At 34.9% G+C, this 115,343-nt stretch carries 95 protein-coding genes, 2 tRNA genes and 1 pseudogene (2 of these 98 cut by a window edge); 43 read left to right on the top strand and 55 right to left on the bottom strand.

The window, feature by feature from the left end:
• From ACFX5F_RS01040 to ACFX5F_RS01030, 3 genes are all read left to right on the top strand, one after another.
• On the top strand, positions 1 to 3,136 hold the 3' portion of the coding sequence (locus ACFX5F_RS01040; RefSeq protein WP_379849072.1) for a DUF8818 domain-containing protein. The gene continues 305 nt to the left of window position 1, outside the view; the window shows 3,136 of its 3,441 coding nt (coding positions 306-3,441); its start codon lies off the left edge, out of view; it ends in the stop codon at positions 3,134 to 3,136.
• An 84-nt stretch (positions 3,137 to 3,220) separates the two neighbouring features.
• Positions 3,221 to 3,916 carry a hypothetical protein gene (locus ACFX5F_RS01035; protein ID WP_379849070.1) on the top strand — a complete coding sequence of 232 codons (696 nt, stop codon included), beginning with the start codon at positions 3,221 to 3,223 and terminating at the stop codon, positions 3,914 to 3,916.
• A 200-nt stretch (positions 3,917 to 4,116) separates the two neighbouring features.
• A complete protein-coding gene (locus ACFX5F_RS01030; protein ID WP_379849068.1) occupies positions 4,117 to 5,187 on the top strand; it encodes a glycosyltransferase in 1,071 nt (356 codons plus the stop codon).
• A gap of 133 nt (positions 5,188 to 5,320) precedes the next feature.
• Here the strand turns inward: ACFX5F_RS01030 and phoU are convergent, their stop codons facing one another.
• From phoU to ACFX5F_RS00985, 9 genes are all read right to left on the bottom strand, one after another.
• Positions 5,321 to 5,998, bottom strand: a complete 678-nt coding sequence (gene phoU / locus ACFX5F_RS01025; protein ID WP_379849066.1) for a phosphate signaling complex protein PhoU — start codon at positions 5,996 to 5,998, stop codon at positions 5,321 to 5,323.
• A 114-nt stretch (positions 5,999 to 6,112) separates the two neighbouring features.
• Positions 6,113 to 6,871, bottom strand: coding sequence for a phosphate ABC transporter ATP-binding protein PstB (gene pstB / locus ACFX5F_RS01020; protein WP_073208923.1), 759 nt, complete (start codon positions 6,869 to 6,871; stop codon positions 6,113 to 6,115).
• Positions 6,872 to 6,919: 48 nt separating this feature from the next.
• Positions 6,920 to 7,864: a phosphate ABC transporter permease PstA gene (gene pstA / locus ACFX5F_RS01015; protein WP_379849064.1), complete on the bottom strand. Its 945-nt coding sequence runs from the start codon at positions 7,862 to 7,864 to the stop codon at positions 6,920 to 6,922.
• Positions 7,865 to 7,866: 2 nt separating this feature from the next.
• Positions 7,867 to 9,084, bottom strand: coding sequence for a phosphate ABC transporter permease subunit PstC (gene pstC / locus ACFX5F_RS01010; RefSeq protein ID WP_379849062.1), 1,218 nt, complete (start codon positions 9,082 to 9,084; stop codon positions 7,867 to 7,869).
• A 77-nt stretch (positions 9,085 to 9,161) separates the two neighbouring features.
• Positions 9,162 to 9,995 carry a phosphate ABC transporter substrate-binding protein gene (locus ACFX5F_RS01005; protein ID WP_379849060.1) on the bottom strand — a complete coding sequence of 278 codons (834 nt, stop codon included), beginning with the start codon at positions 9,993 to 9,995 and terminating at the stop codon, positions 9,162 to 9,164.
• 98 nt (positions 9,996 to 10,093) lie between these two features.
• Entirely contained in the window at positions 10,094 to 10,927 is an 834-nt protein-coding gene (locus tag ACFX5F_RS01000) for a phosphate ABC transporter substrate-binding protein (RefSeq protein WP_379849058.1), read from the bottom strand.
• Between the two features lie 38 nt (positions 10,928 to 10,965).
• The gene (locus ACFX5F_RS00995) at positions 10,966 to 12,321 is read right to left on the bottom strand and encodes a porin family protein (RefSeq protein WP_379849056.1); all 1,356 of its coding nucleotides are present in this window, start codon (positions 12,319 to 12,321) and stop codon (positions 10,966 to 10,968) included.
• 143 nt (positions 12,322 to 12,464) lie between these two features.
• Entirely contained in the window at positions 12,465 to 13,592 is a 1,128-nt protein-coding gene (locus ACFX5F_RS00990; RefSeq protein WP_379849054.1) for an ATP-binding protein, read from the bottom strand.
• A gap of 69 nt (positions 13,593 to 13,661) precedes the next feature.
• Complete coding sequence (locus tag ACFX5F_RS00985) at positions 13,662 to 14,345, bottom strand: response regulator transcription factor (RefSeq protein WP_073208933.1); 684 nt, start codon at positions 14,343 to 14,345, stop codon at positions 13,662 to 13,664.
• 224 nt (positions 14,346 to 14,569) lie between these two features.
• On the opposite strand from ACFX5F_RS00985, the gene ACFX5F_RS00980 reads away from it, so the two are divergent.
• The 4 genes from ACFX5F_RS00980 to ACFX5F_RS00965 all read left to right on the top strand — a co-directional run bounded on the left by ACFX5F_RS00980 (position 14,570) and on the right by ACFX5F_RS00965 (position 20,319).
• On the top strand, positions 14,570 to 17,371 hold the full coding sequence (locus ACFX5F_RS00980) for a TonB-dependent receptor (protein ID WP_379849052.1): 2,802 nt from the start codon (positions 14,570 to 14,572) through the stop codon (positions 17,369 to 17,371).
• A gap of 197 nt (positions 17,372 to 17,568) precedes the next feature.
• On the top strand, positions 17,569 to 18,759 hold the full coding sequence (locus ACFX5F_RS00975) for a hypothetical protein (RefSeq protein ID WP_379849050.1): 1,191 nt from the start codon (positions 17,569 to 17,571) through the stop codon (positions 18,757 to 18,759).
• Between the two features lie 115 nt (positions 18,760 to 18,874).
• Positions 18,875 to 19,213 carry a T9SS type A sorting domain-containing protein gene (locus ACFX5F_RS00970; protein ID WP_379849048.1) on the top strand — a complete coding sequence of 113 codons (339 nt, stop codon included), beginning with the start codon at positions 18,875 to 18,877 and terminating at the stop codon, positions 19,211 to 19,213.
• 125 nt (positions 19,214 to 19,338) lie between these two features.
• Complete coding sequence (locus tag ACFX5F_RS00965; RefSeq protein WP_379849046.1) at positions 19,339 to 20,319, top strand: LuxE/PaaK family acyltransferase; 981 nt, start codon at positions 19,339 to 19,341, stop codon at positions 20,317 to 20,319.
• Between the two features lie 67 nt (positions 20,320 to 20,386).
• On the opposite strand, the gene tyrS is transcribed toward ACFX5F_RS00965, so the two are convergent.
• A complete protein-coding gene (gene tyrS / locus ACFX5F_RS00960) occupies positions 20,387 to 21,679 on the bottom strand; it encodes a tyrosine--tRNA ligase (protein WP_379849044.1) in 1,293 nt (430 codons plus the stop codon).
• Positions 21,680 to 21,806: 127 nt separating this feature from the next.
• Here tyrS and ACFX5F_RS00955 point away from each other — a divergent pair, with 127 nt between their 5' ends.
• Positions 21,807 to 22,808 carry an NAD-dependent epimerase/dehydratase family protein gene (locus tag ACFX5F_RS00955; RefSeq protein ID WP_379849042.1) on the top strand — a complete coding sequence of 334 codons (1,002 nt, stop codon included), beginning with the start codon at positions 21,807 to 21,809 and terminating at the stop codon, positions 22,806 to 22,808.
• Between the two features lie 14 nt (positions 22,809 to 22,822).
• On the opposite strand, the gene ACFX5F_RS00950 is transcribed toward ACFX5F_RS00955, so the two are convergent.
• The 3 genes from ACFX5F_RS00950 to ACFX5F_RS00940 are packed head-to-tail and all read right to left on the bottom strand — an operon-like array spanning position 22,823 to position 25,330.
• Positions 22,823 to 23,245 carry a DUF4296 domain-containing protein gene (locus tag ACFX5F_RS00950; protein WP_379849040.1) on the bottom strand — a complete coding sequence of 141 codons (423 nt, stop codon included), beginning with the start codon at positions 23,243 to 23,245 and terminating at the stop codon, positions 22,823 to 22,825.
• A gap of 6 nt (positions 23,246 to 23,251) precedes the next feature.
• Positions 23,252 to 24,592 carry a dihydroorotase gene (locus tag ACFX5F_RS00945; RefSeq protein WP_379849038.1) on the bottom strand — a complete coding sequence of 447 codons (1,341 nt, stop codon included), beginning with the start codon at positions 24,590 to 24,592 and terminating at the stop codon, positions 23,252 to 23,254.
• 12 nt (positions 24,593 to 24,604) lie between these two features.
• The gene (locus tag ACFX5F_RS00940; protein WP_379849036.1) at positions 24,605 to 25,330 is read right to left on the bottom strand and encodes a polyprenol monophosphomannose synthase; all 726 of its coding nucleotides are present in this window, start codon (positions 25,328 to 25,330) and stop codon (positions 24,605 to 24,607) included.
• Between the two features lie 105 nt (positions 25,331 to 25,435).
• Here ACFX5F_RS00940 and ACFX5F_RS00935 point away from each other — a divergent pair, with 105 nt between their 5' ends.
• From ACFX5F_RS00935 to ACFX5F_RS00925, 3 genes are all read left to right on the top strand, one after another.
• A complete protein-coding gene (locus tag ACFX5F_RS00935; RefSeq protein WP_379849034.1) occupies positions 25,436 to 26,107 on the top strand; it encodes a DUF4271 domain-containing protein in 672 nt (223 codons plus the stop codon).
• A 14-nt stretch (positions 26,108 to 26,121) separates the two neighbouring features.
• Positions 26,122 to 26,871 carry a uroporphyrinogen-III synthase gene (locus ACFX5F_RS00930; RefSeq protein ID WP_073208964.1) on the top strand — a complete coding sequence of 250 codons (750 nt, stop codon included), beginning with the start codon at positions 26,122 to 26,124 and terminating at the stop codon, positions 26,869 to 26,871.
• A gap of 163 nt (positions 26,872 to 27,034) precedes the next feature.
• A complete protein-coding gene (locus ACFX5F_RS00925; RefSeq protein WP_073208966.1) occupies positions 27,035 to 27,505 on the top strand; it encodes an Lrp/AsnC family transcriptional regulator in 471 nt (156 codons plus the stop codon).
• Between the two features lie 100 nt (positions 27,506 to 27,605).
• On the opposite strand, the gene ACFX5F_RS00920 is transcribed toward ACFX5F_RS00925, so the two are convergent.
• Together ACFX5F_RS00920 and ACFX5F_RS00915 are read right to left on the bottom strand one after the other, a co-directional pair.
• Complete coding sequence (locus ACFX5F_RS00920) at positions 27,606 to 28,295, bottom strand: zinc metallopeptidase (protein WP_379849032.1); 690 nt, start codon at positions 28,293 to 28,295, stop codon at positions 27,606 to 27,608.
• 240 nt (positions 28,296 to 28,535) lie between these two features.
• Positions 28,536 to 31,574 carry a leucine--tRNA ligase gene (locus tag ACFX5F_RS00915; protein WP_379849030.1) on the bottom strand — a complete coding sequence of 1,013 codons (3,039 nt, stop codon included), beginning with the start codon at positions 31,572 to 31,574 and terminating at the stop codon, positions 28,536 to 28,538.
• Between the two features lie 217 nt (positions 31,575 to 31,791).
• Here ACFX5F_RS00915 and ACFX5F_RS00910 point away from each other — a divergent pair, with 217 nt between their 5' ends.
• The 5 genes from ACFX5F_RS00910 to ACFX5F_RS00890 all read left to right on the top strand — a co-directional run bounded on the left by ACFX5F_RS00910 (position 31,792) and on the right by ACFX5F_RS00890 (position 35,012).
• Entirely contained in the window at positions 31,792 to 32,667 is an 876-nt protein-coding gene (locus ACFX5F_RS00910; protein WP_379849028.1) for a cell division protein FtsX, read from the top strand.
• Positions 32,668 to 32,716: 49 nt separating this feature from the next.
• Positions 32,717 to 32,959 carry a DUF3098 domain-containing protein gene (locus ACFX5F_RS00905; protein WP_073208972.1) on the top strand — a complete coding sequence of 81 codons (243 nt, stop codon included), beginning with the start codon at positions 32,717 to 32,719 and terminating at the stop codon, positions 32,957 to 32,959.
• Positions 32,960 to 33,769: an undecaprenyl-diphosphate phosphatase gene (locus ACFX5F_RS00900; protein WP_379849026.1), complete on the top strand. Its 810-nt coding sequence runs from the start codon at positions 32,960 to 32,962 to the stop codon at positions 33,767 to 33,769.
• Positions 33,770 to 33,775: 6 nt separating this feature from the next.
• Positions 33,776 to 34,477 (top strand): tRNA pseudouridine(55) synthase TruB, encoded by a 702-nt coding sequence (gene truB, locus ACFX5F_RS00895; protein ID WP_379849024.1) that lies wholly within the window; start codon positions 33,776 to 33,778, stop codon positions 34,475 to 34,477.
• A gap of 304 nt (positions 34,478 to 34,781) precedes the next feature.
• Complete coding sequence (locus ACFX5F_RS00890) at positions 34,782 to 35,012, top strand: hypothetical protein (RefSeq protein WP_379849022.1); 231 nt, start codon at positions 34,782 to 34,784, stop codon at positions 35,010 to 35,012.
• A 415-nt stretch (positions 35,013 to 35,427) separates the two neighbouring features.
• Here the strand turns inward: ACFX5F_RS00890 and ACFX5F_RS00885 are convergent, their stop codons facing one another.
• Positions 35,428 to 36,027, bottom strand: a complete 600-nt coding sequence (locus ACFX5F_RS00885; protein ID WP_379849020.1) for a thioredoxin family protein — start codon at positions 36,025 to 36,027, stop codon at positions 35,428 to 35,430.
• A gap of 105 nt (positions 36,028 to 36,132) precedes the next feature.
• On the opposite strand from ACFX5F_RS00885, the gene ACFX5F_RS00880 reads away from it, so the two are divergent.
• The 3 genes from ACFX5F_RS00880 to frr all read left to right on the top strand — a co-directional run bounded on the left by ACFX5F_RS00880 (position 36,133) and on the right by frr (position 38,325).
• Complete coding sequence (locus ACFX5F_RS00880; RefSeq protein ID WP_379849019.1) at positions 36,133 to 36,912, top strand: patatin-like phospholipase family protein; 780 nt, start codon at positions 36,133 to 36,135, stop codon at positions 36,910 to 36,912.
• A gap of 68 nt (positions 36,913 to 36,980) precedes the next feature.
• Complete coding sequence (gene pyrH / locus ACFX5F_RS00875) at positions 36,981 to 37,688, top strand: UMP kinase (protein ID WP_379849017.1); 708 nt, start codon at positions 36,981 to 36,983, stop codon at positions 37,686 to 37,688.
• A gap of 73 nt (positions 37,689 to 37,761) precedes the next feature.
• Positions 37,762 to 38,325, top strand: coding sequence for a ribosome recycling factor (gene frr, locus ACFX5F_RS00870; RefSeq protein ID WP_379849015.1), 564 nt, complete (start codon positions 37,762 to 37,764; stop codon positions 38,323 to 38,325).
• Positions 38,326 to 38,433: 108 nt separating this feature from the next.
• Here the strand turns inward: frr and ACFX5F_RS00865 are convergent, their stop codons facing one another.
• The 5 genes from ACFX5F_RS00865 to ACFX5F_RS00845 form a co-directional block, all read right to left on the bottom strand.
• Positions 38,434 to 40,704, bottom strand: coding sequence for a cation:proton antiporter (locus ACFX5F_RS00865; RefSeq protein WP_379849013.1), 2,271 nt, complete (start codon positions 40,702 to 40,704; stop codon positions 38,434 to 38,436).
• Between the two features lie 124 nt (positions 40,705 to 40,828).
• On the bottom strand, positions 40,829 to 41,548 hold the full coding sequence (locus ACFX5F_RS00860; RefSeq protein WP_379849011.1) for a LytR/AlgR family response regulator transcription factor: 720 nt from the start codon (positions 41,546 to 41,548) through the stop codon (positions 40,829 to 40,831).
• The gene (locus ACFX5F_RS00855) at positions 41,511 to 42,281 is read right to left on the bottom strand and encodes a sensor histidine kinase (RefSeq protein ID WP_379849009.1); all 771 of its coding nucleotides are present in this window, start codon (positions 42,279 to 42,281) and stop codon (positions 41,511 to 41,513) included. The genes ACFX5F_RS00860 and ACFX5F_RS00855 overlap by 38 nt, the downstream gene beginning before the upstream one ends.
• Positions 42,282 to 42,325: 44 nt before the next feature.
• Positions 42,326 to 42,655 carry a DMT family transporter gene (locus tag ACFX5F_RS00850; protein WP_379849007.1) on the bottom strand — a complete coding sequence of 110 codons (330 nt, stop codon included), beginning with the start codon at positions 42,653 to 42,655 and terminating at the stop codon, positions 42,326 to 42,328.
• 2 nt (positions 42,656 to 42,657) lie between these two features.
• A complete protein-coding gene (locus ACFX5F_RS00845) occupies positions 42,658 to 44,928 on the bottom strand; it encodes a cation:proton antiporter (protein WP_379849006.1) in 2,271 nt (756 codons plus the stop codon).
• Positions 44,929 to 45,125: 197 nt separating this feature from the next.
• Here ACFX5F_RS00845 and ACFX5F_RS00840 point away from each other — a divergent pair, with 197 nt between their 5' ends.
• The 3 genes from ACFX5F_RS00840 to rpoN all read left to right on the top strand — a co-directional run bounded on the left by ACFX5F_RS00840 (position 45,126) and on the right by rpoN (position 50,985).
• Positions 45,126 to 47,492: an efflux RND transporter permease subunit gene (locus ACFX5F_RS00840; protein ID WP_379849004.1), complete on the top strand. Its 2,367-nt coding sequence runs from the start codon at positions 45,126 to 45,128 to the stop codon at positions 47,490 to 47,492.
• A 512-nt stretch (positions 47,493 to 48,004) separates the two neighbouring features.
• Positions 48,005 to 49,441, top strand: a complete 1,437-nt coding sequence (asnS, locus tag ACFX5F_RS00835; RefSeq protein WP_379849002.1) for an asparagine--tRNA ligase — start codon at positions 48,005 to 48,007, stop codon at positions 49,439 to 49,441.
• A gap of 77 nt (positions 49,442 to 49,518) precedes the next feature.
• A complete protein-coding gene (rpoN, locus tag ACFX5F_RS00830; RefSeq protein WP_379849000.1) occupies positions 49,519 to 50,985 on the top strand; it encodes an RNA polymerase factor sigma-54 in 1,467 nt (488 codons plus the stop codon).
• Between the two features lie 180 nt (positions 50,986 to 51,165).
• Here rpoN and ACFX5F_RS00825 read toward each other — a convergent pair whose 3' ends face one another.
• Positions 51,166 to 51,756 (bottom strand): thymidine kinase, encoded by a 591-nt coding sequence (locus ACFX5F_RS00825; protein ID WP_379848998.1) that lies wholly within the window; start codon positions 51,754 to 51,756, stop codon positions 51,166 to 51,168.
• Positions 51,757 to 52,002: 246 nt separating this feature from the next.
• Between ACFX5F_RS00825 and ACFX5F_RS00820 the strand changes: the two genes are divergently transcribed.
• The 5 genes from ACFX5F_RS00820 to ACFX5F_RS00800 all read left to right on the top strand — a co-directional run bounded on the left by ACFX5F_RS00820 (position 52,003) and on the right by ACFX5F_RS00800 (position 57,229).
• Positions 52,003 to 53,001, top strand: coding sequence for a DUF8457 domain-containing protein (locus ACFX5F_RS00820; RefSeq protein ID WP_379848996.1), 999 nt, complete (start codon positions 52,003 to 52,005; stop codon positions 52,999 to 53,001).
• Positions 53,002 to 53,093: 92 nt separating this feature from the next.
• Positions 53,094 to 53,807, top strand: a complete 714-nt coding sequence (gene rsmI, locus ACFX5F_RS00815; protein ID WP_379848994.1) for a 16S rRNA (cytidine(1402)-2'-O)-methyltransferase — start codon at positions 53,094 to 53,096, stop codon at positions 53,805 to 53,807.
• Between the two features lie 7 nt (positions 53,808 to 53,814).
• Positions 53,815 to 54,159, top strand: coding sequence for a HopJ type III effector protein (locus ACFX5F_RS00810; RefSeq protein ID WP_379848992.1), 345 nt, complete (start codon positions 53,815 to 53,817; stop codon positions 54,157 to 54,159).
• Between the two features lie 95 nt (positions 54,160 to 54,254).
• Positions 54,255 to 55,943, top strand: a complete 1,689-nt coding sequence (recJ, locus tag ACFX5F_RS00805) for a single-stranded-DNA-specific exonuclease RecJ (protein ID WP_379848990.1) — start codon at positions 54,255 to 54,257, stop codon at positions 55,941 to 55,943.
• 14 nt (positions 55,944 to 55,957) lie between these two features.
• Entirely contained in the window at positions 55,958 to 57,229 is a 1,272-nt protein-coding gene (locus ACFX5F_RS00800) for an MFS transporter (RefSeq protein WP_379848988.1), read from the top strand.
• Here the strand turns inward: ACFX5F_RS00800 and ACFX5F_RS00795 are convergent, their stop codons facing one another.
• From ACFX5F_RS00795 to ACFX5F_RS00780, 4 genes are read right to left on the bottom strand one after another with little or no spacing between them, the layout of a single operon-like run.
• Positions 57,230 to 57,982, bottom strand: coding sequence for a UDP-2,3-diacylglucosamine diphosphatase (locus tag ACFX5F_RS00795; protein ID WP_379848986.1), 753 nt, complete (start codon positions 57,980 to 57,982; stop codon positions 57,230 to 57,232).
• 4 nt (positions 57,983 to 57,986) lie between these two features.
• Entirely contained in the window at positions 57,987 to 58,451 is a 465-nt protein-coding gene (locus ACFX5F_RS00790; protein WP_379848984.1) for a 6-pyruvoyl trahydropterin synthase family protein, read from the bottom strand.
• A 34-nt stretch (positions 58,452 to 58,485) separates the two neighbouring features.
• Entirely contained in the window at positions 58,486 to 58,659 is a 174-nt protein-coding gene (locus ACFX5F_RS00785; protein ID WP_379848982.1) for a hypothetical protein, read from the bottom strand.
• A gap of 6 nt (positions 58,660 to 58,665) precedes the next feature.
• A complete protein-coding gene (locus ACFX5F_RS00780; RefSeq protein WP_379848980.1) occupies positions 58,666 to 59,433 on the bottom strand; it encodes an enoyl-CoA hydratase/isomerase family protein in 768 nt (255 codons plus the stop codon).
• 126 nt (positions 59,434 to 59,559) lie between these two features.
• On the opposite strand from ACFX5F_RS00780, the gene ACFX5F_RS00775 reads away from it, so the two are divergent.
• The 3 genes from ACFX5F_RS00775 (at position 59,560) to ACFX5F_RS00765 (ending at position 61,340) form a co-directional block, all read left to right on the top strand.
• A tRNA-Ala gene (locus tag ACFX5F_RS00775) sits at positions 59,560 to 59,633 on the top strand.
• 262 nt (positions 59,634 to 59,895) lie between these two features.
• On the top strand, positions 59,896 to 60,474 hold the full coding sequence (locus tag ACFX5F_RS00770) for an HD domain-containing protein (protein ID WP_379848978.1): 579 nt from the start codon (positions 59,896 to 59,898) through the stop codon (positions 60,472 to 60,474).
• Positions 60,471 to 61,340, top strand: coding sequence for a YitT family protein (locus ACFX5F_RS00765; protein ID WP_379848976.1), 870 nt, complete (start codon positions 60,471 to 60,473; stop codon positions 61,338 to 61,340). Before ACFX5F_RS00770 ends, ACFX5F_RS00765 begins: the two co-directional genes overlap by 4 nt.
• A 9-nt stretch (positions 61,341 to 61,349) precedes the next feature.
• Here ACFX5F_RS00765 and ACFX5F_RS00760 read toward each other — a convergent pair whose 3' ends face one another.
• The 5 genes from ACFX5F_RS00760 to ACFX5F_RS00740 all read right to left on the bottom strand — a co-directional run bounded on the left by ACFX5F_RS00760 (position 61,350) and on the right by ACFX5F_RS00740 (position 68,674).
• Positions 61,350 to 62,393 carry an adenylate/guanylate cyclase domain-containing protein gene (locus ACFX5F_RS00760; protein WP_379848974.1) on the bottom strand — a complete coding sequence of 348 codons (1,044 nt, stop codon included), beginning with the start codon at positions 62,391 to 62,393 and terminating at the stop codon, positions 61,350 to 61,352.
• Positions 62,393 to 62,773 carry a response regulator gene (locus tag ACFX5F_RS00755; protein WP_379848972.1) on the bottom strand — a complete coding sequence of 127 codons (381 nt, stop codon included), beginning with the start codon at positions 62,771 to 62,773 and terminating at the stop codon, positions 62,393 to 62,395. Before ACFX5F_RS00755 ends, ACFX5F_RS00760 begins: the two co-directional genes overlap by 1 nt.
• A gap of 82 nt (positions 62,774 to 62,855) precedes the next feature.
• Positions 62,856 to 66,380, bottom strand: coding sequence for a sensor histidine kinase (locus ACFX5F_RS00750; protein ID WP_379848970.1), 3,525 nt, complete (start codon positions 66,378 to 66,380; stop codon positions 62,856 to 62,858).
• A gap of 441 nt (positions 66,381 to 66,821) precedes the next feature.
• Positions 66,822 to 67,562 carry a monofunctional biosynthetic peptidoglycan transglycosylase gene (gene mtgA / locus ACFX5F_RS00745; RefSeq protein WP_379848968.1) on the bottom strand — a complete coding sequence of 247 codons (741 nt, stop codon included), beginning with the start codon at positions 67,560 to 67,562 and terminating at the stop codon, positions 66,822 to 66,824.
• Entirely contained in the window at positions 67,562 to 68,674 is a 1,113-nt protein-coding gene (locus tag ACFX5F_RS00740) for an NAD(P)/FAD-dependent oxidoreductase (protein WP_379848966.1), read from the bottom strand. The genes mtgA and ACFX5F_RS00740 overlap by 1 nt, the downstream gene beginning before the upstream one ends.
• A gap of 251 nt (positions 68,675 to 68,925) precedes the next feature.
• On the opposite strand from ACFX5F_RS00740, the gene ACFX5F_RS00735 reads away from it, so the two are divergent.
• Positions 68,926 to 72,147, top strand: coding sequence for a reprolysin-like metallopeptidase (locus tag ACFX5F_RS00735; RefSeq protein ID WP_379848964.1), 3,222 nt, complete (start codon positions 68,926 to 68,928; stop codon positions 72,145 to 72,147).
• A 140-nt stretch (positions 72,148 to 72,287) separates the two neighbouring features.
• Positions 72,288 to 74,189 (top strand): S9 family peptidase, encoded by a 1,902-nt coding sequence (locus ACFX5F_RS00730; protein ID WP_379848962.1) that lies wholly within the window; start codon positions 72,288 to 72,290, stop codon positions 74,187 to 74,189.
• Positions 74,190 to 74,263: 74 nt separating this feature from the next.
• Here the strand turns inward: ACFX5F_RS00730 and accC are convergent, their stop codons facing one another.
• The 6 genes from accC to pdxA all read right to left on the bottom strand — a co-directional run bounded on the left by accC (position 74,264) and on the right by pdxA (position 79,273).
• Positions 74,264 to 75,610 carry an acetyl-CoA carboxylase biotin carboxylase subunit gene (gene accC, locus ACFX5F_RS00725; protein WP_379848960.1) on the bottom strand — a complete coding sequence of 449 codons (1,347 nt, stop codon included), beginning with the start codon at positions 75,608 to 75,610 and terminating at the stop codon, positions 74,264 to 74,266.
• 93 nt (positions 75,611 to 75,703) lie between these two features.
• Positions 75,704 to 76,186 carry an acetyl-CoA carboxylase biotin carboxyl carrier protein gene (gene accB / locus ACFX5F_RS00720; RefSeq protein WP_379848958.1) on the bottom strand — a complete coding sequence of 161 codons (483 nt, stop codon included), beginning with the start codon at positions 76,184 to 76,186 and terminating at the stop codon, positions 75,704 to 75,706.
• A 23-nt stretch (positions 76,187 to 76,209) separates the two neighbouring features.
• Entirely contained in the window at positions 76,210 to 77,208 is a 999-nt protein-coding gene (locus ACFX5F_RS00715) for a beta-ketoacyl-ACP synthase III (RefSeq protein ID WP_379848956.1), read from the bottom strand.
• Positions 77,209 to 77,380: 172 nt separating this feature from the next.
• A complete protein-coding gene (rpmF, locus tag ACFX5F_RS00710; protein ID WP_007137315.1) occupies positions 77,381 to 77,575 on the bottom strand; it encodes a 50S ribosomal protein L32 in 195 nt (64 codons plus the stop codon).
• Positions 77,576 to 77,584: 9 nt separating this feature from the next.
• Entirely contained in the window at positions 77,585 to 78,139 is a 555-nt protein-coding gene (locus ACFX5F_RS00705) for a YceD family protein (protein WP_379848954.1), read from the bottom strand.
• Positions 78,140 to 78,223: 84 nt separating this feature from the next.
• Complete coding sequence (gene pdxA, locus ACFX5F_RS00700; RefSeq protein WP_379848952.1) at positions 78,224 to 79,273, bottom strand: 4-hydroxythreonine-4-phosphate dehydrogenase PdxA; 1,050 nt, start codon at positions 79,271 to 79,273, stop codon at positions 78,224 to 78,226.
• Positions 79,274 to 79,331: 58 nt separating this feature from the next.
• On the opposite strand from pdxA, the gene ACFX5F_RS00695 reads away from it, so the two are divergent.
• Positions 79,332 to 79,919 carry a riboflavin synthase gene (locus tag ACFX5F_RS00695; RefSeq protein ID WP_379848950.1) on the top strand — a complete coding sequence of 196 codons (588 nt, stop codon included), beginning with the start codon at positions 79,332 to 79,334 and terminating at the stop codon, positions 79,917 to 79,919.
• 32 nt (positions 79,920 to 79,951) lie between these two features.
• Here the strand turns inward: ACFX5F_RS00695 and ACFX5F_RS00690 are convergent, their stop codons facing one another.
• The 3 genes from ACFX5F_RS00690 to mce all read right to left on the bottom strand — a co-directional run bounded on the left by ACFX5F_RS00690 (position 79,952) and on the right by mce (position 80,991).
• Positions 79,952 to 80,185 carry a hypothetical protein gene (locus tag ACFX5F_RS00690; protein ID WP_379848948.1) on the bottom strand — a complete coding sequence of 78 codons (234 nt, stop codon included), beginning with the start codon at positions 80,183 to 80,185 and terminating at the stop codon, positions 79,952 to 79,954.
• Between the two features lie 193 nt (positions 80,186 to 80,378).
• Positions 80,379 to 80,452: transfer RNA gene (locus ACFX5F_RS00685), tRNA-Ile, on the bottom strand.
• A 137-nt stretch (positions 80,453 to 80,589) separates the two neighbouring features.
• Entirely contained in the window at positions 80,590 to 80,991 is a 402-nt protein-coding gene (gene mce / locus ACFX5F_RS00680; RefSeq protein WP_379848946.1) for a methylmalonyl-CoA epimerase, read from the bottom strand.
• Between the two features lie 179 nt (positions 80,992 to 81,170).
• On the opposite strand from mce, the gene ACFX5F_RS00675 reads away from it, so the two are divergent.
• Positions 81,171 to 82,820 (top strand): Ig-like domain-containing domain, encoded by a 1,650-nt coding sequence (locus ACFX5F_RS00675; RefSeq protein ID WP_379848944.1) that lies wholly within the window; start codon positions 81,171 to 81,173, stop codon positions 82,818 to 82,820.
• Positions 82,821 to 82,907: 87 nt separating this feature from the next.
• Here the strand turns inward: ACFX5F_RS00675 and ACFX5F_RS00670 are convergent, their stop codons facing one another.
• The 5 genes from ACFX5F_RS00670 to ACFX5F_RS00650 all read right to left on the bottom strand — a co-directional run bounded on the left by ACFX5F_RS00670 (position 82,908) and on the right by ACFX5F_RS00650 (position 89,202).
• Positions 82,908 to 83,669 carry an amidohydrolase gene (locus tag ACFX5F_RS00670; protein WP_379848942.1) on the bottom strand — a complete coding sequence of 254 codons (762 nt, stop codon included), beginning with the start codon at positions 83,667 to 83,669 and terminating at the stop codon, positions 82,908 to 82,910.
• Between the two features lie 80 nt (positions 83,670 to 83,749).
• A complete protein-coding gene (locus ACFX5F_RS00665) occupies positions 83,750 to 84,496 on the bottom strand; it encodes a succinate dehydrogenase/fumarate reductase iron-sulfur subunit (RefSeq protein WP_379848940.1) in 747 nt (248 codons plus the stop codon).
• Between the two features lie 86 nt (positions 84,497 to 84,582).
• Entirely contained in the window at positions 84,583 to 86,583 is a 2,001-nt protein-coding gene (locus ACFX5F_RS00660) for a fumarate reductase/succinate dehydrogenase flavoprotein subunit (RefSeq protein WP_379848938.1), read from the bottom strand.
• A 13-nt stretch (positions 86,584 to 86,596) separates the two neighbouring features.
• A complete protein-coding gene (locus tag ACFX5F_RS00655) occupies positions 86,597 to 87,262 on the bottom strand; it encodes a succinate dehydrogenase cytochrome b subunit (RefSeq protein ID WP_379848936.1) in 666 nt (221 codons plus the stop codon).
• Positions 87,263 to 87,720: 458 nt separating this feature from the next.
• The gene (locus tag ACFX5F_RS00650; RefSeq protein WP_379848934.1) at positions 87,721 to 89,202 is read right to left on the bottom strand and encodes a helix-turn-helix domain-containing protein; all 1,482 of its coding nucleotides are present in this window, start codon (positions 89,200 to 89,202) and stop codon (positions 87,721 to 87,723) included.
• 118 nt (positions 89,203 to 89,320) lie between these two features.
• Here ACFX5F_RS00650 and aceB point away from each other — a divergent pair, with 118 nt between their 5' ends.
• The 5 genes and pseudogenes from aceB to ACFX5F_RS00625 all read left to right on the top strand — a co-directional run bounded on the left by aceB (position 89,321) and on the right by ACFX5F_RS00625 (position 95,991).
• Complete coding sequence (gene aceB / locus ACFX5F_RS00645; RefSeq protein ID WP_379848932.1) at positions 89,321 to 90,922, top strand: malate synthase A; 1,602 nt, start codon at positions 89,321 to 89,323, stop codon at positions 90,920 to 90,922.
• A 75-nt stretch (positions 90,923 to 90,997) separates the two neighbouring features.
• The gene (gene aceA, locus ACFX5F_RS00640) at positions 90,998 to 92,278 is read left to right on the top strand and encodes an isocitrate lyase (RefSeq protein ID WP_196851240.1); all 1,281 of its coding nucleotides are present in this window, start codon (positions 90,998 to 91,000) and stop codon (positions 92,276 to 92,278) included.
• A gap of 245 nt (positions 92,279 to 92,523) precedes the next feature.
• Entirely contained in the window at positions 92,524 to 93,816 is a 1,293-nt protein-coding gene (locus ACFX5F_RS00635) for an aminopeptidase P family protein (protein ID WP_379848930.1), read from the top strand.
• A gap of 277 nt (positions 93,817 to 94,093) precedes the next feature.
• Positions 94,094 to 94,880: pseudogene (locus tag ACFX5F_RS00630) on the top strand (TIGR00266 family protein).
• Positions 94,881 to 95,208: 328 nt separating this feature from the next.
• The gene (locus tag ACFX5F_RS00625) at positions 95,209 to 95,991 is read left to right on the top strand and encodes an alpha/beta fold hydrolase (protein ID WP_379848928.1); all 783 of its coding nucleotides are present in this window, start codon (positions 95,209 to 95,211) and stop codon (positions 95,989 to 95,991) included.
• Here ACFX5F_RS00625 and ACFX5F_RS00620 read toward each other — a convergent pair.
• The 4 genes from ACFX5F_RS00620 to ACFX5F_RS00605 all read right to left on the bottom strand — a co-directional run bounded on the left by ACFX5F_RS00620 (position 95,988) and on the right by ACFX5F_RS00605 (position 104,796).
• On the bottom strand, positions 95,988 to 98,753 hold the full coding sequence (locus ACFX5F_RS00620; RefSeq protein ID WP_379848926.1) for a PD-(D/E)XK nuclease family protein: 2,766 nt from the start codon (positions 98,751 to 98,753) through the stop codon (positions 95,988 to 95,990). The genes ACFX5F_RS00625 and ACFX5F_RS00620 overlap by 4 nt on opposite strands.
• A 64-nt stretch (positions 98,754 to 98,817) precedes the next feature.
• Complete coding sequence (locus ACFX5F_RS00615; protein WP_379848924.1) at positions 98,818 to 100,251, bottom strand: OmpA family protein; 1,434 nt, start codon at positions 100,249 to 100,251, stop codon at positions 98,818 to 98,820.
• Positions 100,252 to 100,385: 134 nt separating this feature from the next.
• Positions 100,386 to 101,579: a glycine C-acetyltransferase gene (kbl, locus tag ACFX5F_RS00610; RefSeq protein WP_379848922.1), complete on the bottom strand. Its 1,194-nt coding sequence runs from the start codon at positions 101,577 to 101,579 to the stop codon at positions 100,386 to 100,388.
• Between the two features lie 67 nt (positions 101,580 to 101,646).
• Positions 101,647 to 104,796, bottom strand: a complete 3,150-nt coding sequence (locus ACFX5F_RS00605; RefSeq protein WP_379848920.1) for a UvrD-helicase domain-containing protein — start codon at positions 104,794 to 104,796, stop codon at positions 101,647 to 101,649.
• Between the two features lie 287 nt (positions 104,797 to 105,083).
• On the opposite strand from ACFX5F_RS00605, the gene rbfA reads away from it, so the two are divergent.
• The gene (gene rbfA / locus ACFX5F_RS00600; protein ID WP_073209072.1) at positions 105,084 to 105,476 is read left to right on the top strand and encodes a 30S ribosome-binding factor RbfA; all 393 of its coding nucleotides are present in this window, start codon (positions 105,084 to 105,086) and stop codon (positions 105,474 to 105,476) included.
• A 3-nt stretch (positions 105,477 to 105,479) separates the two neighbouring features.
• Complete coding sequence (locus ACFX5F_RS00595) at positions 105,480 to 106,679, top strand: ABC transporter permease (protein WP_379848918.1); 1,200 nt, start codon at positions 105,480 to 105,482, stop codon at positions 106,677 to 106,679.
• Positions 106,680 to 106,768: 89 nt separating this feature from the next.
• Here the strand turns inward: ACFX5F_RS00595 and dusB are convergent, their stop codons facing one another.
• Entirely contained in the window at positions 106,769 to 107,761 is a 993-nt protein-coding gene (gene dusB / locus ACFX5F_RS00590; RefSeq protein ID WP_379848916.1) for a tRNA dihydrouridine synthase DusB, read from the bottom strand.
• A 286-nt stretch (positions 107,762 to 108,047) separates the two neighbouring features.
• Here dusB and lepA point away from each other — a divergent pair, with 286 nt between their 5' ends.
• A complete protein-coding gene (gene lepA, locus ACFX5F_RS00585) occupies positions 108,048 to 109,844 on the top strand; it encodes a translation elongation factor 4 (RefSeq protein ID WP_379848914.1) in 1,797 nt (598 codons plus the stop codon).
• A gap of 67 nt (positions 109,845 to 109,911) precedes the next feature.
• Here the strand turns inward: lepA and ACFX5F_RS00580 are convergent, their stop codons facing one another.
• Positions 109,912 to 110,844, bottom strand: a complete 933-nt coding sequence (locus ACFX5F_RS00580; RefSeq protein WP_379848912.1) for a 1-phosphofructokinase family hexose kinase — start codon at positions 110,842 to 110,844, stop codon at positions 109,912 to 109,914.
• A 107-nt stretch (positions 110,845 to 110,951) separates the two neighbouring features.
• Between ACFX5F_RS00580 and thiL the strand changes: the two genes are divergently transcribed.
• Positions 110,952 to 112,001: a thiamine-phosphate kinase gene (gene thiL / locus ACFX5F_RS00575; protein WP_379848910.1), complete on the top strand. Its 1,050-nt coding sequence runs from the start codon at positions 110,952 to 110,954 to the stop codon at positions 111,999 to 112,001.
• 64 nt (positions 112,002 to 112,065) lie between these two features.
• On the opposite strand, the gene ACFX5F_RS00570 is transcribed toward thiL, so the two are convergent.
• The 4 genes from ACFX5F_RS00570 to ACFX5F_RS00555 all read right to left on the bottom strand — a co-directional run.
• Positions 112,066 to 112,761: a response regulator gene (locus tag ACFX5F_RS00570; protein WP_073209094.1), complete on the bottom strand. Its 696-nt coding sequence runs from the start codon at positions 112,759 to 112,761 to the stop codon at positions 112,066 to 112,068.
• A 2-nt stretch (positions 112,762 to 112,763) separates the two neighbouring features.
• On the bottom strand, positions 112,764 to 114,785 hold the full coding sequence (locus tag ACFX5F_RS00565; protein WP_379848908.1) for a tetratricopeptide repeat-containing sensor histidine kinase: 2,022 nt from the start codon (positions 114,783 to 114,785) through the stop codon (positions 112,764 to 112,766).
• Positions 114,786 to 114,922: 137 nt separating this feature from the next.
• On the bottom strand, positions 114,923 to 115,153 hold the full coding sequence (locus ACFX5F_RS00560) for a 3-oxoacyl-ACP reductase (protein ID WP_379848906.1): 231 nt from the start codon (positions 115,151 to 115,153) through the stop codon (positions 114,923 to 114,925).
• A 176-nt stretch (positions 115,154 to 115,329) separates the two neighbouring features.
• On the bottom strand, positions 115,330 to 115,343 hold the end of the coding sequence (locus tag ACFX5F_RS00555; protein ID WP_379848904.1) for a LytR/AlgR family response regulator transcription factor. It continues 799 nt past the right edge of the window; only the last 14 of its 813 coding nucleotides appear in the window; its start codon lies off the right edge, out of view; it ends in the stop codon at positions 115,330 to 115,332.

The raw sequence follows: 115,343 nt of genomic DNA, 5'->3' as shown, positions 1-115,343 counted from the left end.
TCATATTTACGACCAAAGTCGCGTGGTGAGTAACGAAGCCACTTCAGGAAAATTATATAAAATTGAGCCTGAGGCGGAGAAAAAAAATATTCCTTTTGACGGACTAAATACCTCTGGAAGCATTACTCGTGGAGTTACGGTTGGCAACAATCAAAATACCGTTCTAAATTCAAATTTAGATCTACAAATCACAGGTAAAATATCAGAGAAGGTTAGTCTCCGGGCTTCCCTCCAGGATAGCAACATCCCTTTACAAGACGGAGGTTATTCTCAAAAATTAGATCAATTCGATAATGTATTCATGGAGTTATTCAGTGATAAATGGAATATTAGAGCCGGAGATATTTTCCTTGAAAATAAAAACACACAGTTCCTAAATTTCAATAAAAAAGTACAAGGCCTAGCAACCAGTTTTGACTTTGGAAAGGAAGAGAGTAAAACCAATGTTTTTGCATCTGCGGCGCTTGTCAAAGGACAATATGCCAAAAGTAATTTTACAGGACAAGAAGGCAATCAGGGTCCGTATAAATTAAAGGGACAAAATGGCGAACTTTATGTTCTAGTTATTTCCGGTTCAGAGCGGGTTTATGTAAATGGAAATCTATTGAAACGCGGAGAAAATAATGATTACACCATTGATTATAACGCAGGAGAAATTATTTTTACGCCACTTTTTACCATAACTTCCGAAATGCGAATTGCAATAGAATATCAATATTCAGATAGAAATTACACCCGATTTGTTACTTATGCGGGAGCCACTCATGAAAATGAAAAGTGGAGTTTTGCCAGTTATCTGTATTCTGAAAATGATTTAAAAAACCAACCTTTACAACAAAATCTCTCAAAGGAACAAGCTCAAATATTAGTGAATTCGGGAGATAATCCGGATTTGATGGTTGCGCCTTCCGCTTATGAAGATACCTATTCAGAAAATAAAGTACTCTACAAAAAAACCATTGTCAATAATCAAGAAATATTCGAATATTCTAATAATCCTCAAGACGAATTATTCAATGTTCGGTTTAGTTTTGTGGGAACAAATAAGGGGAATTATATCCTGACAAATTCAGCTGCAAATGGCAGAATTTATGAATATATTGAACCTAATGACCTTGCGAAAGGGAATTATCAACCGGTGATTCAATTAGTGGCACCAACAAAAATCCAAGTTGCCACCTTCTTAGGAAAATACAAACCTACCGAAAAAACAGCGGTCGATTTTGAAATCGGAATTAGCAACAACGACAAGAATTTATTCTCTGCCATAGACGATTCCAATAATAAAGGTCTTGCCGGTAAAATAAACATGAAACAACGCTTATTGTCAAAAAAATGGAACGTTGATGCCTTTGCCAATTATCAATTTGTCCAGAAAGATTTCAGGTCCGTTGAACGCCTTTACACCATTGAATTTGATAGAGATTGGAATCTGGGAATTACCACAACCGGTAATCAAAGCTTCCTAGTTTCAGGATTAAATTTTATTTTAAATGAAAAAGAGGAAATACAAAATAAGGGATTGCTGACGTATCAATTTGAAAAACTAGATTTTTCTCAAAGTTTCTCAGGTAGTCGACACATCCTAAATGGTTTACTACGTTTAAAAAATTGGTCATTGCAAAACCAAGGAAGTTTTCTAAAAAGTGATGGAATGATATCCTCGTCCAAATTCATTAGAAATCAAACCCAAACTCGTTATCATTTTAATAAAAATTGGATTGGAAGCAGTTTACGATTAGAAGATAATCAAGAAAAAAATAAATCAACAAATCAATTTTTGGCTCTAAGCCAAAGATTCACAGAATACAGCTTTTTTGCCGGTCGTGGTGACAGCACTAAAGTTTTCGTAGAATTGGGCTATTTAAACCGAAAGAACGATAGTTTGCAATCCCGAAGCGTCGGGAATATTTTACAAAGAGTAAATAGCTCACATACTTATTTTTTGAAGTCTAAATTGATCCAAACTAACAAAAGTGATCTATCCATTTATATTAATTACAGAAACTTAGATTTTGTAGATTCGACAAAAAAAAGAGAGTCTTCATTGAATTCAAGGATAATATATAGCGATCGATTTTTTAATCAATTAATTCAAAGTACAACCGTTTATGAAACCATATCAGGAAGCATTCCACAACAAGAATTTACTTATCTGGAAGTTCCTGCAGGTCAAGGAGTGTATACCTGGAATGATTATAATGCTAATGGAATTCAGGAGTTACAAGAGTTTGAAATAGCCCCATTTATCGATCAGGCAAAATACATTAGAATTTTCCTGCCCAACCGAACTTACATAAAAACACATCAAAATAAGTTTTCGCAATCTCTGACTGTTAATCCAAATCAGTGGCAGAATGATCATGGCTTAAAAAAATTGCTGTCTTATTTTTATAATCAAACCTCCTTTTTAATCGACCGAAAAACAAAAAGCGAAGGTGATAATTTCCAATTAAATCCTTTTAACTCTTCGGACGGAAATGTATTAGGATTGAATTCCAGTTTTAGAAATAGTTTGTATTATAATCGCGGCAAACAAAATCATTCTATTACCTATTCTTACCTGCAAAATCAAGCAAAAAATTTATTGTCAATAGGTTCTCAAGAAGCCAAAAACAGCTCCCATCAACTGCAATATACCCATTTGTACAAGAAAAGTTGGTTGTTCAGTTTTTTCGCAAAGACCATTGAAACTTCCGTTACATCAGAAAACTTTCTTGAAAAAAATTATGACTTAACTGGATATCAATTGGCTCCTAAAATCAGTTATTTATTTTCTAAAAACACCAGTTGGGATCTGTTCTACGAATTGCAAAACAAAGAAAATAAAATTGGAAATTTAGAAACATTATTACAAAATCGCTTGGGAACCTCCTTCTCATATGCCAGTAATAAAAAAGTAACCTTGAACGGAGAAATATCGTTTTATCAGAATAAATTTACTGGAAATGAATTTTCTTCTGTTGGTTTTCAAATGTTGGAAGGACTTCAAACTGGGCAAAACTTGACTTGGAGATTCCTTATACAAAAAAATCTGACGCAATTTTTAGATATAAATGTAAATTATCAAGGTCGGAAAAGTGAATCAAGTCAAACTATCCATACAGGAAATGTCCAGTTAAGGGCTTATTTTTAATACTTTAACTTAATTATTCAGAATAAAATTATTAATTTTATTAAAAATTAGACTCCATAATTCTAACTTTAAAAACAACAGATCATGAAAAAATTAGTGTTATTATGTTTTGTATTTATTTTATCCGGAAATTTTTACGGACAAGAAACGGCTGCTCAGAAGAAAGAGGCTGAAGCTAGAACAGAAAAAATGGCTAAAGATAAGGCTGAAGCCGCTAAAGATAAAGCCGCCGCAAAAGCAAAAACAGCGAAAGCAGAAAGTAAAGCTAAAGCAGCAAAAGAGAAAATTGCTAAAGCAAAAAGCGATTTAAAAGCTAAGGATCAAGCCGCTAAAGCAAAAAACAATGCAACAGCTAAGACTGCCAAAGCGGAAAGTGACGCTAAAGCAGCAAAAATGACAGTGACTAAAGCAAAAAGTGATGCAAAAGCTAATGCTAAAGAAGAAGAAAAGAAGGTAGCTAAAGCGAAAAGTAATATAAAAGATAGAGCTACAGAAAGCAAAGAAAAAGCAGCAAAAGTAAAAAGTGACGCAAAAGCAAAAGCTGCAGAGGTCAATGAAAAGGCTATTAAAACGGAAAAGAAGTCCGAAAAAATACAAAAACCAACTACAACTGCCAAAACTAAAAAACCTGCAGCAAAAGTTAAAGAGACAAATGAAAAAGCTCCGAAAGTACCAGACAGAGTCACCGGAGAATACAATGGCAAAAAAGTTTACACGGGACCAAGAGGTGGAAAATACTATATAAATGCAAACGGAAATAAAACGTATATACAAGAGTAAATTTGTATCGAAAACTACAAAAAAGAGGCTGCCATTTTTTTGACAGTCTCTTTTTAATTTATTCCATAAAAAGGGAAACAATTTTAGCATAAAAAAACCAGAATTAATTAGATAACTTAATAGTTTGGTAATGCTTTGCAAATACAAACAAACCCTAGTTAATGTATCTTTCCCAATAAAACAAATAGACACATCTACCAATGGATTTGAATTCATACAGCAAAACGATTCTGATTGCACCATTAAACTGGGGTTTGGGACATGCTACGAGATGTATTCCAATTATTAAGGCTTTACAGGAGAATAACTACATCCCAATTATTGCTTCTGATGGGATTGCCTTAGAAATATTACGAAAAGAATTTCCATATATACAGTTCCTTGAATTACCGTCCTACCATATAGAATATGCCAAAAATGCAAAGAATTTTAGATGGAAACTATTAAAAAATTCTCCAAAAATGATGGAAGCGATTTGGAACGAGAAAAAATTGGTCAAAGCATGGATTAAGAAATATGGTATTGAAGGAATCATATCTGATAACCGTTTGGGCGTTTTTAGTAGAAAAATACCTTCTGTTTTTATTACCCACCAGTTGAATGTAATGACCGGAAATACGACATGGGTTACCAGTAAATTGCATCAGCATATTATAAGAAAATACAATGCCTGTTGGGTTCCTGACTTTGAAAAAAAGCCAAATTTAACCGGCGAATTAGGACATTTACCTAAAAATAATTTAAATCCCACTTACATTGGACCTTTAAGCCGCCTGCACAAAAAAGACACGGAAAAAAAATACGATCTAATGGTAATCCTTTCGGGTCCTGAACCGCAACGAGAAATATTGGAAGAAAAATTAAAAATAGAAATTTTACGATACCATGGAAAAGTCGTTTTTATAAAAGGCATTGTAGAGAAAATTCAAAAAAAGGAGCAAATAGAAAATGTCACGTATTACAATTTCATGAATACACGACAACTCGAACAAATATTCAACGAAAGTGATTTGGTATTATGTAGATCTGGTTATACGACCATAATGGATTTGACAAAACTGGGCAAAAAAGCTTTTTTTATTCCTACTCCCGGCCAATACGAGCAGGAATATTTAGCCAAAAAGCTAAAAAACGAAGGATTAGTTCCTTACGCAGAACAAAACGATTTTAAAATAGAACATCTCCTTGAAACAGAACGGTACAAGGGACTTCCTCAAATAGAAACGAGCTTAGATTGGAAATCATTATTTCAGGTTTTTGAAGAGAAATAATCGATTATTAACTGATTAATGACTCCTTTTCAAAACCATTTCTCTTATAAACAAAAAACACACTAATACTACTTTAAAGGCCAGTAGTTAGTGTGTTTTAATTTGCATCAATTGCTTTTTAATCCGGAACAAATTAATTATCGGATTTCTTCTCACCAAATTTCTCGTGCTTGATTATTTTTGCATTAATCATAAAATAAACATATTCGGCAATATTAGTACAATGCTCTGAAATACGCTCTAAATGTTTTAAAACAATAACCAGATTTGTCCCTGAAACAACCGTTTTAGAATTAGACTTCATCTCGTTGATTATATTGTGAATCGCATCATCACAATCGTTTTTTATCGTATTGTTTAAAATGAAAATTTCTCCAATACTATTTTCACTGCGAGTCAAAAAACATTCATTTGTTTTAATGGTAACAATCTCAACTTGTCTGGCAAGATCCGCAATATTAAACTTAACAATCAAGTCGTGCTTGTCTTTAATATTTTTAGCTTTTTTTATAATGCTAATAGCCAAATCCCCTATACGTTCAATCTCGTTACTAATTTGCATTGCAGACATGATAAAACGTAAATCAGAAGCAACGGGCTGTTGCAAAGCAAAAATACTTTGACAAATTTCATCGATCTTTACATCTAATTTATCAATTTTATTTTCTACTTTTTTTACTTCTTTTCCTTCTGAAACAGGTTCTGACAGTAATGCTTTTACAGATTCTCCAACTTGATTCTCTGCTAAAACACCAATCTTTTCAATTATATTTTTAAGTTTTTCTAATTCTATTTCAAAGTGTGAGGCCATGTTTTTTCTCAATTTAAGTATTAAAAGATTAAAGAATTTAAAGATTACGGAATTTCGAATTTAGACCTTTTAGGTCTATAAATCTTTGAATTTTACAATTTTTAAATTATTTTTTTATCCAAATCTACCTGTGATGTAATCTTCAGTTTGTTTTTGCTCTGGTTTTGTAAATATAGCATTAGTTTTACCCATTTCAATCAACTCACCCAGATAAAAGAACGCGGTATAATCACTTGTTCTTGCGGCTTGTTGCATGTTATGCGTAACAATAATTATAGTGTACTGCTCTTTTAATTCATGAACTAATTCTTCGATTTTTGAAGTAGAAATTGGATCCAACGCACTTGCGGGCTCATCCATTAAAATAATATCCGGACTAACCGCCAATGTTCTTGCGATACACAAACGTTGTTGTTGTCCCCCGGAAAGACCCAAAGCAGAATCATCCAGTCTGTCTTTTATTTCGTCCCAAATAGCGGCTTTTCGTAAAGAAGTTTCTACTATCTCATCTAATTCTGTTTTGTTTTTTATTCCATTTATTTTTGGACCGTACGCTATGTTCTCATAAATAGATTTTGGAAATGGATTTGATTTTTGAAAAACCATTCCTATTTTTTTTCTAATATTAACAACATCAACATTTTTGTCATAAATATCAACTCCTTCAACAAGCATTTCACCCGTAATTTTCACATCGGGAATAAGGTCATTCATTCGATTGATACATCTTAAAAATGTCGATTTACCACATCCGGAGGGACCAATTAAAGCGGTTACTTTATTAGCTGGAATTTGCATCGAAATTTCCTTTAATGCCTTTTTTTCCCCATAGTATAATGATAAATCATTAACGTGTATTTTTATATCTTTCATGTTTATTTATGTTAAATCTAAAGTATAATTTATTAGTCAGATTTCAAATTATTTTGCTCTTCTTCTAATTCTGGATCTAATAATTACTGCTACTAAGTTTAATGATAGGGTAAGGATTAATAATACTAGTGTTGTAGCGAACTGAATAGGCATTGTTTTTTCGACATCTGAAGATTGAGTTGACATAATATAAATATGGTATCCCAAATTCATAAACTGGTCACTCAAAGATTCTGGTAAAGTAGCTAAATAATAAGCCGCTCCGGTAAATAGGATAGGAGCTACCTCTCCCGCACCTCTGCTTACCGCCAGAATTGTCCCCGTCATAATTCCAGAAATAGACCCTGGAAGCACTACATTTTTAATGGTTTGCCACTTTGTTGCTCCTAAAGCTAAACTTGCCTCACGCAGCTCACGAGGAATTGTTTTCAACGCTTCTTCAACTGACACAATAATTACAGGCAGCGTAAGTAAAGCCATAGTAAGACTTGCCCAAAGAATATTAGGTTGCCCCCAATGCAATTGTCCTGCATTAAACGTTTTATCTATTCCTCCCCCCACAAACTGAATAAAAAATCCAAGTCCAAATAAACCAAAAATAATTGAAGGCACAACTGCCAATGTTCGAATAGAGAATCGGACCGCGGCTGCAATTTTTGAATTTTCTTTTGCGTATTCCGTTAAATAAATAGCAGTTATAGTGCCAAAAGGAACAGCTGCAATTGACATTACAACAACCAATATAAAAGTACCGATTAAAGCAGGAAATATTCCGCCTTCTGTCATTCCATTTGTAGGGAATGAGCTGATAAATTCCCATGAGAATTTTTCGCGACCTTCATAAATAATAATACCTAAAATAATAAAAAGAACGGTAATGATCAAGAGCACTGCAACTTGAGTAATTCCAATAATGAATTTTCCTTTTACATCTACACCCTTTTTTTTGTTTGAAAAAAAGTGATTTTCTGTTTCGTTGATAACTGTATTCATGATTATTTACCTTGAAATTTTTTGATTAATTTACCTTTTACATAAAACTCTGCAACGGCATTTAATGCAAACGAAAAGATGAAAAGTAATGATCCAATGAAGAACAAGACACTGTAATGGGTTTCTCCAAAAACGGTCTCCGCCATTTCTGAACCAATAGTCGCCGCAAAAGTACGCACACTTTCAAAAGGATTCGCTGACAATAATGCAGCATTCCCCGTTGCCATAAGCGCAATCATCGTTTCTCCAAAAACCCGGCCAACACCTAAAAGCAATGCGGCAAAAATCCCCGGCGTAGCAGCAGGTAAAATCACAAAAAATGCAGTTTGCCATTTGCTCGCTCCCAATGCTAAACTTGCCTCAGTAAATGTTTTGGGTATTGCTGAAAGTGCATCTTCTGATATGGTATAAATAATAGGAATTGCGGCCAAGGCCATAGCAACTCCACCGATGAAAGCATTTAATCTTGATTCATATCCAAAAATATCTTGAAAGAATGTCGCTAAAACCATCAATGCAAAAAAACCAATAACAACTGATGGAAATGCTGCCAGCATCTCTATGATAGGCTTAATAATTTCTTTGGCCCTTTTTGATGCAAAACAAGAAGTATAAATCGCCGCTAAAATTGCAATAGGTCCCGCAATCAACATAGCGATTATTGTCACTTTTAAAGTTCCTATTAATAATGCTATTAAACCAAATCTGGGATGTTCAGAAACGGGTACCCATTCTGTAGTAAAAAAAGTACTCCATGTTTTATCAGCACCTTCATTATTACTTCCTACTACTTCTTTCATTTCATCTGAAGAACTTTCAACAGTTGGATCCGCTTGTACATCCCCGTATGTTTCTGGTTTCAAATCCTCGTTTGTGACAGCTTCTGAACCGTATGTTTCAGGTTTCAACTCTTCGTTTGTAACAGCTTCTGAACCGTATGTTTCAGGTTTTAATTCCTCCGTTGGTTCGGAGCCATAAGATTCTGGCTTTGCACCTGAATCAGGAGTAGCCTCTATTTCAGTTTTTGCTTTTTCAGATGTACCAAAATTAAAAATAGGCAACGACTCTTTAAAAACAAAAACAAAAATAAGAACAATTATAGCTATCGATAAAAAAGCAACCGATGATATAATTTTTTCAGCTAGAAACTCAGAAAGTCTAAATTGTTTTTTCAGGCTTTCTTTAGTGAAATTTTGTTTATTTGGAAATTCGGAATTCATTTATTTTATTTAAGAATTCATAAGTTATATATTAAAAAACACGCACTCAAAAACGGTGCATGCAACAAAAGCTACTATTATTTTAAAGGGTAATACCCGACTTCTTCCACCATATTTTGTCCTTCTCGACTCAATATCCAATCGATAAAAGCTTTAGCTTCTCCTGTTGGTTGCGACTTCAAATACATATATAAATATCTTGAAATTGGATAGGTTTTATCTTTAATAGTTTCTGCCGTTGGCAAAATTCCTGCACTTTTAGCGTCTACTTTAATTTTACAATCTTTTACCCCTTCGGCATAAGCAGCACCGCCGTATCCAATACTGTATTTGTCTTTTTTAACTGCATTTACAATCGCAGCTGTACCCGGCAAAGTTTGACATGTTTTCGAAAAATCTGTTTTTACGACATGCTCTTTAAAAAACTCAAAAGTACCTGAACTACTTTCTCGACCGTATAATTGGATTTTTTCATCGTCACCACCTACCTCTTTCCAATTCGTAATTCTGCCAGAAAAAATATCGCTTAGTTGCGCTATTGTAAGTTCTATTACGGGATTTTCTTTATTTAGAAAAACGGACAAACCATCTTTTGCGCAAGCAATTTCTAAACCACTAGTTTTATATTTTTCCTTTAATTGATCTACTTCAGATGGTTTCATAGGGCGACTTGCATTTGCAATATCCGTTGAACCATTGATCAATGCCGCAATACCTACCCCAGAACCTCCTCCAGTTACCTGAATTGTAGTTTTAGGATTTTTTTTCATAAATGCCTCAGCCCATTTTTGAGATAAGATCACCATGGTATCTGAACCTTTCACAGTTACCTTTTTCGATTCGCTAGAATTACATCCTATTACCATAACGGCTAATAAAATAATTGCAATTTTTAATTTACTTGTTTTCATAATTTTCTATTACTTGGGTAAACATTAAATCTATTTATGCTTTAAAATAAAAAGTATCCCTTACTGGAAAAACCGGTAAGGGATACTAAAAGCCTTAGTTATTTTACAGGAAAATAACCTACTGATGTAATAATTTTTTGACCTTCTGCACTTAAGATCCAATCGATAAAAGCTTTAGTTTCACCTGTTGGTCTTGATTTCAAATACATATATAAATATCTTGTAATTGGATACGTTTTGTTCTTGATCGTTTCTGCAGTTGGTGCAATACCTGGACTTTTATCGTCTTTTTTTACTTTACAATCTTTTACACCTTCAGCGTAAGCAGCACCACCGTAACCTATTCCTAATTTGTCTTTCTTAACTGCATTTACAATAGCTGCAGTTCCTGGCAATGTTTGACAACTTGGAGAGTAATCAGTTTTTACCACATTATCTTTGAAAAAGGCAAACGTACCTGAACTACTTTCTCTACCGTACAATCTAATATTTGCATCTATACCACCAACTTCTTTCCAGTTTGTAATTTTTCCGGCAAAAATTTGACCAATTTGTTTTATTGTAAGTTCCGAAACTCCATTCGCTTTATTTAAATAAACAGACAATCCGTCTTTTGCACAAGGAATCTCAACACCTAATGTACTGTAACGCGCTTTTAATTTTTCTACCTCCGATGATTTCATAGGACGACTAGAATTTGCTATATCTGTTGAGCCATTAATCAATGCCGCAATACCTACACCTGAACCTCCACCTGTTACTTGAATCGTTGTTCCTGGATGTTTTTGCATATATACCTCAGCCCATTTTTGCGACAAAATAACCATGGTATCAGAACCTTTAACTGTTATTTTATTCAATGCTGTAAAAGAAAATCCTATTGCCATAACAACCAATAGAACAGCTACTAATTTAATTTTTGTTGTTTTCATTTTATTTTATTTTTTGTATTAAAGTCTAATCTATTGAATTAAAATCCAGCTTGAATTCTAATTGTAAACGTGTTATCTAATTTGTCTTTTATATAATCGCCACCTACTGTGGTACTTTTTTCATTAATTGGTAAACTATAACCAGCAACGATTTTTACATTATCATCGTAAAAGTATTGCCAAGAAAATGACCAGTTATTGTATTTCAAATCTTCTTTAATAGTCACCGCATCTCCTGCTAGATGTCTGTTTGGATCCCAGCTGTCATATCGAACTGCAATTTGATTGCTCGTTCCAATATTTTTCACCAAAGTCGCATAGTATCCTGAAAAATCTCTAATGCCATTAAAATTAAAACTAGGATTGCTATTTGCTACAGGCAATGCTGTAGTTGATTTTTCGCCTGATATCTTTCCAGAAATATATTCTCCTTTAAGAGACATTCCTCCAAGAAAATCATAGTAAACTCTCATCTCGCCACCAAACCATCTTTTTTGGAAACTATCACCCACTTTAGCTGTGAAATTGTTATTATTTGCATCGCTGAAAGTTCCGGCTTGCAAAACTGCAGTGTTACCTAAGTAAGTATGAGCTCCTATATCAATTCCCAAACCTTTAGATGGAAACTTGAAAGAATAAACACCTCTCATCATCACATCTTTCTTATTATCGACATCTCTAAGATTATTTGTCAAAGAACCTTCTCCATAATTTCCGTTAAAAACAGCTAACTGAAATTTAAATGGTATCTCATATTTGGTTTCTAAATCCATTTCAATTTTTGCTCCCAAGTCTCTCTCTTGCGGGTACAAAATTCCAGACATTCTGCTTCTTTCTAACAATTCTCTTGAGCGTGAAGAAAACTCCACTTCGTAACTCGTTCTGTTGAATTGTCCTAAAAACAACTTAAATGTTTGCAGCCATTTATCATTTAACTGAACATAAGCATCTCTTAAAGTAACTTTATCAAATGCATAATCCGGTTGAATTACAAATACCGCACCAGTAACTGGCTCATATGTTAATTTTACGCGTGCTCTTCTGATAAAAAAAGTGTTTTTTATAGGCACAGCAGTAGTAGAAGGCCCTGGTCCAATATTGTCTTGATAATTATACATCTCGTATTGTGCTTGCAGGTATCCAGAAAATTTAATTTTGGTTAATTTTCCCAAATCACTATCCATAGTCGCAAGCCTTTCGTCCAGACCAGAAAATTTCATAGAATGCTCGTCTATAGATTCTTTCAAAGATTCTATTGTTACCGTTTTAACGGAATCAACACTCATTGTTTCTAAAGAATCAACAGCTACCGCTTTAATTGTATCACTCTTGACGTCTTGTGCATTAGCCAACACTGAAGTCATAACTAAAACTGCAAATAAAATTTTTTTCATCGTTGTTATATGATTAATTTTTTTGCAAAGGTGAACCTGTTATGTTAAGCGAATGTTAACACAATATTATGTTGATGATAAATTATTGTTTAGTAAAGGTTTTTAATTTTTTCTGTAGGATATACTCATGTTAATTTTAACACCTACTTTTTATTTAACTTATTGATATTAAGACTTTTATTATAAATTTGTTCCGGATTCAGTTCTGGCTTTCTTAATCTGGCTTTCTCGATTGTAAAGGAAAACTCAGACCCAATGCCAAACTCACTCTCTACATATATTTTCTCCTTATGCGCTTCTATTATATGCTTCACAATTGCTAGCCCTAAACCTGAACCTCCCTCTGCACGGGAGCCACTTTTATTTACTCTGTAAAAACGTTCAAAAAGCCTTGGGATATTTTGTTTTTCTATTCCTTCACCATTATCCGTTATTCGAACTAAGACCTTTTTCTTTGTCAAATTGACAATAGCAACTTCAGTAAGGCCGCCTTCTTTTCCGTATTTTATAGAGTTTACAATTAAGTTTTCGACAACTTGCTGAATCTTATCTTTATCTCCATAAACAAAAATAGGTTGTATGTGATAATTTTCAAAAGCTAATGTGATTTTCTTTTTATCGGCTTTCATTTCTAGTAAATCGAAAACATTTTGCACTAATTCCACAATATCAAATTCAGAAAAATCCAGATTCAAATCACCCGATTCCAATTTTGTAATCATATCTAAATCTTCGACAATGTAGATTAATCGCTCTACTCCTTTTTCGGCACGTTTTAAATATTTTTTACGAACTGTTTTATCATCCATCGCACCATCGATAAGCGTAGATAAATAACCTTGCACAGTGAATAAAGGCGTTTTTAATTCATGAGAAACATTACCAAGGAATTCTCTTCGATATTCTTCTCGAACCTGCAACATTTCTATTTCCAATTTTTTATCGGTGGCAAATTTCTTAACTTCCCGGGTTAAGGTTTCCATATCGGTAGTAATTGGCTGATTTATAAAGGAACTGGATTCCAGTAAAGATACATCGTCGTATATTTTTTTTACTCGTCTGTAAATAAACCTTTCAACCCTATATTGCAAAACTAGAAAAGAAAATAAATAAATAACGAAAAGACAAACTATTCCAAAGAACATTAAATTATTAACTTTCGAACCAAAAAACAATAGCACCATCAACACTACGAATCCAGTAGCAAAAAGGCTAATGAATAAAGCTGACTTTATGGCAAATTTATAGGTTTTTTTAAAATTTATTTTCATCTATTTCACACCTCGCAGTAACGCGATTTGAATTTTTCAATTTGTTATGCTTATAAAAATGTATGTCGCTTACACTTCAAATTTGTAGCCAACTCCTTTTATAGTTTTAAAAAAATCTTCTCCGATTTTTTCACGTAATTTTCTGATATGAACATCTATTGTTCTTCCGCCAACAACAACTTCATTTCCCCATACTTTGTCTAAAATTTCGTCTCTTTTGAATACTTTTCCTGGCTTTGAAGCCAACAAGTAAAATAATTCAAATTCTTTTCTAGGTAAAGCTATTTCAACATCGTCTTTTCTTATTTTATATTCTTCGCGATTTATTTCGATTCCACCTACATTAAGCGTTTCACTATTTTGCTCTTGCTCTTTTAAGCGTCTTAACAATGCTTTTACTTTACTTACTAATAGTTTTGGTTTGATTGGTTTAGTAATATAATCATCGGCACCGGCATCAAAACCAGCAACTTGAGAATAATCTTCGCTTCTTGCTGTTAGGAAAGTAATAATCACATTATTCAGTTCCGGGATTTTTCTAATGTTTTCGCAGGCTTCCATTCCGTCCATCTCTGGCATCATTACATCCATGATAATAAGATCCGGTAATTCCTTCTTAGCCTTTACAATAGCTTCTTTACCGTTTGCTGCGGTAAATATCTGATATCCTTCCTGAGTAAGATTGTACCCAACTATTTCCAAAATATCCGGCTCATCATCAACTAGTAAAATCTTTGTGTTTCTTTTTTTCATAAATAGAAAAATTATGTTAATCTGATAGAATTTACGCCTGAAATGCTCAGTGATTTTCAATTCTGATTGTAAATATAGCAATAAAAGAACTGTTTAAAAACCACATTAACCGTAATTTAATATGTTAACGATTTATTAATATTCACGAAACTAAATGGTAATAGTCAAGTAACTTTTACTTTACAAAACAGCGATTACTTTGCATAAAAATAAAACACACTAAAATGAAATTTAGAATATTGTTTATAGCATTATTAATTACAAGCTTTTCTTTTTCACAGAGCAAAGGTACCATTTCCGGAATCCTAACTGATAAAGATGCTAACAATCAATCGCTGCCTTTTGCAAATGTACTTTTAAAAGGAACTAATATAGGAGCCAATACTGATATTGACGGTAAATACACCATCGCTATCGCGCCGGGGAATTATACTGTTCAATTTAGTTTCGTAGGTTATGAATCTATAGATGTTCCAGTAATTGTGGTTGCAAACGAAACGACAACAATAAATCAAGCGCTTGGCTCCGGAAGTTACAAACTGGAAGATGTTGTTATAAAATCTAATTTCAGCCGAGAAAAAGAAACAGTCTTATTGCTTGAACAAAAGAAAGCAGTAGTGATTAAACAAAGTATAGGTGCACAGGAAATGGCTCGTAAAGGAGTGAGCGATGTTGAAGAAGGACTAACCAAAATAACCGGAATTACAAAAGTAGGTTCAAGAGGTTTATTTGTGCGTGGATTAGAAGACCGATACAATAACTTATTGATAAATGATCTTGCTGCTCCAACAAACAATCCTTTCAAAAAAATCATTCCATTAGACTTGTTTTCTACTGATATTGTAGGTGTTATTGAAGTGTACAAAACATTTAACCCGAATATTTACGGCGATTTTGCAGGAGGAAATTTTAATATCCAAACTTCTAAAGGTTCAAAAAGCATAACCAAATTAAATGTTGGAGTTGGGTACACAGTAAATAACAACTTAGAAAAATTCTTAATTTCTAAAGACGCTAATTCTACCAAAGGATTCTTTGGCTTGACTGGAGACGATAGAAAACTTCCAGGATTATTAGGTAATACGCCTTCAAGTTACACGCTTACTCCAGATCAGTCTTTGAAATCTTTTAAAAGTGGATTTGATGTTTCAAAAATCAACAGCCCTTTGAATACCAGTATTGGTTTTCTTCATTCAGAGAAATTTAACCTGAAAGATGACAAGACTTTCTCTTACTTGCTTTCCATCAATTTTGACAATAACTATTCGATTAGAAACGGTGTGGAAAGAACTTTTACAAATAATCCTTCCGGCTTTACATACAGAAATGATTTTGATAATACAGAATACAGATACAAAACATCCCTATCTTCTTTGGTTGGATTAAATTACACCACTGATCGATTAAAACTTTCTTACAACACACTTTTCATTAGAACTACTGAAAATTTGGTTAAAGATCAATTTGGCGTGGCGGATTCGAACTCTAGCAACAACAACACTTTAATCAGAACCAATCAATTAGACGAATCTAATTATTTAAACAATCAGTTATTGGGAGAGTATGCATTGAACGAAGACAAAACTCAAAATGTAAAAGCGGCTGTTTCTTATGCTATCACTAAATATGCACAACCGGACAGAAAATTCTTTTCGGGAACAAAATCAGGAACGGATGATATAATAGTTTCTGTTGCAGGAAATAATTTCATCAAACAGTATCTAGATATTTCTGGTGATTCTTATTTTTCAGGATTAGGAGAATACAGTTTAAAATTTGGTAAAACAGAAAAAAATAATATTTTCACTGCCGGTTACAATGGAAACATGTCTGACATGACCTCATCTTACCGCTTTGTTACCCCAATAAACAATAGTGCACCAAATAGTTTTACAACATCTTTGAATTCCGTAGACGCTCAATTAAATAGTTACATAGCCTCAAATGCGGTTAGCTTTAGGGAAAGTTCTAATGCTACTTATCAGGCAAAATTAAAGGAAACTGCTAATGCCGGTTATGCTAACTTACTTTATAAGTTTGGAGAAAAATGGGAACTAAACGGGGGAATTCGTTTAGAAAGTACCATGAGAGAAACAAAGTACAGAACTCAAGGTTCATTCTCAGATCCATTTAAAACTTTAAAATACGACAACTTGTATGTTTTACCTGCTTTAAATGTGAAATATGGTTTGAATGAAAAATCAAACCTTCGTTTTGCAACCGGAAAAACATACACAAGACCAGTTGTAATGGAATCTTATCCTATTGAATATATCAATGCTGACGGAACTTCAACGAAAGGGAATCCATTTTTGAAAAACAGTAACAATTATAATGTTGATTTAAAATATGAATTATTCCCATCATCAAAAGAAGTTTTTGTACTAGGATTATTCGGTAAAAAAATCGACCAGCCTATCGAAAGAACATTCATTTCTAATGCAGCAAATTCAACTATTACCACTTACTTAAATTCTGACAATGCCGTTTTATACGGAGCTGAAATCGAATTCATCTATGACTTTGCAAGAATAAACAAAAGCTTATCTGATTTCTCTTTTGGGTTTAATACTTCATTAATGCATACGAAAGTTGATGTGAAACCAACCACTACTGACAGTGACGGAAACGTAACGACATCAATTGAAACTTTTAAAAACAGAGAACTTCAAGGCGCTTCAAAATGGTTGATCAACTCTGATTTAAAATACCAATTTGACTTAAGTGAATCATGGAGTAATACGGTTTCATTAGTTTATTCTGTATTTGGAAAAAGAATTTATGCTGTGGGAACAGGCGGACTAGACCACATTTACGAATTACCAGTACAACAGTTGGATTTCATCTGGAGCAGCAAATTATCCAATCATTTTGATTTAAAATTCAGTGCTGATAATTTACTAGATCCAATGCGTAAATCGGAACAGGGAAACAACGGAACCTCAAATATTGTAGAGCAATCGAACATAACGAATAGTTATAAAAAAGGAAGAGGATTCTCCGTTAATTTAGGATACACTTTTTAACACCCATAGCACCTATTATTAAAAAGCCCTATTTATTTAGGGCTTTTTAATGCTTAAAATTCTAGTAACACCCTTAACATTCGCTTCACATTTTGGTGTTTTTTTAGTAACTGTATTGTAATACTCCCCTAACACTCTTTGTGAATTTAACCCATAATTTTGACAAAAATAAAAAACAATAAATAATACAACTAACTATGAAAACTAAATTTTTTGCTTTAGCACTTGCTACAGGGTTATTTCTAAATTCTTGCTCAAATAGTGACAGCCCAATCCCTGTTACACCAGCAGCAACAGGAGAAATTACAGGTACAATAACTGCAAATAAAACTTTTGCATACGGAAATTACACTTTAAAAGGTATTGTTAAGGTTGCTTCAGGAGTTACAGTAACTTTTGATGCAGGTTCTACAATTACAGCAAACAAAACTACCGGAGACAACGCATTCGTTGTTTTAAACGGAGGGAAATTAAACATAAACGGAACAGCTGATAAACCAGTTGTATTTACAGAAGCATCTGCAACTCCAGGTTCTTGGGGAGGAATCATCATATATGGTGATGCTCCTATAAAAGCAATTGGCGGCGTAACTACTTCTACTTCAGAAGACGGAAATGCATTACCATACGGAGGAACAAATGCTGCTCACAACGGAGGTTCATTGAACTACGCAAGAGTTGAATATGCTGGAGCAAAATTAGCTGATGGAACAAAAGAAAATAATGGATTTACATTCTACTCAGTAGGTTCAGGAACAACATTAGATCACTTAGTCTCTTACAAAGGTGCTGATGATGGATATGAGTTTTTTGGAGGAACTGTAAGCATGACAAACGCTATTTCTTATGGTAACTATGACGACGCTTTTGACTGGCAAGATGGATGGCAAGGTCAAAACAACTCTAACTGGTATGCTTACCAAACAGGTAAAGGAAATTTCGGAATGGAAGTTGAATGTTCTAACAACAACAATGCATTCTGGCCAAAAGTTACTAATATCACGCTTAAAAGAGAAGCAGGATGTACACCAGAAGTTGCCGGTGATGTTCAAGTTGATGCTTTCCAATTCAAAAAAGAAGGAAATGGAGATTACAGCAACATCATTATTTCAGGATACGGAAATTATACTGAAGGAACAACTGTATACAATGGTGCTCCAGTGAAAATTCAAGATGCTACGACAAACACAAATCAAGTTGTTGGATCAAAATTAAAATTAACTAATGTTACAATTTCTTCAACTACACAAACTGTACCCGTGGGAGCTACATCTGCCATCGTAGTTAGCTTTCCAGTTGGGAATTTTACAGCAACTACTACTGCTACAGGAGCTTCATTGACTGCCGGTGCATGGGCAACAGTTGGTGGTGCTACTTTGATAAAATAGTTTTTATTAAAAAACCCATAAATGAATTTACTAAACACCTTTCTTTTGAAAGGTGTTTTTTTTGGTATAGTATTTGAAATATTTTTTATATCTTTACTAATAACAATCAGAACTAATGAAAAAAAACTACTTTTATATTATTACTTTATTGGCCTTTTTCTTTTCCTTGAGCCTCACCGCTCAGGAAAATAAACAACAGCCAAGGATGCAAGAAACTACCTCAATTGAAGGTTTAAGTTTGTACCCGAATCCTGTGAGTAATGGCAAAGTCTACATTACATCAAAAAATGATTCGGACAAAGAAGTGATTATTTTTGATATATTAGGGAAAAAAGTACTTCAAACAATGCTAAGCTCCAGAGAATTAAACATCTCCAATCTTTCTCCTGGCGTTTATATCATAAAAATTAATGAGGAGGAAGCAACGGCTACAAGAAAACTAATCGTAAGATAATCCTTTAAACAAAATTTCAGAAGCTCCAATTATGTTGGGGCTTTTTTTATGGAAAAACATTTGGTAGACTTTGTGTTTATAGGAACCTAACAGATTTTTTAATTACTTTTGTAAAAAAAATAAGCTTGATTCCAACTACCGATATATTTGCCATTTCTTCTCAAAAGCAATTTGAAAAAACAGCCTTGCAAACGTTTCGTTTTCAATATGAAAATAACTTAGTATATCAGGAATTTTGTGATTTTTTAAAAACAGATCCACATAAAGTAAAATCATTATCTCAAGTTCCCTTTTTACCCATTCAATTTTTCAAGAGCCATTCTGTGGTTTCTAATACAAATCTTGTTCAGGCTACATTTACAAGTAGTGGAACCACCGGAATGATAACTAGCAAACACTTGGTAACTGACACTTCCATCTACGAAGAAAGTTACCTCAAAGGGTTTTCTCAATTTTACGGAAACATAGAAGATTATGCTGTTTTGGCATTATTGCCATCTTATCTGGAAAGAGAAGGTTCATCGTTAATATACATGGTTGAAGATCTGATAACACACTCCAATCATCCCGAAAGTGGTTTTTATCTGCACAATCATGATGAACTCATCGCTAAACTCATTGCTTTAGACGAAGCCGGTCAAAATGTCATTTTGATAGGTGTTACTTATGCTTTATTGGACTTAGTTGAAAAGCATAAGTTTCAACTGCAAAATACTATTATCATGGAAACGGGTGGTATGAAAGGAAAACGCAAGGAAATGATTCGGGAAGAATTGCATGAACAACTATGCAAAGGATTTGGCGTTTCTGCGATTCACTCGGAATATGGAATGACCGAATTGCTTTCGCAAGCCTATTCTCTTGGTGACGGAGTATTTGAATGCCCTTCTTGGATGCAAATCCTCATTCGTGACACCGAAGATGCTTTGACCTATATTCGAGACGGAAAAACAGGCGGAATCAACGTTATTGATTTGGCTAACATTAATTCCTGTTCGTTTATTGCCACGCAGGATTTGGGTAAAAAAAATCCCAACAACTCTTTCGAGGTATTGGGACGTTTTGATAATTCTGATATTCGAGGGTGTAATTTGATGGTTTTGTAAAGGTTATTTGTTGATTTGTTTAATCGGTTAACCGATGTTTAGATTAAACAAATAAACGATAAAACAGTTAAACAATTCTCACCACAAAATAGTTTTTCTTTCCACTTTGCAACAAAACAAACTGATTATTGATTAAATCTTTGGATGAAAGCACAAAATCTTCGGCAACTTTTTCTTTATTTACTGAAATAGAATTAGCTGTCAAAGCACGTCTTGCTTCACCATTCGATTTCATAAAACCTGTTTTTTCATTTAAAACATCAACAATATTAATCCCAGCCTCAATCTCGGCTCTGCTGATTTCCGCTTGAGGAACACCATCAAAAACATCCAAGAAAGTTGCTTCATCCAATTGTTTCAAATCATCAGAAGTAGAATTCCCAAACAAAATATTTGACGCTTTTATCGCATTTTCTAAATCTTCGGCTGAATGCACCATCACCGTAATTTCTTCGGCCAAACGTTTTTGTAACAAACGTAAATGTGGTGCTTCTCTATGTTTTTCGGTTAAAACCTCAATTTCTTCTTTGGATAAGAAAGTAAAAATTTTAATGTATTTTTCTGCATCAACATCAGATGTATTCAACCAATATTGATAAAATTTATAAGGAGAAGTTCTCGCCGAATCCAACCAAATATTTCCACCTTCAGATTTTCCGAATTTTGTTCCATCCGCTTTTGTAATCAACGGACAAGTCAATGCATACGCTTTTCCACTGGCTATTCTACGGACTAATTCGGTTCCTGTGGTGATATTTCCCCACTGGTCACTTCCTCCCATTTGTAGTGTACAATTTTTGTTTTTATACAAATGCAAAAAGTCATATCCTTGAACCAATTGGTACGTGAACTCCGTAAATGACATTCCTTCGGCAGCTTCAGAAGACAAACGTTTTTTTACTGAATCTTTAGACATCATATAATTTACCGTAATGTGCTTTCCAATATCCCGAATAAAATCCAGAAAAGAAAAGTTCTTCATCCAGTCGTAATTATTCACCAATTCTGCCGCATTAGCCGCATCGGAAGTAAAATCCAGAAAACGGGACAATTGTCCTTTTATAGCTTCTTGATTGTGACGCAAAGTTGCTTCGTCTAATAAATTTCTTTCATTTGATTTCCCTGAAGGATCACCAATCATTCCTGTCGCACCACCGACTAACGCTAATGGTTTATGTCCCGACAGTTGAAAATGTTTCAATAACATAACGCCAACTAAATGTCCTATATGCAATGAATCGGCAGTTGGGTCAATCCCCACATACGCCACACGCATTTGTTCCATCAAATGTTCTTCTGTGCCGGGCATAACATCGTGGAGCATTCCTCTCCAAGTCACTTCTTCAATAAAATTCTTCATCTTTTTAATCAATTTACTTTCGTCAGTTCAGCATTAAAGGCTTCGTGCGCACAAAGATAAAATTTATTGCGGATTAGGTTATTTGTTTATTCGGTTATTCGAAAAAAAAAAATCGTATTTTCGTAGCATGATTTTAGTCACAGGAGGAACCGGTTTAGTAGGAGCACATCTATTGCTTCATTTAATGCAATCCCGAAGTATCGGGAGTGAAAATATCCGTGCTATTTATCGCAATGCAAAAAGTATAGAAAAGACTAAAAACCTGTTTAGTTTGTACAAGAAGCCGGAGTTATTCGACACAATCGAATGGATTCAAGCGGACATCACCGACATTCCTGCCTTAGAAAAAGCTTTTAATGGAGTTGATTATGTGTATCACTGCGCCGCTTTGATTTCTTTTGATCCAAAAGACGAAGATTTAATTCGGAAAACCAATATTGAAGGCACCGCAAACATTGTTAATTTTTGTATTGCCAATGCCATAAAGAAACTCTGCTTTGTAAGCTCCATTGCCGCCCTTGGTGATTTAGCAGCACACGAAAATTTCATTACAGAAGAAACCGAATGGAATCCCGAAAAACCGCATAGCGATTATGCTATTTCTAAATATGGTGCCGAAATGGAAATACGGCGCGGGCAACAAGAGGGTTTAAAAGTCATCATTGTAAATCCCGGAATTATTCTTGGTCCTGGCTTTTGGAAACAAGGAAGTGGGGTTCTTTTTACAAAAGTAAAAAAAGGATTGTCATATTATACTTTGGGAAGTTCGGGGTTTATAGCTGTGACTGATGTCGTCCGCATTGCAGCTCAATTAATGAAAAGTGAAATCCATAACGAACGATTTACATTAATTGCAAAAAATATCGTTTTCAAAGAAGTCTTGAACAGTATTGCTGATTCGCTACTTGTAAAAAGACCTTCAATTCATGCAAAACCAGTTATAATGGAAATTTTATGGAGAATAGACTGGATTCTAGCAAATATTTTTATGAAGAAGAGAAAATTACCAAGTGCTACTGCAAAAGCATCTTATTCAAAAAATAAGTATTCCAATGATAAAATCACCACCGTTTTAAAAACAGATTTTTTAGACATCCATCAATACATTAAAGAAATTTCAGCTTTGTAACTATAGCCTTTTCTTTACTTAGTTTCCAAGGAATCTATCACTTTACTTTTGGACAAAATAGGTTTCTTTATTGGTTTCTTTTTCTTTGCCTCAGCCTTAATCAAGGTAGTTACTCCCGCTTTCGTTGCAACTAATCGAGTATTTATTTCATCTACAATTGCTGAATATTCTTCATAATTAGAAGCATAATAAATATTGCTTTGCGCAAATTGAAGACTATCCACTTTATACTTTTTATAAATATATTTGTTTGGATTTATTTTAAAAGAGTCCAAAGAAGCCGGATTTTGATATTTGATACCGTCTAAAACCGACAAATCATACATAATGTTGATCATTGTCTCTTTCTCTATAAGGCGATTTGGCTTCTTGACAACCTCATCCTTACAGCTAACAAACACAATGACAATCGCTAAAAGTATAATTATTTTCTTCATTTTTTACTATCTATCAAACAACAATCTTTTTCCTGCACGGATGTCTTTCACTTTAAAAGAATTGTAAACCAATTGTCCGTTTACAAAAGTATGTGTAATTCTGGATTTAAATGTATATCCTTCAAAAGGTGACCAACCACATTTAGCTATAATATTTTCTTTCTTTACACTCCAAGGCAAACCTGAATTTACAATAACTAAATCAGCATAATAGCCTTCTCTTATGAAACCACGCTTCTCAATTTTGAATATCTTGGCTGGATTATGACACATTTTTTCAACAATTTTTTCAATGCTAATTTTCCCTTGATGATGTGCTTCAAACATAGCCACAACAGCATGTTGTACTAATGGACCACCAGAAGGAGCTTGCAGATATGGGAGTTTCTTTTCTTCCAGTGTATGTGGCGCATGATCCGTTGCTATTACATCAATTCTGTCATCCAGCAATGCTTCCCATAAAACCTTTCTATCGTTGGCTGTTTTTACTGCAGGATTCCATTTGATCAAATTTCCCTTGGTCGCATAATCATCATTGGTAAACCATAAATGGTGAATACAAACTTCAGCGGTAATTTTTTTGTCTTCCAATGGTATTTTATTGGTAAACAAATCCATTTCTTTGGCAGTAGAAAGATGAAAAACATGCAAACGTGCACCGGTTTTTTTAGCCAGTGCCACTGCTTTTGAAGAAGAGATGTAGCAAGCCTCTTCACTGCGAATTAAATGGTGAGCAGTTACGGGAACATTCTCTCCAAATTCTTCTTTATATTTTGCTAAATTATTTTGAATTGTCGTTTCATCTTCACAATGCACAGCGATAAGCATAGGCGTACTTGAGAATATTTTTTCTAAAGTCGCTTCATTATCAACCAACATATTACCTGTTGATGATCCCAAAAATATTTTTATTCCTGCAACATTCTTTGGATTTGTTTTTAGAACTTCCTCCAGATTATCATTTGTTGCACCCATCATAAAAGAATAATTCGCATACGATTTCTCTGAAGCGATTTGGTATTTTTCTTCTAAAATTTCTTGTGTTACAGCATTAGGAACCGTGTTAGGCTGCTCAATATAAGAAGTTATTCCACCTGCAACTGCCGCTTTCGATTCTGATTCTATATCGCCTTTATAGGTAAGTCCGGGCTCTCTAAAATGCACTTGATCATCAATGGCGCCCGGCATCAAATAATTCCCTTCGGCATCAATAATCACACATTGAGAAGATTTGGCACTGATACTTTCTGAAATTTCAACAATTAAGTCATTTTCAATTAATACATCGCCCTCAAAAATTACTCCTTCATTTACTATTTTGGCATTCTTAATTAAAACCCTGTTCATCGTATCTTTTTCTTATAATGTGTTAATTAATTTTTTTAATCTAAGTGAAATAACTCCAAAAACTGCTTCAACAATAATAGAATTACTCATTTTTGATTGTCCTTTAGTCCTATCTGTGAAAATAATAGGCACCTCAACAATGCTAAATTTATTGCAGTACGTTCTGTATTTCATTTCAATTTGAAACGCATAGCCAACAAATTTTATTTTATCTAAATTGATTTGTTCCAATACATTTCTTTTGTAACAAACGAATCCTGCCGTGGCATCGTGAATTTTCATTCCCGTTATCAATTTCACATAAACCGATGCAAAATATGACATTAAAACTCTACTTAAAGGCCAGTTTACAACATTCACTCCGGTAACGTATCTGGAACCTATTGCCAAATCAGCATCGCCTAAATGACAGGCTTTATACAATTTTTCTAAGTCATTAGGGTTGTGCGAAAAATCAGCATCCATTTCAAAAATATACTGATATTTTTGTTCCAAAGCCCATTTAAAACCATGCACATAAGCCGTTCCTAAACCTGACTTTTTAGTTCTTTTTTCTAAAAATAATCTGCCTGCATATTCCGATTGTAGTTGAACCACTTTATCCGCTGTATGATCTGGTGAGTTATCATCAATAATAAGAACATGAAAAGGTTTGTGTTGGGAAAGCACAGATCGAATAATGCTTTCTATATTTTCAATCTCGTTATAGGTTGGGATTATAACAATGGAATCGTTCATATTTTAGAGTAATTTCACCGCAAAAGTAAACTTTTTATACGATTTGATTCATAATAAAATTATAATAAAAAGAATGATATAAAAAATTAGTAATTTTGCATCGCTATGACGGAACATGTACTTCAACTGAGAACAATCGAAAATAATGACTGGGCAACGCTTTTATTTGTGTTGTCGTTTGCTACCATCGCATTCACTAAATCCATTTTTGAAAACCGTTTTGGGGATTTTGCAAATTTGATTTTTTCAGATAAGTATGTTAAAGTGTACAGAGACAGCAGCCATCTCAAAAGCGGTTTTACCATCTCTTTGTTTTTTGTACAGGTAATCTCATTTGCTTTTTTTATTCAGCTTTCGCTGAGCAATTTTGGCAAAGCGCTAAAAACAGATTGGATCTTATACATTCAAATAATCACCTTTCTTATTTTCTTTATTTTATCGAAATATTTAATCGAAAAAATAATTGCCACTGCGTTTGATATTGAAGAATTTGTTGAACAATTTAACCTTCAAAAGGTTACTTATAGAACTTATATTGGTTTATTTATACTCCCAATCAACATTATTTTGTTCTATTACAACTCCTTATCAAAAAATATGGTTTTACTATTTATAGCTGTAGTAATAGGTGCCAACGTTATAAGCTATTTAATTTCAATAAAAAACTATCAAAATTTAATATTAGGTAAGTTGTTTTATTTTATTTTATATCTTTGCACTCTTGAAATAGCTCCCTATTATTTTATGTATTATTGGTTTACAAAAGGGAGTGCTTAGAAACCGTTTTAAATATGAAAGTGAAAACAATTTTGGTGTCACAACCCGAACCTAAAGTGGAGAATTCCCCATACTTTGAGCTTCAACAAAGGCATAAAGTGAAAATTGATTTCAGACCTTTTATTCACGTAGAAGGAGTAAATGCAAAAGAGATTAGACTTCAAAAAATCGATCTTAATCAATATACTGCTATTATTTTGACGAGTAAAAACGCTGTTGATCACTTCTTTAGAGTTGCTGATGAGATGCGTTATAAAGTTCCTGAAGGATTGAAATATTTCTGTCAGTCTGAAGCCATTGCGTTTTACCTGCAAAAATATGTAGTGTATCGAAAACGTAAAATCTATGTTGGACCTAAAGATTTTGCCGATTTGTCCCCACTAATAAAAAAATACAAAGACGAAAAATTCTTATTACCTGCCTCAGATCAATTAAATGCTGACGCGCCAATAACGCTGAACGCATTGAAAGTGGACTGGACTCCAGCCGTTTTTTACAAAACAGTGATGAGTGATTTATCTGATTTAGCCGATGTTTATTATGATGTTTTGGCTTTCTTTAGCCCAACCGGAATAAAATCATTGTTCATGAATTTTCCAGACTTCGAACAAAACAACACTCGAATTGCAGTTTTTGGAAGCACGACCCAAAAAGAAGCGTTGGATCATGGTTTAAGAGTAGACATACTTGCTCCTACACCTGCAACTCCTTCGATGACAATGGCTTTGGAAAAATATATCATTGAAGCAAACAAAACAAAATAGATTTAAATTTATTTCTAAATCATATAAACCATCCGCCAAAACGGATGGTTTTTTTATGCAACAATCACAAAAAGATTGTTATCCATTCCTACTATTTATTTTTTAGTTAAATTTGATTTTAAATTAAAACTAAATTTTACATTCTGGTTTCAAATAGCAATTTATGAAAATCAATTCCTTAGTAGTAGAAATAGACGGTATCGACAAAGAAATTTTACGTTTCCTAATGGAAGATGCTCGAATGCCAATCCTTCAAATCGCTAATAAAATAGGAATTTCGGGAGCTGCGATTCATCAACGTTTGCGAAAGCTGGAACAATCCGGAGTGATTTCGGGTTCAAAGTTTACGGTAAACAACAAAATCCTGGGATATAATACGATGGCATTTGTTGGTATTTACTTAGATAAAGCAGCAAGAAATCCGGAGGCTGTCAGAGATTTAAAAAAAATTCCAGAAGTTTTAGAATGCCATTACACCACAGGAAACTGGTCTATTCTTATAAAAATTATTTGTCGAGACAACGAACATTTAATGCAATTGCTCAACACCAAAATACAGGCTATTGAAGGCGTTTCCAGAACGGAAACCTTCATTTCATTAGACCAACAAATTGACAGACAAATTCAATTATAATTTTTTGGTTAATCGTTGATTTGGTTATTTGATAAAAAAAATCAGTCTCGTTTTAAAACAAGACGGATTTCCATATATAATTTTTTAATAATCTAAAAATCTATTCTCTTCTGCTTCCTCCCATATAAATTGAAATATAATACAACAACGTCGCGATAGAACCTAAAGCAGCCACAAAATACGTTCTTGCCGCCCATTTTAGAGAATCCTTGGCCCCAGCCTGTTCTTGTTGCGTTAACATATTTTTATTTTCTAACCAAGCTAATGCACGATGGCTGGCATCGTATTCAACTGGCAAAGTAATTATTGAAAACAAAGTCGTCGCAGCAAAAATCACGATTCCAATTAACAACAATTGAGGAAAGGTTTTAATCATCAAGATACCCGCCAGTAAAATCCATTGCATGTAAGTCGATGCAACATTTACCACCGGAACCAACTTAGACCGCATTGTCAACCATTGATATCCCACAGCATGTTGCACCGCGTGACCACATTCGTGTGCGGCAACAGCAGCAGCAGCAGCATTTCTTTGGTTATAAACCGCTTCACTCAAATTCACCGTTTTATCCAATGGATTGTAATGATCTGTTAATTGTCCCGCAACCGAGATTACTCTCACATCGCGAATCCCATTGTCAGCTAACATTTTTTCGGCTATTTCAGCGCCAGACATTCCGTTTTGCAAATGCAATTTAGAATAATGTTCGAATTTACTTTTCAGTCTTGAACTCACCAACCAGCTAAAAAGCATAATTACTCCAGCCAGTACTATATAACTCATTCCCATATTTTCTTGTTTTTAAAATATAAACTTACCATTTACACATCAAATTTAGCACCAATTTTTTACAATGTCAATTTGGCATTTATAAAATGGAACGCGGATAACCCTGATGCAACTAATTTGCGCAAATTTTATGAATGGGAATAAAAAAATCCAAATTCTAATATAGAATTTGGATTAATATATCTGTTGTTGTAAAGACGCACCGTAGAGACGCACTGCAATGCGTCTCTACATTGGACGTTACCCAACCAAATTGATAATTTTCCCCGGAACAATAATCACCTTGTTTGGCGTTCTTCCTTCTAATTGTTTGATGGTTCTTCCGTCTTTCATCACAATTTCCTCGATTTGTTCTTTGGTTAAATCCAAAGGCAAAACCATCGTGAAACGCATTTTTCCGTTGAAAGAAACTGGATATTCCTTTTCGCTCTCAACTAAATATTTAGCTTCAAAAACAGGAAAAGCAACTGTTGCAATCGAACCTGTATTTCCTAACAACGACCATAACTCTTCAGCGATGTGCGGCGCATACGGCGAAATCACAATCGCCAATGGTTCCAGAATAGCACGAGAATGACAGTTTTGAGTGGATAATTCGTTCACACAAATCATAAACTGTGAGACTGATGTATTAAAAGAGAAACTCTCAATGTCTTCCGCCACTTTTTTGATAGTTTTGTGCAATGATTTTAAGTTGTCTTTGGTTGGTTTTTCATTTGTAACAATCAAACCATTATCATCAAAATACAAACGACACAGTTTTTTCAAGAACCCAAAAACTCCCGAAATTCCTGCCGTATTCCAAGGTTTTGCTTGTTCCAATGGCCCTAAAAACATTTCATACAAACGTAACGTATCAGCTCCATATTCGTCACAAATATCATCTGGAGTCACGACATTGTACTTGGATTTCGACATTTTTTCGATTTCACGACCAACGATAATTTTTTCATTTTCGTCTTTGATGAATATAGCATTCGCATAATGTTCTCTTGATTTTTTAAACTTTTCTTCATCTAACTCATCAGACGAATTTACTAGTGAAACGTCAACATGAATTGGATTTAATTGCATTGAAAGTTGTCCTCCCAAACTAATTAGTTCCACGTCAGGAAATTTTGCTGTTAAAGTATATAAATATATATTTTTTACTTTCTCTATTTCTTCTTCATTCCCCTTAACAATTTTATCATATTTTGATTTGGTTACAAAGATAGAAGCAGCCTGCTCATTCACTCCATCATGACTTGTACCCGTCATTGCCCAAGAACAACGGTAAATAAAAGCACTCATTCCCAAAATCATTCCCTGATTAATCAGTTTTTTGAATGGTTCTTCAGTCGGCGCAAAACCTTTGTCTTTTAAGAATTTGTTCCAAAAACGAGAATACAATAAATGTCCGGTGGCGTGTTCGCTTCCGCCAATGTATAAATCCACGCTTTCCCAGTATGCCAATGCGTCTTTACTTCCAAACTCGTTTTCGTTATGTGCATCCATATAACGCATCCAATACCACGAACTTCCCGCCCAACCTGGCATCGTGTTCAATTCGAGAGGATGAATTGTCTTATTATCAACTAAATCCGTATTGACAACTTGATTCGTTTCGGTATTCCAAGCCCAAACCAAAGCGTTTCCTAAAGGTGGCAAACCGTCTTCGGTTGGCAAATATTTCTCTACTTCCGGCAAGATGATTGGCAAATGTTGCGCATCAATCATTTGCGGCAAGCCATTCACATAATATACCGGAAACGGCTCTCCCCAATACCGCTGGCGAGAGAAAACAGCATCACGCAAACGGTAATTAATTTTACCTTTTCCTTGGTTTAGTTTTTCTAATTCCTCTATCGCTTTCTTAGTCGCTTCTTTGTAATTCAATCCGTTTAAGAAATCAGAATTGGCGATAATAACATTGTCTTTCGAACCGTATGCAACCTCAGAAATATCCACATTTGCAAAAATATTTTTGATTTCTTGCATTCCTTTTTGCCCTTTGAAGAAATTCGCAAACGCATAATCTCTTTCGTCACCACAAGGAACCGCCATAACAGCACCTGTTCCATAACCTGCCAAAACATAATCCCCAATCCAAACCGGAATTGGTTCTTTCGTAAACGGATGTTCCGCAAACGCTCCTGTGAAAACTCCCGAAATGGTTTTTACATCAGCCATACGTTCTCTTTCGGAACGTTTTGACGTTTTTTCTATGTAAGCTTTTACTGCTGCTTTTTGTTCCGCAGTTGTAATTTGTGAAACCAATTCGTGTTCTGGAGCCAATGTCATGAACGTAACTCCAAAAATAGTATCAGGTCTTGTCGTGAAAACATCGATATATTGTTGCTCGCTTTCGACTTTCGACTTTTGACTTTCGACTTTAAAAGAAACAGTCGCACCAACTGATTTTCCAATCCAGTTTCTTTGACTTTCCTTGATACTTTCGCTCCAATCAATAGCGTTCAAACCTTGCAACAAACGTTCCGCATAAGCCGAAATTCGCATGCTCCATTGTGTCATTTTCTTGCGCACCACCGTAAATCCGCCACGTTCTGAAACGCCATTTACGATTTCGTCATTAGCCAAAACCGTTCCTAATCCCGGACACCAGTTCACCTCAGTCTCGGCTAAATAAGTCAATCTGTATTGCAACAAAATTCTCTCCTGCTGTTCTTTTGCGAAAGCGTTCCATTCATTTGCTGAAAAAGCATCAATATTTTCATCGCAAACTGCATTGACACTTACATTTCCTTCTGTTAAAAAAATGGAAATCAAAGTCGAAATATCTTCGGCTTTATCGCTGTTTTTATTGTACCAAGAATTGAATAATTGGATGAAAATCCATTGTGTGTGTTTGTAATAATCCGGATTTGAAGTGCGAACTTCTCGGCTCCAATCGAAAGAGAATCCAATTTTGTCCAATTGCTTTCTGTATCCCGCAATTTTATTTCCTTCTTTATCGGTTCCACCGTCAATATTTACCGAAGTCGTATCTTCCGGACGCTGACCCGTTTGAATGGCATATTGCTCCGCAGGCAATCCAAAACTGTCGTAGCCCATTGGGTGTAACACATTAAACCCTTGGTGTCTTTTGTATCTTGAATATACATCAGAAGCGATGTAACCTAGCGGATGTCCTACGTGCAATCCCGCTCCAGATGGATAAGGAAACATATCAAGTACGTAATATTTAGGTTTTGTCGAGTTGTTTTCCGCTTTAAACGTTGCGTTGTCTAACCAATATTTCTGCCATTTGGCCTCTATTTCGTTCGGATTGTATTTCATTCCTATTTTTTATTTTTATTTTAATGGAGTCATGCTTTCGCTTACTCAAGTCATTTAGCTATTTATTTTAACCCATTCAGGGTTTTGAACCCTGGATGGGTTGCAAAAATTTTAGGTCGCAAATTTACATTTTATGCACGAAAGTTAAAACTTTGAGCGTTATTAACTTTAAATAAAGAAATTCTTTATTATTTTTACCCAATAATTTCAGTAAACTATGAGTTCTTCCTTTGATAAATTTCAAAAACGCAGGTTAATTTCTTCTTATTTTTCGGTAGTGCTAAGTATATTCTTGGTTTTGTTCCTATTGGGAATGCTAGGCTTTTTTATTATAAATTCTAAAAAACTAGCCGATGATTTCAAAGAAAAAATTGCCATGACGGTATTTTTCAAAAACGAAGCGAATGACAGCATTATCAAGGCTTTTGATAGGGAACTAAAAAAAGCTCCTTTTGCAAAATCATACGTTTATGTGACTAAAGAAGCTGCTGCAAAGCAACATACCGATATTATTGGTGAAGATTTCTTGGAGTTTTTGGGTGAAAATCCATTGCAAAATTCTTTTGACATTCATCTAAAAGCAGATTATGTAGTGAAGGACAGTATCACGAAAATTGAAAGTAGTTTACGCAAAAACGCTATGGTTTCGGATATCGTGTATGACAAACAATTAGTGAATTTGGTCAATGACAATATCAAAAAAGTAAGTATGTGGATTCTAATCGTTAGCGTTTTCCTAACTTTTATTGCTGTTTTATTAATTAATAGTTCTTTGCGTTTATCAATCCATTCTCACCGATTTATCATCAAAACCATGCAAATGGTAGGTGCAACAAAATCATTTATCAGAAAACCATTTGTAATGCGAAGCTTAAAACTAGGTCTTTTGGGCGCTGGTTTGGCTATCATTGCGCTGATTGGTGTTTTGATTTATGTTCAAACTAATTTCCCGAATCTTGGTATTCTTGATGACAAACTGCTTATTGGATTAGTATTATTAGGCGTTTTGGGAGTTGGTATTTTAATTACTTGGTTGAGTACTTATTTTGCGACACAACGTTTCCTGAATTTAAGAACAGACGACCTGTATTGATTTTTGATTGTAGATAATGATTTTTGATTTCAGATTTTAAAAAAACAGCATGAAAAACAACGAACAAAACCACGAATTCCTTTTTGAGAAAGTAAATTATAAAATTCTATTAATTGGGATTGGAGTAATAGCACTTGGTTTTATACTCATGTCCGGTGGTGGAAGCGACGATCCAAAAGTATTTAGTGAAGCGATTTTTGATTTTAGAAGAATTCGCCTGGCTCCAACAACCGTTTTAATTGGTTTTGGAATCACCGTTTTTGCTATTCTTAAAAATCCAAAAAAAGCATAAATGAATACATTACAGGCATTTTTAATTGCTGTTATCGAAGGATTAACAGAATATTTACCCGTTTCCTCAACGGCTCATATGGTTTTTCTAAGTTCTTATTTTGGAATTCAAGAGGATGATTTTGTCAAACTATTTCAGGTTTCTATTCAATTTGGAGCTATTTTGGCGGTTGTCGCGTTATATTGGAAGAAATTTTTCGATTTCTCCAAATTCAACTTTTACATCAAATTGATTTGTGCCGTGATTCCAGCTTTAATATTAGGGAAATTATTCGATGATAAAATTGAAGCAGTGCTGGGAGATCCGATTCCAATTGCGATTGTATTGATTTTAGGAGGAATCATTTTGCTTTTTATTGACAGTCGTTTTCAAAGTCCAACTGTTATTCAAGAAGAAGACATCACGATAAAAAAAGCTGTAATCATTGGTTTCTGGCAGTGTTTAGCGATGATGCCAGGAACAAGTCGTTCAGCTGCTTCGATAATTGGGGGAATGCAACAAGGATTAACTCGTCATGCAGCGGCGGAATTCTCTTTCTTTTTAGCGGTTCCAACCATGATGGCAGTTACGTGTTACTCTGTATTCTTAAAAACCTACGAGTCTTCACAAATGAAAGGCTACGAATTGATTTTAAAGTCAAACGAAAATATCCAATTGTTCTTAATAGGAAACGTAGTTGCTTTTATCGTTGCCATTATAGCGATTAAATTCTTCATCGAAATCATCAAAAAATACGGTTTCAAACCTTGGGGTTGGTACCGAATAATCGTAGGAATCTTTTTATTGATCTACTTTTCATACTTTAAATAATTTCCTTTGAAGACAGCAGAAGATTTCCAAGATGGACAAATTATACTCATTGACAAACCTTTGAATTGGACTTCCTTTCAGGCGGTGAATAAAATGAAATGGGCTTTGATAACCAAACTGAATCTTCCAAAAAAATTTAAGATTGGTCATGCCGGCACTTTAGATCCGTTGGCAACCGGATTATTATTAGTTTGTACCGGAAAATTCACCAAAAGAATTACCGAACTACAAGGACAAGCCAAAGAATATACCGGAACTTTTCATATTGGAGCCACTACTCCTTCATACGATTTAGAAACCGAAATCGATCAAACTTTCCCAACGGAACATATTGATGACGCTTTAATTCACGAAACCGTGAAACATTTTTTGGGCGAAATAGACCAAAAACCACCTATTTATTCCGCAATAAAAAAAGACGGCGTTCGCTTATATGAACATGCCAGAGCGGGAGAAACAATTGAAATTGCGACCAGAAAGACTACGATTCACGAATTTGAAATTACCAGAATCGCACTTCCTGAAGTCGATTTCAGAGTGGTTTGCAGCAAAGGAACTTACATTCGTTCCCTGGCTTTTGATTTTGGTAAGGCTATGAATTCAGGTTCGCATTTAACCGCTTTGCGCCGAACAAAAATTGGTGATTATCACGTAAAAGATGGCATCGATGTTATTGCATTCGAAGATAGCTTAGAACCAAATATTTAATATTTTGAGGCTTTTAGGAATCTTAACCGTTTTGTTATTTTTTACTTTCTCTGTTTTTTCTCAAAATTAAAAATTCACTTACACCCAATTTGACGTTACCGTTTCCATAAAAGGAAATCCCGACAGAGACGAAGAAAATCCCTATGCACACGAAAAAGGGACTTGGTTTCTACCTGATGGCCTCGGATCTAAGTTTGGATATGGAATCCATTACAAAAAATGGATTGGATTAGGAATCCATTCCGGAATTAACTGCGAATGGACAGACAAACTGGTTGTAGTTCCAGTTTTTGCAAATTTTAGATTGAGCCCAATCGTAGGTGACGACACCAGAATTACACTGCAACTTGGTTTAGGAAAAGCTCTGGGTCTGGGTCGTGGAAATTTAACAGGCGATTATAAAAAAATAAGCGTGGGCATACAAACATCTGACGATATTATCCTATTTGTTGAATTTAACCATTATTCATTCCCCATAAACAATCAGAGAGATTCTGGAAATATAAGTTTGGGACATTCTTTAATTACTTTTTAAATCTAAATCTTTTAAGACATTAAAAAACTAGGATTGAACATTTTTTACATTCTTACTTCTAATATAAAAAGCAAAAACACATGATAAATACAAAATTGAATTTACTATGTGTTTTTTCTAAATTTAAAGTATTGTTACTCCATACTCTTTTTTCTACTTGGCTTCGCCAAATTAATTTAATAATGAGGAATATTTTCATCTCCAAATAGAAAATTGGACAAATAATCATAAATCCTTTCAAATAGCTTTTTCATAGTGATGTAATTTAAATTGTGAAACAATAAATCTAAACACCAATAAAAAAGTAAATCAAATAGTAGACTTGGTTTAACGTTACTAATTTACAATTTTTTTTCATACAAAAAAATCAATTATTTGTTAAAGAGAAACTAATCCTAAACAGACCTTATATATCTTACAGATTCTCCATCAAATTAATCAATTCTTCCTGAGTGTTCAATCCTTTATCGTGCAAATACCATAATTGTAAATCTGTTTTCGCAGTTTCATCAATTGCACCAAATTCTTTTTTATAGTTTTTGATTAAGTCTGCTGCACCTTTTGGTCTTGGTCCCCAGCTCCCTAATACATCTCCTGTTGTTTTATCAATAACGATTACTATTGGAATCGCTTTGGCTTTTTTGGTTAAAAACAAATTCATCAAATCTTCATTTTCATCTCTCAAAACAATTTTAAGTTCTATTTTCCCAGATTCTTCCGCCATTTTAAGGACAATAGGCAAAATTTGAGCGGCATCACCACACCAACCTTCGGAAATAACTAACCAAATATATTCTCCTTTTAGAGACTTTAATTTAAGACGGTTTTCATCTGTTATTTTCATCGTTTTATCTAAACGATTCATGCGGGTTTCGTTTAACTTGCTATAAAGTGTCAGGCTATCTGATTGCTCACTACCGGTAGATTTACCTTCCAATAATAAATCAGAAACTAGTTTTCTATATTCAGCATAGGAATGGCTATTAAATAATGCTTTAGCTACAGAAGTTTTCATATTGAATAGTTTATTTATACAAAGTTACCATAAAAACGGGGTTTAAATATGACATATATCACCTTCAATTCGACAAAAAGAGTAATTTTATAACAAATTGTAAAGATGGATTTAAAAACAAAATCGATAGGCTTAGTACTTTCTGGTGGAGGATCAAAAGGAATTGCCCATGCCGGAGTCATTAAATTTTTGGAAGAAAAAAAAATTCACCCCTCTAGAATAGCCGGTACAAGCGCAGGATCCATTGTTGGTGCTATGTATGCCTGGGGCAAAACACCCGCAGAAATATTGGAGTTTTTTAAGTCCATTTATCTTTTTCATTGGAAACACATAACCTTCAAAAAAGCGGGTTTAATCGATTCGGAGTCCTTCAAAAGCTATTTCCATACTGTTTTTAAAGATGCGATACTAGGTGATTTAAAAATCCCGATTCAGATTACAGCAACAGATATGATTAGAGGAAAACTAAAAGTTTTTGGCCCCGAAACAAAAATAACCGATGCCATTTTAGCATCATCAGCATTTCCTGGAATTTTGTCCCCGTATGAAATCCATGGAAAAATCTATAGCGATGGTGGTATATTAAACCATTTCCCTACTGATATTTTGCAAGGACAATGTGAAACTGTAATTGGTGTCTATGTGAGTCCAATTCAAAAAATAGAGGCTAAAGATTTGAACTCCATAAAAGCAGTCACTACCAGAGCATTTGATATTCTTTCGGCAAACTCGAATATGCATAAATTTAATATTTGCGATTGGGTAATAGAACCAAAGGATCTATGCCTGTATAGTACTTTCGAAACGAATAAAATCAAAATGGACGCTATCTTCAATATAGGCTATGAAGCAGCAAAAAAATCCTTCGAGAAACTAAATTTATAAAATTTAAGCAACACTTTTTTTAAAAAACAGAATATGTCTATATTTGCACCAATCAACGCAACACAAAAATGAAATACAACAGAATTCTTCTAAAACTAAGTGGCGAAGCTTTAATGGGCGACTTGCAATACGGAATTGACCCAAAAAGACTCGCTGAATATGCTGACGAAATCAAGCAAATTCATGAAAAAGGAGTAGAAATAGCCATTGTAATTGGCGGTGGAAATATTTTTAGAGGAGTTGCCGGAGCGAGTGCAGGAATGGATAGAGTGCAAGGGGATTACATGGGAATGCTGGCTACTGTTATTAATGGAATGGCATTGCAAGGCGCACTAGAAGATAAAGGTATGAAAACCCGTTTGCAAACGGCCTTAAAAATGGAGTCAATAGCGGAACCATATATTAAAAGAAGAGCCGTTCGTCATCTTGAAAAAGGTAGAATTGTAATTTTTGGAGCAGGAACAGGAAATCCTTATTTCACTACGGATACTGCAGCTGTTTTACGCGGTGTAGAAATTGATGCTGACGTTATTCTAAAAGGAACTCGTGTCGATGGCGTTTACGATTGTGACCCGGAGAAAAATGCATCGGCTGTGAAATTTGACTTCATCTCATTTGATGATGTCCTTAAAAAAGGTTTGAATGTTATGGATACCACTGCATTCACATTAAGCCAAGAAAATAAACTTCCAATTGTAGTTTTTGACATGAACAAAATAGGAAATCTATTGAAAATCTGCGAAGGAAAAAACATAGGAACCGTAGTAAATATATAAATTAGATTGTTAGACTTTTAGATGATACGAAAGTCTAAAGATCTAAAAATCTAATAATCCAAAGATCTAAATTATGACTGAAGAAATTGAATTTATATTAGATAGTACCAAAGAATCAATGATAGGTTCTATTGCGCATTTAGAAAAAGAATTTTTGAACATTCGCGCAGGAAAAGCATCTCCAGCCATGCTAGGAAGTGTTTTTGTTGATTATTACGGATCAGCGACACCACTTTCTCAGGTATCAAAAATTAGTGTTCCTGACGCCAGAACAATTACGTTGCAGCCTTTTGAAAAAAATATGTTGCATCCTATTGAGAAAGCGATTATGATTGCCAATATTGGTTTTAATCCAATGAATAATGGTGACGTGATTATCATAAGCGTTCCTGCATTAACGGAGGAAAGAAGACGCGATCTTGCTAAACAAGCGAAAGTAGAAGCCGAAGACGCTAAAGTGGGTATAAGAAATGCTCGTAAAGATGCCAATACAGAGATTAAAAAACTGGAAAAAGAAGGAACATCCGAAGACATTTGTAAAAGTGCCGAGGATGAAGTTCAGAACTTAACCAACAGTTACATCAAAAAAATAGATGAACTTCTTGTTCAGAAAGAATCTGAAATCATGAAGATTTAAGTTTCTATAAATCCATATAAAACCGTCTTGTTAAAATAACAAGACGGTTTTTTTATTTCTTATCTTTTTTCATAAAATACAGATCTCTCTATTTTAGTTTAAGATGGTTTATGGTTTAATAATTAACACTGATGGTGTATTATTGAGCCAAAAACTGTGGGAATCAAGCAGTTTTTTCCAACTTTCTAAACTGATAATCATCAAATCCTGTTGCTCTAAAAACTCTTTTTTAATTGTTCTTTCCTGCATCATCATAATATGATTCGGCGCTATTTGTTCTATGGAACGAATCCCTTCTTGGATTTTTCGATTGTTTCTAATGTGACCCACCGCATCCAAAACGGTAATTTGAGAACCATTATTGTGAATCAGTTTTTGCGCAAATTCAATCAAAAAGCCATCTTCATCACTAAAAATAGGCATAAAAACCTGATTGATCTCGTCTAATTCTTTATCTACAAGAATTCCAACTGACATTTTGCTTTTAGCAATAATTTGTCTGGTTCTTTCATCAAAAGGCGAGTTTTCAAACAAGCCTTCCTTTCCTGTAAATTTATCAATCAAACGATCCGGATTAATAATTCTTGTCGTAAAACCAAGTACTTTCCCCAGTAAAGTTCCTTCAAATATAGATTGTCCCAAACCTACTAATAACAAATCGTATTCGCCATGATTTGCTGTATCCGTTATATCCGAATCAATATCATTTGAAGCTTTGAAAAGAGTAGTTATTTTTTGATTTAGATTTTCAGACTCAGAAATAATCGGTAAAAACATTTCTCGTTCATAATCTTTCACATCAAAGGAATGCAACTCTGAACTTAACGATAAATGCATTGCGGTAACAACCGTATTCCCGCTTTGTTTTTTGACTAAACTATTGGCTACTTTCAACAATGTTTTTCCTTTTTCGGCTGTTGCAAAAGATATCAGGACTTTGTATTTACTTTTATTGCTGATTTCTTCCGGGATGATACTACTTTTGCTTTTAAAAATATAATTAATTAAATCCAAAGCCGGACCAGTCATAAAAGTTGTTGCCAATGCCATGATAACCATCATGGTAAAAATTTCGGTAGATAAAACCCCTAAATCGTATCCAATATTTAGCACCACCAACTCCATCAAACCTCTTGTATTCATCAAGGTACCAATAGACAGACTGTCTTTCCAGCTATGGCCAACAAACTTTGCCGCCAGCGCACTACCAAAAAACTTACCGACTACTGCAACCAAAATAATCAAACCGGTAATTTTCCATAAATGCGGGTCATCAATCAATCCTATTTGGGTTCGTAAACCTGTAAAAACAAAAAACAAAGGAAGTAAGATCACCACGGAAACGTCTTCTACTTTTTCGATAAAAATAGTGCGGAACTTATTATTTTGAGGCATGATTGCTCCAGCCAAAAATGCTCCAAACAAAGCGTGAATACCTATCAACTCAGATGCATACGAAGACAATAATAATGTTAAAAAGAAAATAGCTACAACCGGTTTATTCAGACTTTCTCTTGTAGAATTCAAATCACCGACTCTTTTCAGGAAAGGTCTAACCACTTTTAGCATTACAATTACATAAAGTATTGCTAGGGCAATAACATACAAAGAACTCACAAAAGATCCTGCTTTTACAATGGCAATTACTGCGGCCAGAATACACCATGCCGTAATATCATCGGCAGCGGCACAGGTAATGACAATTGCCCCTAATTTCGTTTTATGAATTCCGCGTTCCCTAACGATACCAGCCAAAACCGGAAAGGCAGTAATACTCATGGCAATTCCCAAGAACAATCCAAAAGAAAGAAATTCAACTCCGGGAGGCGCAAAAGAATGGTATATAAAATAAGCTAATCCTAACCCTAAAGTAAACGGAATAATAATACTGGCGTGACTAATAACAACAGCATCGTGCGCTTTATTTTTAAGCACTTTTAAATCCAATTCCATTCCAATAACAAACATGAAAAGGATTAATCCAATTTGGCTCAAAAACTGCAGGTTTCCTAACGAATCTTTTGGAAACAACATTGCCGAAAATTCGGGAAAATACATCCCGACTAAAGAGGGGCCTAAAACAATCCCCGCAATCATCTCCCCTATTACTGTTGGCTGCCCAATTCTTCTGCAAACCCATCCAAAAAATCGAGCGACTAAAATAATAGTGACAATTTGCGCCAAAAGAATAGCTAGAGGATGCTGCAAATTATGGTTCATCGAAGTTAAAAAATCATTCCAATGTCCGTTTTCTATTTGGTGATGAACAATATTTTGTCCTATTTCAAGGGTTTTCCCTTTGAGGACAATCCAATACATCAATGCAGAAAATCCGCCTATAATTATCAAATAAAAAAACGAATTTTTAAAACTTCTCATACAACCTGTTTTTTAAATTATCAATGCTTTACGATGCAAATATGGGAAGTGATTTTTGAGAAATAAAGGGAAACATAAGGTAATTTCTTCCGAATGTAACAAGAGTGGAAAACTTTGTAATAAGTTAGATTTTGACTTTGATTAAAAAATCAGAACGATAGGTTTCACTTAAAATTAGCGTGGTGAATTTTCCGTTTTGTTCTTGATGGCTTAGCGTAATTTCATTGTGATTGAAAAATTTCACGGTTGTCATTGCAATAATTTCTTTTTTATTCACCCTGCAAAAATCAGTCTCAGGAAGCTGGCTTAAAAGGGAATCAAAATTAATGTTTTTTAAAATCAGGGAACTGCCATCAGTAAGAAATACTTCTTTATCTCTACTGTCACTACCTGCGGTTTTGATGTATTGAATCTGATGGAAATACAATAATGCTTTCCCTTTATCTGTATTTAAATGGATCAATTTTTTAGTAATCTCAGGTTTATTAAATCGTTCCAAAGCCTTTGTGACTGCTTTTTGCAAACGCTCTTTTGTAACTGGTTTTGTGATATAATCAACGGCATCAATATCAAATGCTTCGGCGGCGTAGTTTTTATAGGCAGTGGTAAAAATTACTAATTTATTTTGCAATAAACTCGCCAGACTCAAGCCATCAATTCCTGGCATTTCGATATCTGAAATACATAAATCAAAATCGAGTTTTGGAATTTCAGCCAGTAATTTTTCTGGATTATCGAATGCTTTTACGATTTCCAATTCTGGAATTTGCTCACAAAGCATTTTCAGGTACGTCAATCCCGGTAATTCATCGTCCAGCAGCAAGCATTTGAGTTTTGTATTCAAGAAGATTGATTTTTAAGTGTGCAATATAAATGTCATTTTCGACAAATTTATCCAGTTTGAACTGATTTTTGTATATAATTTTCAATCTTTGTTCCAATGTAGTCGCTCCAATGCCACTTCGTTCTTTTTTCAATGTCTTTTTATCTGAAATTTTATTCGAAACCGTTAAATAGAAACAGTTGTCTTTGAATTCAAATAATACCGAGATAAAAGCATCAGTGCTTTGCAAATCAGCATGTTTAAAAGCGTTTTCTATTAAATCTATCGAAATTAAAGGTGCCAAAAGTCGTTGTTCATACAGCATTTCGCCTTCATTGATTTTGGTTTTCACTTTCAACTCAAAAAGCGGACTGACTTTAATTTTATTGATTTCTATCAGATTCAGTGCAAACTCGATTTCTTCTTTTGGAGAAACAAATTTTTTTTGACTTTCATATAAAATGTAATCCAGCACATTTGCCAATTTATCCAACGCAAAATACGTTTGATAGGCGTGTGACTGAATCGAATTGAGTATGTTTTTAAAAAGATGGGGATTGAGCTTGGACTCCAATGTCTCCAACTGTAAATTATTCACTTTCATTTCAAGTAAATGAAACTTTTCCTCTACGCTTTCTTTAGCTCTCCTTGATTGCATTAATCGATAAATAACATACCAAAGTGCAATTATCAGGATTAAAAGAATAGCCAGAAACATATAAATCACACTATTATTTTCTTGAACTTGATTCATATTTTATGTTTAAAATACTTTAGAAAGCAAAAATTATTTTGTATTTAATGACTTGAAACGAATTTCAGTCCAATAATCGAGGCTATTAAAGTAGTGGTAAAGAAAACCCTCCAAAAATCAGCGGGTTCTTTAAAAATAAAAATTCCTACCAAAACAGTCCCTACCGCTCCTATTCCAGTCCAAACCGCATAAGCAGTTCCTATGGGCAGGGTTTGTGTGGCTTTATATAGTAATACCATACTAATGGTTAAACAAACTAAAAAACCAACCAACCACATTGTAGCAGTAACGCCTGAACTTTCTTTGGCTTTCCCTAAACAAGTCGCAAAACCCACTTCAAAAAGACCACCAATAATCAATAAAATCCAGTTCATTTTTAATGTTTTAAAATCAAAACCGAAGGAACTGCACTTAACCAGTCACTTCTAGAATCTACTAAGGCTTTCCAACTTTCGAGACTGATTAGCATTAAATTTTGTTTGTCTAAAAATTCTTTTTTGACACTCTCGTCCTGTATTAAACCTATATTATTAGGGTATTTTTGTTTTAAAGAATTTATGGCACTCTCCATAACAAAATTGGTATTGACATGTGAGTTTACATCCAAAATCATTATTTTAGAATCGTTATTGTAAATAAATTTTTGGACATAATCAATCAAGAATGAATCTTCAGGACTGAAAATGGGAATAAAAACCTGATTTACATTTTGCAGGTCTTTGTCAATCAAAATCCCCAAAGGCATTTTAGTTTTGGCAATAATCTGCCTTGTTCTTTCATCAAATGGGGAGTTTTCAAAAAGCCCTTCTTTTCCGGTAAACTTATCAATCAATCGATCCGGATTGATGATTCTTGTTGTAAAACCAATCACTTTACCAAGAATAGTGCCTTCAAAAATTGATTTTCCTAAACCTACCAATAATAAGTCGTAGTCTCCTTGATTAGCAATATCAGCAATCTCGGTTTCTATGTCCATGGTAACTTTAAAAATAGTCGTAATATCCTGATTCAATAATCGCGATTCTTCTACAACAGGATAGAAACTGTTTTTTTCTTTGTCTTCCATATTAAATTGATGCATTTCATCACTCAACGATAAATGCATAGCAGTAATACTTGACGATTCTTTTTGTTTTTTTATTAAACTATGTGCCAATCTCAAAAGTGACCTTCCTTTCTCGTTGTTTCCAAACGAAAGTAAAATTCTATACTTGTTGTGTTTTAGCATTACTTCTAAGTCATTTACATCCTTAGTCTTAAAAATATAGTTTATCAAGTCCAAAGCCGGACCCGTCATAAAAGTGGTAACTAAAGCCATAATAACCATCATCGTGAAAACTTCCGGTGTCAAAACTTTAAGCTCTAATCCAATATTTAATACAATAAGTTCCATCAACCCTCTGGTATTCATCAAAGCACCAATGGTCAAACTATCACGCCAGTTCTGGCCTACAAATTTAGCTGCCAAAGCGCTTCCTAAAAACTTACCAACTACTGCTACCAGAATAATAAAACCTGTCACTTTCCATAAATAAGGATCATTAATAAGACCAATTTCTGTTTTTAAACCGGTGAATACAAAAAACAGCGGCAGTAAAAGTATTACAGAAACATCTTCGACTTTATCGATAAATATGGTTCTGAATTTAGGAACATCCGGCATAATAGCACCCGCCATAAAAGCTCCAAACAGTGCATGAATCCCTATAACTTCAGTGGCATAAGACGAAAGTATCAATACCAGAAAAAAGATAGCTACAACTGGTTTTATAATACTGTCTTTTGAACCGTATAAATCCCCAATTCTCTTCAAAAAGGGTTTTACTATAAACAGCATGGCAATAACATAAATTAATGCCAACGAAATAATGTATAACGAACTAACGAAAGTTCCCGCTTTTACAATCGCAATTACCACGGCAAGTATACACCAAGCGGTAATATCATCAGCGGCGGCACAAGTAATTACAATAGCGCCTAATCTGGTTTTATGAATACCTCTTTCCTGAACTATTCTTGCCAAAACAGGAAAAGCGGTTATACTCATGGCGATTCCCATAAACAAACTAAAAGAAAGGAATTTTACACCCTCGGGAGCAAATCTATTGTAAACAAAATAAGCCAGCCCAATACCCAGAGCAAAAGGGATCACAATACTGGCATGACTTATAACTACAGCTTCATTAGCCTTGTTCTTCAGCACTTTTAAATCGAGCTCCATACCTATGACAAACATAAACAGTATCAACCCTATCTGACTCAAAAATTTCAAATTCCCTAAAGATTCTACTGGAAATAAAGCCGCTGAAAATTCAGGAAAATACATCCCCAACAGGGAGGGCCCGAGAACAATTCCTGCAATAATTTCCCCAATAACGGAGGGCTGTCCGATTTTTTTAAAAACCCACCCAAAAAAACGGGCGACAAGGATTATCGTTATGATCTGTGCTAACAAAATCGCTAATGGATCTTGAAAATTATGCCGCATAGAAGCTATAAAATCATTCCAGGAACCCTTCTCAATTCCTGAAACTGCAATTTTTTTACTTACTTCTAAGTGCTTTCCTTTTTTAATAATCCAATAGATTAATGCGGTGAAACCTCCAGTTACACCAAAATAAAATAATAGATTTTTATAATTTTTCATAGATATATTTAAATAGACAATCTCTTCTTTGTAAAGCAAAGGTGAGAAAATCAAATGTATAATTTATATCGCACAATATTATGCTATTGTAAAATAAAAAAATACTCGTTTTTTTGCTCCTTATAGCTCCAAAAATATCTTTTAATCATTATAATTCATGTCAGTTTGATTACATTTGCACCCATTTTAATTCATATATGAAAAAGAAAATAGCAGTAGGGTTTTGGGAATCAATAGCCCGAATTGTACTTAAAAACAGAATAGTAATACTGGGATTCATACTTGCAATAACCATTTTTCTGGCACTGCAATGGAAAAATCTGGGCATGACGTATACTGAAGCCAATTTACTTCCTAAAAAACATATTGTAAATCAACAATATGAAGATTTTTTAAACAAGTTTGGCGAAGAGGGCAATTTGATTGTTATAGGTTTCAAGGACCAAGCCTTTTTTACTCCAAAAGCTTTTGCTGCTTGGAATGAATTAATGACTGGTTTAAAAAGTTCCAAAGAAGTGGAACTGGTTGTTTCTTTGAATGATCTAAAAAAATTAGAAAAAAATGAAACCGAAGAAAAATTTGAGTTAGTCCCTCTTATCGATCAAAAGCAAACCGTAAATCCCGCTTATTTACAGAAAATAAAAAACGAACTTTTTAATAATTTGCCTTTTTACGAAGGATTATTATTCAATAAACAATCAGGAAGCATTCGCTCAGCGATCTATTTAAATAAGAAAATTGTAAATACTGCTGCTCGAAAAACCTTCATCATTGAAAACCTTGTTCCAAAAATCGAGAAATTCGAGAAAACTACCGGAATCGATCTTCGCGTTTCGGGAATGCCTTACATTAGAACCATAAATGCCGAGAATATGAAAGGTGAGATTGGGCTATTTATTGGCGCGGCTTTATTTATCACTTCATTAATATTCTTTTTATTCTTCCGTTCGTTTAGAGCGACATTTATATCCATCTGTATTTTACTTATTGGAGTAATGTGGTCTTTTGGAACGCTTGGTTTATTCCATTACAAAATCACCATTTTAACAGCTATAATTCCTCCATTGATTATTGTAATTGGCATTACAAACTGCATTTTCCTTATAAATAAATACCAGCAGGAAATAAAAATTCATCATAATCAAGCCAAAGCTTTGCAACGGGTAATTTCTAAAATCGGGGTTTCTACGCTGATGACGAACTTAACAACAGCTGCAGGTTTTGCAACTTTTATGATTACTGGAAATGATTTGCTTTTCGAATTTGGACTAGTCACTTCCATAAACGTTATTTCAGTTTACCTGCTTACCTTAGCCGTTGTGCCAATTTTTTACAGTTTCATGCCTTTACCAAAGGAAAAACACCTTTTTCACTTGAGTAAAACCTACATTTCAACTTTATTGGATTGGGTAGAGAATATTGTAAAATACAAACGAAAAACCATCTACATAATTTATGCTTTGCTATTGGTATTTAGCGTAATTGGGGTTTCGCAAATGAAAGTCTCGGGAAGTTTAATTGGTGAAATGCCAAAAAGCGCTTCCTTCTTTAAAGACATTGTCTTTTTCGAGAAAGAATTCAACGGCGTAATGCCACTGGAGATTATGATTAACACCAAACGCAAAAAAGGGGTTATGAAATTATCTACTATGAAAAAGATGGATGAATTGCAAAAGACCATTTCCGAGATTCCAGAATTGTCAAAACCTATCTCGATTGTGAATTTAGTTAAATATTCCAAGCAGGCGTATTACAACGGAAACCCGGAATATTACGAATTACCCACTTCGCAAGAACAGGCATTCATCCTTTCGTATGCCAAAAATGCCACCAAAAACACCAAAGAGAATTTAATGAAAAGCTATGTGGATTCGACCGGGCAATACGCCAGAATCACCACTTTCATGAAGGATATTGGAACGGAAGAAATGGCAAAAGTAGAAAGTAAACTGCATGAAAAAATTGACAAAATTTTTCCAAAAGACCGTTATGAAGTGACGCTTACCGGAAAAGCGTTGGTTTTCCAAAAAGGAACTTCCTACTTAATAGACAACCTTATTGAATCCTTGATTTTCGCTATTTTCTTAATAGCACTATTAATGGCCTATTTATTTAGATCCGGAAAAATGGTTTTGGCATCTGTAATCACCAATATTTTACCGCTTTGCATCACCTCCGGATTGATGGGTTATTTTGGGATTCCGTTAAAACCTTCAACCATTTTGGTTTTTAGTATTGCTTTTGGGATTTCGGTGGATAATGCCATTCAGTTTATGGCAAAATACCGTCTGGACTTATTGCAAAACAAAGGAAAGGTCAAAAAATCAGTATTCAGTGCATTACGAGAAACGGGAATCAGTACGTTCTATACTTCGGTGGTATTGATTCTTGGATTTGCGACTTTTACGCTTTCCAGCTTTAGCGGAACCATTGCCCTTGGCGGCTTAATTTCCTGTACTTTATTGTTTGCTATGTTTGCTAATTTATTGGTTTTACCGGCATTAGTATTGACCTTTGAGAAAAAAAGAGCTAAAAAAGAAGATCTTATTGAAGAACTTAATTAAGTTTTTTAGGAGCTAATTCCCGCTATTCATTTCAATCTTTTTCAATCCTGTCAGGGTTTAAAACCCTGACAGGATTTAGAAAAAGGATTTTCATTACAAACGTAGTTCACTGAACTCCGATGAAAATAAAAGCTAAGTGAAGTAATCGGGGCTAGGGAACTGTGGTGAAAAGAACACATGTATTCAAAAAAACTGACCCACAAAACTTTCTAACAAAGGCAACCGAATCAACGTGATGAGATTGCTTCGCCAGTTCGCTAACGCTCGTGTCCTCCTTCGTCGGAATGAAAATAGGAATGAAAAAATAAATCCAAAAATTCCAAATGTTTCTATTGGGGTAGCCCCGATAGCAGCGGCATCCTTTTACTTTTTTCCTTTAAAAAGTAAAAGATATAGCGAATAGCGGGAAATAGCTCCTCACTTCGACAACCTCAATGTGACAATTACAAACAAATGATTTATATTTGCAGTTCGGACACAAGACAATTTTCAATATCAATTATATAATTAAAATGAGACATACAAAAGTTAAAGACTTACTAAACAGTACCACGATACTTCATGAAGTAAATGCAAAAGGATGGGTGAGAACTTTTAGAAACAATCAATTTATTGCCTTAAACGATGGTTCGACCATTGATAATATACAATGTGTTGTCGATTTTGAGAACACACCTGACGAAACTTTAAAGAGAATTACAACTGGAGCAGCAATATCTGTAACCGGAACTTTGGTAGAAAGTAAAGGTGCCGGACAAAAATTTGAGATTCAGGTGGCAAAACTGGAAATTTTGGGAGATTCGGATGCAGAGAAATTCCCGATACAACCTAAAAACAAACCGAGCTTGGATTTCTTACGTGAAAATGCGCATTTAAGAGTTCGTACCAATATGTTTGGAGCAATTATGAGAGTACGCTCGGTATTGTCGTATGCGGTTCATAGCTATTTTCAAGAAAAAGGTTTTGTGTATGTGAATACGCCCATCATCACGGGATCGGATGCTGAAGGTGCTGGTGAAATGTTTAAAGTTACCGCTTTGCCATTTGACGGAACGCCAAGAACCGAAGATGGAAAAGTGAATTACAAAGAAGATTTCTTCGGGAAAGAAACGAACCTTACGGTTTCTGGACAATTAGAAGGAGAAACTTTTGCAATGGCTTTGGGTCAGATTTATACTTTTGGACCAACCTTTAGAGCTGAAAACTCGAATACTTCACGTCACCTTGCGGAATTTTGGATGATTGAGCCAGAAGTGGCTTTTAATGATTTGAATGACAATATGGATTTAGCCGAAGATTTTATTCAGTATGTAATTAAATACACGATGGAAAAATGTCCGGAAGATTTGAAATTCCTTGAAGGAAGATTATTGGATGAAGAGAAATCAAAACCAGTTGCTGAAAGAAGTGAAATGGCTTTGCTTGATAAATTAAATTTTGTTTTGGAAAATAATTTCAAACGTGTTTCATACACGGAAGCAATTGATATTTTAAGAGATTGTACGCCAAATAAAAAGAAAAAATTCAACTATATTATCAACGAATGGGGTGCTGATTTACAATCAGAACACGAGCGTTATTTAGTAGAAAAACACTTTAAATGTCCCGTAATCTTGTTTGATTACCCGGCAAATATAAAAGCATTTTACATGCGTTTGAACGAAGACGGAAAAACAGTTCGCGCCATGGATATCCTTTTCCCGGGGATCGGAGAAATCGTTGGTGGTTCTCAAAGAGAAGAGCGTTTTGAAGTTTTGGTTGAAAAAATGAAAGCCTTAGGAATTGACGAAGAAGAATTGTGGTGGTATCTTGATACACGAAGATTCGGTTCGGCAGTTCATTCTGGTTTTGGACTTGGATTTGAAAGATTGGTATTATTTGTAACAGGAATGACGAACATTCGTGACGTAATTCCTTTTCCAAGAACACCAATGAATGCGGAATTCTAAAAATTTGTTTCAAGTTTAACGTTTCAAGTTCAACAACCTGAAACTTTAAACCTTAAACAAAAACAACAAAATATAAAATGCTAAAGCAATTCTTAAATTTAAAGTTATCCCAGAAATTATCTCCACAACAAATACAGTTGATGAAGTTAATTCAATTGCCTACGCAAGCTTTTGAACAACGTTTATTAGAAGAAATGAATGAAAATCCAGCACTGGAAACTGGAAAGGAAGAAGATGAGTATGAAAAGGACGAGTTCGAAAACGAAGATTACGATGATTATGATGATGCGGAATCGGAACGAATTGATGCCGAAGACATTAATATCGACGAATATTTAAGCAACGACGACACACCCGATTATAAAACGCAAGCCAATAATTACAGTGATGATGACGATGAGCGCGAAACGCCTTTTGCAGCACCAGTAAGTTTCCACCAAGATTTAATCAATCAGTTGAATACTTTTATTCTGAATGATGAAGAGCGTGAAATTGCTGAATTTTTGGTAGGAAGTATTGACGATATGGGATATATCCGTCGCAGCGTTCCTGATATGGTAGATGATATGGCGTTTACTCAAGGTATTTATACCAATGAGAAAACGGTAGAAAGAATGTTACAAGTCATTCATGAACTGGAACCTTCAGGCGTGGGTGCACGTGATTTGCAGGAATGTTTATTGTTGCAGTTGAAACACAAAACACCAACAGAATACGTAGAATTAGCCACTGATATCATCGAAAATCAGTTTGATGCGTTTACCAAAAAACATTACGATAAGTTAATTCAAAAATACAATGTTTCGAACGAACAGCTTAAAAAAGCCATTAACGAAATAGAAAAACTGAATCCAAAACCAGGCGGGTCTTTTACGGGAAACAACAAAGTTACTGAAAATGTAGTCCCTGATTTTGCCATCAGAATTGTGGACGGTGAACTGGAACTGACCTTAAACGGACGAAATGCTCCTTCGCTGCACGTTTCGAAAGATTATCAGGAAATGATGCAGACTTATAAGAGTTCTAAAGATAAATCAACACAGCAAAAAGATGCGGTGCAGTTTATCAAACAAAAACTGGATTCGGCTAAATGGTTTATCGATGCAATTCGTCAACGTCAGGAAACGCTTTATGTAACCATGAATGCAATAATGCATTATCAGGAAGAATATTTCCTTGAGGGCGACGAAACTAAATTGAAACCGATGATTCTAAAAGACATTGCCGATATGGTAGGTCTTGATATTTCGACGATTTCTCGTGTAGCCAACAGCAAATATGTGGAAACACCTTACGGTACAAAACTGATAAAAGAATTTTTCTCCGAAGCGATGAAAAATGATCAAGGCGAAGATGTTTCTACACTGGAAATCAAGAAAATTCTCCAGAATACTATTGAAGAGGAAGACAAGAAAAAACCACTTCCGGACGATCAATTAGCGGAAATTCTTAAAGAAAAAGGGTACCCAATCGCGAGAAGAACAATTGCAAAATACAGAGAACAACTCGATATTCCTGTAGCTAGAATGAGAAAGAAGATGTAAATGATTACGAATTACAACCCAGAATTATACATTTTTACTGTCAATTTTTTCTTTAAAGTAATCCAAAAAACAATGTTTATATAAAAGACAAACCCTTTCAGAGTTTCGAACTCTGAAAGGGTTTTATGTTTCAATCCAGTTCCGGCTCCCTCTCCTTCGGAGAGGGTTGGGGAGAGGATTTTACTTCCCCTGATCCTTCTTCATTGCATGATAATACGCAGCACGACTCAACGGTTCGTATTCTTCAGTTTCCCCTAACATGACGAGTTTGTCATTGTCGGTTTTACGGAAACTATAATTAGCCAGATTTCCGGTGCGGGTACACACGGCATGCACTTTGGTCACATATTCGGCAGTAGCCATTAATGCGGGCATTGGACCAAAAGGATTCCCTTTGAAATCCATATCCAATCCAGCAACAATTACTCGGATTCCCTGGTTTGCCAAATCGTTACAAATTTTGACAATTTCGTCATCAAAAAACTGCGCTTCATCAATTCCGACCACATCACAACCTTGCGCCAAAATAGCAATATTTGCGGCAGCAGGGACAGGCGTAGAACGAATTTCGTTGGCATCATGGGACACTACCATATTGTCATGATAGCGTGTGTCTATTTCCGGTTTAAAAATTTCAACCTTTTGCTTGGCAAATTGCGCTCTTTTCAAACGACGGATCAGTTCCTCGGTTTTACCCGAAAACATGGAGCCACAAATGACTTCGATCCAACCAAATTGTTCTTTGTGATTTACTGTATTTTCGAGAAACATTTTGTATTTTTCTGACTTAAAAAATGAATAGTTTTTATTACTTTGTAACGGATAAAATCGTCTTGAAAATTTTATACTTTTACGTCGTTTCAAAAGTATAACATTTTTATTAAATCGAAGATTCACGAACACTTATTTGCAAAATAATAATATTGTGAGTAAAGCTTACTTCTTTCTTACGTTAAATAAAACTCAGGAAGAAATTTATTAAAAAAGACCCGCCTAACACACTATAATTTCAAAGTCATGAAAAAAAAATTGGAAGCCGATTTAATCAGCATTGCACACAGAATATTACAGCTAAAAAATAAATCTGATATCAATCAATTATATCTGGAAACACAGAAATTATACGAAAAACTTTCTGTCTTGCGATTTGTAGAAGAACATTTTGGTGATATAAAACCAACTATTGGCATTATTGAAGTTGAAAAACAAATAGAACAGGCTTTCGCCAAAGAGGAATTGATACAATCAAAGCCCAGTAAAGTAATCGATGAAGTAGAAGAAGAGGTTGCAGTTGAAACCCCTTTGGAACAAAACACAGAAACGACGGGCATATTACAACCTGCAACAAATATAGTTGTTGATGAAGTAATTTCGGAAGAAGAAGTTATTGAAACTCCTATAGACGAAGAGGAAGAAATTGAGGAATTAGTTACAGACGGAGAAATCCTCACTGATGAAACAACAGAACCTGAAACTGCTCCATTCATTCCTGCTTTCAATTTAGAAATCGAAGAAGAACATGAAATTGAGGAACAGAAAAAAGAAGAAGTTGAAATTGAAGCGCCTAAGAAAAATGAGGTAGTACAAATTTCTTTCGAAGATTTATTAGGTGGCAATTATAATGATACCCAATTTGTGAAAGTGCAGCAAATTGAAAACATACCAACTACGATAGTAATCGAAACTCCTAAAGAAATTGATCCCGAAGAGAAAATAACAGCTAGTATTCCTGAAGAAACTCCAGAGAATGTTGAGCCAAAAACAGTTTCGTTAAACGAAAAATTAGCAAAAGGAATCAATATTGATTTGAACGATCGCATTGCATTTACAAAGCATCTTTTTGGCAATAGCAGTGAGGATTACAACCGTGTTTTAAATCAATTAATTACGTTTGACACATTCTATGAAACCAGAGATTTCATTCTGGATATGGTGAAACCGGATTACAACAACTGGGAAGGAAAAGAGGATTATGAGGAGCGTTTCATGGATGTTATTGAGAAAAAATTCCTTTAAAAAAGCCCCATATTACAGCAATTTACACTGATTTTTTGTCAGTCGCTGGAATATATTTTTATTAGTATTAGTACATTATTGGTTTACATTTTATGTCAAAATTATATATAGTTCCTACGCCAATTGGCAATCTCGAAGACATGACTTTTCGAGCCATTCGAATTCTTAAAGAAGTCGATTTGATTCTTGCTGAAGACACTCGGACGAGCGGTAAATTACTGAAGCATTTCGAAATTGGCACGCACATGTACAGCCATCATATGCACAACGAACACAAAACCGTGGAGAATTTGATTTCCCGTTTAAAAGCAGGAGAAAATATTGCCTTGATTTCGGATGCTGGTACACCTGCCATTTCGGATCCCGGATTTTTATTGACCCGCGCATGTGTCGAAAACGGAGTTGAAGTGGAATGTTTGCCCGGCGCAACAGCATTTGTACCTGCATTAGTAAACAGCGGTTTACCCAATGATAAATTTGTTTTCGAAGGTTTTTTACCGGATAAAAAAGGGAAACAAACTCGTTATTTGGCATTAGCCGAAGAAACCCGAACGATGATTTTATATGTTTCGCCGCATAAATTACTAAAAACTTTAACGGAGTTTATTACTTATTTTGGAGAAGACAGACCAGTTTGTGTTTGTCGAGAATTATCAAAATTACATGAAGAAAATATCCGAGGAACGGTACGAGAAGTATTGACTCATTTTGAAAAAACAGCCCCAAGAGGAGAAATTGTTGTGGTTGTAGGCGGAAAACCAATAACAAAAGAACCTAAAAAATCTAAATTTTCACCCGAAGAATAAAATAATTATGAGCTTAACAACTTTCTTAGAAAAATTAAAGCAAACTCCAGAAACCATCACCTTTGCAGAAACCATTGCGGTTATTGAAGAAAACTATGATTTCACACCAACGTCATTTGAAAACGGACTGCAACATAATGCCGCTGGAGAAAATTCGGGTTCTTGCAAGTTATTTGCTTTCGCCGAAATTCAAAACCTAAGCCAAGCAGAAACATTATCTTGTTTTGGAGTGTATTACTACGAAGATGTTTTAAAAAATCCAAACGGAACCGATCATCAAAACATTCGTAATTTCATAAAAACCGGTTGGGATGGAATTGCCTTTTATGGAAGTTCATTAGTATTGAAATAAGATAGCTGAGCTAATAATTCGTAAACTAAAACGACAGACATACATTAGCAAATAGAACTTTTCTGAATTCATAAAATCTAAAATCCTAAACTGATATGCGTTGGACTCCAAAACCAAAACCTTCCGAAGATACCGTTCAACATTTGACGAAAATTTTAAATGTGGAAGATTTTGTGGCTACTTTATTAGTGCAACGCGGTATTGAAACATTCGAAGAAGCTAAGGCTTTTTTCAGACCTTCATTAGATCATTTGCACGATCCGTATTTGATGAAAGATATGGAAAAAGCAGTCGCTCGGATCGAAAAAGCGATCGAAAATGAGGAAAATATTCTTGTTTTTGGTGATTATGATGTCGATGGGACAACCGCGGTTTCTCTAGTTTGTTCGTACTTGAGAACCTATTATTCAAATGTGGCGACTTATATTCCGGATCGTTATGACGAAGGGTACGGAATTTCTTTTAAAGGAATTGATTTTGCTGATGATAATGGTTTCTCGCTTATTATTGCGTTAGATTGTGGTATAAAATCGATAGATCATGTGGCTTACGCCAAAGAACGAAACATCGACTTCATCATTTGTGATCACCACAGACCCGGTCCATTTTTACCCGAAGCCGTAGCGGTTCTTGACCCAAAACGAGACGATTGTACTTATCCGTACGATGAATTATGCGGTTGCGGAATTGGTTTCAAATTGGTTCAGGCTTTAGGCCAAAACAGAAATCAGACGATTGATGATTTAATTCCTTATTTAGATTTAGTGGCTGCTGCGATTGCCGCCGACATCGTTCCAATGACCGGTGAAAACAGGGTTTTGGCTTATTTTGGTTTACAGGTAATCAACTCCGAACCAAGACCAGGAATCAAAGCGTTAATACATCAAGTAAAAAAACAAACCTTAGATATTACCGATGTCGTTTTTATCATCGCACCAAGAATCAATGCTGCCGGACGCATCAAACACGGCAATCACGCGGTGGAATTGTTAACCGAATTTGATTTTGAACAAGCCCAACAATTTGCTTCTGAAATTGAAAAATACAATTCAGACAGGAAAGAATTAGACAAACAAATCACTAAAGAAGCGCTTTCACAAATTGAAAATAATCAGGAAAAAGATCGATTTACTTCAGTGGTTTTCCAAGAGGATTGGCACAAAGGCGTGATTGGAATTGTCGCTTCGAGATTGATTGAAACCTATTATCGTCCAACACTTGTTTTTACTAAAAGTGGAGATAAATACGCAGCTTCGGCCAGATCTGTAAAAGGATTTGATGTTTATAATGCACTCGAAGCCTGTTCTGAACATTTGGAACAATTTGGTGGTCACATGTATGCCGCCGGAATGACTTTGAAAAAAGAAAACTACCAATTATTCAAAGATGCTTTCGAAAAAGAGGTCGAAAGAACCATTCATCCTGACATGCTGACTCCAGAAATTTCGGTGGATGCTGAAATTAACTTTGCTGATATCACTCCAAAATTGACACGAATTTTAAAACAATTCGAGCCTTTTGGACCCCAAAATATGACACCCATTTTCCTGACCAAAAACGTAAAAGACACCGGTTACGGAAAACCGATGGGCCAAGAAGAAGAACATTTAAGACTTTTTGTAAAACAAAATAACTCCGAAGGTATCGCTGCCATTGGTTTTGGCTTAGGCGAAAAATTCGATTTGACTACAACCCAAAAAACATTCGATGCCGTGTATTGCATTGATGAAAATGAATGGAACGGAAAAGTGAGTTTGCAATTACGATTGAGAGATATTAAATAATTTAGGTTACTGAAATGAAGAAAACACACGATCCCTACGCAGCTTTGCGTTATAAAGAATTCAAAACCTTTTTATTATTGCGCTTTGCTATGGTTTTTGCCTGGTCTATGCAGTTTATTGTTATCGAATGGCAAGTGTATAGTTTGACCAAAAATCCGCTTTCACTAGGAATCATTGGATTAATGGAAGTAATTCCTGCTATTGCTATGGCTTTATTTGCAGGACATATTGTAGATCAAAAGGAAAAAAAAGGGCTTCTTTTTAAGTGCATTTTAGGGTTTTCAGTAATCAGTTTCGGGTTGTTTTTGTTAACATGGCCGCCGGTTGTTAGCGGATATTCTACAAAAGCGATTTTGTATGGTATTTATTTTCTGGTTTTTCTGGGAGGAATTGTACGCTCCTTTCTTGGTCCAACAATATTTTCGCTTTTATCCTTGATTGTTCCTAAAAAAGTATATCCAAATGCTGCTACATGGAGCAGCTCGGTTTGGCAAATAGGTTCGGTTTTAGGGCCTGCAGTAGCAGGATTTTCAATCACTTTGATTGGCGTTCACTGGTCGATGTGTTCTGTATTTTTATGTTCTATTTTTTCCTTAATCGCTTTGTCACAAATAGCTACTAAGCCTATTTTGAATCCAAAAATTGGGGAACCTATAATGGATAGTTTGAAAGAAGGCGTGAAGTTTGTTTTCCAAAACAAAACCATTTTGGGCGCATTATCACTGGATATGGTTGCGGTACTTTTTGGTGGAGCCGTTGCGTTGTTACCTATTTTTGCCCAGGATATTTTAAAAGTTGGCCCCGAAGGTTTTGGTGTATTGAGAGCTGCTCCTGCAGTTGGTTCTTTTTTAATATTGATTGTTTCAGCGTATGTCCCTATGAATAAAAACGCTGGAATGAAGCTTTTGTCGGCTATTTTCGCTTTTGGTGTTTGCATTATTGTCTTTGGACTTTCCACTATTTTCTGGTTGTCTGTATTGGCATTATTTTTTAGTGGCGTTGTCGATGGAATTTCAGTGGTAATTCGTCAAACTATTTTGCAATTGAAAACACCTGATCACATGCGAGGCCGAGTTTCGGCAGTGAATTCAATCTTTGTAGGTTCTTCTAATGAACTGGGTGCTTTTGAAAGTGGATTGACAGCAAAGCTAATGGGAACAGTAACTTCCGTTGTTTTTGGTGGAAGCATGACATTACTAATTGTACTTGGAACAGGAATCTTCTCGCCAGGCTTTAGAAAACTGGACTTGCAAAAGGATATTGACGAACATGAAAAGGGAGAATAATTAGTATTTTTTAATTTCGAAATTTTCGCCATCAAAAACGCCATAGGTAAAATACGTAATCCAGTCACCAAGATTGACATATTCGGAATTTTCACCTACCGTTACTTTCATAGGCAAATGACGGTGTCCAAAAACAAGGTAATTGTAGTGCTTGGTTTCTAGTTTTCTTTTAGAGTATAAAATTAACCATTCGTTATCTTCGCCAAGAAAGGTCACATCCTCATCACCGGAAATTAACTTATTTTTTACGGAAAGATATTGTGCCAATGCTACTCCGATATCCGGATGAAGCCATCTAAAAAGCCATTTTGAAAATGGATTTGTAAATACTTTTTTCATTCGTTTGTAACCCATGTCGCCAGGACCTTTTCCGTCGCCATGACCTACCAGAAATGTTTTAACTCCAAAAGTATACTCTTGATTGTCATGATAAACCGAGATATTCAATTCTTTCTGGAAGTAATCTTCCATCCACAAATCGTGATTTCCCACGAAAAAATAAATAGGAATACCACTGTCTCGGATTTCAGCTAGTTTACCTAAAACACGAACAAATCCTTTTGGGACAACTGTTTTGTATTCAAACCAAAAATCAAATAAATCGCCTAATAAAAAAATAGCTTCTGCATCTTTTTTAACTTCATCGAGCCAAGCCACAAATTTTTGTTCTCTCGGAAAACTCAATTCAGGAGTTGGTGCTCCAAAATGTTGATCGGAGGCAAAATATATTTTTTTGTTGTTCGGTAATTGCATGAAATTAAAGTATGGATTTGAAATTATCACTTGCAAACCATTCTGCAAAAGAAGATTCTGTTTCTTGCAATTTTAAGGAGAAAAGAGTGATTCCTTCGGGTAATCGGCTGATTATTCTTTGAGAAAAATCGACTACCATATTTTCGCTTGTTGGCTGATAATTTACCAAAATAACATGATGACCACGACTTATTAATTCGTTTGCTAATTCTATGTGAGGTGTCGTTTCATTAAAAACCGTTGCATGGTCAAATTGGTCGACAATTTCCTCTTTTACAATTTTTTTCAAATCTGTAAAATCGATTACCATTCCAAACTTAACGTTATTTCTATCCGTGATTGGAGTCCCAATTACGGTTACTGACAATTTATAACTGTGCCCGTGAACATTTTTACATTTCCCATCATAGCCATATAAGGCATGGCCGGTTTCGAAACTAAATTGTTTTGTAATTCTGATATTGCTCATCGGATTTTATTTTGATTGCAAATTTAGTGAATAATTAACCGTTTTTGTCTCTTTTTTTTGCATTGGAATACATCCAATAAGCCAATCCGATTAAAATCACAAAGGGTACAAAAGACCCAATAATTACGCCCGTCTGATAACTGTTGTCGGTTGCGTTTTTTAATTTTTCTGCAATATTTACTTGTTGCGCAAGTGCTATAATTGTCATCTTAATTTATTTTTTAAATTGCGTTAATGCTTGTTTCGAATATTCTGAAAGCACTAATTTACCAGTGATTGCAGCACGTTCTAACAACAATGTTTCCCAATGATCAGTTCCTTCCCAAAGGACTTTTTTCATCTCAATCAAAGCTTCCGGATTGTAACTGGCCAATTTGGAACAAAAATTTTCTAATGCCGCATCAAGATCCTCCGTGTTTTCAAAAGTATCAGCGTACAATCCTTTTTCCTTTGCCCAATCAGCCGATTTCCATTCGTGAGCCGCCAAAGTCATTTCGGCCAATGCCGTTTTTCCTATTTTTCTTGAAACGGAAGGTTCTATAACAAACGGACCGATACCAATCGCCAATTCAGATAATTTTACAGCCGCATTATTCGTAGCAAATACATAATCACAAGCCGAAGCAATTCCTACACCTCCACCTACTGCTTTACCGTGAACTCGACCTACAATTAATTTCTTACAACTTCGCATTGCATTGATCAAATGTGCAAATCCGGAGAAGAATTTTGTTCCTTCTTCCAGATTCGAAACTGCTAAAAGTTCATCAAATGAAGCACCTGCGCAAAAAGCACCAACGCCTTCACTTCGCATTACAATAGCGGAAACATCCGGATTATCACTCAAACTATTAAGTTCAATTGTTACCCGGTCCAATAATTCCCGCGGAAAGGAATTGCTGGCAGGATGCCCAAATTCGAGCGTAGCAATTTTGTTTTCTATTGTTGTAATTAGTGAACCCATTGAATTTTTTGTTATCATAGCAGCTATTTTGATGTAAAGTTAAAAATAATAGAGGATGCTTTTGCTTTTTTTTCGAATAGAATCGATTTGTATTTATGAAATTTGCTTTTTGCTTTATTAATATCTTATATTTGCGATATAGTTGGGGGATTAGCTCATTTGGCTAGAGTGCTTGCCTGGCAGGCAAGAGGTGACGAGTTCGAATCTCGTATTCTCCACAAAATAAAACCGTAAATTCTTTTAATTAAGTGTTTACGGTTTTTTGTTTTTAATCATATTGAGAAATACTGTTTCAAAACTCACTGAAACTTGTTTATCTATATTTTCGCATTCCGCTTCATTTTTACATCGTTTTTTGAATAAATAATTTAAAATACCGAGCTTCTTATCTTTTCTGAATATTGACAACTAATTATTTGTAATAATTTTAAGATTAATCTCATTCTTTTAATATCTTAGCCATGAACTATTTATGTTATTATGAAACAGTTGCCTGAATGCAAAGTTATTTTGGATAAACTCATTAAGGAATCGCCCGCGCATCTGTATTACCATACCATACATCATACGCTTGACGTATACCAATGTGCCAAAGAAATTGCAAAAGGAGAAGGTATTAACGCTGGGGATTTGAAATTACTCCTTATTGCCGCAATTTACCACGATGCAGGATATCTTGAACAAAATTATAATCATGAGCAGCACTCATGTGAAATAGCGAGAAAATATCTGCCACAGTTTCAATATAACAAGGAAGATATAAATACTATTTGTAGTATCATAATGGCAACGAAAATACCCCAAAACCCACAATCGCATCTGGAAAAAATCATTTGCGATGCCGATCTAAACTATTTGGGTCGGGATGATTTTTTTAGTATATCTGAAAAGCTTTATACCGAAATGATTGCTATTGGTAACATCTCAAACAGGGAAGAGTGGGACAGAATACAGGAGGAATTCCTGCAAAAGCATCATTATTTTACCGCAACAGCAATCAAACTAAGAAAATATCAAAAAGAGCAAAATTTAGAAATTGTACAATCAAAAACAATATGACCCCAATAAATACCCAACAAAGCATAATTGATACGCTTTATACCATTGCCGGCATTTTGTTCTGTGGCTTTGCATTAAAAGGTTTTTTGGTGCCCAACCAGTTTTTTGATGGTGGAGTGACTGGTATTTCCTTGTTAATCCGCGAATTATACCACTGGAATATTGGATTTGTAATTATATTGGCGAACCTTCCCTTTATCATTATGGGTGCGTTCCAAATCAACAAAACATTTGCTTTAAAGACATTAGCAGCTGTTGTAGGCCTTGCGCTTTGTCTTCATTTTATTGAGTATCCACAGATTACATCCGATAAGTTGTTAGTTTCAATTTTTGGCGGTGTATTTATGGGATTGGGTGTAGGTCTTGCTATGAGAGGCGGATGTGCGCTTGATGGTATTGAAGTATTGGCGCTTTATACAGGGAAACGCATCAGTTTTACTATCAGTGAGATTATATTAGGCATCAACATCGTCATTTTTTTAATAGCAGCCTTCAAATTAGGTCTGCCAGTAGCACTTTATTCCATACTCACCTATTATACAGCTTCGCGTACGATCAATTTTGTAATTGAAGGTATCGAAGAATATACCGGTGTCACCATTATATCTGGCCAAAGCGAAAAGATAAAAGAAAAACTGGTATTAGGTTTAGGCCGCGGCATTACTGTTTATAAGGGAGAAAGGGGCTTCATGAAAGAAAGTTTTGACATCAGTCAGCCTGTTGATATTGTTTTTACGGTGGTCACCAGAATGGAATTAAGGCGCCTGAAAAACATGGTTCATGGAATTGACCCCAAAGCTTTTATATTTACCAGTATCATTAAAGAAGCGGCAGGCGGCATCTTAAAGCGCAGAGCTAGACATTAACTGCTTCTATTATTCGATTACCACATAAGTAACAATGGGTTTTGACTTGTTTTTTAAAGTATATTCCCCATTTTTTTCACATTTAAAGGATTCTTTGGCGTTATGAAAAACGGCTTCAGTAATAAGAATCTGGCCAGATTTAGCAACAGATTGCAACCTTTGAGCCACATTTACCGCATCTCCTATTACGGTATAATCTAGACGTTTTAAAGTTTCCGAGCCAATGTTTCCAGAAACCATTTCCCCTGAATTGATACCTATGGATATCTCTGGTTTATATGTTTTATCACCGACTGTTATTTCTTCAATCCCGTTAATCTGCTCCTTTACGGCAAGTGCCACGTCGATTGCCCTGTCGAGATGATAGTCACCCCTAAAAACCGCCATGACAGCATCGCCCATAAATTTGTCCACATGGCCGTCTTGAGCAATGATTTCTTTTACTATTTTATCAAAAATTCCATTTAATAGGGTAACAACTGTATTAGCCGGAATCTGTTCGGTGATGAAAGTAAACCCACATACGTCTATAAACATCACTGTGGCTTCCAGTAATTCATTCTTGAGCAGGCTGCTTTCAAATTCTTTGTTAGTCATAAAATTCAGCACATTAGCATCCACATACATTTTCAGGATGTTGTTTTCCTTGATTGCCTTAATTGTTTCCTGCAATTGTTTCACATGTAGAATTGTCTTTTCCATTGTCAGATCGAGGTCATCAAAATCTACCGGTTTACAGATAAAATCAAAAGCTCCCCTATTCATTGCAGTACGTATATTCTGCATATCGCCATAAGCAGAAACGACTACGGCTTTCAACATCGGATTAGCTTCCGGCAGCCTACTCAACAAGGTAAGCCCGTCCATAACCGGCATATTGATATCGCTTAGGATGATATCCAGGTCAGGGTGCTCCTTTACTTTCTTTAAGGCTTCCTCCCCATTACAGGCAAAAATGAATTCGTATATATTTTCACGAATTTTTTTTCTAAACTTCTGTTTTACCAACATTTCTAAATCTGCTTCGTCATCAACTACAAGTATTTTAGCCATTATTCCTGAAGGTGTTTGAGTTTCTCTTTCAATAAATTAAAATCAAGAGGCTTGGTTAAAAAATCATTGGCACCGTTTTGAATGGCCTGCCTGTGATTTTCTTCATCACCGTATGCTGTGATCATCATTACTACTGGTGGTGGGTCCAGATAATCGTGTCGTATTTTAGACAAAAGGTCGATACCGCTCATTCCCGGCATATTGATATCGGAAAGAATCAAAACTATTTCAGATCTTTTCCTTTTCAAATAATCAAGTGCTTCCTCACCGGAGAGGGCAAAGTCAAATTCTATATCGTGACTTCGAACTTCTTTACGGAAACGTTGCAGGAAAAGCGGTTGTACATCCGCTTCATCATCAACTACTAGTATTTTTATCATGAATTCGTAATTAAATAATTTTCAACTAATTAGCATTGTTAAATATAACCTATAATCAGGTTTAAAAAACGTTTTATTTATCTTATAAAGGCAATTGGATTGTAAAAATGGTATATTCTTTTTCTATGCTATCAATAGCAATTTTTCCGCCATGGGTCTTCACTACAATATCATAACTCAATGATAAACCAAGCCCGGTTCCCTCTCCAGTAGGTTTAGTGGTAAAAAACGGTTGCATGATTTTATCTTTAATTGCATCCGGTATTCCAATTCCGTTGTCTTTTACCGTTATCACAACAAATTTTTCATTCTGAGTTGTCGTCACGCTGACCATTGGTTTATAGTCTCCTTTCGCTATTTTCTGCATTTGATGTGTTGCATAAAAAGCATTGGTAAACAGATTCAGCAGTACCCGCCCGACATCCTGAGGAATTACATTTATTTTTGGAAGTTGCTCATCAAAGTTGGTAATCAGTTCCGCATTGAAACTTTTGTCTTTTGCCCGAAGCCCGTGATAGGCCAAGCGCAGATATTCATCAGCAAGTGCATTAATATTTGTGGGTTCTTTAACATTATTTCCAGCTCGGCTGTGTTGCAACATTCCTTTCACTATACTATCGGCACGCTTGCCATGATAGTTTATTTTTTCCAGGTTTTGTTTGATGTCCGATGCAATTGCAATAGCTTCGGCGGTATCGCCTTTGGCCATCTCCTCTTCCATTTCGTCAATGAGTTCCATGCTTACTTCGGAGAAATTATTGACAAAATTCAACGGGTTCTGGATCTCATGGGCGATTCCGGCGGTAAGTTCTCCGAGAGAGGCCATTTTCTCCGATTGAATTAACTGTGTTTGTGTGGTTTTAAGATCTTCAATAGATCTAGTTAGTTGATTGGTTCTGTGGGTGACTTTCTCTTCTAAAACTTTGTTTTCCCGTTTCAAATTTCGGGCTCTGAAGACAATGTACGTTCGCATTGAACCTACAAAAAAGATACCGTAGAGCAAATAAGCCCAAATGGTTTGCCACCAGGGCGGCGAAATTATAATTGTAATCACTGATTTGGCTTTACTCCAAGCCTCATCACTGTTGGCGGCTTTTAAATTAAAGGTATATTCACCCGGAGAAAGATTGGTATAAGTGACAGATCGTTGTGTGCCTGCTTGTACCCATCCTTTGTCGTAACCGTCCAGTTTATAGGCATAGGTATTTTCAAGTGGATTATCATATTGCAAACCAATGTAATTAAAACGGACGCGGTTTTGATTATAAGGAAGTTCCAATTTTTTCAGACCAAATGTGGCACGATTGGTTTCATCCTTTTTGTATGCATCTGGATTACTGTAAACTATTTCTTCCAGATGTACTTTTGGAGGAAACGGATTGGCATCTAAATCTTTGGGATTAAAGACAGCGACACCGTTTGTTAACGTAAACATCAGACTACCATCGTCTAATTTGAATAAATATTGCATAAATTTTTCAATGTCATATCCTGTTAAAATCACATTTAATGGAAAATTTTTAACCGACAGATTCTTTGGATTAATACGCGAAAGCCCTCTTTCAGTGGCTACCCACAGCAGTCCTAATGTATCTTCATTAATTCCTAGTACACCATTAAACAACAAACCAGACGCTTCATTGAGGTGTCTTGTCCATCTTCCTTTTTTGCGGTCGAATTCGAAAAGACCATCTTGATAGGTACCCACCCAAAGTCTGCCTGACCTATCTTCATAAATACTTGTAATACATCTCATAGCTTTATCTTTCGAATTATAATACGAAATGAAGCCCTCTTTTGTTGGATTGTAAAGGTTTAAACTTCCTTGGTTAGTTCCCACCCAAAAATGATGCTGCCGGTCAACATAGGTAGATGTTACTCGAATGTCATCTAAAGCCCCCGCATTTTGTTCCGTCAATTTTTCTCCATTTTCCCGATAGGGATAGGCCTTGAATTTTTTAGTCTTCGGGTTAAAAGAACAGATGCCTTTACCATCGGTACGCAACCAAATTAGCCCGTTATCATCTTCAAAAGGGAACAATAAAATTGTTTCTTGAATTATTTTATCAGTTGCATATTTTTCTTTCTTTCCTGTTTTGGTATTGTAAAAAACCAAATGTTTAAAAGTAGGAATATAAAAATTACCGTCCTTGGTTAGACATCCTTGACCAATAAAATGATCTTCAGGATCAGCTATATACGTTTTGATAAAACTATTGGTTTCCTGTTTCCATTTATAAATCGCATCCTTGTTAGAAAACCACTTGTATCCTTTTTCCCCTGATGCAAAGTAACCTCCGTCTTTGGGATAACTGTCTATTTGTTTTGGATTGTGTTTGTAGATACTAAAGGCACTTTTTATCCGGTTACTTTTATTGGCACCAGCCCATCCAAAACCTATCCAAAAAGTACCAGTATGGTCAATTATTTTTGAATAAATTTCTCGATTCGCTAAAACAGTTCCCGGACGATCGGGATCCGATTGGTATCTTTCAAATTGCATCGTTTTTGGGTCAAAGTGAACCAATCCGTTAAGTGAAGACAACCAAAAAGGCCCTTCTTTGGTCTCTTTAATAGCATATACCCGATCCGTTTCTGAAACATTAGCGTATTTAAAACCTGTTTTAAAATAGTCGAATGTTGCAGTCTTTCGATTCAATCGAACCAATCCATCAAAACCGGCAAACCATAATTGTTGTTTCTTGTCTTCGTAAATACTGTTAAAAAATTTACTAATATAGCTGTCAATTGAAATACTTGTGGCATTTGCATAACTGAAATATTCAGGTTTCGGAATCAATTCTTTATAAGTATTTAATTTAGAATCAAAGCGAACAATCTTGCTGTCTTTAAATTTCCCATGAAAGCTAACCATCCAAAAAATACCTGGCTCCGAAGGCGGTTCATACATATAAACCACTTCCTTAGCTTGCTCCGGATTAGCTGTAGTATTATATCCTTTTAAGGGGATATTCTTTCCTTCGTAACTGTAAAACCCATTATTGGTTCCAAACCAAACTTTTCCGGATGCGGAAGTAAAAGCACTATAAATACGTGTAGCATCGACATAACTCGTATTTTTAAACTTTTTACCAAAAAAATCAAAATGTCCCTTTTTATCTAATTTCCAGAGATAATTTTTTTTCCCCTCATCCATATCAACAGTGCCCCATAAATTTCCGGATTTGTCATCTGTTAAAATAGTGTAAGTAATAGCTACGTCTTTTTCAGGATAGACAAATTGTATAAAAGTGTCGCTATTGCTATTGTATCTAAACAAGCCGTTTGCACTTACGCCTGCCCAGAGGGTATTATTCCGGTCCATATGAAGATCCCTCACATTGGAAATGGGATCAAGATTTGTTTTTTTGGTGCCCAATTGGTATACTTTATATCGGTAACCGTCATAGCGCACCAATCCGTTTTGTGTTGCCATCCAGATATAACCCTGCTGATCTTCCTTCATATCATTGACTGAACTTTCCGGCAAACCAGATTTCACATCGTACTTTTCAAAATATAGTTGCTGTTTTTGCTGTGCATGACCAATATTGGAAAGTCCCAAACAACAGCTGATAAAAATAAAAACAATGGAAAAGTTTTTCATAGTATTTTGTTTACTGATTAATGGATCGTTAATTTACAGGAAGTATTATGATGGTAGTATCAGCTCTTTTTAACAGATCTGCAGTAAAATATATTTATCTAAAAAATAACAAATTATTTAACATAAATTTAATTAAAATCTAAAATTAATAGTAAATTAAATAAAAATTTATGAAAAGATAACATTTATTATTAACAATACCACTTTCTTAGATCTGACAGTAATGTACTGTTAAAGAAAAGATTAAACAAAATATTGACATGAAATGCATTGGAGAAAATAAATCTAGCAGTTTCTCTTATTTGTTCTCTTTGTTCTGACCGACAGCTCCAGCAGGTCGTTTCCTCGTCTGTTTCGCAGATACAACAAGACACAAAAAATAGCGACTTAAACTTAAGCCGCTATTTTTGGTATTACCCGATAAATTACAAAAACTATTTTTTAATATTCAATTTTCCCCACATGCCGCATAATGCGAACAATTTTAGATTTTCTATTATTGATATAAGAAGAAGAACTTGTTGCTTTAAACTTTCGCGGATTCGGCAAGATCGCAGCTATTCCTGCTGCTTGTTGTGGCGTAAGATTTGCCGCCTCTTTTCTGTACCAATGTTCTGCCGCAGCCTGTGCGCCATAAACTCCATCCCCCATTTCGATACTATTCAAATAGACTTCCATGATGCGTTTTTTTCCCCAAATGGTCTCTATCAAAACGGTAAAGTAAGCTTCCAGTCCTTTTCTTAAGTAACTTCGTCCTTGCCAAAGAAATACATTTTTGGCGGTTTGTTGCGATATGGTACTTCCACCTTTTATTCTACGGCCTCTTTCGTTGCTTTTGTATGCCTTTTGCATCGCAGTAAAATCAAAACCATTGTGTTTCAAAAAGGTGCCATCTTCACTGGCAATTACGGCTTTTTGTAGATTGACCGAAATATTTTCAAGAGGTTCCCAATCGTGACTGAAGTAATTTTCTTTCCCTGCTGCTTTATTTTCAATGGCACGAATGACCATCAAAGGAGTAAACGGCACAGGCAGAAATTTAAACAGAACTACGAAGAAAATGGAAAGCCCAATGAACCATAATAAAATTTTGAATAGAAATCTACTTAGTTTACTCATAAAAGGAGTTGTGTCTTTTTTTACGGGTTGCTTTGATCTTTTTGGTGTTATTTTCGTTCCCATTATACTAAATCTGCTAATTCTGTTCCTATTAAACTTCCTATTGCCACTCCCATTCCTCCTAACCGTACACCGCAATATACATTTTCGGTCAATTGAGAAACAATTGGATTCTTGCTGTTGCCAATACCCATGATTCCACTCCAGCGGTGTGCAATTTCATATTTTTGGTTTGGCAAAATTACTTCTTTTAATAGTTGTTCCAATCTATTTTGTACAATTTCTGTTTGCCCAAATTCGGTTGTGGTTTCCGTATCAAAATCAAGGTTTCTGCCACCACCTAATAAAATTCGATCACCAATATTTCTAAAATAATAATAACCTCTATCTAAGTGAAAAGTCCCTTTTATATCTAAATTTTCTATCGGTTCCGTAATCAAAACTTGAGCTCTGGCAGGTTTTACTGCTACATTTGTTAATGCATTTGCAAATCCGTTCGTCGCAAATAATATTTTTTTTGTATTGAAACTAAAACCTCCGAGCGCTACTTCAACACCGTTTCCTTTATCCAAATATGACGTTACCGTTTGCTGGTTTAAAATCAAAATATTCTGCGAAACTGCTTGTTTCATCAAAGCCTGCATCATATTCCCCGTGTCAATCTGGGCTTCAAATGGATTAAAAATAAGGTATTCTTGGATACCACCGAATCCAAAGCGATCAACTTCTTTAGCAAAAACATCGGTTTTAAACATCGGTTTTAGGATTTCATTTATAAAAGCTAGTTTCCCAACACATTCGAAATAAGCACTTTCACCCTCTTTTAAAAACAACTCATAACCCCCATAAGGTTTAAAATCAATCGTCGCATCACCAAGCCTTTTTCTTAATAATTGCAAACCACTCCAACGTTTTTTTACAAGATTCACAACTTCCTCTTCCGAATGGGATTTTAAATCATCTATAATTTCCGAAAGACTACCAAAACAGGCGAAGCCAGCATTTTTAGTACTGGCGCCTTGTGGCAACATTCCCTTCTCTAAAACCAGAATTTTGCTTTCAGGGAATTTTTCGCGCAAGCGAAGTGCAGCATGCAGTCCCACAATACCACTTCCTACTATAGTGTAATCTACATTTGTAAACCAATTTTTTAATTCCCAATAACTTAAATCCATGTTGCAATAATTTTTATAAAAATAATATTTTTTACTTCTAATAAGGGTATCAATAAAAATAATTATTAGCAATAAACAAAGCATTAGATTCGTAGAACGCCAAGAAACTCATTTCTAATACTATTAACTTAAAATTTACATTAAAATCAGCATTTAACACATATAAATAGAATTTTGTTATAATATTTCGTTAAAACAGCAAATAAATTATATATTTGGACTGTTAAAATTAACCAAAAACCAAATCATTTATGAACAAAAATCTACTTTCAATTGCATTGATTGCAATTACTAGTTTTTCCTTTGCCCAAGGAGGAACTTTATGGAAAACAACCATTAAAAAAAACAACTCAACTGTTTTTGAAAACAAATCACAGTTATCGAAACCTACAATCTTTCAGTTGGATGTAACAGAATTAAAAAGATCTCTTTTAAATTCTCCTAAAAGAAGTGCTCTCACAGGAAAATCTAACACAATTATTTCTTTTCCAAATGCAGATGGGAAACTAGAACGTTACAGAATTTTCGAATCTTCTAATATGGATCCTGCTTTAGCTGCAAAATATCCTGAAATCAAGTCCTACGTAGGAAATGGAATTGACAATCCTACATCTTCAATCTATTTCAGCACCTCTCCTCTTGGTATTCAAACAATGGCTATTAATGCAGATAAATCAGCCGTATTTATAGAACCTTACACAAAAGACCTAAGCGCTTATGTTGTGTATAAAAAATCGGACAAAGTAGCTTCATTATCTAAATTTGAATGTACGATAATAGCAAATGCTAAAAAAGATTTAAAGAACAATAGTCTTTTAAACAGACCTAACGCAGATGATGGAAATCTAAGAACTTTTAGATTAGCACAGTCTGTGACTGGAGAATATACTACGTATTTTGGTGGTACAAAAGCATTGGCTTTAGCAGCAATAAACAATACTATGACCCGCGTAAATGGCGTCTTTGAAAAAGATTTTGGTGTTCACATGAATCTTATTGCTAATAATGATTTATTAATTTACACAACCGCTTCTACAGATCCTTACTCTGCTTCAGCATCTAAAGCAAATTGGAATCAAGAGCTACAAACTAACCTTACAAATGTAATCGGTAGCGCTAATTATGATATTGGCCACTTATTTGGTGGTGATGGCGGTGGTGGTAATGCAGGCTGTATAGGTTGTGTTTGTAAAAACCCTACTACAGCTGTACCATTAGGAAAAGGAAGTGGATATACTTCTCCCGGTGACGGAATCCCTCAAGGAGATAATTTCGATATTGATTATGTTGCTCACGAAATGGGGCATCAATTTGGTGGAAACCATACATTTACACAAAGTAATGAGGGAACTGGAGCACAAATGGAACCTGGTTCAGGGTCAACAATTATGGGTTATGCGGGAATTACCGCCTTAGATGTGCAACCACATTCTGATCCTTTTTTCCATGCAATAAGCATCCAACAAGTCACTAATTATGTAAAAACAACTACTTGTCAGACTACTACCCTTACCGGAAATGCAGTCCCAACAGCAAGTGCTGGTTTAGATTACACAATTCCAAAAAGTACTCCGTTTATGTTAACAGGCGCAGGAACGGATGCAAATGGAGATATAATTACTTACCAATGGGAGGAAATGGATAACGGTACTACTTCTGCTGCTCCAAGTGCAACTAAAACAACAGGTCCAAATTTCAGATCTTACAATCCTAGTACCTCAACAGTACGTTATTTTCCTACAATGTCATCTGTATTGACAGGAGCAACTACTACTGCGGGAACTGAACTTACTGTAGAAGCTTTATCTTCTGTGGCTCGTACATTAAACTTTAGATTAACCGTACGTGATAATCATGCAGGCGGACCTGCAAACAATAGTGACGATGCTATAATTACTGTAAATGCTACAGCTGGACCTTTCACCGTTAGTGCTCCTAACACAGCTGTTTCTTATGTTGGCGGATCATCTCAAACTATAACTTGGAATGTTGCTGGTACAACTGCAAATGGCGTTAACACAGCAAATGTCGATATTCTATTATCTACAGATGGCGGAACTACTTTTCCTGTTACTCTACTTGCTGCAACTCCAAATGACGGTACGCAAGCAGTAACAATTCCTAATACTGCCGGAACACTAAACAGAATCATGGTAAAAGGAACAAATCATATCTTTTTTGACGTTTCAAACACAAACTTTGCAATAACAGCAGGTTCTACTGATACCGTTGCACCTTCAGCTCCGACCACTTTAGCAGCTTCTGGAACAACACAAACGACTACAAATTTATCTTGGACTGCTTCAACAGATAATGTAGCCGTGACAGGTTATGACGTTTACCAAGGAACTACCTTAATAGCTACTGTAACAGGAACGACTTATAGCGTAACCGGATTAACTGCTGCTACTGCTTATGATTTTTCTGTTAAAGCAAAAGATGCTGCTGGAAATATCTCTGCCGCAAGTAATGTAGCGACCGTTACCACTTTAGCTCCTGTTGCTGATACAACTGCTCCAACTGCACCAACAACCTTGGTAGCTTCTGGAACTACAACCACAAGTACAAATTTGTCATGGACAGCTTCTACTGATAATGTTGGGGTAATAGGTTATGATGTGTACCAAGGTGCTACATTGAAAGCAACTGTTACAACTACTACTTATAGCGTAACTGGATTAACAGCTGCTACTGCCTATACTTTCTCTGTAAAAGCAAAAGATGCTGCCGGAAACATTTCTGCATCAAGTAATGTAGTCAATGTAACAACTGCAACTACTGCAATTGTTTATTGTACCTCACAAGGAAATAGCGTAGCCGATGAAAAAATTGGAAAAGTACAACTTGGAACAATAATCAATACTTCAACAGGAGGAACTGGTTACACTGATTTCACAGCTATTTCAACTAATCTAACTCTAGGAACGGCAAACACAATTACAATTACTCCGGCTTGGACCAGTACGGTTTACAGCGAAGGTTATTCAGTTTGGATTGATTATAATAAAGATGGTGATTTTATTGATGCAGGAGAACAAGTCTATACAAAAGCAGCTTCAACTGCAACTCCAGCAAGTGGTTCATTCACTATTCCTGCTACCGCTACTTTAGGAGCAACAAGAATGAGAGTTTCAATGAAATACAATGGAATTCCTACTGCTTGTGAAGCTTTCTCTTATGGACAAGTAGAAGATTATACGGTAAATATTGTATCGGCTGCAAAAGAATCTGTAACATCCAGAAACACGATAGCAGAAATTAATTTATATCCAAATCCTGCGTCTTCAGTTATAAATGTAACTTCAGTTTCTGACAATGCTACCTTTAAAGTTTATAACTTATTAGGACAAACGGTTATCAATGGTAAATTATCAAACGGTTCAATTAATGTTTCAAGTATAAATGTCGGTAATTATGTTTTAGAAATTACTGATAAAGAAACAACTACCGTAAAACGTTTTATCAAACAATAACAAAATAAAAATCATTGCTCCAGTCTCTTTTTGAGAGCCTAAGGTGACGACAATTAAAACTAAAAACTATCTCAATTGAGGTAGTTTTTTTTTGGACTTAAATGAGTAATTTTAGACTTCATAAAAAATCAATTTTTACAATGAAAAAAATACTGTTTACAACCTTAATAATGATGAGTCTAAATGCTATGGCACAAAACGTAATGACCCCAGAATTACTTTGGAAACTAGGACGAGTAACTCCATTAGGCCTTTCCAAAGATGGAAAAAATGTAGTTTACAAAGTTTCTACTCCTTCTATTGAAGAAAATAAATCAAATTCTAAATTTTACACCCTACCTGTAAATGGAGGAAATCCAACTGAAGTAAAAGATACAAAAGAAGTATTAAAAGATAAGAATATTTCGCCGGACGGAAAGTATATTGTTTACAATGAAGAAGTGAAAATCGACAAGGTGCTTGGAAAAGATTATTATCCTGAATTGGAAAAATCTCAAGTTCAAATCTACAACGGACTTGATTATCGTCACTGGGATACTTGGAATGAAGGTAAATTCAATCATGTTTTTTATAAAGAAAACAAAGAGGGCGCCGTTGGAATCGACATTCTTAAAGGCGAGAGTTTTGATAGCCCACAAAAACCTTTTGGCGGTGATGAAGATTATATTTGGTCGCCTGACAGCAAAAGTATTCTTTACGTAAGCAAGAAAAAAGCAGGAACACAATATGCTATTTCTACGAATACTAATATCTTCGAATACAATCTGGAAACTGGAAAAACCGTAAACAGAACCGAAGAAAATCTTGGATATGACATGGCACCTCAATTTTCACCAACAGGAAATCTGACTTGGCTGCAAATGAAACGTGATGGGTACGAAGCCGACAAAAATGACCTTATTGTCAGTTTCAAAGGAATGAACTTGAATCTAACCGCTGCTTGGGACGGAACGGTAGATCATTTCATGTGGAGTAAAGATGGTAAAAAAATCTATTTTGTTGCACCAATCGATGGAACTAAACAATTATTCCAAGTAAATTTTCCAGGTTTGACCAAAATCGCCGTTACAGTAAGTCAAATTACCAATGGCGATTTTGATGTTAATGATTTAGTTGGATTTTCTGGAGACAACATTATTGTAACCAGAACCGACATGAATCATGCTGCGGAAATTTTTTCTTATAATCTAAAGAAAAATAGTTGGAAACAATTATCAAATGTAAATACGACAACTTATAAGTCTTTGGCATTAAGCAAAACCGAAAGAAGATATGTTACCACAACCGACGGTAAAAAAATGTTGGTTTGGGTAATTCTTCCACCAAATTTTGATGCTTCAAAAAAATATCCAACGCTTTTATATTGCCAAGGAGGGCCACAATCTCCGTTAACCCAAAGCTATTCTTTTCGTTGGAATTTCCAATTAATGGCAGCAAACGACTACGTTGTTGTAGCACCAAACCGTCGCGGAATGCAAGGTCATGGCGTAGCTTGGAACGAACAAATAAGTAAAGACTGGGGTGGACAAGTTATCAATGATTATCTATCTGCAATTGATGATGTAGCCAAAGAAAACTATGTTGACAAAACAAGATTAGGATGTGTTGGTGCTAGTTATGGTGGTTATTCCGTATTTTACTTAGCCGGAATTCACAACAACAGGTTTAAAACTTTCATCGCTCATGATGGCGTTTACAATACTCAAAGTATGTTTGGTACCACAGAAGAAGTTTTCTTTAACAACTGGGATTTTGGCGGTGCTTATTGGGAAAAAGACAACGCTGTTGCCCAAAAAACCTATACGACTTTTAATCCGATGACTATGGTCGAAAAATGGAATACACCTATCTTAATCATACAAGGAGGAAAAGATTTTCGTGTGCCAATAGGACAAGGACAAGAAGCTTTTCAAGCGACACAATTACGAGGAATAAAAAGCAGATTTTTATATTTCCCGGATGAAAACCATTGGGTACTGAAACCTCAAAATGCACAGGTGTGGCAAAAAGAGTTCTACAAGTGGTTGAACGAAACATTGTAAAATAACCAATATGTTTTAAAAGAAAAAACCTTACATCACTGTAAGGTTTTTTCTTTTATATATACTATTATAAGCTATTCTGGATCGTTCATTTTGAAAGTGTCCATAAAAGCAGTTGTATAATTACCTGCTATATATCGAGGGTCATCCATCAACTGTCTGTGGAACGGAATAGTTGTTTTTATCCCTTCAATTACAAACTCGTCTAAGGCTCTTCTCATTTTAGAAATTGCTTCTTCTCTTGATTGTGCTGTAGTAATCAACTTAGCAATCATAGAATCATAATTTGGCGGAATAGTATACCCTGAATAAACGTGTGTATCTAATCGAACACCATGTCCACCTGGCATATGAAGTGTCGTAATTTTCCCTGGAGAAGGACGGAAATCATTATAAGGATCTTCCGCATTAATTCTACATTCGATGGCGTGCAATTGTGGTAAATAGTTTTTACCTGAAATAGGTATTCCTGCGGCAACCATAATTTGTTCCCGGATCAGGTCGTAATCGATAACTTGCTCCGTAATAGGATGCTCCACTTGAATACGTGTATTCATTTCCATGAAGTAAAAATTACGATTTTTATCAACCAAAAATTCTACTGTTCCAGCACCTTCATACTTAATATATTCGGCAGCTTTTACAGCAGCTTCTCCCATTTTTGTACGAAGTTCATCGGTCATGAATGGCGAAGGAGTTTCTTCAGTTAATTTTTGATGACGTCTTTGAACAGAACAGTCTCTTTCAGAAAGGTGACATGCTTTTCCATAAGAATCGCCTACAACCTGAATTTCAATATGACGGGGTTCTTCGATTAATTTTTCCAAATACATTCCATCATTTCCAAAAGCGGCAGCTGATTCCTGACGGGCATCTTCCCAAGCTTTCAATAGATCTTCTTCTTTCCAAACAGCTCGCATTCCTTTTCCACCACCACCAGCAGTGGCTTTCAACATTACCGGAAAACCAAAATCTCTTGACAGCTGTAAAGCCTGCTCGTATGATTCTAAAATCCCTACTGAACCTGGAACACAAGGAACACCCGCTTCAATCATGGTCGATTTTGCGGAAGCTTTATCACCCATTCTATCAATCATTTCAGGAGACGCTCCAATGAATTTGATACCATGTTCCTGACAAATTTTAGAAAACTTTGAATTTTCAGAAAGAAAACCATAACCTGGATGTATTGCATCTGCATTGGTAATTTCGGCAGCTGCAATAATATTTGACATTTTTAAATAAGACAAGTTACTTGGAGGCGGTCCTATACAAACTGCTTCGTCTGCAAACTTTACATGAAGACTTTCAGCATCGGCAGTAGAATAAACGGCTACTGTTTTGATACCCATTTCCTTGCATGTTCTAATTACGCGAAGCGCAATTTCTCCCCTATTTGCAATTAATATTTTTTTAAACATCTTTTTTTAAATTAAAAATTAAAAATTACGAATTAAGAATTAGAAAGCTACTGATAGGAGGTTTTTAATTCTTAATTTTTAATTCTTAATTGATTATGATGGATCTACTAAGAATAAAGGTTGGTCAAATTCTACTGGCGACATATCGTCAACCAATATTTTTACAATTTTACCAGATACTTCAGATTCAATTTCATTAAACAATTTCATAGCCTCAATAACACAAAGAACATCTCCTTTAGCTATGGTTTTACCTACTTCAACAAACATTGGTTTGTCTGGCGACGGTCTTCTATAGAAAGTTCCAATAATTGGAGATTTTATAGTGATGTAATGAGAATTTTCTACCACTGGAGCAACTTCTGCAACTGGAGCAGCGGCAACAATTTGTTGCGGTGCTACTGCTTGTTGAAGCGGAGTATGATTTGGCATTTGTTGTACATACGTAGTCTCCGTTACATTTCCTTCTAAAGTTGTTCTAATAGTGATTTTAACATCATCCATTTCCAATTTAACTTCTGCAACACCTGAATTAGCTACAAACTTGATTAAATTTTGAATTTCTTTTAAATCCATAATTGTTTATTTTTAGTTTAAATTTATTTTTTGTCGTAAGCCCATTTTAAATAAATGGATCCCCAAGTAAATCCTCCTCCAAAAGCTGCTAAAATAATTGTATCTCCTTTTTTGAATAAATGTTCAAAATCGCTGAGTACTAATGGTAAAGTCGCTGAGGTGGTATTCCCGTATTTTTCAATATTCATTAAAACTTTTGAGTCATCCAAATTCATTCTATTTGCGGTAGCATCAATAATACGTTTATTAGCTTGATGAGGAACTAGCCAATCTACATCTTCATTAGTAAGATTATTATTTTTCAAAATGATCTCACTCGCATCGGCCATATTAGTAACCGCATATTTGAAAACAGTTTTACCATCTTGAATAATATTGTGTCTATTCTCTTTTACTGTTTCAAAAGAGGCAGGATGAAGTGATCCACCGGCGTCAATTTTCAAAAAATCGCGTCCTACTCCATCACTACGTAAATACTCATCTTGAAGCCCTAATCCTTCGTAATTAGGTTCAAATAATACTGCCCCGGCACCATCCCCAAAAATAATACAGGTAGACCTGTCCGTATAATCAACGATAGAGGACATTTTGTCGGCTCCGATTAAAAGTACTTTTTTATAACGTCCTGATTGTATGTAAGCCGCAGCAGTAGACATTCCGAATAAAAAACTGGAACATGCTGCTTGTAAATCGTATGCAAATGCATTTGTTGCGCCTATTTGTGTCGCTACATATACTCCTGTTGATGCTACAGGCATATCAGGCGTAGCTGTTGCCATTATCAATAAATCTATTTCTAAAGGATCTATATTTGCCTTAGCTAATAAATCTTGTGCTGCTTTTATAGCCAGATAAGAAGTTCCTTTATCTTTATCTTTAAGAATTCTTCTTTCTTTTATTCCTGTACGAGAAGTGATCCACTCGTCATTTGTGTCAACCATTGTTTCTAGCACTTTGTTTGTAAGTACAAAGTCTGGAACATAGGCTCCAACAGCGGTAATTGCGGCCGTAATTGTATTCATTGTATTCGATTATTTCTTATCAAATGTTGCCACTTGAAAATTTTTTAAAAGACTTGAAAATTACAAAAAAAAATTCATTTGCATTGATTTGTAACCTCTTATTTAACGAAAATTATAGACAACAAAAAAACTCTCACATAGTGAGAGTTCTAATATCATTTACAAAAACATATTAAGCAACAGCTACAGATTTATCTATAACAACTTGCCCTCTGTAATACATTTTCCCTTCATGCCAGTAGGCTCTGTGATACAAGTGTGCTTCCCCAGTTATTGGGCAAGTAGCAATTTGTGCTACAGTAGCTTTGTAATGTGTTCTTCTCTTATCTCTTCTTGTTTTGGAGATTTTTCTCTTAGGATGCGCCATTTTACTATATTATTTATCCGTTAATAGTTGCTTTAATTTGTCCCAACGCGGGTCAATATTTTCTTCTTTTTGTATTTCTTTTTTATGCTCTTTTTTTTGTTCTTTTATTGTCAATTCCTTCAGTTTTGTCAAAGCTTCCGTATTTAAACTTCCATCTTTCACTCCTGGATGAACCCGCCTTAGAGGAACCGAGAGCACTACCATTTCATAAATAGACTGAGAAACATCTATTTCAAATTCGCCAAACGGTAAAATTAGCAAATCTTCATTGTCATTATTATACGTTTCACCAAAACGAATTATCAATTTCATCTTACCTTTTATTGGCAAATCAAAATCTTCGCTGGTAAGATCACAAGGCACATTTACAGTACCCGAGTGCTTGAAACTTAACTCCAGCATGTTGCTTTTCTTCTCTAAAACTACATTAACTTTGATATTTGAATTTTGAAATTCATCATAATCAAAGATTTCAAAGAACGCATTATTAATTTGAAATTCAAATTGGTGTTTGCCTAGCTTTAATCCTACGAAAGGAATTAAATATTCTTTTGTCTTGCTCATTTCAACAACAATTTACCCTAAACTTCGGGAGTGCAAAGATATAAAATTATTGCAAATCTAATAATCTTATTCACCTTTTTTTGTTTATAACTGTTTTTCTTTTGTTTTTAGCGGTTTCTCACTGATTTCCTTATATTGATTTCTAGAATTATAAATATCAATAGCCAGATAAACTGCTTCTTTAAACGAATTATAATCTGCTACGCCTTTTCCTGCAATGTCATAAGCAGTCCCGTGATCAGGAGATGTCCTAATTTTATTTAGTCCAGCCGTATAATTGACTCCTTTACCAAAAGACAATGTTTTAAAGGGGATTAAACCTTGATCATGGTAAGCAGCAATAATTGCATCATATTTTTCATATTGGCTACTACCAAAAAAACCATCAGCAGCAAAAGGACCGAATACCAATGTTCCCTTTTCAAATAATTTTTTCAATGCTGGCTTGATCACCAAATCATCTTCTTTACCAATGACTCCGCCATCACCACAATGCGGATTCAAACCTAAAACAGCAATTTTAGGTTTATTAATACTGAAATCTTGAATTAACGATTGCCTTACCGTTTCAATTTTCTTAATAATCAACTCTTCGGTTAGTTTTGATGCCACTTCGCTTACGGGAATATGGTCGGTCAACAGTCCGACTCTTAAATTATCCTGAACCATTAACATCAGCGCATTCCCCTCTAGCTCTTGATCTAAATAATCGGTATGGCCCGGAAACTTAAATGTTTCCGACTGGATGTTATATTTATTTATAGGCGCAGTGACTAACACATCAACAACACCTTCTTTTAAAGCATTAGTAGCCGCAACAAATGATTTTATAGCATATTGCCCAATTTTTTCATCGTTTGTTCCTGGATTCAAATCAACGCCTTCTTTCCAAAGATTAAAAACATTAATTTTCCCTATAACAATTTGATCCAATTTATCAATTCCATGCAGCATTGAAGTTGATTCAAAACTCTTTTTTACAAATGACATTATTTTCACATTCGCAAAAATAACCGGCGTACAAAGCTCTAACATTCGCGAATCTTCGAATGTTTTTAAAACAACTTCGCTTCCAATACCGTTTAAATCTCCAATTGAAATCCCAACGATTATATTTTCTGCTTTTTTCATCATGATCTAACGTTATTTATTGCTAATTTTGAAGTGCAAATTTAGTAAAATAAAACAAGAAATGTTTACAGGAATAATAGAAACCCTTGGCGTAATCCAAGAAATAAAAAAAGAGAAAGACAATATTCACGTTACAATAGATTCTTCTATTACCAGCGAACTTAAAATTGACCAAAGTGTTGCTCATAATGGAGTCTGTTTGACTGTTGTAGCTTTAAAAGACACTCTTTATACAGTAACGGCTATTGACGAAACAATTAAAAAAACGAATTTATCGTCTTGGAAAACAGGAGACAGTGTGAATCTTGAAAGAGCCATGAAGCTTGGAGACCGACTTGACGGTCATATCGTACAAGGTCATGTCGATCAAACAGGAACCTGCATTGCTACCGAAGAAACCAACGGAAGCTGGTCGTACACTTTTGAATACGATGAAAAACTAAACAACATTACGATTGAAAAAGGTTCAATCACTGTAAACGGTGTTAGCCTAACGGTCGTAAACTCAGAGAAGAATCAATTTAGTGTAGCCATTATTCCATATACTTACGAGCATACCAATTTTAAAACATTTAAAGTTGGCACAAAAATAAATCTTGAGTTCGATGTAATTGGAAAATATGTTTCCCGATTATATGGGAATAAATAACAAAACAATCTTATAAAAACAAAAGCTCCAATTTAAATTGGAGCTTTTGTTTTTAAACTATGACAGTAAATGACATAAAATCCAAAAAGCAATGCAATTATTATTAGTATAGAAATGTTTTCATCGATAGGAAGCCCTGGTGGTGGTGGTGGCCTGCGCCTACCTGCAATACCCGGAGTAGGAGGGCCACCATTACCTGCAATAGCACATAAGGTCCCAAGCAGGAAGGCAATAAAAAGATAAAATTTGTTTGGCAAAATATTCATAATTTCCAAAAATAGTAAATCAATCGTTTAAAAAAAGTAATCATAGCTATTTATTATCAATCTTCATTAAATTTAACAAAAAAAATCTATTTCTCCCCAAAACTATTTCTTATTATACAAAGATATGCATTTTGAATGCAGTCCTATTCAAAAAAAGAAACCCCTCAAAATACTAATTTTGAAGGGTTTTTCGTGGTCCCACCTGGGCTCGAACCAGGGACCACCTGATTATGAGTCAGGTGCTCTAACCAGCTGAGCTATAGGACCGGTTTAGAGTTTGCAATATTACTACTATTTTTCGTTTGCTCCAAATATTTTTTGCTTAGATTTTCAATTACCCCCAATATTTAAAACCATCTAACAGAAAACCATTGATTATTAGATTTCTAAACTTTACGATTAAATTATTTAATTTCTTGACACAACTCAATCAAAACACCATTTGTACTTTTAGGATGTAAAAAGGCAACTAATTTATTATCGGCTCCCTTTTTTGGTACTTCATTCAAAACAACAAAGCCCTCACTTTTCAGACGTACTATTTCCGATACGATATCCTCCACGTCAAAAGCAATATGATGTATTCCCTCTCCTTTTTTTTCTATAAATTTAGCAATAGGACTGTCCGGATTAGTAGCCGCCAAAAGTTCTATCTTGTTTGGCCCAACAGAAAAAAAAGAAGTACTTACCCCTTCACTTTCTACGTCTTCAAATTTATAGGCGGGAGCACCCAATAGCTTTTCGAAAATTAAATTCGAAACTTCTAAATTTTTAACCGCGATTCCTATGTGTTCAATTTTTTTCATTATCCTTCTATTTATCTAACATTACAAACTTTATATCGAGGTAAATTTACACATTAAAAGATAAAAAGAAAATACCGAATATTAAAAGTAAGTCCAATCAAATACCTACAATAAAACATTAAAAAGTTTCAATTCCATTAATTATAATTGTTATTTTGTAATTCTAATACAAATTTGATATGTTGAAAAACAATTTAAGATATATTTCCTTGTTATTACTCTTAGTAATGATAGGTTGTGCAAAAAGAGGAACCATAACCGGAGGTTCGAAAGATACGCTTGCACCCATTCTAAAAATGAGCTTTCCTAAGAATTTTAGCACCAATTTTAAAGGAAACGAAATAAAATTGGTCTTCGACGAAAACATCATATTAAAGAATTTAAACAAGCAATTGATCATTTCTCCACCAATGAAACAGGAGCCTTTGATTTTACCAACTACTGCCAGTAAGTTTATTACCATTCAAATAAAAGATACCCTTCAGCCTAATACCACATACAGTTTCAACTTTGGTCAAAGTATCTCTGACAATAATGAAGGAAACCCTTATAACCAGTTTAAATATGTATTCTCAACTGGCGACCACATTGATTCTCTTTCGCTTAATGGAAAAGTGAAGGATGCCTATGACAAAGAAGCAGAACCATTTGTATCTATAATGCTTTATGAGATAAATGACACTTTTAAAGACTCTGTAATATACTCTGATAATCCCAGATACATCACCAACACACTCGATAGCTTGAAAACTTTTAAATTAGAGAATTTAAAAGCAGGTAAATATCTTCTCGTGGCTATGAAAGATTACAACAACAACAATAAATTTAATCCAAAAAAAGACAAAATTGGGTTTAACAAACAATATATAACCATACCAAGTGACACGGTTTACGAACTGGAATTATTCAAAGAAGTTTTACAATTTAAAGCTTACAAGCCAAGTCAAGCATCCGGCAACAGATTAATCATGGGTTATGAAGGTATAGCAAATTCAGTAAATGAAAGACCTAAAATAATCTTAAAAAATAAAAATGACATACTTCCTTCTATTGTTACTCGCTTCCCAAAGAAAGATTCGCTGCAAATATGGTTTAAACCTTTAAAAACTGATTCATTAGCTTTAATGGTTAACAGGGACAAGTACCAAGAGGATTTTACATTTAAAATAAAAGAACAGAAAAAAGACACTCTAAATATTATTGCTATGCAAAATGGCGTTTTAAATTTTAGAGATCGATTAGCTTTTGAAACCGCTACACCATTAGTTAAATTTGATAATGCAAAAATTAAATTAGTCAATAAAGCGGGAACAGAAGTTCCTTTCACTTCTGAATACGACGAATTTAATCAAAAATTATACTTCGACTTCAAGAAAGAGCCTTCTGAAGAATATGCTTTTACAATTAATCCTGGTGCATTAACTGATTTTTTCGAAAAATCAAATGATACATTGACTTATAAGGCAATAACGAAAACTGCTGCAGAGTATGGAAATCTTAGCATTTCTTTACAAAATGTAAAACAATTTCCCGTCATCATTGAATTGACAAATCAAAAAGGAGAAGTTTTAGCCACTGAATACTCCGAAAAAAACACCACAATAGACTTTAATTTAATTGAACCCGCTTTATATTCTCTGCGAGCCATTTATGATGTGAATAAAAATAAGGAATGGGATTCAGGAAATTATTTAGAAAAACGCCAAGCCGAAGAAGTTATTTATTTCTCAAAAGAAATTGACGTTCGTGCAAATTGGGATGTAAACCAGATTTTTGATTTAAGTATTCCATATAGTCCGGAACCGAAAAAGAAAGTGGTAAAAAAGTAGGGATTTAAGAATTATGATTAACGATTATTGATTTCAGATTTCTTCATCCGCTGGAATCAAAAATCAGTAATCCTAAATATTTTATTCTTATATTTTAAAATTATCTCTATCATTAAGAAACCCTAATTTTTGTCTTGTCAAAATCATTTTTTGTTTGTCTAATTCGACCGAAAAAACAGCTTCAGACTCATTAGGTTCAGCTAAATATTCCCCAAGATAATCAACAACTTGTGAGTGTCCTGTATATTGATACCCATTATCGTCCTCGCCTATTCTATTAACACCAATCGCATAACTCATGTTTTCAATGGCACGCGCTTTAAGTAACGCATCCCAAGCATTTATTCTTATTTTTGGCCAACTCGCAACATAAATTAACAAATCATAATCTTCCGAATTTCGAGAAAATACAGGAAATCGCAAATCATAACATACTTGGAGGCAAATTTTCCAATTTAAATAATTGACGATAACTTTCTGCTTTCCGCTGGTGTACACTTTATCTTCCCCTGCTAAAGTAAATAAATGTTTCTTATCATAAAACTGAATTTCTCCTGACGGAAAAACAAATAACATCCTGTTATAGAAATTACTATTTTCTTTAATAACAACACTTCCCGTAATGGCGCTTTTTTTAGCTTTTGCCAATACTTTGAGCCAACTAATCGTTTCTCCCTGCATTGTTTCCGCTACGAGCTCTGGATTCATTGTAAAACCCGATGTAAACATTTCAGGAAGTACAATCAGATCCGTATTTTCAGAAATTGAATTTATTTTTTCTTCGAAATAGTTTCGGTTTTCTTTTGGACTTTCCCAAATTAAAGGCGATTGGATTAGGGTAACTTTCATTTTAAATCATTTTTATAAAGATAAAAAAAAACGCATTCAACTTTTACATTGAATGCGTTTATAATTTCACTTATTAGGTTTTATCCTTTCAAGCTTGCTGACATATATTCTCTGTTCATTCTGGCAATGTTTTCAAGAGAAATTCCTTTTGGACATTCTACTTCACAAGCTCCAGTATTGGTACAGTTACCAAAACCCTCAGCATCCATTTGGCTAACCATATTTAGAACTCTATCTGTAGCTTCAATTTTTCCTTGTGGCAATAAAGCATACTGAGACACTTTTGCAGCAACAAATAACATAGCCGATGAGTTTTTACAACTCGCAACACAAGCGCCACAACCAATACAAGCAGCTGCATCAAATGCATCGTCAGCATCTTTCTTGTTAACTGGAATCGTATTCGCATCAATTGTATTCCCTGATGTGTTTACAGATATAAATCCACCTGCATGTTGAATTCTGTCAAAAGAACTTCTATCAACAACTAAATCTTTAATTACTGGAAATGCTTTTGCTCTAAATGGCTCGATAAAAATCGTATCGCCATCCTTGAACATTCTCATGTGTAATTGACATGTTGTAACACCTTTGTCCGGTCCGTGAGCTTCGCCGTTGATATACAAAGAACACATTCCGCAAATTCCTTCACGACAATCGTGGTCAAAAGCAACAGGCTCATCCCCTTTCGTAATTAATTCTTCATTTAAAATGTCAAGCATTTCAAGGAATGACATGTCTGGTTCAATATGATCTATCGGATATTCGACAATTTTTCCTTCTGTAGCGGCATTTTTCTGACGCCATATTTTTAATGTAAGTTTCATATTTTTAGTTTGAAAGTCCTAAAGTCAAAAGTCGAAAGTCGATTGACATTGAGCCATTTGACTTTAAGACGTTAGACATTAGACTATTATTTATAACTTCTTTGAACTAATTTCACGTTGTCAAATACCAACGGCTCTTTATGCAAAACAGCTTCACTTGGTTTACCAGTGTATTCCCATGCAGCTACGTAGGCAAAATTCTCATCGTCACGTTGCGCTTCACCTTCTTCAGTTTGGTATTCTTCACGGAAATGTCCTCCACAAGATTCATTACGATGTAAAGCATCTTTAGCGAACAATTCTCCTAACTCAAGGAAATCAGCAACACGAGTCGCTTTTTCTAATTCTTGATTCAAGCCATTTGCATCTCCGGGAACTTTTACCTCTTTGTAAAATTGATCACGTAAAACGGCAATTTCTGCAATCGCTTCATTCAATCCTTTTGCGTTACGAGCCATTCCAACTTTGTCCCACATAATTTTCCCTAATTTCTTATGGAAATAATCAACAGAATGCGTTCCTTTATTGTTCATGAATCTTTCGATTTGCTCTTTCACCGCTTTTTCAGCTGCCGCAAATTCTGGCAAATCTGTAGATATGGTCCCCATTTTAATGTCTGGTGATAAATAATCACCAATCGTATATGGCAATACAAAATATCCATCAGCTAAACCTTGCATCAATGCTGATGCTCCAAGTCTGTTTGCTCCGTGATCAGAAAAATTAGATTCTCCAATTGAGAAACATCCTGGAATTGTCGTTTGTAAGTTATAATCAACCCATGTTCCACCCATTGTATAATGCACCGCAGGGTAAATCATCATTGGCGTTGAATATGGATTTTCATCAACTATTTTCTCATACATTTGAAACAAGTTACCATATTTATTCGCAACTACCTCTGTCCCTAATTTAATAACGAGAGCAGCGTCTTTTTCATCTAAATGCTTTATTTTAGCTTGGTCAACTCCATATCTTTGGATAGCTGCAGCAAAATCTAAATAAACAGCTTCACCTGTTTTATTTACTCCAAAACCTGCATCACATCTTTCTTTAGCAGCACGAGATGCAATATCTCTAGGTACTAAATTTCCAAAAGCTGGATACCTTCTTTCCAAGTAATAATCTCTATCAGCTTCAGATAAATCTGTTGGTTTCTTTTTACCTTCACGAATTGCTTTTGCATCTTCCAGTTTTGCTGGAACCCAGATACGTCCGTCATTACGCAATGATTCTGACATCAATGTCAGTTTCGATTGGTGATCTCCAGAAACTGGGATACACGTTGGGTGAATTTGTGTGTAGCAAGGATTTGCGAAGAATGCTCCTTTTTTGTGAATTTTCCAAGCTGCAGTAGCATTACTTCCCATTGCATTTGTAGAAAGGAAAAATACATTTCCATAACCACCCGAAGCAATAACAACTGCATGAGCTGAATGTCTTTCTATTTCACCAGTAACTAAGTTACGAGCGATAATCCCTCTCGCTTTTCCATTTACGATTACTAAATCAAGCATTTCGTGACGGTTGTGCATTTTTATTTTTCCACGACCTATCTGGCGGTTCATTGCCGAATATGCCCCTAGTAATAATTGTTGACCGGTCTGACCTTTTGCATAAAAAGTTCTTGAAACTAATGTTCCACCAAAAGAACGATTATCTAATAAACCTCCGTACTCACGTGCTAATGGCACACCTTGAGCAACACATTGGTCAATAATATTTCCTGACACTTCAGCAAGACGGTGAACGTTTGCTTCACGCGCACGGTAATCTCCCCCTTTTACAGTATCATAAAACAAACGAAAAACGGAATCTCCGTCACCTTGATAATTTTTGGCAGCATTGATTCCCCCTTGTGCAGCAATAGAGTGCGCACGACGTGGTGAATCCTGAAAGCAAAATGCTTTTACGTTATATCCTAATTCTGCCAATGTTGCAGCAGCAGAACCTCCAGCTAAACCTGTACCAACGACAATTATATCTAAATTACGTTTGTTAGCCGGGTTTACTAAATTAATATGATCTTTATAATTTGTCCATTTGTCCGAAATTGGACCGCTAGGAATTTTTGAATCTAATGCCATTTATAATTTAATATTAATGATTAAAATGATGAAATAATGCAATGAAAATAAAACCAAAAGGAACTACAATTGCAAAAGCATATCCCAATTTATGTAATGATCTTGAATATTTGTTGTTGAATCCTACTGATTGAAAAGAGGAATTGAAACCATGCCATAAGTGCAATGACAATAATAAAAAAGAAATACTGTATAAAGCCGTACGGACTGGACTTTCAAACTTTTCAGCTAATTCATGGAAATATCTAGTTTCATTTAATGGATTAACATCTACATATTTGTAAACCATTTCAGGAAACCAAAAATCATAAAAGTGTAATGCAATGAAAGCCAAAACAACTGAACCTGAAACAATCATGTTTCTTGAAGCCCAAGAAGAATTTGCAGCTCCGTTATTCTTTGCGTAAGAGATTGGTCTGGCGCTGCGGTTTTTGAAATCTAAAACAAAGCCCATAATAAAGTGAAAAACTACTCCAAAGATTAAAATTGGCTGGATAACGAATTGAACTAATGGATTATTTCCCATAAAATGGGATATTGAGTTGAATGTATCGGCACTAAAGACCGATGTCATATTGATAAAAAAATGCTGTGCTAGAAACAACATCAAAAAAAGTCCTGAAAGTGCCATAGCTACTTTTTTTGCTATTGACGATTTCAATAATGCAGATTTTGCCATAAGATTTATATAATTTGTTTTTAAAAATTCTACAAAAATAAAGCAATTAGTGATGAACTACAACCTTTTCGCTCTTATTTATAATGATTTTAAAGTGTTAAAGACACCCAAGCAACACCGCTTCTAAAACTAAGGCTTAATGCCCTAAAACAAAGCGTTTCCATTAAACAAATGTGAAAAATTGAGGATTCTGTTTTTATGGATGTAGCCTATAATTAAGATCAAATTATTGAATCCATAATTTTGACCGTTTTATATTTTACAATCCATAAAATAGTTCAAAAAAAAAACACTTTCTATGTTTAAAAAATTATGATTTAGTAATTCCGATTGATCTTTATTCACTAAATATTTAATCAGAAATAGGAATTAACTCAATCTCCTTTGGCGTTACAAACATACGCTGCTCGATAAAAACTTTGGCTAAAACCAAAAAACAATGAGCCTGAAAATAAAAATTAACTAAATTTAGCGATATACTGCTGCACTATCAAATCAGTATTTTCATTTCGGATTTTCTGCTCCAATTGAATTGGAGGAGAAGCTCTTTCCAGACAATTTTTAACAGCACAAGTTTCACATGTAACCCCTACAATTTGTTTTTGGATGGATTTGTTATCAATGAATTTGAATTTTTTCTTCACACTGGGCGTAATTAATATTCCCACAGAAATACTTCTAAAACAATCTTTTTTAAACGGATCCAATGTTGCTGAAGAAAATACCAAATACTCATTACTGCTGTTATCATAGCGAGAAATTTGTGCATCAAAAAAGTGACTTTTATTTTGTTTCATAGCATTCTCTATCGTCTTGATCGATACCCATCTTCGGCAATAATGCTCGTTCATTTCGTTAGCGTGCGGCTCTTGCTGATTAGTAATGTGCAATTCTTTTTTTATTTGGTATGTATCCGCCCCGATTTTATGTGACAATCGCAGGAAGAAGAGATTCTTTAACTGAAAATCCTTTGGTAGAATATTGGTCAATCTTTGATAAAAAGACTCAGGTGAAACATTGAATTTACCCATCAGCTGAATCATCTCCTGTGGCTTTGGATCCGTTTTCAACAAGAATGAATTCAACTCATCAATCAATTGTTGTCTAGGAATAAGCAATGCACCTGCAAAATAAGAAGCATAGAAATTATTAAGAACCTGATCGAAATTATCAAATTTTATCCAACTAAAGGTGAATAACCTTTCTGTAATTTCAAGGTAATTATAAGCGATTTCTTTGGCCAAAATAAATGCTTTTTGAGGCTCATCAATATCCAATGAAAGCAACAAGGTTTTACTTTTAGGAACAAATATCGACCTTAAATCCCCCAATTCTTCTTGTTCCGAAAAGACAATTTCTTGAATAGTGTAGCCATATTCTTCAATTAGTATAGCTGACAATTCCTCTATGGAAATTTTGGCATCAATATTTACATGAAAAGCCTTAGAGAATTGCAGTACTTTCTGTTCTAAATCTTCAAAATAATTATTATGCGCTTCCTGATACGATCGCAAGGCAGCTAAGAAAAAACTCTCGCGAGTTAAATTATAATGCTGGGCAATCTCAATAATAGTGCTTATAAACGCATTTACTTTTGCGGGAGCGTTAGCAATAATATCTATAAGATCATTTTCCTGAATTCCGAAAATCTCCAAAGGAATTTCTTTTAAGATACCCGATTTTAAAATTTCACCAATAGGCGCCAAATTATTATCCAGTTTTAAAGAAACCATATGATCGTAAGAAACATCCAGTTTTTCCGACAGAAGAATAATCTTATCCGTTTTTGGATATTTTTTTCCTTTCTCGATTTCGTTTAAGTACGATTTTGAAAGATCTGTAATTTTAGCCAAACCAAATAAAGATAAGTTCTTATTGGTACGGGCCTGCTTGAGTTTTAACCCAAAAATCAACTTGATATAATCCTTTTCTACATTCATAAATCAAAGATATGCTAAAAAATAAAAACGACAAAAAAATATTTTTTGCATTTTTAGCGTACGTTCGCTTGTTTTGTAAAAAACTTTTTGTACTATTGTCATGTAAAACGAATTAGCCATGATACACCAAAACGAAACAACCGAAAGATTACTTCAATTATCAACTGAAACGAATCACCATTATCCTGAAATATTGACGGATGAGGCCATTGATTTTTTAACAGATTTGCATCTGAAATTTAATAGCAAAAGACTTTCGTTATTAGAAGACCGAAAAAAACAACAGGTCCTATTTGACCAAGGAACATTACCAAGTTTTCCTGCCGAAACAAAAAGCGTCAGAGAAAGCAATTGGCAAGCCGGAAAAACTCCAAAAGATTTATTAGACAGAAGAGTGGAAATAACCGGTCCTGTTGATAGAAAGATGGTCATTAATGCACTTAATTCGGGAGCAAAAACTTTCATGGCCGATTTCGAAGATAGCACTTCACCAACATGGAGTAATTTGATGAGCGGACAACAAAACTTGAAAGATGCAGTAAACAGAACCATCACTTTAGAAGACACTAAAAAAAATAAAAAATACAGCCTAAATGAAAAGACGGCGGTTTTAATAGTTCGCCCTAGAGGATTGCATTTGCCGGAAAAAAATATTTTGATTGATGGCGAGCAAGCTTCAGGATCACTTATTGATTTTGGATTGTATGCTTTCCATAATTACAAACAGCTTATAGAAGATGGAACTGCTCCCTATTTTTATATTCCAAAATTGGAGCATTATTTAGAAGCAAGATGGTGGAATGAAGTTTTCGAGTTTACACAGGAATATTTGGGAGTGCCAAACGGAACATTCAAAGCAACTGTTTTAATCGAAACCATAACAGCCAGTTTTCAATTGGACGAAATCATTTTTGAACTAAAAGATCATATTGTTGGCCTTAATTGCGGAAGATGGGATTACATTTTTTCTTACATCAAAAAATTAAGAAATAACCCGGCTTTTATTGTTCCAAATAGAGATCAAGTAACAATGACTTCTCCATTTATGAGCGCATACTCGCAGCTAGTTATTCAAAGATGTCACAAACGTAATATTCATGCAATAGGCGGAATGGCCGCTCAAATTCCAATCAAAAACGATGATGAAGCGAACACAATTGCTTTCAATAAAGTAATCGCCGACAAAGAACGTGAGGTAAAGAACGGACATGACGGAACTTGGGTTGCGCATCCTGACTTGGTTTCATTAGCCATGACAGTTTTCGACAAATACATGCCAACAGAAAACCAAATTCATGTAAAAAGAGAAGATGTACACGTTAGCGAAAAAGATTTACTAGAAATTCCAAAAGGAACAATCACCGAAGAAGGAGTTCGAAAAAATATCAGCATTTCTATTTTGTATATCGCATCCTGGCTAAACGGACAAGGCGCCGCAGCATTACACCATTTAATGGAAGACGCTGCAACTGCTGAAATATCAAGATCACAATTGTGGCAATGGCTTAAAAACGAAGTAGTATTAGACAATCAAAAAGTATTAAACGAAAAATACTACCACCGAATGGCAATGGAAGAATTTGAAAAAATTAGAAAACATGTTGGAGATGAAAATCATGAAAAACAAAAATACAGATTGGCAGAACAACTATTAGACATCTTAGTGGTAAATGATAATTTCATCGAATTTTTGACCACTCTAGGATATAAATACATTTAAAATTCCAATATCAATTGCAATAAAATCAATATAAATAAAAAAACTATTAACAAACAACCATAAAAACGCAGAAAAATGAAAACAACAGAAACAAGAATTCAAGAATTAGTTGCAGACTGGATCACTAACCCAAGATGGAAAGGAGTAGAACGCCCTTATACTGCTGAGGAAGTTATCAAATTACAAGGGTCTTACATCATAGAACACAGCGTCGCAAAAATTGGAGCTAACAACCTATGGAATAAACTTAATTCTCAAGATTTTGTAGCTGGACTTGGTGCACTAACAGGCAATCAAGCAATTCAAGAAGTTGAAGCAGGTCTTGACGCAATCTATTTAAGCGGATGGCAAGTTGCCGCTGACGCAAATGTTGCAGGCGAAATGTACCCTGACCAATCTTTATACCCTGCAAACAGCGTTCCGTTGGTAGTAAAACGAATCAATAACGCACTTTTACGCGCCGATCAAATACAAGTTGTAAACGGAACGACCGATAAAAAACAATATTTAGTTCCTATAGTTGCTGACGCCGAAGCTGGTTTTGGAGGCAATCTAAATGCTTTCGAATTAATGAAATCTATGATTGAAGCTGGCGCTGCCGGTGTTCACTTTGAAGATCAATTGAGTTCTGCGAAAAAATGCGGTCACTTGGGCGGAAAAGTATTAGTTCCTACTCAAGAAGCAATCAACAAACTGATTGCTGCAAGATTAGCAGCTGACGTTATGGGAACGCCAACTTTAATTGTTGCTCGAACCGATGCTGATGCTGCCAATTTATTGACAAGCGACATCGATCCTAGAGACGCAAAATTCATTACAGGCGAGAAAACCGGAGAAGGATTTTTCTATGTAAATTGCGGAGTTGAACAAGGAATTGACAGAGGATTGAGCTACGCACCTTATGCTGATTTAATTTGGATGGAAACCAGCAATCCTGACTTGGCTTACGCCAAACAATTTGCAGATGCCATTCACAAAGAATTCCCAGGCAAAATGTTAGCATACAACTGCTCGCCATCGTTCAACTGGGCTGCAAAATTATCTGTTGCCGAAATGGAAACGTTCAGAGAAGATCTTGCCGCAATGGGTTATAAATTTCAATTCATCACATTAGCCGGATTCCATGCGCTAAACACCAGTATGTTCGAATTATCAAAAGCATACAAAGAAAGAGGAATGGCCGGTTATTCTGAATTACAGGAAAGAGAATTTGCTTTGCAAAAACATGGTTTCAAAGCCGTAAAACATCAAGGTTTCGTAGGAACATCTTACTTTGATGCCGTTCAAAATACGGTTACCACAGGAAAATCTTCAACAACAGCCATGAAAGATTCTACTGAAGTAGCGCAGTTTTAAGAAAACAAAATAGTTAAGAACACAAAATGTATTTGGTCTGAAAAACAAATTTCAACCTACTACGTTTTGTGTTTTTTTATATAATTTTGCCAAATTCGTAACTAAAATGATTTAAACTTACTATTTTTGAGTAATTAAAAGTTTAAACACAATTGATATGAAATAAGCATAAAGAGAAATGGCGTAAATACCAATAGTAGCTCTATGCGAATTACATTTGACAAAAAAAATATAAAATTCAACAAATGAAATACCATCAAATTGACCGTGACTTATTTATAAAAAATCGTGCTAAATTCACGGCTCAAATGAAGCCAAAAAGTGTAGCTATATTTAACTCCAACGATATTTATCCCGTTTCTGCAGACAGTACTTTGCCTTTTGCGCAACACCGAGATATATTTTATTTAAGCGGAGTCGATCAAGAAGAAAGTATTTTATTGCTTTTTCCTGATGCGCCTTACGAACACCAAAGAGAGATGTTATTCCTGAAAGAAACCAGCGAACACATTGCAATTTGGGAAGGTGAAAAACTGACTAAAGAGCGCGCTTTGGAAGTTTCTGGAATCAGAACTGTATATTGGCTGCCCGAATTTGAAAAAATTTTATTCGAAATGATGACACATTCCGATACAATTTACATCAATACGAATGAGCATTATCGTGCAACCGTAGAAACCGAAACCCGCGAAGCCCGTTTTGTAAAATGGTGGAAAGAGAAATACCCAGCTCATGCGGTCGCAAAAAGTAATCCTATATTACAACGCCTTCGTTCTGTAAAGGAAAGTGAAGAATTGGATTTAATCCAAAAAGCATGTGATATTACAGAACTTGGTTTTAGACGATTATTACCTTTCGTCAAACCCAACGTCACCGAATATGAAATTGAAGCCGAACTGATTCACGAATTCATTCGCAATCGTTCCAAAGGTTTTGCTTACACACCTATTATCGCTTCGGGAAACAATGCTAATGTGTTGCATTATATCGAAAACAACCAACAATGTTACGCTGGCGATTTGATTTTACTGGATGTTGCTGCCGAATATGCTAATTATTCCAGCGATATGACGCGTACCATTCCAGTTTCGGGAAAATTTACTAGCAGACAAAAAGACGTTTACAATGCTGTTTTGCGTGTAAAAAATGAAGCGACCAAAATGCTTGCTCCGGGAACACTTTGGAAACAATACCACATTGAAGTAGGGAAAATCATGACTTCTGAGTTGTTAGGTTTAGGACTAATCGACAAAGCTGATGTGCAAAACGAAAACCCAGACTGGCCAGCCTATAAAAAATATTTCATGCACGGAACCTCCCACCACATGGGATTGGACACGCACGATTACGGAATTTTAACAGAACCTATGCAAGCTAACATGGTTTTCACGGTAGAACCGGGAATCTATATTCCAGCTGAAGGTTTCGGAATTCGATTAGAGGATAATATAATTGTTCAGGAAAGCGGCGAACCCTTCAACATGATGCGCAATATTCCAATTGAAGTAGACGAAATTGAAACCTTGATGAACGCATAAAAATTTTAGATTACAAATAACAAATCGGTTTACAGCAATGTGAACCGATTTTTTTTGGGCGCAACCCAACCTCCGTAAACTCCGGCTGCGTCGGGCTATCCGCTAGAAGTCCTCGTCTCGTCCAAAAAGACGAGACTGTGGGCTTTCCGCTGCTATCCCTTGCGCGCTTCAACGAGAAAAGTTATAACTCCAAAATATCAATTCCAAAATTCATCTTAAATCTCTAACTTTATATTCAAGCTTCCGACTTATTTAAAAAACTTTAAGTACAGAAATCATGCAAGCACACGAAATAGATTACCACATATATGGCGAGGAAATGCAATATGTAGAAATAGAATTAGATCCACAGGAAATCGTAATTGCCGAAGCCGGAAGCTTTGTGATGATGGACAACAATATCCAAATGGAAACCATTTTTGGAGATGGTTCAGAACAACAATCTGGATTGTTTGGCAAACTTCTGAATGCCGGAAAAAGAGTTCTTACAAGCGAAAGTCTGTTTATGACTGAATTCATCAATCAAAACAATAGTAAAAGCAAAGTTTCCTTTGCATCGCCTTATCCTGGGAAAATAATTCCAATAGACTTGACGCAATTTGGAGGAAAATTCATTTGCCAGAAAGATGCTTTCCTTTGCGCTGCCAAAGGCGTTTCTATAGGAATTGAATTCTCTAAAAAACTCGGACGTGGATTGTTTGGTGGCGAAGGATTCATCATGCAAAAAATTGACGGCGACGGTCTGGCGTTTGTAAATACCGGAGGAACATTGGCCAAAAAAGAATTAGCAGCTGGCGAAATTCTAAAAGTACACACCGGCTGCATTGTAGGTTTCACCAAAGATGTGGATTATGACATTGAGTTTATTGGTGGCATCAAGAATTCCATTTTTGGTGGCGAAGGCTTATTTTATGCCACGCTTTGCGGTCCGGGGACGGTTTATTTGCAACCCTTGCCTTTCAGCCGACTAACGGATCGAATCATCGCATCTGCACCAAAAGCGGGAGGAAGGCAGTTTATTGGGCGGATTAGGAAGTCTTCTTGACGGGGATAATCGATTTTAGTCTGTAAAGCATTACTTCTAGCTGTCATCCCGACAAAGGAGGGATCTCATTATAAAAGTAAAGGATGTGATTTCTCCTTCGTCGAAATGACAAAATAATAACGGCTTTCAGGAATGGAAGTCGTTTTTTATTTCAACCATGTACGAAATAATGGTAATTCTTATATAAACTTCTATTTCTTATATGGTTAAAAACACATTTTGCTTAATAATTCTCTTAAACGAATTTTAGTGTTTTTCGTTTAATTCCTGTCCACCATTTTAAACGGCTAATATAATGGATAATCATAAAAAAATAAAATGTTACTTTTGTACTTTAAACCCTTACTTTGAAACAAATTCTCTTTAAAAACACCAACATCTCCTATTCCGATACTGGGAAAGGCGCCGCTATTGTTCTGCTTCATGGTTTTCTGGAAAACAAAACGATGTGGGAATTTTACATTCCAGAGTTGGCTAAAAAAAATCGGGTAATTGCTATCGATTTATTGGGTCATGGCGAAACAGAATGTTTAGGATATGTGCAAACGATGGAGGAAAATGCAGATGCAGTTCACCAAGTTCTATCAGCATTGCGCATTCGTAAGGCCATTTTTGTTGGACATTCTATGGGTGGTTATGTCGCTTTGGCTTTCGCAGAATTGTATCCTGAAAAGTTAAAAGGATTAGTTTTATTGAATTCAACTGCAAAAGGAGATAGTGAAGAACGAAAAATAAATCGCGATCGAGCCATTAAAGCGGTAAAGCAATCTTTTATAAATTTTGTGTCGTTATCCATTACTAACTTATTTAGCGAAGATAACAGAGAAAGACTTTCATCACAAATAGAAAGTGTAAAAATCAAAGCTTTAAAAACACCGCTTCAAGGAATTGTAGCTTCATTGGAAGGAATGAAAATCAGAAAAGATCGAGAAGTTTTATTGCACCTTACGCCTTATCCAAAAATGCTAATTCTTGGAAAAAAAGATCCTGTTTTAAATTACCCAGAAACCAAAGAACAAATAGAAAACACCGAAGTTAAACTCGTTACTTTTCCAGACGGTCACATGAGCCACATTGAAAACCAAGAAGAATTATTGAGAGTATTGTTGTTGTTTTTTAAAAGAATTTAAATTATTTTCTCTTGAAAGGGAATAGTCACATCTAAAATTTCATTCAACAACAAGACAATTTGTTCCAAATAATTGGATAAAACCTCCTCGTTTATAATTGAATTCATTTCTTTTGCTTCTTTAAAAGCAAACGGAAGAAATCCTCCTTTTAAATTCTTAAAGGAAATAATCCCTGCTTCTATCGGCTTTCCTTTCGCCTCCTGCTCATACATATACGCATACGCCAAAACCTGTATAATTTTATCACTTTTGATGTCTTCTGTTAAACCTTTCCAGGTTTTAAGAATAACATTTGCTTTATCAACTTTACCCGTTTTATAATCGATAATTCGGATCGTTCCGTTGTGTTCTTCGATTCTGTCAACATTTCCTTTTATCAATACCGGAAAAGGCAAGCTAGGGTGAGACAATGTTCTTTCAAAAGTTTTTTCTAGAGCTAAGATTTTAATTGCATCGCCATTTTTAATACTTTCCAATTCCACTTTGAGGAAATTAGAAACATTGCGTTTCGCAACTTCAAAAGCCAAAAGATTGCGTCCTTTTTTAATTTCACCTTCTTTATAAACCAATTTGAACTGTTTCAAGACTTCAGCGTCTATTTGTTTGAAACAGTTTAAAATATCACTTTCCGAAATAAATTTACCAATGAATGGTTCGTATAAAACTTTCAAAGTTTCATGTATAATGGTTCCCAAAGTATTCAAAGCTATGTTTTCTTCGACTTCTTCAACTTCGCTGATGCGCAATATCTTTTGGAAATAAAACTGAATCGGATTACGGATATAACTCGTCAGTGCCGATGGTGAAAACCCCTTCTCAGCAATTTCCTTCAATCGCACCATCACACTTTCAGACTTTGGAATTACCATTGGTTGATATGCAGTTTCAGGCAAAACAGCATTGTAAATTTCGTGCGTTAATGTATGATTTTTTTGCTTTTCAACTTCCAGTTGGGTGATGAATCTACTTTTTTCACCCGCATCCAATCCTTCGCTTTCCGTATTATAAAGCAGATAAATAGTTGAGGCCCGTTGCAACAAGTGATAAAAATGATAGGTATAAATAGCATCTTTCTCTTTGAAAGTTGGCAGGCCCAATTCTCTTTTCACATCATAGGGAATAAAAGAATTTTGGGATTTCCCGGCAGGAAATTTCCCTTCATTCATTGAAGTAACAATAACAGTGTCAAAATCCAATACACGACTTTCCAATACACCCATAATTTGCAAACCATTCAAAGGTTCTCCTTCAAAAGAAACCTCAGCTAAATCAATTACTTGTTTGTAAATAGCATAAAGCGTTTCAATTTTATCGATGTGTTTGTGTTGAGAATAATAATTGATCAGTTTATTAATTGTTTTAAAAATAGCAAAGACAAAAGCTTTGGTAATTTTTTCTTCCTCGTTATCATTACTCAAATTTTCTTTTATTCTTTGTAACAGTTTAGAAATAGTCTCTAATACTGGAATGGAGCCATTTTCCCATTTTTTAAACAGCAATAAAAATAAATCAGTTGGATCTGAATGGAGTTCAAGCAGCTTTTTATGAGTAATAAAAGTATAATTATTTTTATTAATTGTATTGACTAACGTACTGGTTTTCGCATAAGGCTCCACTAAAGGATGCGTTAAAATGTCGAGTACATCTTTATAATACAAAACATAATCTTTCGCATTTCTGGACAAAGCATTCGTATGCATTTTGAACAATTTAGCAATCAAAATCTGAGCTGGATTATTTTTACTTGAATAGCCCATGGTTATATTTAAGGCTCCTACACTTGATGGCAAAGAATACAAAAGTGGAACCAATAAATTTTCCTCGCCCAGAACAACCGCTACTTTATCTAATGACGCAGCGGGATTATCATTTATAATATTTTCTATAATGCTTCCGGTGATTTTAGCTTGACCAATTGACTTTGGCGTGCCTATAACATGAATGTTTTTAGTTTGCGAAAAATCATTTACAATCCATTCAAAAGGATTCGATTTATAATACTTCCAGCTTTCCTTAAAACGTCTTACAAACAATCCTGCGTCATGATACGGGTCATTTAGAAAGGTTTGGTCAACATCCCAATATATCTTGGCGCAATCCGAAGCGATTAAATGTTGTATAATTTTTTCTTCGGCGGCATTCAAAGCATTAAATCCAGCAAAAACAAAATGTTTATTTGAAATTGAATTAGAGAAATGGCTTAAGTTATTTACGGCCTCGCGATAAATCAGACCTTGATAACCAATTCCTTTATTCAATAAATGACAGTAAAGTGATTGATAATAGTTAGGCAGTAATTTCCAAAAATCAATATATTTCTCCAATAATGCGGTCTTGTTTTCCACTTCAATTCCCCACTTTTTTATATCTTCAATGTCTTTCAGATAAGACAAAACATAAGCGGCATCAAGTAAATACCGATCGATTTCATTAAAATCCTGCAACAATGTTTTTGCCCAATTTGCAAAAAGCTCAAACGACTGTTGATTTGATTTTTCGGTAATTGACAAATAGACTTCATAAAACTCAAACAACAATTCGATTGGATCTATGGATCGAATACTGGAAATATCCTGAATAAAATCTTCAACACTAATAATTTCTGGTGAAAGTATGTTAGTTGAAACTTTATTCTTTAGAGCTTCTATCAAAAATATTTTGGCTCGTTTGTTTGGCAATACAACTATCACATCGGAAAGTTTATCTGAATAATTTTCAATTAAAACGGTGGCTATTTTATCTAAAAAAGGAGTATTTGTCATTTTATAAAAATAAAAAAAACGCCCCGATAAATCGAGGCGTTTTCCATAAATATTTTAGAAAAATTTATTCTTTTATTAAAGAAATTTCAACTCTTCTGTTGTGTGCTTTTCCTTTAGCAGTTTTATTTGTATCAATTGGTTTAGTTTCACCGTAACCTTCATGAGACAATCTATCAGCAGCAATACCATTCTCAATTAAGTAATTTTGAACCGCATGAGCTCTATTTTGAGATAAAGTTTGGTTCATTGCGTTAGTACCATCGCTATCAGTATGACCTTCAATCAAGAATCTTGAATAAGGGTATTCTTTTAAGATTGCAGTGATTGACTGTAAAGTTGGGTAAGTTTGTTTTTTGAAAGTAGCTTTTCCAGAATCAAACAAGATTGTTCTACTGTACTCATTTAATTTCATCATAACTTCCTCAGAAACTTCAGGACAACCTTGATTAGCAACTGTACCTCTAACATCGATACATTTGTCATCTTTGTCTAAAACACCATCTCCGTCAGTATCTGGCCAAGGACAACCTGCGTTTTCTTTAGGACCTGCAACTGTAGGACATTTGTCATCTTTATCAGCAACGCCATCTCCGTCAGCATCTGGACAACCATTCAATGCGGCTAAACCAGCAACTTCTGGACAAGCATCATCTTTATCAGCAATACCATCTCCGTCAGTATCAGGACAACCTTTTAATGCAGCTAAACCAGCAACATCAGGACAAGCATCCTCACTATCTTGAATACCGTCTCCATCAGTGTCAGGACATCCGTTGAATTGTTTTAAACCAGCAACTTCTGGACAAGCATCATCTTTGTCATAAATTCCATCACCATCTGTATCTTTACCACCAAATTTGAAAGTAAGTCCAGCAGTATGTTGGAAATGTGATGGAGCATCAGGTTTTCCAGCAGCATCTTCTCTATCACCAAATGATTTTTTGTATGCTGTAGCAAAAGATAAACCTATGTTATCCGTAAACCAAAAAGTTAAACCAGCACCTGGGTTAACAGTTCCGTAGCTACTGTCTCCAAAGAAAGTATATCCACCACCAACAGATAGGGAAGGATCAATTACTTTAGATTTAAGTAAATTCATAAAACTATATCTAATAGCTCCATCAATACCATAATACATTAAGTCACCAGGGTTAGTTATGATGTAACCACGAGAATCATGACCAACAGCATTTGGAGCAAATTGAACATATTTAGTAATTTTGTTTACAGAACCTTGAACTCCAAAAGTGAAACCATCTCCTACAAATCTTGATACAGAAAGATAAGATACTGAAGGAAGAATGTTCCAGTTGTCTTTTACAGCAAATGGTTGAGAAAAATGACGATCTGCCCAATTTTTTCCGCCACCAGCACTTGTTCTGGTGTCAACAGCATTAACTCCAAAAGAGATTGCCCATGGGTTGTTACTGTCTTGTGCGTGAGAGCTTAATCCCATCACCACCATTACAGCAAATAAAAGTTTGTTAAGATGTTTCATACTTATTTTTTTTAATTAAATAATTAGTTAATTACAAACAAAAGTAATGCGTAATTTTATAAATACAAAATGAAATGTTAAAATAAACCTACAAATTATACCAAAAGTGGAAATTATATAACTTCAAATGAAAATTATATAACTTTTAGCATCTTACCCACTTCAATAAAAGCATTAATTGCTATATCTAAGTGAGTTTTAGTGTGAGCCGCTGATAATTGAACTCTAATTCTAGCCTTATCTTTTGGAACCACCGGAAAAAAGAAGCCAATTACGTAAATTCCTTTTTTCAACAGCTCATTTGCCATATTCTGTGACAATTTGGCATCATATAACATTACCGGAACGATCGCTGAATCGCCATCAATGATATCAAAACCGGCTTTTTTCATTCCTTCCTTGAAATAATTAGTATTCCATTCTAATTTATCACGTAAAACAGTATCTCTTTCTAAAATTTCAAAAACTTTTATGGAAGCTCCAACAATGGCAGGAGCCAATGAATTTGAAAATAAATAAGGTCTGGATCGTTGACGTAATATTTCAATAATCTCTTTTTTGGCTGTTGTATAACCGCCCATAGCTCCTCCAAGCGCTTTCCCTAAAGTTCCTGTAATAATATCCACACGCCCCATTACACCTTTCGCTTCTAGAGTTCCTTTTCCAGTTGCACCAATAAATCCGGCAGCGTGACATTCGTCAACCATGACCATAGCATCATATTTATCAGCTAAATCACAAATTTTATCTAAGGGCGCCACTACTCCATCCATTGAGAAAACACCGTCCGTAACAATTAATTTAAAACGACTTCCATCTTCTGTAGCTTTAATCAGTTGTTGTTCCAAATCTTCCATATTGCTATTTTCATAGCGATAGCGTGCCGCTTTACACAAACGAACCCCGTCGATAATAGAAGCATGATTTAAACTATCCGAGATAATGCAGTCTTGTTCTCCTAAAAGTGGCTCAAAAACCCCACCATTAGCATCAAAAGCAGCTGCATAAAGAATAGTATCTTCCGTTCCGTAAAATTCAGAAATCTTTTTTTCCAATGTCTTGTGGATATCCTGAGTTCCACAAATAAAACGCACGGATGACATTCCGAAGCCATGCGTATCCAAGGCATCCTTAGCTGCTTGTATTACCTCAGGATGAGATGACAATCCAAGATAATTATTGGCACAAAAATTTAAAACTTTTTCTCCTGTTGAAATCGTGATTTCGGCTCCTTGCGGTGAAGTGATTATTCTTTCTGATTTAAAAATTCCGTTATCTACAATAGTTTGAAGTTCTGATTGCAGGTGTTGTTGTATTTTTCCGTACATGATATTGTTAAAGTTTAATATTTAAAGCCTTGTCTGATGACATAAAAGCCCAAGTTTATAAATTAGGCTACAAATGTACTACATCGATTGCTGAACCTATATACACAAGCGCTTTTTTTACTACTTTATATCCCATTAATTCTATAGCGTGTTGATAATTCTCCAATTGCAATTGGTATTTTGAATTGTGAGTTCCAGTTTTATAATCCAATAAAAACACCTCATTATCTTTGTTTATCGTCATTCGGTCCGGCTTGATGGTTTTTCCTTGTTTTTGGATTATCGTTTGTTCGTTTAAAACCTGATTCCCCTCAGAAAAATAAGCCAAAAGTTCACTATGATTAACAATTTCCTGAATGCTTTCATAAACCGTTTCTTTTTGGCTAAAAGTGATTAATCCACTCTCGATAGATTTGGTAATCGCTAAATCAACATCAGTTTTTGTTTTTACAAAAGATAAAATTTCATGAACTAAATTTCCGTACTCTATGGCTTCCTGCTGGTGCGTTCCCCACATAAGAGCTTCGCGTTGTGCAATTTTTATGTTTTTTGGGTTGAGAATTTCTGTCACCAAAGAAATCGTTTTAGAAGTATCGACATGCTTCTTTTCATCAGATAATTTTGTCGAATTCCCAAATTCATACTCCAATTTACTTTCGTCAAACTCTCCTTTATTCATCAAATAATTAATAAAAAAAGCACACATATTATTTTTTGGAACTTCCCCTTTTCGGGACAAATTCATGTTTGAAATTATATATAACTGTTCTTCGGCTCGGGTTAAAGCGACATACAAAACATTGATATTGTCCAACAATTCCTCTTGCTTCTTTTGATTATAAACCAATGATGCTTCCTCCCCGAAACCTTCAACAGCGCTACTATTGTCAATTAAAACCTTAGGCAATCCTATAGTTTCCTCTTCGGCGTTGAGCCATAGTTTATCTTTGGGCTTTCTATTGTAATCTTCCTCAGCAAAAGGAAAAATAACCACCGGAAATTCCAAACCTTTCGATTTATGAATGGTCATAATCCGAACGGCATTATTTCCTTCTGGGGAAGGAATGCTGAATTTCTCGGCATTTTTGTCCCAAAAATTTATAAAATCAGAAATTCCTGCTTGGTTACGAATGTCTCGCTCGAGAACTATGTCGAGGAAATATTGAACGTAAGCATTACTTATTTTTGGATTAAGGAATTTCGAAATAATAACCTCCACCGCTTCATACAATGATTTTTTTCTAATGTTTTGAAACGAAAGTGAAACATCGAAACTCATTAACCACTCTTCGAAATCAGTTTCCTGAAATAAAGACATTCCTTTAGCAATAAAATCATGAACAGGTAATTGATCCTGAATATTCTGAGCTAAATATTGAAGAAAATTTGCTTTAGATTCCAAATCAGAAATGTTTTTCAAATATTTTAATAAATGAATAATCAATCTAACTTCTGTTGCGTTTTGTATCATCAAGGTTTCTGATGACAAAAGCGGAATTTTTTGTTCCGTCAAATAATTGGCAATCGCAATTCCCTGGCTTCGTTTCCTTGTCAGAATCACGATGTCTTTGTATTCAAAACCTTCCCGAATTACTTTTTGGATCGTGTTTAATGTCGCTAAAACATATAATTCGGTTTTATCCAAGGCTTCTTCCTCGTCTTCTGAAGTTTCCACTTTTGGAATAAACGAAATATTTACATAACCGCCCTTTTTATCATTTGTCTTCTGGTGACTGTGATTTTCGTATAAATCTTTATAATCTAAATGTTCGAATTCATTTGATAATAATTGAAAAAGATCATTGTTGAATTCAATTACCTGAGAATAACTTCTATAGTTTTTATCTAAATGTTCCAGAACTTTCTCTGGATTATTGAACGGATTTTGGTCTTTGCTTAAGTCGATAAATTGCTCCGCTTTTCCGCCACGCCATCTGTAAATAGATTGTTTTGGATCTCCTACAATCATCAAAGTTCCTTTTTCGCCATCAATTTCACTGGAAGTGGCATTATCAATAAGCGGAATTAAATTCTGCCATTGCATTTCGGACGTATCCTGGAATTCGTCAATAAAAAAATGACGGTAGCGCTCTCCCAATCGCTCGTATATAAAAGGCGCCGGCTGGTTTTGAATTTCCCTGTGGATTATAGCGTTAAATTCCGAAATGGAAAGCACATTTTGCTCGCTTTGAATTTTTGCTAATTCATTGCTCACCGTATTCAGTAATGATAATGGCGTAATATTTTTTAGAAAAGCTTTGTAAAAATCTCTTTTTTCGAAAGTTTTATAAATTCGGTCCAAAATCTGCAATAAATCCGGGATTATGTTTTCAATAATCGCTCGGTCTCTTGCCGTTTTATTGATTTTTATATCGTCAAATTCGTGATAGGTTTTGTTTTTTGGATTGAATTTTCCTTCTTCAATACTCAACAAATGTTTGGGGAAATGTCCCGCCGAAAATGATTTAGTATCAATTCCGTTTTTATCTATTAATGACAATGCTTCTTCAGCAAAAACAACGCTTTCTTTTTCCAAAACTTTGCAGGCTTCAGATAATTTGTTTTTTATTTCAACAAACTCAGCGATGGATTTATCTTGAAAATGCGAGATTTCGTTTCGATTATTTTCGTTTAAAACCAAACGACCGGTATCGAGGATCTCTCGTGAAATATCCCAAGATTTGTCATCATCCGTTTTTTCCATCGTGAAATCGATTAACAGCTTGGTTAATGTTTCATCTTCTCCGGCTTGCGCGATAATAGCATCGACGGCTTCTATCAACAAATTTTCGGTATCCAATGTGACTTCAAAAGTCATGGGTAAATTCAAATCATGGGCAAAAGCCCGAATCACTTTATGGGTGAATTTATCAATCGTAGAGATATCAAAAGCAGCATAATTGTGAATAATATGCTTGATGATTTGTTTTGATTTCGTTTTGATTTGAATAATAGACAATTCCGTATCTATGGCTAAATCCTGCATTAAATCTTGCGCTTTTGAACTTGGTTCGTCTTTGGCAAATTCGGATAAACTGCCTACTATTCTGCTTTTCATTTCGTGAACCGCTTTGTTGGTAAACGTAATGGCGAGAATGTTTCGATAGGCGTCATTCTTTTTGGCAACAAGGATGATTTTTAGGTATTCTTTGACAAGCGCATAAGTTTTTCCGGAACCTGCTGATGCATCGTATATGGAGAAGGAAGGTCTTTGCATTTTGATGTTTTTTTGACAAAATAGATTTTAAACCATATAAGTCATTTAAGAAAATATAAGTTTTTGGAATGTGTTAATTTTATACATTAATCTAATAATGTTAATTTCGATAAGTCCCTAGCCCTGATGGAAACGGCATCCTTTTTAGAAGGTGATTTTTTCATCACCTTCTAAAAAGATACAGTGTACAGCAGGAAATAGCTTCTAAAAATACAACTATTGCTAGGTTGTTTTTAAAAATTGTCCCGAAACTTCGGGATAAAACTTAAAAGTAGTATTTTTGCAGCATGGAAACAAATAGACAGAAAAAAATAGGCGGGGTGATCCAAAAAGATTTGGTTGATATTCTGCAAGGTGAAGTGAGAAAAAACGGATTGGCTAATTTAATCATTTCGGTATCCAAGGTTACTGTAACTACAGATTTATCTGTTGCTACTGTGCATTTAAGCGTGTTCCCTCAGGACAAAGCAAAAGAGATTTTAGAGGCGGTTAAGTCCAATTCTAAAACAATAAAACATGACTTATCACAACGTGTTCGTTTACAATTAAGAAAAGTTCCAAATTTGGTTTTCTTTATTGACGACTCTTTAGATTACATTGAAAAGATTGATAATGCGCTAGCCAACAGAGATAATCCTATAGAAAACAGAGATCTTTTGGACAAACGCAGATTTCAATAAAATTTGAATTTCCCTCTTTACATAGCTAAACGCTACATTCTTAGCAACAGTAAAAACAATGCGATCAACATCATCAATCGAATTGCCAGCATGGGAATTATTGTTGGCGCAATGGCTTTGTTTGTGGTTTTATCTGTTTTTAGCGGGCTGAAAGTTTTTAGTCTTTCGTTTACCAATGACATTGATCCCGATTTAAAAATAAGCAGTACTTTAGGGAAATCATTTCTCGTTTCTCCTGATCAGGAAGGCCAAATCAAGAAAATTGACGGTCTTGCTTCGTATACCAAAATAATTGAGGAACGGGTCTTATTTACTTTTGACGGAAAACAAGAAGTCACTTATCTAAAAGGTGTTGATGCTAATTTCAGCAAAGTTAACGCTATCGAAAAAAAGCTTTTCAACGGCCAATGGCTGAAACCAGATACATATCAAGTGGTCGTTGGTTATGGAATTGCCCAGAAATTTTCAATGGGTTTACTTGATTTTAATAATCAGTTGGAAGTGATGGTGCCAAAGGCAGGAAAAGGCAGCATTGAAAATGAAGAGCAAGCGTTTAACAAAACGGACATTATTCCTGTTGGGATTTATGCCATCAGCGAAGATTTAGATTCAAAATATGTTTTTGCCGATTTAGGTTTAGCACAAGAATTATTGGAATACAAAACCAATCAGGTTTCTGGGATTGAAATTAAAGTGAAACCCGGTGCTGATGAAAGTTCCATCATCAGCAGACTGCAAATCATTTTCAACAATAAAATCACCGTAAAAAACAGGGCTCAACTTAACGAGTCGCTCTATAAAATGTTGAATACCGAGAATATTGCGGTTTATTTAATATTTACTTTAGTAATCGTCGTAGCACTTTTTAACTTGATTGGCGCTTTGATTATGATGATTTTAGATAAAAAAGGAAATCTAAAAACCTTGTTCAATCTAGGAACAGAAATCAAGGATTTGCGAAAAATATTCTTGCTTCAAGGCATTTTATTGAGTGTTTTTGGAGGAATTATAGGGCTTGTTTTAGGAATTATAATTGTGTTGCTTCAACAACAATTTGAACTTATTATGATAACCCCAACTCTTGCTTATCCTGTGGTTTTCAAAGTAGAAAACGTATTGATTGTTATGGCAACCATTATTACACTCGGTTTTGTCGCTTCATTGATCGCAAGTAGTCGCGTGAGTAAAAAGTTGTTGGAATAAGGCTTCCCATTTAAAATAAAACACGAATTCCACCATTTTACACGAATCAATTTGTGCAAATTAGTGGAATTCGTGTTTAAATTACTTATTTAAATAACCTCATAACCCGCATACGCTTCTTCGATTTCATTCAAAGCGGCGAACAATTCTTCCGGTCGGTCTAAGGTTACCAATTGTTGCTTGTGCGTTTTAAAAGAATGAATACCTTTGAAATAATTGGTGTAATGTGGGCGCGTTTCTACAATTCCTAATCTTTCACCTTTCCATTCCATAGCCCAAGTCAGGTGATTTCGCACTGCTTCAACTCTATCAATAATGGTTGGTTTTGGCAAATGTTCACCAGTTTTAAAGTAATGTTTGATTTCGTCAAAAATCCAAGGATAACCAATAGCAGCGCGACCGATCATAATTCCGTCGATACCGTATTCGTTTCTATATTGCAATGCTTTTTCAGGAGAATCAATGTCGCCATTACCAAAAATAGGCATCGTAATTCTTGGATTATTTTTTACTCGGGCAATATGCGACCAATCGGAATGGCCTTTGTACATTTGGGCACGAGTTCTGGCGTGTATACTCAATGCGGCAACACCAATATCTTGCAAACGCTCTGCAACCTCATCAATATTTATGGAATTGTCATCCCAACCCAAACGGGTTTTCACGGTTACAGGTAAATGTGTGCTATCAATAACTGCTTGCGTTAAACGAATCATTAAATCGACGTCTTTGAGAACTCCAGCTCCGGCTCCTTTGCAAACGACTTTTTTTACAGGGCAACCAAAATTAATATCTATTAAATCCGGGTTTACGGTAGATACAATTTTTGAAGATAGCGCCATTGCTTCTTCATCACCACCAAAAATCTGGATTCCTACAGGTCTTTCATAATCGAAAATGTCTAATTTCATTCGGCTTTTAATGGCGTCACGAATTAATCCTTCAGAGGAAATAAATTCAGAGTACATCATATCGGCACCGTGCATCTTACACAACCTGCGAAAAGGCGGATCGCTCACATCCTCCATAGGCGCGAGAAGTAAAGGGAAATCTGGTAATATTATGTTGCCAATCTTGATCATCTTCATTTAATTTGGTGCAAAATTACAACATTTAGATGAATAGCAGAAAGTAGTTATCGAAAAGACTTCTGAGTTAACCTATTAGTTTACTAATTCTAGACTTTGAAACTGTTGAATTTAGCTTATATTTGCAGATTAATTGTTGCGATTGCGTGAGGGATTGAAGTAAAATCCTTTTCCTTTTTTTCTTAAAAGGGAAAAGATTGTAGCGCAAAGCCCGACCCTTGTGGTCACGCCCTAAAAAAAATTCAGGGTAAACCCAAATAAATTTGATATTATTTAGAACATGAAACATATTAGGAATTTTTGCATTATTGCACATATTGACCACGGGAAAAGTACGCTTGCTGACCGATTACTAGGTGCCACACAAACAGTTACCGCTCGTGAAGAAAAAGCGCAATTGCTTGATAACATGGACTTGGAGCGCGAACGCGGGATTACGATTAAGAGTCACGCGATTCAGATGGAATATACTTATAAAGGACAAGAATATATCTTGAACTTGATTGATACTCCGGGACACGTGGATTTTTCGTATGAAGTTTCTCGTTCGATTGCGGCGTGTGAAGGCGCACTTTTGATTGTAGATGCGGCGCAAAGTATTCAGGCACAAACGATTTCGAATTTATATTTGGCTCTAGAAAATGACTTGGAAATTATTCCGGTTTTGAATAAAGTAGATTTACCAAGCGCCAATCCTGAGGAAGTAAGCGATGATATTATTGATTTACTTGGATGTAAATTGGAAGATATTATTCACGCTTCGGGTAAAACTGGTTTTGGTGTTGAAAATATTTTAGCGGCAATTATCGAAAAAATTCCACCTCCAGCAGGAAATGTGGACGAGCCGTTACAAGCATTGATTTTTGACTCCCATTACAATCCGTTTCGTGGAATTGAAGTTATTTTCCGTGTCAAAAACGGACAGATTAAAAAAGGGCAAAAAATTAAATTCATGGCGACTGGCAATGAATATTTTGCCGACGAAATTGGTACATTGAAACTAAACCAGGTTCCGAAACAAGTAATTTCAGCTGGTGATGTTGGGTATTTAATTTCTGGAATTAAGGAAGCGAAAGAAGTAAAAGTAGGAGATACGTTGACGGATGCGAAAACACCAACAACGAATATAATCAAAGGTTTTGAAGACGTGAAACCAATGGTTTTTGCTGGGATTTATCCTGTAGATACCGAAGATTATGAGGAGTTGAGAAACTCTATGGAAAAACTGCAGTTGAATGACGCTTCGCTGGTTTTTTTACCGGAAAGCTCAGCAGCTTTAGGATTTGGTTTCCGTTGCGGATTCTTGGGAATGTTACACATGGAAATTATCCAGGAACGTTTGGAGAGAGAGTTTAACATGACTGTGATTACTACCGTTCCCAACGTTTCGTATTTGGCTTACACCAAAAAAGACCCTACAACACCGCTTATAGTAAATAATCCTTCGGACTTGCCGGAGCCTTCTCGTTTAGACCATGTTGAAGAGCCTTTTATAAAAGCAACTATTATTACTAAATCCGATTACGTTGGAAATGTGATGAGTTTGTGTATCGAAAAACGTGGCTTGATTACTAATCAGACGTATTTGACTACGGAACGCGTAGAGTTGACTTTTGATATGCCTTTGGCAGAGATTGTATTTGACTTTTATGATCGTTTGAAAACAGTTTCCAAAGGATATGCTTCTTTTGATTATACGCCAATTGGAATGCGAACTTCTAATTTGGTAAAAGTTGATATCTTATTGAATGCAACGATTGTTGATGCTTTGTCATCCTTGATGCATGCTGATAATGCGTATTCTATTGGTAAAAAAATGTGTGAGAAATTGAAAGAATTGATTCCGCGTCAACAATTTGACATTCCTGTTCAAGCGGCTATCGGGGTAAAAGTAATTTCGCGTGAAACGATAAAAGCATTGCGTAAAGACGTTACCGCTAAATGTTATGGTGGTGATATTTCCCGTAAACGTAAATTATTGGAGAAACAGAAAAAAGGTAAAAAACGTATGAGATTGGTTGGAAATGTTGAAATTCCGCAAGAAGCGTTTATGGCTGTTTTGAAGTTGAATGATTAAAAATTATTTTAAATTCTGAATTATAAATGAAACCTGATGATGTAAAAATTGTCAGGTTTTTTTATTTCTATTTATTCTTCAACCATTCAAACAATCGGTTAGCATCTTCGAATTTAAACAATTGGGTTCCTTCATTCATCGTTGCTGCGGATCCACAGGCAACTCCCCAACGGATTACTTCTTTCAGGCTTTTATTTTGCGAAAGTGCCCAAACCATTCCGCCCACCATGCTGTCGCCGGCACCTACTGTACTTTTTTTGGCAACATTGGGAGCGGGAACAAATTCGTAAACATCTTTTGTAACCAACACTGCACCTTGCGGACCAAGGGAAACTACTACTATTTCAGCTCCGCCTTTAGCTATTATTTGTTTGGCGGCTTCATTTACTTCTTCCAATTCCAATCGCTCCACACCAATCAGTTTTGCGAGTTCACCAACATTAGGTTTTATCATATAAACACCAATTTCTAATGCTTTTTTTAATGCTTCGCCTGAAGTGTCCACAATTAATTTAGCACTTGATTTTTTGGCAATTTCTGCAATTTTCGAATAAAAATCAAAGGATAAACCTTCATTTAAACTCCCGCTGGCTACTAAAAGTTTTGGCTTTAAAGCTGCTATGGTTTCTAATATTTTATTACTTTCTTCTTCGGAAATTTTTCCACCTGTAAATCCAAAACGGTATTGAGAATTAGTATTATCGTCCACAGCAACAAAACTTTCTCTGGTCCAACTCTCAACGGCGACAGCTTCAAAGGCAATTCCTTCCTTAGCAACCAATTCTTCAAGCATTTTACCGGTAGGGCCGCCAGCTGTAAAGACAGCTAAAGAAGTTCCTCCTAGACGCGAGATTGCCTTTGATACGTTGATTCCCCCTCCACCAGCATCAAATCGCGGTTCATCACATCGTATTTTCTGTTCTGGAACCAAACCTCTAAAGTGAGTACTTTTGTCTAAAGCTGAGTTAACTGTAATGGTAACTATATCAAACACCTTCATTTTTCACAAATTTAATACTCTAAAGGTCGGATAAAATTGATAGAATTTGATACAATTCGAGGCGAAAATTTCTTTGTATATTTGCAATCTCAAAACAATAATAAATAATGATCGAAGATAAAACCCCACAACGTACAAGTATCGCCCAATTAGGAGAATTTGGACTAATTGACCATTTGACAAAAAACTTTGGAATCAATCAACCTTCAACTCTAAAAGGTATTGGTGATGATGCTGCAGTTTTGGATTTCAAAGATAAAAAGGTAGTCATCTCAACTGATTTGCTGATTGAAGGCGTACATTTTGATTTGGCTTATATGCCCTTAAAACATTTAGGGTACAAAGCAGTGGTCGTTAATATCTCTGACATCTGTGCCATGAATGCTAAAGCAACTCAAATTACCGTTTCTGTTGCGGTTTCTAATCGTTTTCCATTAGAAGCTTTAGACGAATTATTTGCAGGAATTACACATGCGGCCAACGAATACAAAGTAGACGTTATTGGTGGTGATACTACCTCATCGCAAAAAGGATTAATAATTAGTATTACTGCTATTGGTGAAGCTGATGAAGAGGAAATCGTTTATAGAAACGGCGCAAAACAAACGGATTTATTAGTTGTAACAGGTGATCTTGGTGCTGCATATATGGGTTTACAGGTTTTAGAAAGAGAAAAGCAAGTTTTTCAGGTTAATCCGAATTCACAACCTGATTTAGATGCATATACGTATCTTATAGAACGTCAATTAAAACCAGAAGCCCGAAAAGATGTGCGCACTTTGTTGCATGCCTTACAGATAAAACCAACTTCAATGATTGATATTTCGGATGGATTATCCTCGGAAATTATGCATTTATGCAAGCAGTCTAAAGTGGGATGTAATTTATATGAAGACAAATTACCTATCGACCCTCAGTTTATAAATGTATGTGAGGAATTCAATATTGATAGCACGACCGTTGCGATAAATGGCGGTGAAGATTACGAACTGCTTTTCACTATTGCGATGGAGGATTTTGAAAAAATAAAAGGAAATCCAAATTTCACGATCATTGGACACATGACACAAGAAAGTGAAGGGATTCACTTAGTAACTCGAGCCAATACAAGAATTGCTTTAAAAGCTCGTGGCTGGGATGCAATCCGAGAAGAATAAATTTTTTTATTAAACAAAAAAGACACTTATTCAGTGTCTTTTTTGTTTAATTATTTTCAAAAAGCTAAAAAAGTAGTCCTCTATTTTTAGCTTCTCGAACTAATTCAATATCGCTGCCTTCTTCTACCTTCAATAATTCTTTCAAATTTATTTTTCTCCGTTCAATTGCACCTAACGATATTGGGATGTATTGTGGTATATCATTCAACTTTGTCCCTTTCGATAAATGAAACAAAATTTGTTTGTCAAATTGATCTATTTCTATAGTATCTTCTTCAGACAAGCTCAACATTTTCAAAACTGATTCACTATAATATGTTTTGCCTTTTATTACCTTATCAAAAGCAAAAATCAATTCATCAAATGTCAAATCATTTTTTATAACCAAACCACTTGGGTTAATTGTTTTGATGATGGTCTTTATTTTTAGTAATTCGGTATACATGGTAAGTAAAATAATTTTACAGCTGGGCATATATTCCGAAATCAATTTTGCCAAATCCTCGCCATTATAAATCCCTTTTTCTTCATAAGGAGGCATACTAATATCTAAAAAAGCAATATCAAAAACAGTCGTATCGGGGTCGGTAATTATATTATATGCCGATTCGCAATCTTTGGCCTGACTAATTAAAAACTCAAAGTCTTTAGGATTATACCTTGTAATTGCATTTTTGTATCCTTCAATAATAAAAGGGTGGTCATCAACGATTAGTATATTGTTTTTTATTGTAGTCTTTAGATTTGAGGCAATTGTCATTTCTATGTGAGTATTTGTTTGTTTTCAAAAGGAACTGCAATCGTTATGATTGTCCCATTTCCTTTTTTTGAATGTATGTCAACAGTTCCATTGCATTCTGCAGTACGGGATTGTATATTTTGCAAACCTATACCTTTTTTTGATTTCTTTACATCAAATCCCTTTCCGTCATCAGTTATGGTTAAAAATAAATTCCCATCCCTTTTTTTGATTTCTATTTTAATACTATTCGCTTCAGCATACTTATTAATATTTTGAAGTGATTCTTGGATAATCCGATACAAATTTATTTTAACGGAATTGCTAATTAATTCCCATTTGATCGTTCTGTCAATCGTTGCTAATAATTTTGGCTTGAATGTCTTTTTTTGATCTTCGAGCAAATTATCTACAATGGCAACGAAGTTATTAATTAATTCTGATTTTTCTCTATTCAAATCATGGGAAATTTCACGAATATCTTGTTCTATATTTTTTAATTCTGAGAGATAACTGATTCGCTGCTTAATAGCTGGCTCATCATTGAATTTATTCAAGCCGTCCAGATTCATCCGTACGCCAAACATTCTCCCCAAAACCCCATCATGCAATTCTTGCGCAACTCTTTTTTTCTCTTGCACCCTACTGGTTTCAATGGTGCTTTGCTGCGAAATCATAAGATTATATATTTCTTCATTAACCTTTTGTTGTTCCTGTTTGAAGAGTAATTCTCTATTTTTAGTTTTCTGAGCTTTTAGGACATATAAAAATAATCCCAAGACAGCAAAAGCACTAAACCCAAATAACAAATTCCTGTTTTTAGTCTCCAGATCGGTATTTTCGTCTTTTATTTGATCCGTTTCATATTCTATACGAGAGAATTTATCTCCCATTGCACGCTCTGCTTTTTGCAAGTTTTCGTTGATTTGAATATATTCTTTTGTATAAACAGAAGCATTTTTAGGTTCAAGAACCGCTAATTGCTTAAGAGACAACAAAATATCACGGGGATTATTCGTGATTCTTGATAATAAAAGTGCTTCTTTAGAATATTGTAATGACCTTACAGCGTCCTTCTTTGAGGCAAAATATTCTGATAAATGGATTTTACTTACAAATATGCCGGAAGTTAATTTAAGACTATCTCTCAGTTTTAGTGATTGATAAAATAATTCGGGAAGTTTTTCCGACTCTTTCAATTTGAATTTTGCATAGGCCAAGTTATCTAACAACATCGCATAGACGTATGGCTTTTGCATTTTTAAGTTTTTTTGTTCCAATCCTTTTTGAAAATAACTTTTTGCAAGCAAGTAGTTCTGAGTATTTAGATACAGAAACCCAATATTATTATAGGTTGTTGCTTTTGACTGAAATACCTTGGGTATTATTTCATCATCACTAATCCCCAATGCTTTATTGTGATAAGTAATTGCATTTTCAAATTCACCAAGCTCACCATATATTATTCCCAGAAGGTTATAAGCATCGTATAAAATGTTATTTATTTGTTTCTCTCTTTTGGTTATCCGCAACACATTGAAGACTGATTTTTCGCTCTCTAAAAAATTACCCGTCTTATATTGTAAATTAGCCTTGTTTATTAACATTTTACCCAAATTAGAATTATCACCCAGTTTGACATACATTTTTTCTGCTTTATAATAAAATAGAAAGGCGCTGTCTAAAACTGCTTGAGAATCGTAATAATCTCCTAAATAAGTATAGGCCTTAGTTATGTTTAAAGTATCATGGGCACTTTCTGATTTTTCTAAAACAATATGTACTGTTTTATTAAAATCTTTCCAATTATTTATATTATAATATCGATTGGCAATTTTGAAAAGGTTGACACGGTTGAGCGAATCGTTATCCTGATTTACAACTATATCAAAAGCTTTGTAATTATATTCTTGTCTTTTTTGTCGAGGAAGATTGAAATTATTTGCTAATGAGAAATAGGATGAGAGACTATCTTTAACTGAAATATCAGAAATGTTTTCAGCACTTTTTTTGGAACAACCAAAAAAGCCGAACAACAGTAGCAAAAATAGATATATGAAGAATTTATTTTTCAATAGTTTCTGACTAATTTTATCAAAAATAGTAAAATAAATCTATTGACATTAAAAAAGGCTATCAAATAATTGATAGCCTAAATATATTTTATAATAAACAATGGTTTCTAGTCCACTTTAACATTTCCTCCTGTTGCTGTTTGTCCAACAATATCAACTTTAACATTTCCTCCTGTTGCAGTTTGTCCAACAATATCAACTTTTACATTTCCTCCAGTTGCTGTTTGTCCAACTATACTAACATTGTCTGCTTTGGTATTATTTGTCACTTCTGTTGTAAATGAAGTTAAGATCATTACTAAAGAGAATAAACCGATTGTTAAGATTGCTTTTTTCATAATAGGGGATTTTTATGTTTTTATTTGATTTTACGTTAATTACCATTCTTTTAGCAAGAATTTCTTTCGTAAAACTACATAAGGAACTTCAATTTTTCCTACAAAATCAGGGGTATATGGTGGAATACGGCCATCTGATAGTAAATGACATTCAAATTAGGGTAAATGACTATTTTTTAAATTTCCAGAT

This window comes from Flavobacterium zhoui, from assembly GCF_042787235.1.
Lineage (GTDB): Bacteria > Bacteroidota > Bacteroidia > Flavobacteriales > Flavobacteriaceae > Flavobacterium > Flavobacterium zhoui.
The sequence above is the reverse complement of the archived record's forward strand: the minus strand, read 5'-3'. Positions and strand labels throughout refer to the sequence as shown.

Coding starts and splice junctions, on each gene's coding strand:
- rpoN (WP_379849000.1), top strand. CDS start 49,519: ATGCTAAAGCAATTCTTAAATTTAAAGTTATCCCAGAAATTATCTCCA.
- thiL (WP_379848910.1), top strand. CDS start 110,952: ATGATCGAAGATAAAACCCCACAACGTACAAGTATCGCCCAATTAGGA.
- frr (WP_379849015.1), top strand. CDS start 37,762: ATGACTGAAGAAATTGAATTTATATTAGATAGTACCAAAGAATCAATG.
- ACFX5F_RS00985 (WP_073208933.1), bottom strand. CDS start 14,345: ATGAAAAAAAGAAACACAAAGATTTTACTAGTTGATGATGAGCCGGAT.
- ACFX5F_RS00765 (WP_379848976.1), top strand. CDS start 60,471: ATGACCCCAATAAATACCCAACAAAGCATAATTGATACGCTTTATACC.
- asnS (WP_379849002.1), top strand. CDS start 48,005: ATGAGACATACAAAAGTTAAAGACTTACTAAACAGTACCACGATACTT.
- aceA (WP_196851240.1), top strand. CDS start 90,998: ATGAAAACAACAGAAACAAGAATTCAAGAATTAGTTGCAGACTGGATC.
- ACFX5F_RS00920 (WP_379849032.1), bottom strand. CDS start 28,295: ATGGGAATGAGTTATATAGTACTGGCTGGAGTAATTATGCTTTTTAGC.
- ACFX5F_RS00845 (WP_379849006.1), bottom strand. CDS start 44,928: ATGAAAAATTATAAAAATCTATTATTTTATTTTGGTGTAACTGGAGGT.
- ACFX5F_RS00650 (WP_379848934.1), bottom strand. CDS start 89,202: ATGAATGTAGAAAAGGATTATATCAAGTTGATTTTTGGGTTAAAACTC.
- ACFX5F_RS00695 (WP_379848950.1), top strand. CDS start 79,332: ATGTTTACAGGAATAATAGAAACCCTTGGCGTAATCCAAGAAATAAAA.
- ACFX5F_RS00560 (WP_379848906.1), bottom strand. CDS start 115,153: ATGAAAAAAGCAATCTTAACAATCGGTTTATTCTCTTTAGTAATGATC.
- ACFX5F_RS00705 (WP_379848954.1), bottom strand. CDS start 78,139: ATGAGCAAGACAAAAGAATATTTAATTCCTTTCGTAGGATTAAAGCTA.
- ACFX5F_RS00820 (WP_379848996.1), top strand. CDS start 52,003: ATGAAAAAAAAATTGGAAGCCGATTTAATCAGCATTGCACACAGAATA.
- ACFX5F_RS00800 (WP_379848988.1), top strand. CDS start 55,958: ATGAAGAAAACACACGATCCCTACGCAGCTTTGCGTTATAAAGAATTC.
- ACFX5F_RS00990 (WP_379849054.1), bottom strand. CDS start 13,592: ATGAAAATAAATTTTAAAAAAACCTATAAATTTGCCATAAAGTCAGCT.
- rpmF (WP_007137315.1), bottom strand. CDS start 77,575: ATGGCGCATCCTAAGAGAAAAATCTCCAAAACAAGAAGAGATAAGAGA.
- ACFX5F_RS00995 (WP_379849056.1), bottom strand. CDS start 12,321: ATGAAAAAAATTTTATTTGCAGTTTTAGTTATGACTTCAGTGTTGGCT.
- ACFX5F_RS00635 (WP_379848930.1), top strand. CDS start 92,524: ATGAAATACCATCAAATTGACCGTGACTTATTTATAAAAAATCGTGCT.
- ACFX5F_RS00770 (WP_379848978.1), top strand. CDS start 59,896: ATGAAACAGTTGCCTGAATGCAAAGTTATTTTGGATAAACTCATTAAG.
- ACFX5F_RS00910 (WP_379849028.1), top strand. CDS start 31,792: ATGAGTTCTTCCTTTGATAAATTTCAAAAACGCAGGTTAATTTCTTCT.
- pyrH (WP_379849017.1), top strand. CDS start 36,981: ATGAAATACAACAGAATTCTTCTAAAACTAAGTGGCGAAGCTTTAATG.
- kbl (WP_379848922.1), bottom strand. CDS start 101,579: ATGTACGGAAAAATACAACAACACCTGCAATCAGAACTTCAAACTATT.
- ACFX5F_RS01005 (WP_379849060.1), bottom strand. CDS start 9,995: ATGAAAACAAGTAAATTAAAAATTGCAATTATTTTATTAGCCGTTATG.
- pdxA (WP_379848952.1), bottom strand. CDS start 79,273: ATGATGAAAAAAGCAGAAAATATAATCGTTGGGATTTCAATTGGAGAT.
- rbfA (WP_073209072.1), top strand. CDS start 105,084: ATGGAAACAAATAGACAGAAAAAAATAGGCGGGGTGATCCAAAAAGAT.
- ACFX5F_RS00955 (WP_379849042.1), top strand. CDS start 21,807: ATGATTTTAGTCACAGGAGGAACCGGTTTAGTAGGAGCACATCTATTG.
- ACFX5F_RS00715 (WP_379848956.1), bottom strand. CDS start 77,208: ATGAATACAATTACGGCCGCAATTACCGCTGTTGGAGCCTATGTTCCA.
- ACFX5F_RS00915 (WP_379849030.1), bottom strand. CDS start 31,574: ATGAAATACAATCCGAACGAAATAGAGGCCAAATGGCAGAAATATTGG.
- ACFX5F_RS00750 (WP_379848970.1), bottom strand. CDS start 66,380: ATGAAAAACTTTTCCATTGTTTTTATTTTTATCAGCTGTTGTTTGGGA.
- ACFX5F_RS00665 (WP_379848940.1), bottom strand. CDS start 84,496: ATGAAACTTACATTAAAAATATGGCGTCAGAAAAATGCCGCTACAGAA.
- ACFX5F_RS00570 (WP_073209094.1), bottom strand. CDS start 112,761: ATGACAATTGCCTCAAATCTAAAGACTACAATAAAAAACAATATACTA.
- mtgA (WP_379848968.1), bottom strand. CDS start 67,562: ATGGGAACGAAAATAACACCAAAAAGATCAAAGCAACCCGTAAAAAAA.
- accC (WP_379848960.1), bottom strand. CDS start 75,610: ATGTTTAAAAAAATATTAATTGCAAATAGGGGAGAAATTGCGCTTCGC.
- ACFX5F_RS00935 (WP_379849034.1), top strand. CDS start 25,436: ATGACGGAACATGTACTTCAACTGAGAACAATCGAAAATAATGACTGG.
- ACFX5F_RS00880 (WP_379849019.1), top strand. CDS start 36,133: ATGGATTTAAAAACAAAATCGATAGGCTTAGTACTTTCTGGTGGAGGA.
- ACFX5F_RS00930 (WP_073208964.1), top strand. CDS start 26,122: ATGAAAGTGAAAACAATTTTGGTGTCACAACCCGAACCTAAAGTGGAG.
- ACFX5F_RS00975 (WP_379849050.1), top strand. CDS start 17,569: ATGAAAACTAAATTTTTTGCTTTAGCACTTGCTACAGGGTTATTTCTA.
- ACFX5F_RS00940 (WP_379849036.1), bottom strand. CDS start 25,330: ATGAACGATTCCATTGTTATAATCCCAACCTATAACGAGATTGAAAAT.
- ACFX5F_RS00580 (WP_379848912.1), bottom strand. CDS start 110,844: ATGAAGGTGTTTGATATAGTTACCATTACAGTTAACTCAGCTTTAGAC.
- aceB (WP_379848932.1), top strand. CDS start 89,321: ATGATACACCAAAACGAAACAACCGAAAGATTACTTCAATTATCAACT.
- ACFX5F_RS00810 (WP_379848992.1), top strand. CDS start 53,815: ATGAGCTTAACAACTTTCTTAGAAAAATTAAAGCAAACTCCAGAAACC.
- accB (WP_379848958.1), bottom strand. CDS start 76,186: ATGGATTTAAAAGAAATTCAAAATTTAATCAAGTTTGTAGCTAATTCA.
- ACFX5F_RS00840 (WP_379849004.1), top strand. CDS start 45,126: ATGAAAAAGAAAATAGCAGTAGGGTTTTGGGAATCAATAGCCCGAATT.
- ACFX5F_RS00655 (WP_379848936.1), bottom strand. CDS start 87,262: ATGGCAAAATCTGCATTATTGAAATCGTCAATAGCAAAAAAAGTAGCT.
- recJ (WP_379848990.1), top strand. CDS start 54,255: ATGCGTTGGACTCCAAAACCAAAACCTTCCGAAGATACCGTTCAACAT.
- rsmI (WP_379848994.1), top strand. CDS start 53,094: ATGTCAAAATTATATATAGTTCCTACGCCAATTGGCAATCTCGAAGAC.
- ACFX5F_RS00615 (WP_379848924.1), bottom strand. CDS start 100,251: ATGAAACATCTTAACAAACTTTTATTTGCTGTAATGGTGGTGATGGGA.
- ACFX5F_RS00735 (WP_379848964.1), top strand. CDS start 68,926: ATGAACAAAAATCTACTTTCAATTGCATTGATTGCAATTACTAGTTTT.
- mce (WP_379848946.1), bottom strand. CDS start 80,991: ATGAAAAAAATTGAACACATAGGAATCGCGGTTAAAAATTTAGAAGTT.
- ACFX5F_RS00675 (WP_379848944.1), top strand. CDS start 81,171: ATGTTGAAAAACAATTTAAGATATATTTCCTTGTTATTACTCTTAGTA.
- ACFX5F_RS01030 (WP_379849068.1), top strand. CDS start 4,117: ATGGATTTGAATTCATACAGCAAAACGATTCTGATTGCACCATTAAAC.
- pstB (WP_073208923.1), bottom strand. CDS start 6,871: ATGAAAGATATAAAAATACACGTTAATGATTTATCATTATACTATGGG.
- phoU (WP_379849066.1), bottom strand. CDS start 5,998: ATGGCCTCACACTTTGAAATAGAATTAGAAAAACTTAAAAATATAATT.
- tyrS (WP_379849044.1), bottom strand. CDS start 21,679: ATGAAGAATTTTATTGAAGAAGTGACTTGGAGAGGAATGCTCCACGAT.
- ACFX5F_RS00855 (WP_379849009.1), bottom strand. CDS start 42,281: ATGAATCAAGTTCAAGAAAATAATAGTGTGATTTATATGTTTCTGGCT.
- ACFX5F_RS00785 (WP_379848982.1), bottom strand. CDS start 58,659: ATGACAATTATAGCACTTGCGCAACAAGTAAATATTGCAGAAAAATTA.
- ACFX5F_RS00825 (WP_379848998.1), bottom strand. CDS start 51,756: ATGTTTCTCGAAAATACAGTAAATCACAAAGAACAATTTGGTTGGATC.
- pstA (WP_379849064.1), bottom strand. CDS start 7,864: ATGAATACAGTTATCAACGAAACAGAAAATCACTTTTTTTCAAACAAA.
- ACFX5F_RS00980 (WP_379849052.1), top strand. CDS start 14,570: ATGAAATTTAGAATATTGTTTATAGCATTATTAATTACAAGCTTTTCT.
- ACFX5F_RS00605 (WP_379848920.1), bottom strand. CDS start 104,796: ATGCAAAGACCTTCCTTCTCCATATACGATGCATCAGCAGGTTCCGGA.
- ACFX5F_RS00740 (WP_379848966.1), bottom strand. CDS start 68,674: ATGGATTTAAGTTATTGGGAATTAAAAAATTGGTTTACAAATGTAGAT.
- ACFX5F_RS00925 (WP_073208966.1), top strand. CDS start 27,035: ATGAAAATCAATTCCTTAGTAGTAGAAATAGACGGTATCGACAAAGAA.
- ACFX5F_RS00900 (WP_379849026.1), top strand. CDS start 32,960: ATGAATACATTACAGGCATTTTTAATTGCTGTTATCGAAGGATTAACA.
- ACFX5F_RS01000 (WP_379849058.1), bottom strand. CDS start 10,927: ATGAAAACAACAAAAATTAAATTAGTAGCTGTTCTATTGGTTGTTATG.
- ACFX5F_RS00970 (WP_379849048.1), top strand. CDS start 18,875: ATGAAAAAAAACTACTTTTATATTATTACTTTATTGGCCTTTTTCTTT.
- ACFX5F_RS00790 (WP_379848984.1), bottom strand. CDS start 58,451: ATGAGCAATATCAGAATTACAAAACAATTTAGTTTCGAAACCGGCCAT.
- ACFX5F_RS00885 (WP_379849020.1), bottom strand. CDS start 36,027: ATGAAAACTTCTGTAGCTAAAGCATTATTTAATAGCCATTCCTATGCT.
- ACFX5F_RS00670 (WP_379848942.1), bottom strand. CDS start 83,669: ATGAAAGTTACCCTAATCCAATCGCCTTTAATTTGGGAAAGTCCAAAA.
- ACFX5F_RS00950 (WP_379849040.1), bottom strand. CDS start 23,245: ATGAAGAAAATAATTATACTTTTAGCGATTGTCATTGTGTTTGTTAGC.
- dusB (WP_379848916.1), bottom strand. CDS start 107,761: ATGATCAAGATTGGCAACATAATATTACCAGATTTCCCTTTACTTCTC.
- ACFX5F_RS00755 (WP_379848972.1), bottom strand. CDS start 62,773: ATGATAAAAATACTAGTAGTTGATGATGAAGCGGATGTACAACCGCTT.
- lepA (WP_379848914.1), top strand. CDS start 108,048: ATGAAACATATTAGGAATTTTTGCATTATTGCACATATTGACCACGGG.
- ACFX5F_RS00690 (WP_379848948.1), bottom strand. CDS start 80,185: ATGAATATTTTGCCAAACAAATTTTATCTTTTTATTGCCTTCCTGCTT.
- ACFX5F_RS00660 (WP_379848938.1), bottom strand. CDS start 86,583: ATGGCATTAGATTCAAAAATTCCTAGCGGTCCAATTTCGGACAAATGG.
- ACFX5F_RS00760 (WP_379848974.1), bottom strand. CDS start 62,393: ATGGCTAAAATACTTGTAGTTGATGACGAAGCAGATTTAGAAATGTTG.
- ACFX5F_RS00905 (WP_073208972.1), top strand. CDS start 32,717: ATGAAAAACAACGAACAAAACCACGAATTCCTTTTTGAGAAAGTAAAT.
- ACFX5F_RS00945 (WP_379849038.1), bottom strand. CDS start 24,592: ATGAACAGGGTTTTAATTAAGAATGCCAAAATAGTAAATGAAGGAGTA.
- pstC (WP_379849062.1), bottom strand. CDS start 9,084: ATGAATTCCGAATTTCCAAATAAACAAAATTTCACTAAAGAAAGCCTG.
- ACFX5F_RS00865 (WP_379849013.1), bottom strand. CDS start 40,704: ATGAGAAGTTTTAAAAATTCGTTTTTTTATTTGATAATTATAGGCGGA.
- ACFX5F_RS00780 (WP_379848980.1), bottom strand. CDS start 59,433: ATGATAACAAAAAATTCAATGGGTTCACTAATTACAACAATAGAAAAC.
- ACFX5F_RS00620 (WP_379848926.1), bottom strand. CDS start 98,753: ATGACAAATACTCCTTTTTTAGATAAAATAGCCACCGTTTTAATTGAA.
- ACFX5F_RS00730 (WP_379848962.1), top strand. CDS start 72,288: ATGAAAAAAATACTGTTTACAACCTTAATAATGATGAGTCTAAATGCT.
- ACFX5F_RS00850 (WP_379849007.1), bottom strand. CDS start 42,655: ATGAACTGGATTTTATTGATTATTGGTGGTCTTTTTGAAGTGGGTTTT.
- ACFX5F_RS00795 (WP_379848986.1), bottom strand. CDS start 57,982: ATGCAATTACCGAACAACAAAAAAATATATTTTGCCTCCGATCAACAT.
- ACFX5F_RS01035 (WP_379849070.1), top strand. CDS start 3,221: ATGAAAAAATTAGTGTTATTATGTTTTGTATTTATTTTATCCGGAAAT.